The organism is Mycobacterium sp. SM3041, assembly GCF_039668335.1.
In the GTDB taxonomy this organism is placed as follows: domain Bacteria; phylum Actinomycetota; class Actinomycetes; order Mycobacteriales; family Mycobacteriaceae; genus Mycobacterium.
Genome location: NZ_JAYXBQ010000045.1, coordinates 115,344 through 228,574 on the forward strand (window position 1 = coordinate 115,344; position 113,231 = coordinate 228,574).

The 113,231-nt window shown below is 67.8% G+C and carries 111 protein-coding genes and 1 pseudogene (2 of these 112 cut by a window edge); 67 read left to right on the plus strand and 45 right to left on the minus strand.

The genetic code is table 11. The features are described from left to right. Positions 1–263, plus strand: the 3' portion of a protein-coding gene (leuD, locus tag VXD91_RS14480; RefSeq protein WP_064860460.1) for a 3-isopropylmalate dehydratase small subunit. The gene continues 331 nt to the left of window position 1, outside the view; 263 of the gene's 594 nt are visible here — the last part of the coding sequence; the start codon falls outside the window, past its left edge; the stop codon is at positions 261–263. 248 nt (positions 264–511) lie between these two features. Then, positions 512–1,150 (plus strand): HU family DNA-binding protein, encoded by a 639-nt coding sequence (locus tag VXD91_RS14485; protein WP_346415738.1) that lies wholly within the window; start codon positions 512–514, stop codon positions 1,148–1,150. 71 nt (positions 1,151–1,221) lie between these two features. Here VXD91_RS14485 and VXD91_RS14490 read toward each other — a convergent pair whose 3' ends face one another. From VXD91_RS14490 to cofC, 3 genes are all read right to left on the minus strand, one after another. Continuing rightward, positions 1,222–2,151 (minus strand): NUDIX hydrolase, encoded by a 930-nt coding sequence (locus VXD91_RS14490; RefSeq protein WP_346415739.1) that lies wholly within the window; start codon positions 2,149–2,151, stop codon positions 1,222–1,224. 62 nt (positions 2,152–2,213) lie between these two features. Beyond that, positions 2,214–4,391: an RNA degradosome polyphosphate kinase gene (locus VXD91_RS14495; protein ID WP_226521565.1), complete on the minus strand. Its 2,178-nt coding sequence runs from the start codon at positions 4,389–4,391 to the stop codon at positions 2,214–2,216. Positions 4,392–4,437: 46 nt separating this feature from the next. Continuing rightward, positions 4,438–5,103: a 2-phospho-L-lactate guanylyltransferase gene (gene cofC / locus VXD91_RS14500; protein WP_226521566.1), complete on the minus strand. Its 666-nt coding sequence runs from the start codon at positions 5,101–5,103 to the stop codon at positions 4,438–4,440. A gap of 34 nt (positions 5,104–5,137) precedes the next feature. Between cofC and VXD91_RS14505 the strand changes: the two genes are divergently transcribed. From VXD91_RS14505 to VXD91_RS14515, 3 genes are read left to right on the plus strand one after another with little or no spacing between them, the layout of a single operon-like run. Next, the gene (locus VXD91_RS14505) at positions 5,138–6,136 is read left to right on the plus strand and encodes an NAD(P)H-dependent glycerol-3-phosphate dehydrogenase (protein WP_174814031.1); all 999 of its coding nucleotides are present in this window, start codon (positions 5,138–5,140) and stop codon (positions 6,134–6,136) included. A gap of 4 nt (positions 6,137–6,140) precedes the next feature. Beyond that, positions 6,141–7,244: a cystathionine gamma-lyase gene (locus VXD91_RS14510; protein ID WP_060999587.1), complete on the plus strand. Its 1,104-nt coding sequence runs from the start codon at positions 6,141–6,143 to the stop codon at positions 7,242–7,244. 20 nt (positions 7,245–7,264) lie between these two features. Then, positions 7,265–8,374, plus strand: coding sequence for a D-alanine--D-alanine ligase family protein (locus VXD91_RS14515; protein ID WP_138248788.1), 1,110 nt, complete (start codon positions 7,265–7,267; stop codon positions 8,372–8,374). On the opposite strand, the gene VXD91_RS14520 is transcribed toward VXD91_RS14515, so the two are convergent. Continuing rightward, the gene (locus tag VXD91_RS14520) at positions 8,371–8,946 is read right to left on the minus strand and encodes a DUF3515 domain-containing protein (RefSeq protein WP_138248789.1); all 576 of its coding nucleotides are present in this window, start codon (positions 8,944–8,946) and stop codon (positions 8,371–8,373) included. The genes VXD91_RS14515 and VXD91_RS14520 overlap by 4 nt on opposite strands. Before the next feature lie 69 nt (positions 8,947–9,015). Between VXD91_RS14520 and VXD91_RS14525 the strand changes: the two genes are divergently transcribed. Beyond that, positions 9,016–9,978: a thiamine-phosphate kinase gene (locus tag VXD91_RS14525; protein WP_346415741.1), complete on the plus strand. Its 963-nt coding sequence runs from the start codon at positions 9,016–9,018 to the stop codon at positions 9,976–9,978. Positions 9,979–9,987: 9 nt separating this feature from the next. Further along, positions 9,988–10,671, plus strand: a complete 684-nt coding sequence (locus VXD91_RS14530; RefSeq protein WP_346415742.1) for a uracil-DNA glycosylase — start codon at positions 9,988–9,990, stop codon at positions 10,669–10,671. A 185-nt stretch (positions 10,672–10,856) separates the two neighbouring features. Here VXD91_RS14530 and rpmB read toward each other — a convergent pair whose 3' ends face one another. Beyond that, positions 10,857–11,051 (minus strand): 50S ribosomal protein L28, encoded by a 195-nt coding sequence (gene rpmB, locus VXD91_RS14535; protein ID WP_029105766.1) that lies wholly within the window; start codon positions 11,049–11,051, stop codon positions 10,857–10,859. Between the two features lie 218 nt (positions 11,052–11,269). Here rpmB and VXD91_RS14540 point away from each other — a divergent pair, with 218 nt between their 5' ends. Genes VXD91_RS14540 through VXD91_RS14550 form a run of 3 tightly spaced genes read left to right on the plus strand, consistent with a single transcriptional unit; the run spans position 11,270 to position 15,887 of the window. Then, positions 11,270–12,958 (plus strand): DAK2 domain-containing protein, encoded by a 1,689-nt coding sequence (locus VXD91_RS14540; RefSeq protein ID WP_226521572.1) that lies wholly within the window; start codon positions 11,270–11,272, stop codon positions 12,956–12,958. Between the two features lie 2 nt (positions 12,959–12,960). Continuing rightward, positions 12,961–15,183, plus strand: a complete 2,223-nt coding sequence (gene recG, locus VXD91_RS14545) for an ATP-dependent DNA helicase RecG (protein ID WP_226521573.1) — start codon at positions 12,961–12,963, stop codon at positions 15,181–15,183. Then, a complete protein-coding gene (locus tag VXD91_RS14550; RefSeq protein WP_226521574.1) occupies positions 15,180–15,887 on the plus strand; it encodes an HNH endonuclease family protein in 708 nt (235 codons plus the stop codon). Before recG ends, VXD91_RS14550 begins: the two co-directional genes overlap by 4 nt. Before the next feature lie 323 nt (positions 15,888–16,210). Here VXD91_RS14550 and VXD91_RS14555 read toward each other — a convergent pair whose 3' ends face one another. From VXD91_RS14555 to VXD91_RS14565, 3 genes are all read right to left on the minus strand, one after another. Next, a complete protein-coding gene (locus tag VXD91_RS14555) occupies positions 16,211–16,564 on the minus strand; it encodes a hypothetical protein (protein WP_346415743.1) in 354 nt (117 codons plus the stop codon). A 389-nt stretch (positions 16,565–16,953) separates the two neighbouring features. Further along, the gene (locus tag VXD91_RS14560) at positions 16,954–17,790 is read right to left on the minus strand and encodes an aldo/keto reductase (protein WP_061001508.1); all 837 of its coding nucleotides are present in this window, start codon (positions 17,788–17,790) and stop codon (positions 16,954–16,956) included. 5 nt (positions 17,791–17,795) lie between these two features. Next, on the minus strand, positions 17,796–18,644 hold the full coding sequence (locus tag VXD91_RS14565; protein ID WP_226521576.1) for an aldo/keto reductase: 849 nt from the start codon (positions 18,642–18,644) through the stop codon (positions 17,796–17,798). On the opposite strand from VXD91_RS14565, the gene VXD91_RS14570 reads away from it, so the two are divergent. From VXD91_RS14570 to mutM, 10 genes are all read left to right on the plus strand, one after another. Then, positions 18,643–19,794 (plus strand): alpha/beta hydrolase, encoded by a 1,152-nt coding sequence (locus VXD91_RS14570; protein ID WP_346415744.1) that lies wholly within the window; start codon positions 18,643–18,645, stop codon positions 19,792–19,794. The genes VXD91_RS14565 and VXD91_RS14570 overlap by 2 nt on opposite strands. Before the next feature lie 58 nt (positions 19,795–19,852). Continuing rightward, entirely contained in the window at positions 19,853–20,686 is an 834-nt protein-coding gene (locus tag VXD91_RS14575) for a DsbA family protein (protein ID WP_061001509.1), read from the plus strand. Next, positions 20,683–21,291 carry a vitamin K epoxide reductase family protein gene (locus VXD91_RS14580; RefSeq protein ID WP_346415746.1) on the plus strand — a complete coding sequence of 203 codons (609 nt, stop codon included), beginning with the start codon at positions 20,683–20,685 and terminating at the stop codon, positions 21,289–21,291. Before VXD91_RS14575 ends, VXD91_RS14580 begins: the two co-directional genes overlap by 4 nt. 34 nt (positions 21,292–21,325) lie before the next feature. Next, on the plus strand, positions 21,326–24,709 hold the full coding sequence (locus tag VXD91_RS14585) for a pyruvate carboxylase (protein WP_346415747.1): 3,384 nt from the start codon (positions 21,326–21,328) through the stop codon (positions 24,707–24,709). Continuing rightward, positions 24,706–25,275 carry a 16S rRNA (guanine(966)-N(2))-methyltransferase RsmD gene (gene rsmD / locus VXD91_RS14590; protein ID WP_346415780.1) on the plus strand — a complete coding sequence of 190 codons (570 nt, stop codon included), beginning with the start codon at positions 24,706–24,708 and terminating at the stop codon, positions 25,273–25,275. The genes VXD91_RS14585 and rsmD overlap by 4 nt, the downstream gene beginning before the upstream one ends. Positions 25,276–25,318: 43 nt before the next feature. Further along, positions 25,319–25,795 (plus strand): pantetheine-phosphate adenylyltransferase, encoded by a 477-nt coding sequence (coaD, locus tag VXD91_RS14595; protein ID WP_226521581.1) that lies wholly within the window; start codon positions 25,319–25,321, stop codon positions 25,793–25,795. Positions 25,796–25,882: 87 nt separating this feature from the next. Continuing rightward, complete coding sequence (gene sepIVA, locus VXD91_RS14600) at positions 25,883–26,620, plus strand: cell division protein SepIVA (protein WP_020103794.1); 738 nt, start codon at positions 25,883–25,885, stop codon at positions 26,618–26,620. 56 nt (positions 26,621–26,676) lie between these two features. Continuing rightward, on the plus strand, positions 26,677–27,249 hold the full coding sequence (locus tag VXD91_RS14605; RefSeq protein ID WP_179967685.1) for a DUF177 domain-containing protein: 573 nt from the start codon (positions 26,677–26,679) through the stop codon (positions 27,247–27,249). After that, a complete protein-coding gene (rnc, locus tag VXD91_RS14610; protein WP_346415748.1) occupies positions 27,246–27,977 on the plus strand; it encodes a ribonuclease III in 732 nt (243 codons plus the stop codon). The genes VXD91_RS14605 and rnc overlap by 4 nt, the downstream gene beginning before the upstream one ends. Beyond that, positions 27,970–28,830: a bifunctional DNA-formamidopyrimidine glycosylase/DNA-(apurinic or apyrimidinic site) lyase gene (gene mutM / locus VXD91_RS14615; protein ID WP_020103791.1), complete on the plus strand. Its 861-nt coding sequence runs from the start codon at positions 27,970–27,972 to the stop codon at positions 28,828–28,830. Before rnc ends, mutM begins: the two co-directional genes overlap by 8 nt. Positions 28,831–28,839: 9 nt before the next feature. Here mutM and VXD91_RS14620 read toward each other — a convergent pair whose 3' ends face one another. From VXD91_RS14620 to VXD91_RS14635, 4 genes are all read right to left on the minus strand, one after another. Beyond that, positions 28,840–29,595 (minus strand): hypothetical protein, encoded by a 756-nt coding sequence (locus tag VXD91_RS14620; protein ID WP_346415749.1) that lies wholly within the window; start codon positions 29,593–29,595, stop codon positions 28,840–28,842. A 95-nt stretch (positions 29,596–29,690) separates the two neighbouring features. Further along, positions 29,691–30,383 carry a hypothetical protein gene (locus VXD91_RS14625; RefSeq protein WP_346415750.1) on the minus strand — a complete coding sequence of 231 codons (693 nt, stop codon included), beginning with the start codon at positions 30,381–30,383 and terminating at the stop codon, positions 29,691–29,693. Between the two features lie 88 nt (positions 30,384–30,471). After that, entirely contained in the window at positions 30,472–31,161 is a 690-nt protein-coding gene (locus VXD91_RS14630; RefSeq protein WP_346415752.1) for a hypothetical protein, read from the minus strand. 62 nt (positions 31,162–31,223) lie between these two features. Further along, complete coding sequence (locus VXD91_RS14635) at positions 31,224–31,919, minus strand: hypothetical protein (RefSeq protein ID WP_138248803.1); 696 nt, start codon at positions 31,917–31,919, stop codon at positions 31,224–31,226. A gap of 101 nt (positions 31,920–32,020) precedes the next feature. Between VXD91_RS14635 and VXD91_RS14640 the strand changes: the two genes are divergently transcribed. The 7 genes from VXD91_RS14640 (at position 32,021) to VXD91_RS14670 (ending at position 42,510) form a co-directional block, all read left to right on the plus strand. Next, positions 32,021–32,425: an OsmC family protein gene (locus VXD91_RS14640; RefSeq protein ID WP_138248804.1), complete on the plus strand. Its 405-nt coding sequence runs from the start codon at positions 32,021–32,023 to the stop codon at positions 32,423–32,425. Further along, positions 32,422–32,700: an acylphosphatase gene (locus VXD91_RS14645; RefSeq protein WP_346415753.1), complete on the plus strand. Its 279-nt coding sequence runs from the start codon at positions 32,422–32,424 to the stop codon at positions 32,698–32,700. The genes VXD91_RS14640 and VXD91_RS14645 overlap by 4 nt, the downstream gene beginning before the upstream one ends. 51 nt (positions 32,701–32,751) lie before the next feature. Beyond that, positions 32,752–36,336, plus strand: coding sequence for a chromosome segregation protein SMC (smc, locus tag VXD91_RS14650; RefSeq protein ID WP_346415754.1), 3,585 nt, complete (start codon positions 32,752–32,754; stop codon positions 36,334–36,336). Between the two features lie 12 nt (positions 36,337–36,348). Continuing rightward, complete coding sequence (gene ftsY, locus VXD91_RS14655) at positions 36,349–37,701, plus strand: signal recognition particle-docking protein FtsY (protein WP_346415755.1); 1,353 nt, start codon at positions 36,349–36,351, stop codon at positions 37,699–37,701. A 574-nt stretch (positions 37,702–38,275) separates the two neighbouring features. Continuing rightward, entirely contained in the window at positions 38,276–39,595 is a 1,320-nt protein-coding gene (locus tag VXD91_RS14660; RefSeq protein WP_138248808.1) for an ammonium transporter, read from the plus strand. A 60-nt stretch (positions 39,596–39,655) separates the two neighbouring features. After that, positions 39,656–39,994: a P-II family nitrogen regulator gene (locus tag VXD91_RS14665; protein ID WP_020103781.1), complete on the plus strand. Its 339-nt coding sequence runs from the start codon at positions 39,656–39,658 to the stop codon at positions 39,992–39,994. Between the two features lie 23 nt (positions 39,995–40,017). Continuing rightward, positions 40,018–42,510 carry a [protein-PII] uridylyltransferase gene (locus VXD91_RS14670; RefSeq protein WP_293020805.1) on the plus strand — a complete coding sequence of 831 codons (2,493 nt, stop codon included), beginning with the start codon at positions 40,018–40,020 and terminating at the stop codon, positions 42,508–42,510. Here the strand turns inward: VXD91_RS14670 and VXD91_RS14675 are convergent. Continuing rightward, positions 42,491–43,936: an FAD-dependent monooxygenase gene (locus VXD91_RS14675; RefSeq protein WP_346415756.1), complete on the minus strand. Its 1,446-nt coding sequence runs from the start codon at positions 43,934–43,936 to the stop codon at positions 42,491–42,493. The two genes, VXD91_RS14670 and VXD91_RS14675, sit on opposite strands and share 20 nt — an antisense overlap. Before the next feature lie 134 nt (positions 43,937–44,070). Between VXD91_RS14675 and ffh the strand changes: the two genes are divergently transcribed. After that, positions 44,071–45,648, plus strand: a complete 1,578-nt coding sequence (ffh, locus tag VXD91_RS14680) for a signal recognition particle protein (RefSeq protein WP_138248812.1) — start codon at positions 44,071–44,073, stop codon at positions 45,646–45,648. 4 nt (positions 45,649–45,652) lie between these two features. Next, positions 45,653–46,747 carry an amidohydrolase family protein gene (locus VXD91_RS14685; RefSeq protein ID WP_346415757.1) on the plus strand — a complete coding sequence of 365 codons (1,095 nt, stop codon included), beginning with the start codon at positions 45,653–45,655 and terminating at the stop codon, positions 46,745–46,747. Position 46,748: 1 nt separating this feature from the next. Here the strand turns inward: VXD91_RS14685 and VXD91_RS14690 are convergent, their stop codons facing one another. The 3 genes from VXD91_RS14690 to VXD91_RS14700 form a co-directional block, all read right to left on the minus strand. Then, a complete protein-coding gene (locus VXD91_RS14690; RefSeq protein ID WP_226522123.1) occupies positions 46,749–47,573 on the minus strand; it encodes a serine hydrolase in 825 nt (274 codons plus the stop codon). Positions 47,574–47,655: 82 nt separating this feature from the next. Then, the gene (locus VXD91_RS14695) at positions 47,656–48,531 is read right to left on the minus strand and encodes a D-alanyl-D-alanine carboxypeptidase family protein (protein WP_226521592.1); all 876 of its coding nucleotides are present in this window, start codon (positions 48,529–48,531) and stop codon (positions 47,656–47,658) included. Then, complete coding sequence (locus tag VXD91_RS14700) at positions 48,458–49,486, minus strand: DMT family transporter (RefSeq protein WP_346415759.1); 1,029 nt, start codon at positions 49,484–49,486, stop codon at positions 48,458–48,460. The genes VXD91_RS14695 and VXD91_RS14700 overlap by 74 nt, the downstream gene beginning before the upstream one ends. Positions 49,487–49,565: 79 nt before the next feature. Here VXD91_RS14700 and VXD91_RS14705 point away from each other — a divergent pair, with 79 nt between their 5' ends. From VXD91_RS14705 to trmD, 6 genes are all read left to right on the plus strand, one after another. Further along, complete coding sequence (locus VXD91_RS14705) at positions 49,566–50,396, plus strand: LysR family transcriptional regulator (protein WP_346415761.1); 831 nt, start codon at positions 49,566–49,568, stop codon at positions 50,394–50,396. Between the two features lie 67 nt (positions 50,397–50,463). Beyond that, positions 50,464–50,925, plus strand: coding sequence for a nuclear transport factor 2 family protein (locus VXD91_RS14710; protein WP_226522124.1), 462 nt, complete (start codon positions 50,464–50,466; stop codon positions 50,923–50,925). A gap of 199 nt (positions 50,926–51,124) precedes the next feature. Continuing rightward, positions 51,125–51,595: a 30S ribosomal protein S16 gene (rpsP, locus tag VXD91_RS14715; RefSeq protein ID WP_029105754.1), complete on the plus strand. Its 471-nt coding sequence runs from the start codon at positions 51,125–51,127 to the stop codon at positions 51,593–51,595. After that, the gene (locus VXD91_RS14720; RefSeq protein WP_003881089.1) at positions 51,592–51,834 is read left to right on the plus strand and encodes an RNA-binding protein; all 243 of its coding nucleotides are present in this window, start codon (positions 51,592–51,594) and stop codon (positions 51,832–51,834) included. Before rpsP ends, VXD91_RS14720 begins: the two co-directional genes overlap by 4 nt. Positions 51,835–51,836: 2 nt before the next feature. After that, positions 51,837–52,364, plus strand: a complete 528-nt coding sequence (gene rimM / locus VXD91_RS14725; protein ID WP_226521595.1) for a ribosome maturation factor RimM — start codon at positions 51,837–51,839, stop codon at positions 52,362–52,364. Between the two features lie 5 nt (positions 52,365–52,369). Next, complete coding sequence (gene trmD, locus VXD91_RS14730) at positions 52,370–53,059, plus strand: tRNA (guanosine(37)-N1)-methyltransferase TrmD (protein WP_226521596.1); 690 nt, start codon at positions 52,370–52,372, stop codon at positions 53,057–53,059. Here the strand turns inward: trmD and VXD91_RS14735 are convergent. After that, a complete protein-coding gene (locus VXD91_RS14735; protein ID WP_346415763.1) occupies positions 53,056–53,976 on the minus strand; it encodes a serine hydrolase in 921 nt (306 codons plus the stop codon). The genes trmD and VXD91_RS14735 overlap by 4 nt on opposite strands. A 316-nt stretch (positions 53,977–54,292) precedes the next feature. Here VXD91_RS14735 and rplS point away from each other — a divergent pair, with 316 nt between their 5' ends. The 5 genes and pseudogenes from rplS (at position 54,293) to VXD91_RS14760 (ending at position 57,349) form a co-directional block, all read left to right on the plus strand. Continuing rightward, complete coding sequence (gene rplS, locus VXD91_RS14740; protein WP_020103768.1) at positions 54,293–54,634, plus strand: 50S ribosomal protein L19; 342 nt, start codon at positions 54,293–54,295, stop codon at positions 54,632–54,634. A gap of 43 nt (positions 54,635–54,677) precedes the next feature. Continuing rightward, positions 54,678–55,529: a signal peptidase I gene (gene lepB, locus VXD91_RS14745; RefSeq protein WP_064860427.1), complete on the plus strand. Its 852-nt coding sequence runs from the start codon at positions 54,678–54,680 to the stop codon at positions 55,527–55,529. A gap of 15 nt (positions 55,530–55,544) precedes the next feature. Next, a pseudogene (locus VXD91_RS14750) lies at positions 55,545–56,189 on the plus strand (ribonuclease HII); the annotation flags it as partial. A 131-nt stretch (positions 56,190–56,320) separates the two neighbouring features. After that, entirely contained in the window at positions 56,321–56,626 is a 306-nt protein-coding gene (locus VXD91_RS14755; RefSeq protein ID WP_003893809.1) for a DUF2469 domain-containing protein, read from the plus strand. Positions 56,627–56,629: 3 nt separating this feature from the next. Next, positions 56,630–57,349, plus strand: a complete 720-nt coding sequence (locus VXD91_RS14760; RefSeq protein ID WP_244872588.1) for a TRIC cation channel family protein — start codon at positions 56,630–56,632, stop codon at positions 57,347–57,349. On the opposite strand, the gene VXD91_RS14765 is transcribed toward VXD91_RS14760, so the two are convergent. Beyond that, positions 57,340–58,554, minus strand: a complete 1,215-nt coding sequence (locus VXD91_RS14765) for a cytochrome P450 (RefSeq protein ID WP_212811887.1) — start codon at positions 58,552–58,554, stop codon at positions 57,340–57,342. The two genes, VXD91_RS14760 and VXD91_RS14765, sit on opposite strands and share 10 nt — an antisense overlap. A 142-nt stretch (positions 58,555–58,696) precedes the next feature. On the opposite strand from VXD91_RS14765, the gene VXD91_RS14770 reads away from it, so the two are divergent. Further along, positions 58,697–59,230, plus strand: a complete 534-nt coding sequence (locus tag VXD91_RS14770; RefSeq protein WP_212811886.1) for a TetR/AcrR family transcriptional regulator — start codon at positions 58,697–58,699, stop codon at positions 59,228–59,230. 60 nt (positions 59,231–59,290) lie between these two features. Beyond that, positions 59,291–59,959 (plus strand): PadR family transcriptional regulator, encoded by a 669-nt coding sequence (locus VXD91_RS14775; RefSeq protein ID WP_020103763.1) that lies wholly within the window; start codon positions 59,291–59,293, stop codon positions 59,957–59,959. Here the strand turns inward: VXD91_RS14775 and VXD91_RS14780 are convergent. Then, positions 59,956–61,467 (minus strand): PTS transporter subunit EIIC, encoded by a 1,512-nt coding sequence (locus tag VXD91_RS14780; RefSeq protein WP_212811885.1) that lies wholly within the window; start codon positions 61,465–61,467, stop codon positions 59,956–59,958. The two genes, VXD91_RS14775 and VXD91_RS14780, sit on opposite strands and share 4 nt — an antisense overlap. A gap of 137 nt (positions 61,468–61,604) precedes the next feature. On the opposite strand from VXD91_RS14780, the gene VXD91_RS14785 reads away from it, so the two are divergent. Beyond that, on the plus strand, positions 61,605–62,087 hold the full coding sequence (locus tag VXD91_RS14785; protein ID WP_212811884.1) for a glucose PTS transporter subunit IIA: 483 nt from the start codon (positions 61,605–61,607) through the stop codon (positions 62,085–62,087). A gap of 3 nt (positions 62,088–62,090) precedes the next feature. Then, on the plus strand, positions 62,091–62,477 hold the full coding sequence (locus VXD91_RS14790; protein WP_029118411.1) for a DUF2237 domain-containing protein: 387 nt from the start codon (positions 62,091–62,093) through the stop codon (positions 62,475–62,477). 4 nt (positions 62,478–62,481) lie between these two features. Here VXD91_RS14790 and VXD91_RS14795 read toward each other — a convergent pair whose 3' ends face one another. After that, complete coding sequence (locus tag VXD91_RS14795; RefSeq protein WP_346415765.1) at positions 62,482–64,188, minus strand: 3-ketosteroid-delta-1-dehydrogenase; 1,707 nt, start codon at positions 64,186–64,188, stop codon at positions 62,482–62,484. A gap of 143 nt (positions 64,189–64,331) precedes the next feature. Here VXD91_RS14795 and VXD91_RS14800 point away from each other — a divergent pair, with 143 nt between their 5' ends. Genes VXD91_RS14800 through VXD91_RS14810 form a run of 3 tightly spaced genes read left to right on the plus strand, consistent with a single transcriptional unit; the run spans position 64,332 to position 66,548 of the window. Beyond that, positions 64,332–65,465: a Rieske 2Fe-2S domain-containing protein gene (locus VXD91_RS14800; protein WP_212811882.1), complete on the plus strand. Its 1,134-nt coding sequence runs from the start codon at positions 64,332–64,334 to the stop codon at positions 65,463–65,465. Continuing rightward, positions 65,465–65,743, plus strand: a complete 279-nt coding sequence (locus VXD91_RS14805) for a ferredoxin (protein ID WP_212811881.1) — start codon at positions 65,465–65,467, stop codon at positions 65,741–65,743. The genes VXD91_RS14800 and VXD91_RS14805 overlap by 1 nt, the downstream gene beginning before the upstream one ends. Before the next feature lie 4 nt (positions 65,744–65,747). Then, positions 65,748–66,548: an SDR family NAD(P)-dependent oxidoreductase gene (locus VXD91_RS14810; RefSeq protein WP_212811880.1), complete on the plus strand. Its 801-nt coding sequence runs from the start codon at positions 65,748–65,750 to the stop codon at positions 66,546–66,548. Between the two features lie 24 nt (positions 66,549–66,572). On the opposite strand, the gene VXD91_RS14815 is transcribed toward VXD91_RS14810, so the two are convergent. Both VXD91_RS14815 and VXD91_RS14820 read right to left on the minus strand, forming a co-directional pair. Beyond that, on the minus strand, positions 66,573–67,355 hold the full coding sequence (locus tag VXD91_RS14815; protein ID WP_346415767.1) for an SDR family oxidoreductase: 783 nt from the start codon (positions 67,353–67,355) through the stop codon (positions 66,573–66,575). 84 nt (positions 67,356–67,439) lie between these two features. Then, positions 67,440–68,384, minus strand: a complete 945-nt coding sequence (locus tag VXD91_RS14820) for a hypothetical protein (RefSeq protein WP_346415768.1) — start codon at positions 68,382–68,384, stop codon at positions 67,440–67,442. 66 nt (positions 68,385–68,450) lie between these two features. Between VXD91_RS14820 and VXD91_RS14825 the strand changes: the two genes are divergently transcribed. Next, positions 68,451–69,035, plus strand: a complete 585-nt coding sequence (locus VXD91_RS14825; protein WP_346415769.1) for a TetR/AcrR family transcriptional regulator — start codon at positions 68,451–68,453, stop codon at positions 69,033–69,035. A 6-nt stretch (positions 69,036–69,041) separates the two neighbouring features. On the opposite strand, the gene VXD91_RS14830 is transcribed toward VXD91_RS14825, so the two are convergent. After that, positions 69,042–70,478 carry an amino acid permease gene (locus VXD91_RS14830; protein ID WP_346415781.1) on the minus strand — a complete coding sequence of 479 codons (1,437 nt, stop codon included), beginning with the start codon at positions 70,476–70,478 and terminating at the stop codon, positions 69,042–69,044. 69 nt (positions 70,479–70,547) lie between these two features. Continuing rightward, positions 70,548–71,060 carry an anthrone oxygenase family protein gene (locus tag VXD91_RS14835; RefSeq protein WP_212811876.1) on the minus strand — a complete coding sequence of 171 codons (513 nt, stop codon included), beginning with the start codon at positions 71,058–71,060 and terminating at the stop codon, positions 70,548–70,550. Between the two features lie 12 nt (positions 71,061–71,072). Here VXD91_RS14835 and VXD91_RS14840 point away from each other — a divergent pair, with 12 nt between their 5' ends. Further along, complete coding sequence (locus VXD91_RS14840) at positions 71,073–71,936, plus strand: AraC family transcriptional regulator (RefSeq protein WP_244872587.1); 864 nt, start codon at positions 71,073–71,075, stop codon at positions 71,934–71,936. Between the two features lie 12 nt (positions 71,937–71,948). Here VXD91_RS14840 and VXD91_RS14845 read toward each other — a convergent pair whose 3' ends face one another. From VXD91_RS14845 to VXD91_RS14870, 6 genes are all read right to left on the minus strand, one after another. Further along, on the minus strand, positions 71,949–72,803 hold the full coding sequence (locus VXD91_RS14845; protein WP_212814851.1) for an SDR family oxidoreductase: 855 nt from the start codon (positions 72,801–72,803) through the stop codon (positions 71,949–71,951). A gap of 33 nt (positions 72,804–72,836) precedes the next feature. Further along, a complete protein-coding gene (locus VXD91_RS14850; RefSeq protein WP_212811875.1) occupies positions 72,837–73,745 on the minus strand; it encodes an alpha/beta hydrolase in 909 nt (302 codons plus the stop codon). Positions 73,746–73,776: 31 nt separating this feature from the next. Next, positions 73,777–74,577: an IclR family transcriptional regulator gene (locus VXD91_RS14855; protein ID WP_212811874.1), complete on the minus strand. Its 801-nt coding sequence runs from the start codon at positions 74,575–74,577 to the stop codon at positions 73,777–73,779. Positions 74,578–74,827: 250 nt separating this feature from the next. Further along, positions 74,828–76,291, minus strand: a complete 1,464-nt coding sequence (locus VXD91_RS14860; RefSeq protein ID WP_318985995.1) for an FAD-dependent oxidoreductase — start codon at positions 76,289–76,291, stop codon at positions 74,828–74,830. Next, positions 76,288–77,196 (minus strand): biphenyl-2,3-diol 1,2-dioxygenase, encoded by a 909-nt coding sequence (gene bphC, locus VXD91_RS14865; protein WP_318985996.1) that lies wholly within the window; start codon positions 77,194–77,196, stop codon positions 76,288–76,290. The genes VXD91_RS14860 and bphC overlap by 4 nt, the downstream gene beginning before the upstream one ends. Before the next feature lies 1 nt (position 77,197). Beyond that, positions 77,198–78,379 (minus strand): acyl-CoA dehydrogenase family protein, encoded by a 1,182-nt coding sequence (locus tag VXD91_RS14870; protein WP_212811871.1) that lies wholly within the window; start codon positions 78,377–78,379, stop codon positions 77,198–77,200. 221 nt (positions 78,380–78,600) lie between these two features. Here VXD91_RS14870 and VXD91_RS14875 point away from each other — a divergent pair, with 221 nt between their 5' ends. Further along, complete coding sequence (locus VXD91_RS14875; protein ID WP_318985997.1) at positions 78,601–80,208, plus strand: NAD(P)/FAD-dependent oxidoreductase; 1,608 nt, start codon at positions 78,601–78,603, stop codon at positions 80,206–80,208. Beyond that, positions 80,208–81,008 carry a mycofactocin-coupled SDR family oxidoreductase gene (locus VXD91_RS14880; protein WP_318985998.1) on the plus strand — a complete coding sequence of 267 codons (801 nt, stop codon included), beginning with the start codon at positions 80,208–80,210 and terminating at the stop codon, positions 81,006–81,008. Before VXD91_RS14875 ends, VXD91_RS14880 begins: the two co-directional genes overlap by 1 nt. Positions 81,009–81,017: 9 nt before the next feature. On the opposite strand, the gene VXD91_RS14885 is transcribed toward VXD91_RS14880, so the two are convergent. Both VXD91_RS14885 and VXD91_RS14890 read right to left on the minus strand, forming a co-directional pair. After that, on the minus strand, positions 81,018–82,415 hold the full coding sequence (locus VXD91_RS14885; protein WP_318985999.1) for a wax ester/triacylglycerol synthase family O-acyltransferase: 1,398 nt from the start codon (positions 82,413–82,415) through the stop codon (positions 81,018–81,020). Positions 82,416–82,685: 270 nt separating this feature from the next. Further along, positions 82,686–83,525 (minus strand): alpha/beta fold hydrolase, encoded by an 840-nt coding sequence (locus tag VXD91_RS14890; protein ID WP_318986000.1) that lies wholly within the window; start codon positions 83,523–83,525, stop codon positions 82,686–82,688. Between the two features lie 113 nt (positions 83,526–83,638). Between VXD91_RS14890 and VXD91_RS14895 the strand changes: the two genes are divergently transcribed. The 3 genes from VXD91_RS14895 to VXD91_RS14905 are packed head-to-tail and all read left to right on the plus strand — an operon-like array spanning position 83,639 to position 87,246. After that, positions 83,639–84,841, plus strand: a complete 1,203-nt coding sequence (locus tag VXD91_RS14895) for a CoA transferase (RefSeq protein WP_318986001.1) — start codon at positions 83,639–83,641, stop codon at positions 84,839–84,841. Beyond that, positions 84,838–85,638, plus strand: a complete 801-nt coding sequence (locus tag VXD91_RS14900) for an acyl-CoA thioesterase domain-containing protein (protein ID WP_318986002.1) — start codon at positions 84,838–84,840, stop codon at positions 85,636–85,638. Before VXD91_RS14895 ends, VXD91_RS14900 begins: the two co-directional genes overlap by 4 nt. A 45-nt stretch (positions 85,639–85,683) precedes the next feature. Beyond that, complete coding sequence (locus VXD91_RS14905) at positions 85,684–87,246, plus strand: acetolactate synthase large subunit (protein WP_318986003.1); 1,563 nt, start codon at positions 85,684–85,686, stop codon at positions 87,244–87,246. 1 nt (position 87,247) lies between these two features. Here VXD91_RS14905 and VXD91_RS14910 read toward each other — a convergent pair whose 3' ends face one another. Together VXD91_RS14910 and VXD91_RS14915 are read right to left on the minus strand one after the other, a co-directional pair. Beyond that, positions 87,248–88,018: a maleylpyruvate isomerase N-terminal domain-containing protein gene (locus VXD91_RS14910; protein ID WP_318986004.1), complete on the minus strand. Its 771-nt coding sequence runs from the start codon at positions 88,016–88,018 to the stop codon at positions 87,248–87,250. 106 nt (positions 88,019–88,124) lie between these two features. Next, positions 88,125–88,292, minus strand: a complete 168-nt coding sequence (locus tag VXD91_RS14915; protein WP_165605545.1) for a hypothetical protein — start codon at positions 88,290–88,292, stop codon at positions 88,125–88,127. Positions 88,293–88,538: 246 nt separating this feature from the next. Here VXD91_RS14915 and VXD91_RS14920 point away from each other — a divergent pair, with 246 nt between their 5' ends. The 3 genes from VXD91_RS14920 to dprA are packed head-to-tail and all read left to right on the plus strand — an operon-like array spanning position 88,539 to position 91,533. Beyond that, positions 88,539–88,895, plus strand: coding sequence for a YraN family protein (locus VXD91_RS14920; RefSeq protein ID WP_318986028.1), 357 nt, complete (start codon positions 88,539–88,541; stop codon positions 88,893–88,895). Further along, positions 88,895–90,403, plus strand: coding sequence for a YifB family Mg chelatase-like AAA ATPase (locus VXD91_RS14925; RefSeq protein ID WP_212811861.1), 1,509 nt, complete (start codon positions 88,895–88,897; stop codon positions 90,401–90,403). Before VXD91_RS14920 ends, VXD91_RS14925 begins: the two co-directional genes overlap by 1 nt. Further along, positions 90,400–91,533 (plus strand): DNA-processing protein DprA, encoded by a 1,134-nt coding sequence (gene dprA / locus VXD91_RS14930; RefSeq protein ID WP_318986005.1) that lies wholly within the window; start codon positions 90,400–90,402, stop codon positions 91,531–91,533. Before VXD91_RS14925 ends, dprA begins: the two co-directional genes overlap by 4 nt. Positions 91,534–91,549: 16 nt before the next feature. On the opposite strand, the gene VXD91_RS14935 is transcribed toward dprA, so the two are convergent. Then, the gene (locus tag VXD91_RS14935; protein ID WP_318986006.1) at positions 91,550–92,140 is read right to left on the minus strand and encodes a helix-turn-helix domain-containing protein; all 591 of its coding nucleotides are present in this window, start codon (positions 92,138–92,140) and stop codon (positions 91,550–91,552) included. A gap of 73 nt (positions 92,141–92,213) precedes the next feature. On the opposite strand from VXD91_RS14935, the gene VXD91_RS14940 reads away from it, so the two are divergent. The 4 genes from VXD91_RS14940 to VXD91_RS14955 all read left to right on the plus strand — a co-directional run bounded on the left by VXD91_RS14940 (position 92,214) and on the right by VXD91_RS14955 (position 95,874). Further along, on the plus strand, positions 92,214–93,755 hold the full coding sequence (locus VXD91_RS14940) for an NAD(P)/FAD-dependent oxidoreductase (RefSeq protein WP_318986007.1): 1,542 nt from the start codon (positions 92,214–92,216) through the stop codon (positions 93,753–93,755). 49 nt (positions 93,756–93,804) lie between these two features. Next, positions 93,805–94,236, plus strand: coding sequence for a tautomerase family protein (locus tag VXD91_RS14945; protein WP_346415770.1), 432 nt, complete (start codon positions 93,805–93,807; stop codon positions 94,234–94,236). A gap of 88 nt (positions 94,237–94,324) precedes the next feature. Beyond that, positions 94,325–95,344, plus strand: coding sequence for an alcohol dehydrogenase catalytic domain-containing protein (locus tag VXD91_RS14950; RefSeq protein WP_318986009.1), 1,020 nt, complete (start codon positions 94,325–94,327; stop codon positions 95,342–95,344). A gap of 29 nt (positions 95,345–95,373) precedes the next feature. Next, positions 95,374–95,874, plus strand: coding sequence for a DUF4383 domain-containing protein (locus VXD91_RS14955; RefSeq protein WP_318986010.1), 501 nt, complete (start codon positions 95,374–95,376; stop codon positions 95,872–95,874). Positions 95,875–95,895: 21 nt separating this feature from the next. Here the strand turns inward: VXD91_RS14955 and VXD91_RS14960 are convergent, their stop codons facing one another. Beyond that, complete coding sequence (locus VXD91_RS14960) at positions 95,896–96,243, minus strand: hypothetical protein (protein ID WP_318986011.1); 348 nt, start codon at positions 96,241–96,243, stop codon at positions 95,896–95,898. Positions 96,244–96,369: 126 nt separating this feature from the next. Between VXD91_RS14960 and VXD91_RS14965 the strand changes: the two genes are divergently transcribed. Then, complete coding sequence (locus VXD91_RS14965) at positions 96,370–97,218, plus strand: PhzF family phenazine biosynthesis protein (RefSeq protein WP_318986012.1); 849 nt, start codon at positions 96,370–96,372, stop codon at positions 97,216–97,218. Between the two features lie 61 nt (positions 97,219–97,279). Here the strand turns inward: VXD91_RS14965 and VXD91_RS14970 are convergent, their stop codons facing one another. The 9 genes from VXD91_RS14970 to VXD91_RS15010 form a co-directional block, all read right to left on the minus strand. Continuing rightward, complete coding sequence (locus VXD91_RS14970) at positions 97,280–98,470, minus strand: cytochrome P450 (RefSeq protein ID WP_318986013.1); 1,191 nt, start codon at positions 98,468–98,470, stop codon at positions 97,280–97,282. Positions 98,471–98,503: 33 nt separating this feature from the next. Further along, positions 98,504–100,081 (minus strand): bifunctional 3-(3-hydroxy-phenyl)propionate/3-hydroxycinnamic acid hydroxylase, encoded by a 1,578-nt coding sequence (locus VXD91_RS14975; RefSeq protein WP_318986014.1) that lies wholly within the window; start codon positions 100,079–100,081, stop codon positions 98,504–98,506. A gap of 19 nt (positions 100,082–100,100) precedes the next feature. Continuing rightward, the gene (locus VXD91_RS14980; RefSeq protein ID WP_318986015.1) at positions 100,101–100,877 is read right to left on the minus strand and encodes a 1-acyl-sn-glycerol-3-phosphate acyltransferase; all 777 of its coding nucleotides are present in this window, start codon (positions 100,875–100,877) and stop codon (positions 100,101–100,103) included. Positions 100,878–100,881: 4 nt separating this feature from the next. Then, complete coding sequence (locus tag VXD91_RS14985; RefSeq protein ID WP_318986016.1) at positions 100,882–101,691, minus strand: SDR family oxidoreductase; 810 nt, start codon at positions 101,689–101,691, stop codon at positions 100,882–100,884. Continuing rightward, the gene (locus VXD91_RS14990; RefSeq protein ID WP_212811853.1) at positions 101,688–102,362 is read right to left on the minus strand and encodes a hypothetical protein; all 675 of its coding nucleotides are present in this window, start codon (positions 102,360–102,362) and stop codon (positions 101,688–101,690) included. Before VXD91_RS14990 ends, VXD91_RS14985 begins: the two co-directional genes overlap by 4 nt. A gap of 119 nt (positions 102,363–102,481) precedes the next feature. Further along, positions 102,482–104,365: an acyl-CoA synthetase gene (locus VXD91_RS14995; RefSeq protein ID WP_318986017.1), complete on the minus strand. Its 1,884-nt coding sequence runs from the start codon at positions 104,363–104,365 to the stop codon at positions 102,482–102,484. Next, complete coding sequence (locus VXD91_RS15000; RefSeq protein WP_318986018.1) at positions 104,362–105,300, minus strand: fumarylacetoacetate hydrolase family protein; 939 nt, start codon at positions 105,298–105,300, stop codon at positions 104,362–104,364. Before VXD91_RS15000 ends, VXD91_RS14995 begins: the two co-directional genes overlap by 4 nt. Continuing rightward, a complete protein-coding gene (locus tag VXD91_RS15005; protein ID WP_318986019.1) occupies positions 105,297–106,430 on the minus strand; it encodes a VOC family protein in 1,134 nt (377 codons plus the stop codon). The genes VXD91_RS15000 and VXD91_RS15005 overlap by 4 nt, the downstream gene beginning before the upstream one ends. Then, a complete protein-coding gene (locus tag VXD91_RS15010; protein WP_318986020.1) occupies positions 106,427–108,184 on the minus strand; it encodes an FAD-dependent monooxygenase in 1,758 nt (585 codons plus the stop codon). Before VXD91_RS15010 ends, VXD91_RS15005 begins: the two co-directional genes overlap by 4 nt. A gap of 182 nt (positions 108,185–108,366) precedes the next feature. Here VXD91_RS15010 and VXD91_RS15015 point away from each other — a divergent pair, with 182 nt between their 5' ends. The 5 genes from VXD91_RS15015 to VXD91_RS15035 form a co-directional block, all read left to right on the plus strand. Then, on the plus strand, positions 108,367–108,978 hold the full coding sequence (locus VXD91_RS15015) for a TetR/AcrR family transcriptional regulator (RefSeq protein WP_212811849.1): 612 nt from the start codon (positions 108,367–108,369) through the stop codon (positions 108,976–108,978). Positions 108,979–108,990: 12 nt separating this feature from the next. Next, positions 108,991–110,046, plus strand: coding sequence for a hypothetical protein (locus tag VXD91_RS15020; RefSeq protein WP_346415771.1), 1,056 nt, complete (start codon positions 108,991–108,993; stop codon positions 110,044–110,046). A gap of 37 nt (positions 110,047–110,083) precedes the next feature. After that, positions 110,084–110,929, plus strand: coding sequence for a siderophore-interacting protein (locus VXD91_RS15025; RefSeq protein WP_226521638.1), 846 nt, complete (start codon positions 110,084–110,086; stop codon positions 110,927–110,929). Positions 110,930–111,003: 74 nt separating this feature from the next. Further along, positions 111,004–112,167, plus strand: coding sequence for a lactate 2-monooxygenase (locus VXD91_RS15030; RefSeq protein WP_226521639.1), 1,164 nt, complete (start codon positions 111,004–111,006; stop codon positions 112,165–112,167). A 166-nt stretch (positions 112,168–112,333) separates the two neighbouring features. Then, positions 112,334–113,231: the 5' portion of a Fic family protein gene (locus VXD91_RS15035; protein ID WP_346415772.1), read on the plus strand. The gene runs 179 nt beyond the window's last position; only the first 898 of its 1,077 coding nucleotides appear in the window; the start codon lies at positions 112,334–112,336; its stop codon lies beyond the right edge, outside the window.

The following is a 113,231-nucleotide window of genomic DNA, read 5'->3' on the forward strand; positions in this document are numbered from 1 at the left end:
TCGCCGCGGAGGTCGCGCAGGACGATGTCGAGCTCCTCTGGAAGCTCATCGAGCAGAATCCGGGACTGGAAATCACTGTGAATCTTCAAGATCGGAATCTGACCGCGGGAACGGTCGTGCTGCCCTTCAAGATTGACGATTACACCGCGTGGCGGCTGCTCGAAGGTCTTGACGATATAGGCCTTACGCTGCGGAAACGCGACGAGATCGAAGCCTTCGAGCAGCGCCGGCCGAGCTACAAACCGCGCACTCTGCCGGCCTGAGGAAGGTGCTCCACAGGTCCCATCGGAGGGCCTGTGGAGCAATTTCGGCACTCGGGCGCAGCTCGAATCCCTGCCCCCGCAACCACGTTTCGAAACCTCTCAACCACCTCCCAAGTGGGCCAACCGGATTGCCGAATTCCGCGATAGCTATGCCCGAAACCGGGCGTGGCTCTTGGAAATCGGCGGGTACTGGGTTTACCGTGTGCATTAGTCGGTCCACCCAGGGCCACTGAAATCGGAGGTTTTGGATGAACAAAGCAGAACTCATCGATGCCCTGACAGAGAAGTTGGGCACCGATCGTCGTCAGGCCACCGCGGCCGTCGAGCACATCGTGGACACCATCGTCCGCGCCGTGCACAAGGGTGAGAGCGTCACCATCACCGGCTTCGGCGTCTTCGAGCAGCGTCGCCGCGCCGCCCGCGTCGCGCGCAACCCGCGCACCGGCGAGACCGTCAAGGTGAAGCCGACGTCCGTTCCGGCTTTCCGTCCGGGCGCTCAGTTCAAGGCCGTTGTCGCTGGCCAGCAGCGTCTTTCGGCTGACGGCCCCGCTGTGAAGCGCGGTGCCACCGCAGCTCCGGCCAAGCGCGGCGCTGCCAAGAAGGCGGCCCCGGCCAAGAAGGCCGCTCCGGCCAAGAAGGCCGCCGCCACCAAGGCTCCGGCCAAGAAGGCGGCTCCGGCCAAGAAGGCCGCTCCGGCGAAGAAGGCTGCGGCTCCGGCCAAGAAGGCCGCACCGGCCAAGAAGGCCGCTCCGGCGAAGAAGGCTGCGGCTCCGGCCAAGAAGGCCGCACCGGCCAAGAAGGCCGCACCGGCGAAGAAGGCTGCGGCTCCGGCCAAGAAGGCCGCACCGGCCAAGAAGGCCGCTCCCGCCAAGAAGGGCCGCCGCTAAGCCCTATCCGATAGGTCCGACTCGGACACGCCGTGGATCAACCGATCCACGGCGTGTCTGTGTGTGGAGCGTCAGCGCTTCGTCGGCAGTGGGCTGCCGATGTGATCCGCGGCGACGAGCGCGTCGCCGTGCAGTGACATCACCCACATGCTGCCCTTGCGATTACGCGACTTGTCGGGCCGGATGCCGCTGCGCTCGCACCACCACGAAATCAGGTCGGGGATCACCTTGCCCTGCGTGCAGATGACGGGGACCGTTTCGTCGTCGGCTTTTGCGGCGATCTTCAGCACCCGCTTGCGGGCGGCGTCGGCGTTGGCCGCGAAAGCCTCTTCGGTCAGCGTCGGTTCATCCCGTACCCGGACACCGAGCTCTTGGGCCAGCGGTTCCACGGTTTGGTGGCACCGGGTCCGCGACGCCGCATGGACCTCGCCGGCACCGAAAGCGAGCAGTTGGCCGACAAGCGATTCCGCCTGTGCCCGGCCTTTCTTGTCGAGCGGCCGCAGCCGGTCGTCGCCTTTGTACCGGGCCTTGCGGCCTGCGGTCGCGTGCCGGACGATCAGCACGGTGCGGGTATCGGCGGGCCGACGGGTGAAGCGCCGCAGAACTTTTCGGTCATGCGGGTACTGCAGCCGGAGCATGGCCTCGGCCACCGGCAGCCAATCGAGCTTGTCGACCTCGGCATTGGGACTGAACCCGCCGCCGGTGGTGCGGGCCGCCCAGTAGCGGACCTTCTTGGTCCCGTACTCCAGCGGATAGCTGACCGAGGCCAGCCGGCGGCCAAGCACCGACTCGTAACCGGTCTCTTCCAGGATCTCCCGCACGGCGGTAACCGGTTCGGTCTCACCGGGATCCACCTTGCCCTTGGGCAGTGACCAGTCGTCGTAGCGCGGTCGATGGACGACGGCGATCAGTGGCGCTCCGGACTCGCCGGGGCGCCACAGCACCGCCCCGGCTGCCAGCACCGGCGTCGCGCGGGTGTCGTGCGCCGTCTTGTTCGGCACCTGTGCTCCTGGATGTGGTTGTCGGGATCAGGTTTTCGCGGTGCGTTGTGGTCGGGCGAAAACTACGGTGTGCGGTGCCGCTCCATGATCGACACCTGGTGATCCCGGACCTTCTCGCCTTCGCGCGGCAGCGCGGTCCAGTGTCCGTCCGGACCCAGCTCCCAGCAGCGGGTGGCCGGATCCATCGCGGAATCGAACACCCCGCTCAGCTCCTCGGTCAGTCTCGGGTCCTTCACCTGCGCCATCACCTCGACGCGACGGTCGAGATTACGATGCATCATGTCGGCGCTGCCGATCCAGAATTCATTGATGGCGTTGAAGTGAATAACCCGTGAATGTTCAAGGAAGCGGCCGAGAATCGAGCGCACGACGATGTTCTCGGAGAATCCCTCGGCGCCCGGACGCAGCGCGCAGATACCCCGCACCACGACCTCGACCCGCACCCCGGCCTGCGACGCCCGGTACAGCGCATCGATGACCTGTTCGTCGACCAGGGCGTTCATCTTCATCCGGATACGGCCGTCACCACCGGCCCGCTTGGCCTCGATCTCGCGCTCGATGCGCTCGATGATGCCGCGCCGCACGCTGTGCGGAGCGACCAGCAGGTTGCGGTACGACACCTTGCGGGAGTAGCCGGTCAACGAGTTGAACAGGTCGGTGAGGTCGGCGCCGATCTCCGGCGAGGCCGTCAGCAGGCCGACGTCTTCGTACAGGCGCGCGGTTTTCGGGTTGTAGTTGCCCGTGCCCACATGGCAGTACCGGCGGATGGTCGAACCTTCACGACGCACCACCAACGCCGTCTTGCAGTGGGTCTTGAGCCCGATGAGCCCGTACACCACGTGCACGCCCGCCTGCTCCAGCTGTCGTGCCCACTTGATGTTGGCCTGCTCGTCGAACCGGGCCTTGATCTCCACCAGCGCCACCACCTGCTTGCCGGCCTCGGCGGCATCGATCAGCGCGTTGACGATAGGGGAGTCACCCGAGGTGCGGTACAGCGTCTGCTTGATGGCCAACACATTCGGATCGGCGGCGGCCTGCTCGATGAACCGCTGCACCGTGGTGGAGAACGAGTCGTACGGGTGGTGCACCAGGACGTCGCCGTCGCGCAGCGTGGAGAAAATGCTCTTCGGGGTCTCGCGCTCGCCGAACGCCGGCGGAGTGGCCGGCACGAACGGCCGGTCCTTCAGATCGGGGCGGTCGACGCCGTAGATCTGCCACAGTGACGAAAGGTCCAGCAGTCCAGGCACTTCGATCACGTCGCCCGGGTGCACGTCGAGCTCGCGCAGCAGCAGGTCGAGCATGTTCTCGGTCATGTCGGTGGCGACTTCGAGCCGCACCGGCGAGCCGAACCGGCGGCGCGCCAACTCGCGTTCCAGCGCCTGCAGCAGATCCTCGTCGCGGTCCTCTTCGACTTCGAAGTCGGCGTTGCGCGTGATCCGGAATGCGTGATGTTCGACGATGTCCAGCCCGGGGAACAGCACCGGCAGGAATGCGGCGATGAGTTCTTCCATCGGCAGGAACCGCACGCGCGACTTCACGCCGTCGGCCGTCGTCCCCGGTTCGGGCAGTTCCACGAACCGATCGACGTTGTCCGGCACTTTGATTCGGGCGAAGTGCTGCGTGCCGTCCTCGGGATTGCGCACGGTGATGGCGAGGTTGATGCTCAGGCCACTCACGAAGGGAAAGGGGTGTGCGGGGTCGACGGCCAGCGGCGTCAGCACCGGGAACACCTGATCGTGGAAATACGTGGACAGCTTGGACTGCTCGTGCTCGTCCAGCTCGCTCCAGTTGACGATCGTGATGCCCTGCTCGGCGAGTGCCGGACGCACCACCTCGCCGAACACGGTGGCGTGCCGCGTCGAGATCTGCTGGGTGCGTTCACCGATCCGGCGCAGCTGTTCGCGCGGCGACAGCCCGTCTGCCGACCGGACCGACAGGCCGGTCTCGTCGCGGCGCTTCAGTCCCGCGACCCTGACCATGTAGAACTCATCGAGATTCGAGGCGAAGATCGCGAGGAACTTGGCCTGCTCCAACAGCGGCAGCGACCGGTCGGCGGCGAGCGCCAACACCCGGGCATTGAAGTCCAGCCAGCTCAGCTCGCGGTTGAGGTACCGGTCGTCGGGCAGCGCGCCGTCCGTCGGATCCGCGGTGGCAGCGGGCAGTGTCTCCGGGTCCGAGTCGACGGGTGTGCGGTCGGTGTGTGCTGATCGGGTGTCGGCTTCGGTCACCCCGACGATCATTCCCTATCTGCTGAGTCCAAGCCACATGGTTGGTGAACGCCGATGGTCAGCCGACGATCCGTGTCGTGGCCGGGCCGACACCCAGCCGGCGCGCCGTCTCCAGGTCGTCCGGGGTATCGATGTCGCAGCGCAGCCCCGGCCATTCACCCGACAGTTCCACCGCGCCCGAATCGGCATGGCGCCGTGCGGAATCGGCCCCGAACTCGGGAACCAGTGGGGCACCGAAGGCGAACAGCGCCGCGGTGCCCGTGCGGTGCCGGTCGGCGATGAAGCTGCGGGCATGCCGACTGGCGCCGGCGATAGCGTCGGCCAGTTCCGCGGTGCGCAGCGCAGGCAGGTCACCTTGCAACACCGCGATGTTCGTCACCCGGTCCCGCAGGGCGCGCTCGGTGGCGGCGAGTGCGTGATTCAACGGATCGGGGTGGCCGGCCGGCGTGGGGTCCAGCAGCACGCCGGCACCGAGTTCGCGCACCGCGGCGGCGGCGGCCGGGTCGGGGGTGACGACAGTCACCGAGCCGACGGCCGGCACCGCCAGGGCCGCGGTGATGGTGTCGAGCAGCATCGCGAGCACCACCTGCTCACGCAGATCACCGGCGAAAACCGGGGCCAGTCGGGTCTTGGCCGCAGCCAGCCGTTTCACCGCGATGATCAACCCGACACCGGCGCCACCGGCGGCCGTCTGCACCCTCGGGTCGCCACTCATGACCGCCATACTGCCAAAGGGGCGGCGGGGCTACTGTTGACGCGTGGTGGAGGCAGCGGTGATGGGTGCCGGCGCGTGGGGGACGGCACTGGCGAAAGTCCTGGCGGACGCGGGCAACAATGTGACGTTGTGGGCGCGCAGCGCGGAAGTGGCGCGCGAGATCAACGAGACTCACCGAAATTCGAAATACCTGGGTGACCGGACGCTTCCGGCGTCCATCAAGGCGACAGCGGATCCCGCCGAGGCGCTGACGGGCGCCTGCACCGTGCTGCTGGCGGTGCCGTCCCAGACGCTGCGCACCAATCTGACCGCCTGGACCGGATATCTCGGTGACGACACCACGCTGGTCAGCGTGGCCAAGGGCATCGAACTCGACAACCTGTTGCGTATGAGCCAGGTCATCGTCCAGGTCACAGGTGCCGATCCGAGCCGGGTCGCCGTCCTCAGCGGACCCAATCTGGCCAGTGAAGTCGTCGACGAGCAGCCGGCCGCCACGCTCATCGCGTGCACCGATTCGGGACGCGCGGTCGCGTTGCAGCGTGCCTTCGCCACCGGCTACTTCCGGCCGTACACCAGCGCCGACGTGATCGGCGCCGAAGTGGGCGGGGCGTGCAAGAACGTCATCGCGCTGGCCTGCGGGATGGCGGCGGGCGCCGGGTTCGGCGAGAACACGGCCGCCGCGATCATCACCCGCGGGCTGGCCGAGATCATGCGATTGGGAATCGCGCTCGGCGCCAAGGGCGTAACGCTGGCCGGGCTGGCCGGCGTCGGTGATCTGGTCGCCACCTGCACCTCGCCGCAGTCCCGCAACCGCAGCTTCGGTGAGCGCCTGGCGCGCGGCGGCACCATGGAGTCGGCGACGGCCGCGGCCAGCGGCAAGGTCGCCGAGGGCGTCACGTCCTGCCAGTCGGTGCTCGCGCTGGCCGAGAGTTACGACGTCGAGATGCCGCTCACCGACGCGGTGAACCGGGTGTGCCACAAGGGATTGTCGGTGGACCAGGCGTTCGCGTTGTTGCTCGGCCGCAGCACCAAGCCGGAGTAGCGCCGTGGACGGCCAGCTCGGCGACTCGACCCGTAGCGTCAAAGCGACTGCGTCGCAACGCGTTCCAGGGCTGCCGGTGGCGCCGCCCCCGGTTCCGGTGGCGGCGTACCACCTGTCCGACGATGAATCGGACGGTCTGGACTTCTACGGCCGCAACTCCAATCCGGCCTGGCGTCAACTGGAATCGGCACTGGCCGAACTGGAGGGCGCCACCTCGGCGCTGACGTTCTCCTCGGGGATGGCCGCCATCTCGTCCGCGCTGCGGGTGCTGGCAACCCCCGGAACCACCCTGGTGGTCCCCGCTGACGGCTACTACCAGGTGCGCCGATACGCGGCCGAGCATCTCGCGGCCCGCGGCGTCACGGTGATCGAGGCGACCGCCGCGCAGATGTACGACGCCGCCGCGGGCGCCGACGTCGTCCTCGCCGAGTCGCCGGTCAACCCGACGCTGGATGTCGTCGACCTGCACCGGTTGTCCACGATCTGCCGCTCGCGCGGCGCGACCCTCATGGTGGACAACACCGCCGCGACCCCGCTGGGGCAGCGGCCGCTGTCGCTCGGCGCGGATCTGGTGGTGGCCAGCGCGACGAAGGGGCTGTCCGGGCACAGCGACCTGCTGGCCGGCTACGTCGCCGGGTGCCACCGCGAACTCATGGCCGCCATCGAACGGGACCGCCTGTTGGCCGGCGCGATCCTCGGCCACTTCGAGGCCTGGCTGGCGCTGCGCAGCCTCGGCACCGCCGGTCTGCGGTTCGAGCGGCAGTGCGGCAACGCGCTCGCGCTGGCGATGACGCTCGACGCCCACCCCGCCGTGCGGACCGTGCGTTATCCGGGCCTACCGACCGACCCGGCGCACCCCGTCGCCCGCGATCAGATGCGACGTTTCGGCGGCCTGGTCGCGATCGAGCTGGCCGACGCCGCTGCCGTCCGGGAGCTGGTGAACCGCAGTCAGCTGCTGGTCGCCGCGACCAGTTTCGGCGGTATCCACACCTCGGTCGACAGGCGCGCACGCTGGGGCGATGCGGTAGAGCCGGGCTTTGCGCGGATATCGCTCGGGATCGAGGACACCGATGACCTACTGGCCGACATCACGGGTGCGCTGGGGTAGCCAGGTAGCCTCTCCAGATTGTGACTGCCCCTCAATCCTCAGCAGCCGCCGGCCGTACCCGGGTCGCCGTCGTTTACGGCGGACGCAGCTCAGAGCACGCCATCTCCTGTGTTTCGGCCGGGAGCATCCTGCGCAACCTGGACCCGGCCCGCTACGAGGTCGTCGCCGTCGGCATCACCCCGGAGGGTTCCTGGGTGCTGGGCGACGGTCGTCCGGAGACCCTCGCCATCACCGACGGCCAGCTGCCGGGTGTCACCGAGGCGTCCGGAACCGCGCTGACGCTGGCCGCCGACCCGAACCGCCGCGGTGAACTGCTGTCGCTGCAGGACGGCGTCGCACAGGTGCTGACCGCGGTCGACGTCGTCTTCCCGGTGCTGCACGGCCCGTACGGCGAGGACGGCACCATCCAGGGCCTGCTGGAACTGGCCGGTGTGCCGTACGTCGGTGCGGGTGTGCTGGCCAGCGCGGCCGGGATGGACAAGGAATTCACCAAGAAGCTGCTGGCGGCCGACGGTCTGCCGATCGGCGACCAGGTGGTGCTGCGGCCGCGCGACGTGACGCTGAGCCTCGACGACCGGGAACGTCTGGGTCTGCCGGTGTTCGTGAAGCCGGCTCGCGGCGGATCGTCCATCGGCGTCAGTCGTGTCACGTCGTGGGACGAGCTGGATCAGGCCATCGCTTATGCGCGCCAACATGATCCGAAGGTGATCGTCGAAGCCGCGATGCCGGGCCGCGAAGTGGAATGCGGGGTTCTGGAGTACCCGGACGGCCGTGTCGCGGCCAGTGAGCTGGGTGAGATTCGCGTGGGTGGCGGGTTCTACGACTTCGCCACCAAGTACCTCGAGGACGCCGCCGAACTCGACGTGCCCGCCAAGGTCGACGACGAAACCGCCGACGAGATCAGGCAGTTGGCCATCCGGGCGTTCAAAGCGCTGGACTGCCAGGGCCTGGCCCGCGTCGACTTCTTCCTCACCGAGAACGGGCCGGTGATCAACGAGATCAACACCATGCCCGGCTTCACCACCATCTCGATGTACCCGCAGATGTGGGCGGCCAGTGGTGTCGACTACGCCACGCTGCTCAGTGTCATGGTGGACACCGCGGTCGGGCGGGGGACCGGTCTGCGCTAGCGGGCCGGTGCCGGGTCCAGCGGCCGGGGCGGCATCACCTTTTCGATGAGCTCGGAGATGGTCTGGATCGGTGTCGGACCGGAGCCCTGCGGCAGCGTCAGCGCGACGTAGGTGGCCTGCGCCCCGTGGTCGACGGCGTACCAGGTGCTGGCCGAGGGGCCGCTGGCTTCGAACCACGACACCGCATTCACCATCTGCAGCGGTGCGCCGACCACGAAATCGTCGGGCCGCTCGACACCGCAGCGCAGCACCACCGTGTCGATGCCGGTCGGGCCCAGCCACGCGGCGGCGCCGGGCGGGGCGGGGTCCGCGAGCGTCGCCCGCCGGAAATCGCCCATGGCGTCGGGCAGCGCCGCGAGGAGTGCCCGGCACTGGTCGCTGTCGGCCTGCGGTGCCGGCGCGCCGGCGAGCAGGAGCGCAACGGGCTTGTCCGCAGGCGCCTGCCGCAGTGCCGCATAGGCGAGCAGACCGACGATCGCGGCGACCGCCACGACGACGGCCGCGATGATGGCGCCGCGGGGCGGCCCATCCGGATCGCCGGCCAGAGCGCTGTGGTCGCCGGGTTCGGTCATGACGGCAACTCTAGAGCGCCCGTCGCCCCGGGCGGCCGACGGCGGTCGTGCGCCATAGACTCCACCACCATGAGCAGCGCGGAATCCGGGGAGACCCTGGCGGGGCTCGGCGAGTTCGCGGTGATCGGGCGGATTACCGCCCGCCGCACCCAGCCCGCCGAGGTCGTCGTCGGCCCGGGTGACGATGCCGCGCTGCTGACGGCCGCCGACGGCCGGGTCGTGGTGTCCACCGACATGCTGGTCGAGGGCCGACATTTCCGGCTGGACTGGTCCACGCCGCATGACGTGGGCCGCAAGGCAATTGCGCAGAATGCCGCGGATATCGAGGCCATGGGCGGCCGGGCCTACGCGTTCGTCGTCGGCTTCGGCGCGCCGGTCCATACCGAGGCCGCGGACGCGCAGCGGTTGTCCGACGGAATGTGGTCGGAGGCAACGAAATTCGGTGCCGGAATCGTGGGCGGCGATCTGGTGGCCGCGCCGCAGTGGGTCGTCTCGGTGACGGTGCTGGGTGACCTGGGCGGCCGCCCGCCCGTGCTGCTGTCCGGCGCGCAGCCGGGGGACACCGTCGCGGTGGTCGGTGACCTGGGCTGGTCGGGTGCCGGATATGCCTTGTGGCGCAAAGGTATCCACGAGTTCGACGAGTTGCGCCGTCGGCATCTGGTGCCGCACGTGGCGTACGGACAGGGGGCGGCCGCCGCGGCGGCGGGCGCGACCGCGTTGACGGACGTGTCCGACGGACTGGTCGCCGACCTCGGCCACCTCGCGTCGGCCTCCGGCGTCGCCGTCGACCTGTCCATGGCAGCGCTCGCGGCCGACGTGGCGACGCTGGCGCCGGCGGCCGCCATGGTCGGTGGCGACGCCCGTGACTGGGTGCTCGGCGGCGGTGAGGACCACGTGCTGGTCGGCACTTTCGGCGGCGCACTGCCCGCGGGGTGGCGGGCGATCGGAACCGTCGGGTCCGGAGAACCGCGCGTGACGGTCGACGGCGCGTCGTGGCATGGAGCCGGCGGATGGGAATCGTTCGGTCAGTAAGGTACTGGCGTGAGCGCCCGACCCCTGCACGACCTGATCGACCCCGGCTGGGCCGCGGCCCTGGCACCCGTCGCCCCGCAGATCACCGCGATGGGTGAATTCCTGCGCGCCGAGAACGCGGCCGGGCACGGCTATCTGCCGGCGGGGGAGAATGTGTTGCGCGCCTTCACCTTCCCCTTCGACGAGGTGCGGGTGCTGATCGTCGGCCAGGACCCCTATCCGACGCCCGGACATGCCGTCGGGCTGAGTTTCTCGGTGGCGCCCGACGTGCGGCCGCTGCCGCGCAGCCTGTCCAACATCTTCACCGAGTACACCGCGGACCTGGGTTACGAGCCGCCCAGTTGCGGCGACCTGAGCCCGTGGTCGAAGCAGGGCGTCATGATGCTGAACAGGGTGCTGACGGTCCGGCCGGGCAACCCCGCATCGCACCGTGGGAAAGGCTGGGAAGCGGTCACCGAATGCGCGATCAACGCCCTGATCGCGCGGCCGCAGCCGCTGGTGGCGGTGTTGTGGGGCCGCGACGCGCAGACCCTCAAGCCCATGCTCACCGGCGAACGCTGCGCGAGCATCGAATCGGTGCACCCGTCACCGCTGTCGGCGTCGCGCGGGTTCTTCGGGTCCCGGCCCTTCAGCCGGGCCAATGAGCTGCTGACGGGCCTGGGCGCGGAACCCATCGACTGGCGCCTGCCCTAGCCGCCTTCCCGCGAGCGGGCGTGTCTGCACGGCGACACGCCCATTTCGGCGTGCGGTTCGCGGCCGCTCACGCGCCTCGACATCGGGCTGAAGACACACGAAAGCGCTGCACGGGATTCGTGCAGCGCTTAGGTGTGAAGCTTTCAGTTGTCAGGCGGAATCGATCCGCCCGGCGGTAGCCGAAACTAGCCGCGGGTGACCTTGCCGGCCTTGAGGCAGGAGGTGCAGGCGTTGACGCGCTTGCGGTTGCCGCCCGGACGATCCACGGCACGCACGGTCTGGATGTTCGGATCCCAGCGGCGGTTGGTCCGACGGTGGGAGTGCGAGACGGACATACCGAAGCCCGGTCCCTTTCCGCAGATGTCGCACACGGCGGCCATGAAGAACTCCTCGAAAATCAGTACTTGGGGTCTGAGTCCGACGGCCACAGTGTTGTGCGGCGCGAACAGACAACCTGACCAGGATACCGGGCCGCCCGACGATCACCAAAATGGGTCTGATGGGCGGTGTGCCATGGGAGTTGGTCAGGAGATTTGTCGGGGCCTGTGGCTAGGCTGGCGGGGCACTGAGGGTCGAGGGCGGACGCGATGGAGGTCACATGTCAGCTGGCGTGGGTCGCACACCCCGTCCGCTCGATGGGATCGCGCTACGTGACTGGGCTCACACCGCGGTCCTGCACCTGATCGCCCACACTGACGAGATCAATCGGCTGAACGTCTATCCCGTCGCCGACTCCGACACCGGCACCAACATGTTGTTCACCATGCGCGCCGCCGCCGCCCAGGCCGACGAGGCCGTGAAGGCGGCGGGCAACGATGTGGTGGCGGTGTCGGCCGCGTTGTCGGCGGGGGCGCTGCACGGCGCCCGGGGCAACTCGGGCGTCATCCTGTCGCAGATCCTGCGCGGCGTGGCCGACGTGGTTGCCGAGGCCGCATTGCAGCGCGGCGAAGACAGGGAGTGCGGCGAGATCACGGCGCCGGAATTCACCGCCGCCCTGCACCACGCCCAGGTGCTGGCGGTGGCCTCGGTCGGGCAGACCGTGCCCGGGACCATCGTCTCGGTGCTGCAGGCGGCCGCGTTGGAGGCCGAGAAGCATGACGGGGTGACGGACCTCGCGACTGTCGCGGCGACGGTCGCGGACGCCGCGGCAGCCGCGCTCGAGCGCACCACCGACCAGCTCGACGTGCTCGCGGAAGCGGGCGTCGTCGACGCCGGTGGGCGCGGTCTGCTGGTCCTGCTCGACGCGCTGACCGCGACGCTGTCCGGCGGCTCGGCGCCCCGGCCCCAGTACCAGCCGGGGCACCCGCGGACGGAGCACGACCACGGCTCTCGCGATCACCATGACCATCACGAAATCAACGGCACACCACCACAATTCGAGGTGATGTACCTGCTGGGCGACTGCGCCGCCGACGACGTCGAGGTGTTGCGCGGACGCCTGCTGCGGCTCGGTGAATCGGTTGCCATCGCCGCCGCGAGCGCCGGTGCCCACTACAGCGTGCACGTGCACGCCGACGACGCCGGCGCCGTGATCGAGGCCGCCCTCGATCTGGGTACCGTCAGCAGGATTCAGGTCACCGCGCTGATCGGGGCCGCCGGGGCCCGGCCCTCCGGTGGCTGGAGCCGGGACCGCGCCGTGCTGGCGATCGTCGACGGCGACGGGGCGGGGGAGTTGTTCGGCGGCGAGGGTGCGCACGTGCTGCGGCCCGTCGACGGTCAGCCGGTCAGCGCGCAGCAGTTCCTCGCCGGGCTCGTCGGCACCGGCGCCGCCCAGATCATGGTGTTGCCCAACGGTTTTCTGGCCGCCGAGGAATTGGTGGCCGGCTGCGCCACGGCCATCAGCTGGGGCATGGACGTGGTGCCGGTGCCGGCCGGATCCATGGTGCAGGGATTGGCGGCACTGGCGGTGCACGACGCCAACCGGCAGGCCGTCGACGACGGTTACACCATGGCGCGCGCCGCCGCGGGCGCCCGGCACGGATCGGTGCGCATCGCCACCGAGGCGGCGCTGACCTGGGCCGGCCGGTGCCGTCCGGGTGACGGACTGGGCATCGCCGGTGACGAGGTGCTGATCGTCGGGCACGACCTGGTCAGTGCCGCGAGCGGGCTGATCGACCTGCTGCTGTCGTCGGGCGGAGAACTGGTGACGGTGCTGACCGGTGCGGGCGTCGACGCCGAAGTGGGGGCCGCGCTGGCCGAGCACGTGCGCCAGGAGCACCTGGCGGCCGAGTTGGTGACCTACCACACCGGTCACCGCGGCGACGCACTACTGATCGGGGTGGAGTAGCGGTGGTCGCGCTGACCGACTCCCTGGTGCACGTCCTGGGCGCGAAATCGGCTGCGCCGCTGGAAGAATTCTTCGGTATCCGCACCGTCAACGATCTGTTGCGGCACTATCCGCGCAAGTACAGCCAGGGCATGACGGTGCTCGGTGAAGACACCGAGCTACCGGAGGAAGGCGACCACGTCACGTTCGTCGACGTCATCACCAAGGCGGAGACGCGCTGGACCAACCGGGCACCCAAACGTGAATATCTGGTGGTCACCCTCGGCAATCGCAATCCGAAGGTCACCGCGACATTCTTCAACGCCAAGTTCCTCAAGAAATCGCTCGTCGAGGGCACCCGGGTGATGCTGTCGGGTGTCGTCGGATTCTATGGGCGCACAATGCAATTGACGCATCCCGCGCACCTGGTCCTCGGTTCCGCCGGCGGTCGCACGTTCGGGTCGCCGGCGCTGAAGAAGATCGCCGACGCCTCCGAGAAGATGCACGGCGAACTGCAGATGTCGGCGTTCGAGCGGGAGTTCTTCCCGATCTACTCGGCCTGCGCCAAGGTGCAGAGCTGGGACATCTACGCGTGCATCCTGCAGGTGCTCGCTGTGCTGGACCCGATATCCGACCCGCTGCCGGAATCCATCCGTGCGCAGCGGGGCCTGATCTCCGAGGACCAGGCGCTGCGCGACATTCACCTCGGCGAGCGCGAGGCGGACCGCGAACAGGCCAGGGAGCGGCTCACTTTCGACGAGGCCGCCGGGCTGCAATGGGCGCTGGCGGCCCGCCGGCACGGCACCCAATCGCAGTCCGGTCCGCCGGCGCCGCCCATCGACACCGGCCTCGCCGCCGCCCTGCGGGACCGGTTGCCGTTCGAATTGACGGCGGGTCAGCGGGACGTGCTCGAGGTGCTGTCGGCCGAGCTGTCCGAGTCCCGACCGATGAACCGGATGCTGCAGGGCGAGGTCGGCTCGGGCAAGACCATCGTCTCGCTGATCGCCATGCTGCAGATGGTCGACGCCGGATACCAGTGCGCATTGCTCGCTCCGACGGAAGTGCTTGCCGTGCAACATGCGCGGTCGGTTCGCGACGTGCTGGGGCCGCTGGCCATGGCGGGCCAGCTCGGTGCCCCCGACGATGCGACCTCGGTGGCGCTGCTCACCGGATCCATGACCGCACAACAGAAACGGCAGGTGCGCGAGGAGGTCTCGAGCGGGCGGGCCGGCATCGTCATCGGTACCCACGCCCTGCTGCAGGATGCCGTGGAGTTCGACCGGCTCGGCATGGTGGTGGTCGACGAACAGCACCGGTTCGGCGTGGAACAGCGAGATCGGTTGCGCGCCAAGGCTCCCGATGGTCTGACGCCGCACCTGCTGGTGATGACGGCCACCCCGATCCCGCGCACCGTCGCGCTGACCGTGTACGGGGATCTGGAGACCTCGACCATGCGGGAGCTGCCGCGGGGCCGGCAGCCGATCGACACCAAGACCATCTTCGTCACCCAGAAGCCGGCGTGGCTCGACCGGGCGTGGGCGCGCATCCGCGAAGAGGTCGACGCGGGTCGGCAGGCCTATGTGGTGGCCTCCCGGATCGACGAGAACGACAAAGCCGGCGAAGAGAAGAATCAGGCCGGTCCGCCGCCGGTGACGGTCGTCGAGCTCTACGACAAGCTGCGCGCCGGGCCGCTGAACGGCCTCAAGCTGGGCCTCATGCACGGACGGCTGCCGGGTGACGAGAAGGACGCCATCATGTCGGCCTTCCGGGCCGGGCAGATCGACGTCCTGGTGTGTACCACCGTCATCGAGGTCGGCGTCGATGTGCCCAACTCGACGGTCATGGTGGTGATGGACGCCGACCGCTTCGGCATCAGCCAGCTGCACCAGCTGCGGGGCCGCATCGGTCGTGGCTCACACGCCAGCCTGTGCCTGCTCGCGACGAAGCTGCCGGAGGGATCGAAGGCCGGTGCCCGGCTGCAGGCCGTGGCCGGCACCCTCGACGGTTTCGAACTGGCCGATCTCGACCTGCAGGAGCGTCGGGAGGGCGACGTGCTGGGCCTCAACCAGTCCGGGCGGGCCGGGCACCTGCGGTTCTTGTCGCTCGCCGACCACCAGGAAGTCATCGAATCGGCCCGCGCCTTCTGCCAGGCGGCCTACGCGCAGAATCCGGATGATCCGGGCATGTCCGCGCTCGCTGCCCAGTTCGTCGACACCGACCGCGTCGAGTACCTGGACAAGGCGTGAAACGCCTGCTGTGGCTGGTGGCGGCAGTGGTGCTGGCGGTGGTGGTCGCGATCCAGGTCGGCACGGCAGACGAACCGGCAGCGGTCGCCGATGGCATCGACGGTGCCGTCGTGCCGACCGTCGCTCCCGGTACCGACGTCCTGGCGGGCGTGGCCGTCATCCCGCGGCGCGTGCGCGACCCGAACTACCGGCGTGCGGCGTTCGGTGAGGCCTGGACCGACGACAATCCGGCGCCCGAGGGGCACAACGGCTGCGATACGCGCAACGACATCCTGAACCGGGATCTCACCGACAAGACTCTCGTGTCACTCAAACGCTGCCCGCAGGCGGTGAAGACCGGGGTACTGCGCGACCCCTACACCAACGACACCATCGCGTTCACGCGCGGCAACCAGATCGGCGCGGCGGTGCAGATCGACCACATCGTGCCGCTCGCGCTGGCCTGGGACCTCGGGGCCAGAGACTGGAACGACGAGCTTCGGCTCCGATTCGCCAATGACCCGGCGAATCTGCTCGCGGTGTCCGGGAAATCGAATCAGGACAAAGGCGACAAGCAGCCTTCGGATTGGATGCCGCCGAACCATGGCTTCTGGTGCCAGTACGCCGTGCAGTACATCGCGGTGTTGCGCGGCTATGGGCTTCCCGTGGACGCGCCTTCGGTACCCGTCCTGCGCGATGCCGCGGCTTCCTGCCCGACGAGCTAGGAGCCGTCGTCGTCAGTACACAGCGACTCGTCCGCGCATTTGTTGCCAGTCCGAATGATTCCGCACGAAAACAGCGAAGGTTTGTTTGCTGTCGCGCACCGATGTGGTGCAACCGCTAATTCGAGAGAGGTTGGCGCCAGATTGCGCAGATATTGGTTGCCGAGCTACCGCGTCTCGGCAACCAATATCTGCTCATAGGACCACGACGAAATGACCGAGAGCGGGGCGACTGAATTTCGGGTCGGAATGCCGTCAATTCAGCAATCGGTCAATAATTCGCCGCAGTCTGATGCCAAATTCGCTCCTGTCTGTCGCGGTATCCGCTACCGGCGTCCGAAAATGCCGCCGATGGTCTTCAGGGTGCCGTTGAGTGCGCCTGCGACGGTCTTGGTGGTGCCGTCGAGCGCGCCCGCGGCCGTCTTGGTGGTGTTGTGCAGTCCGCCCGCCACGGTCTTGGTGGTGCCGTCGAGATCGGCGGCGACGGTCTTGGTCGTGCCGTTCAGGTCAGCGGCCAGGGTTTTGGTGGTGCCGTGGAGCGCACCGGCCACGGTCTTCACCGTGCCGTCGAGCGCGCCCGCGATGCCGCCCACCGGGCTGCTCGAGGTGGGCGCGTTGGCGTGGCTCGTGAGCCCGGAGGTGTCGGCCTGCGCCGTGCCCGCTCCGAATGTGAAAAGCACTGCGCCCATGCCAATTGTTGCCGCGCCCAATAGCAAGCGCTGGGAGACGCGCGCAATTGTCGGCGTCGTTAATTGCGAAGTGCTCCGGAATGAATGAACCATTTCTCGAACCCCCTGCTCGATGATGTCTGGTTGCGTCGGAATAAAGGACGCAATATCAAATTAACGCACCAGCGGTAATAGTGGGATAGTTAACACGAAGCAATTGCTGCGACTTTTTTGTCAATCGACACACGAGACCCACTGGACACTTCTGTGACAGGGCAGCGCCGACGCCCGTCATGCCGGCGCGGCGCCTACCCAAAATCGTTCGCCCCAAACACAAATGGTCGTCCTCCCGGTGGGAGAACGACCACTCGTGTTTTGGGTCAGTGGAACCGCAGACGGCCTCAGATGCCCGTGTAGGTGGCGGGGTCCGGACGGTAGCGGGTGCCGTCGTCCAACCCGTTCAGGCTGTCCATGTGCTCGGCGGCGAGCTCGAAGCCGAACACGTCGAGGTTCTCGGCGATGCGCTCCGGCGACGACGAGCGGGGGATCACCGAGTTGCCCAGCTGCAGGCTCCACCGGATCAGCACCTGCGCCGGGGTCTTGCCGTACTCGGCGGCGATGGACTGCACGGTCGGGTGCGTCAGCAGATTGCCGACACCCAGCGGGCTGTAGGCCTGCGTGACGATGCCCCGCTCGGCGTGCACCGCGCGCAGCGCGGACTGGTTGAGCAGCGGGTGCAACTCGATCTGGTTCACCACCGGGCTGACGTAGCTCAGGTCGATGATGGTGGACAGGTCCTCGTCTGTGAAGTTGCAGACGCCGATGGACTTCGCGGTGCCGTCGTTGTGCAGCTTGATCAGGGCGCCCCAGCTGTCCACGTACTTGCTGATGTCGCCGGCCGGCCAGTGGATCATGTACAGGTCCACGTACTCCAGGCCGAGCTTGTCCAGGCTGACCTTGAAGGCATCCTGGCCGGCCTGGAAACCCTGGTCGGCGTTGGCCAGCTTGGTCGTCACGAAGATCTCGGCGCGCGGGATGCCCGACGCCGCGATGGCCCGCCCGACGGCCTCCTCGTTGCCGTACACGGCAGCGGTGTCGATCAGGCGGATGCCCATCTCGAGCGCTGCCGAGACCGCACGCTCGGTGTCGGCGTCCGACAGCTCGGCGACACCGAGGCCGAGCGCCGGAATCGTGTTGTCGTCGTGGAGCGCCACATTGGGAATCTCTGCGGAGGCCATGTCACCTACCCTGTGAAGTTGAATGTTCGTGGATCCGGGCCCAGGCGGGTGCCGTTGTCGAGGGTCGCGATGGACGCGATGTCCGCCTCGCTCAGCTCGAAATCAAACACGTTGAAATTGCTCGCAATCCGGTCTGGGTTCACCGATTTCGGGATGACGATATTACCCAGCTGTATATGCCACCTAATCAGCACCTGTGCTGGCGTTTTTCCGTGTCGCTCCGCGATGGTGGTCACGATCGGGTCTTCGAGCAGGGAACCCTGCCCCAGCGGGCTCCAGGCCTCGGTGGCGATGCCGTAGCGGGTGTGCGTTTCGCGCAGCTCTGCCTGCGGCAGCCGCGGATGCAGTTCGATCTGATTCACCGCGGGCACGATCCCGGTGGCATCGATGAGCAGTTTCAAGTGCTCGGGCTCGAAGTTGCTGACGCCGATCGAGCGGATCCGGCCCTGGTCACGCAGGTGGGCGAAGGCCTTGAAGGTGTCGATGAACAGGTTCTGCGCGGGCGTCGGCCAGTGGATCAGGTAGAGATCGAGGTAGTCGAGCCCCAACCGCGCCATGCTGGCGTCGAACGCGGCGAGGGTCTTCTCATAACCCTGCTCGGAGTTCCAGAGCTTGGTGACGACGAAGACGTCTTCACGCGGGATACCGGAGGCGGCGATGGCCCGGCCGACGCCGTCTTCGTTGCCGTAGGCCGCGGCGGTGTCGATATGGCGATATCCGGCGTGCAATGCTGCACTGACGGCGCGTTCGGTGTCCTCGGCCGGTGTCTGCCACACCCCGAGACCCACCACGGGAATGGACGTACCGTCGTTGAGCGTCAGTGTTGGACTCGGAGCACCTGAAGGATCAGCCATGACCATGAGCATGCCAGGCGACGCTGTGCGGGCGGCGGCGACAACCGACGCCGAACTGGTCGTCCGGCCGGAACATCCGACCGCGGGACGACCCAGCCGGCTGCGCCTGGCGACCCTGACCCGGATCGGCGGCACCGCCCTCCGCATCCTGCCCAAGATTCCCGATCGGCTGAAGCGCGTGCTGCTGCGCGGCCGCCGCGTCACCATCGACGGCAACACCCTGGACACCACGCTGCAGCTGATGCTGACGGCGCAGAACGCCAGCGGCGCCGGCGGCCTGGTCGCCAGCAGTGACGTCAACGTCGCGCGGGCCCAGCTGATGACGCTGTCGCAGTACCTCGACCCGGCCATCGCCGTGACGACGACGGACTTCACCATCCCCGGTCCCGTCGAACCGCTGCGCGCCCGGCACTACCGGCCCGACGGCACCGGCCCGGCACCGCTGCTGGTCTTCTTCCACGGCGGCGGATTCGTCGTCGGCGGCATCGAGTCGCACGACGGGCTGTGCCGTCTCATCAGCCGGGACGCCGGAGTGCACGTCGTGTCCGTCGAATACCGGCTGGCCCCCGAGCACCCGGCTCCGGCCGCCTCCGACGACTGCTATGCCACCTATCTCTGGTGTGTGGAGAACGCGGCGCGGCTGGGCGCGGACCCGGCGAAGATCGCGGTCGGCGGCGACAGCGCCGGCGGCAATCTGGCGGCCGTCGTCTCGCAGCTGGCCCGCGACAACCACAAACCGCTGCCGGCGCTGCAGTTGCTGATCTATCCGGTCACCAATTTCGCGGGGGATACCCGGTCGAAGGTGCTGTTCGCCGACGGCTACTTCCTCAGCAAGATCGACATGGACTGGTTCCGGGCGAACTACCTCGCCGAATCGGCGCTCGATCCGTCGGACCCGCGGGTGTCACCGCTGCTGGCCGAGGACCTGTCGGGCTTGCCACCCGCACTCGTGCTCACCGGTGGGTTCGATCCGCTGCGCGACGAAGGCGACGCGTACGCGGCGGCACTGGCCGCTGCCGGCGTGCCGGTGGACCACCGCAAGTACGGGTCCCTGATCCACGCCTTCGCGAATTTCTTCCCGCTCGGCGGCGACAGCGCGGTCGCGACGGCGGACTTCATATCTGCGTTCCGGGCGCACCTCACCCGCTGAGGCACGGGTCCGGCGGGCTTCGGCAGGCTTTCACGACGGCGTCGGTACCCTTGACGCCGTGCCGTCGAAATCGTCGAAGTCATCGAAGAACGCCAGCTACGACCTGAAGGCCGCGGACCGCAAGCGCGACTGGGTGGTCAAGGGCGGGCTGACCGCGCTTGTCATCATCTTCGCGGTGGTGCTGGTGGCGTACATCGTCATGAACGGCAAGCCCAAGGCCGACCCGCACAAGGTGCAGGCGGTCCAGATCGCGGCGAGCAACGTGGTCACCAACCCCGGCACCAAGGATCCGAAGGTCACCCTGACGATCTACGAGGACTTCCTCTGCCCGGTCTGCGGCGTCTTCGAGAAGACGTACGGCCCGACCATCGCCAAGCTGATCGACAACGGTGACATCGCCGTCGACTACAACATCGTCTCGATCATCGGCCGTGGTGACCCGAAGTCGTACTCGACGCGCGCCGGCGCCATGGCGTACTGCGTCGCCGACGAGGACAAGGCCGCGTTCCGGCGCTTCCACGAAGCGCTGTACAAGAACCAGCCCGAGGAGACCGCGGCGTCGTTCCCTGACAACGCCAAGCTGCTGGAGTACGCGCGCCAGTCCGGTGTCGCCGTCGGCCCGAACGACCCGCTCAGCAAGTGCGTCGAGAACGGCGTCTACACCGAGATGGTCAACAACATGGCCCGCAACGCCGAGATTCAGGGCACCCCGACCATCAAGATCAACGGCACCGAGACCAGCCTGGTCCCGAACGGTGATCCGAACAGCCTGATCGAGAAGATCAAGGCCATCGCGCCGGATCTGCCGAACCTGCCCGCGGCCCCGGCGGCCCCGGCCGCTCCGGCACCGGGTGCCCCGGCGCCGCAGCCTGCTCCGGCACCGCACCAGTGACCGACGTCGACACATCGCAGCGGCAGGCGGGGGTGGCGGTCAGCCGCCCCGCCGCCGTCTGGGTTCTCCTCGCCGGCATCATCGGCGAGGTCGCCGCGTTCGTGCTGACCGTCGAGAAGGTTCGCCAGCTGCAGAACCCGTCGTACGTCCCCTCATGCAGCATCAATCCGGTGCTGTCCTGCGGGTCGGTGATGCTCACCAAGCAGGCGTCGCTGTTCGGTTTCCCCAACCCGCTGCTGGGCATCGCCGCTTTCAGCGTGGTGATCGTGACGGGTGTGCTCGCCGTGGCGGGCGTCCGGTTGCCACGGTGGTACTGGGCGGGCCTGGCCGGTGGCACGCTGCTGGGCGCGGTGTTCGTGCACTGGCTGATCTACCAGAGCCTGTACGAGATCGGCGCCCTGTGCCCGTACTGCATGGTGGTCTGGGTCGTAACCCTGGCGCTGCTGGTCGTGGTCACGCCAATTGCGTTGCGGCCCTTGGCCGGCAGCAACAAAGTGGTGGACGCCCTGTACCAGTGGCGGTGGCCGTTGTACGCCGTGTGGATCACCGCGATCGCGCTGCTGATCCTTGATCGATTCTGGAGTTATTGGTCCACCCTCATCTAGTGCTTCAGCTGGCCGTAACCGCTAGGGTCACTGGGTGATTTCCAAACTCCTGGTGGCCAACCGCGGCGAGATCGCGATCCGGGCCTTTCGCGCAGCCAACGAACTGGGTATCGCCACTGTCGCGGTGTACCCGTTCGAGGATCGCAACTCGCTGCATCGGCTCAAGGCTGACGAGTCGTACCAGATCGGCGAGAAGGGCCATCCGGTACGCGCGTACCTGAACGTCGAGGACATCGTCGCCACCGCGCTGGCGTGCGGCGCCGACGCGATCTACCCGGGCTACGGCTTCCTTTCGGAGAACCCCGAACTGGCGGCCGCCTGCGCCGCCGCCGGCATCACCTTCGTCGGACCGAGCTCCGACATCCTCGAACTGACGGGCAACAAGGCCCGGGCCATCGAATCGGCGCGGGCCGCGGGGCTGCCCGTGCTGGCGTCGTCGGAGCCGTCGTCGTCGGTCGACGACCTCCTCGCGGCCTCCGAACAGATGCAGTTCCCGCTGTTCGTCAAGGCCGTCGCCGGTGGTGGCGGCCGCGGCATGCGCCGCGTGGCCGACCCGGCCGACCTGCGGGAGGCCATCGAAGCCGCGTCGCGCGAAGCCGATTCGGCCTTCGGTGACCCGACGGTGTTCCTGGAGCAGGCCGTCGTGAACCCGCGGCACATCGAGGTGCAGATCCTCGCCGACACCCACGGCAACGTCATGCACCTGTTCGAGCGCGACTGCAGCGTCCAGCGCCGGCACCAGAAGGTCATCGAACTGGCGCCCGCGCCGAACCTGGACCCCGAACTGCGCACGCGCATGTGTGCCGACGCCGTGGCCTTCGCCCGGCAGATCGGCTACACGTGCGCGGGCACCGTCGAATTCCTCGTCGACGAGCGCGGCCAGCACGTGTTCATCGAGATGAACCCGCGCATCCAGGTCGAGCACACCGTCACCGAGGAGATCACCGCTGTCGACCTCGTCGCGTCGCAGTTGTGTATCGCCTCCGGCTCGTCGCTCGAGGATCTGGGGCTGAGCCAGGAGACCATGCAGGCCCGCGGCGCCGCGCTGCAGTGCCGCATCACCACCGAGGATCCGGCCAACGGCTTCCGCCCCGACACCGGCCGCATCACCGCCTACCGCACCCCGGGCGGCGCCGGCATCCGCCTCGACGGCGGCACCAACCTGGGCGCCGAGGTATCGGCCCACTTCGACTCCATGCTGGTCAAATTGACTTGTCGCGGAAGGGATTTGACGACCGCGGTGGCTCGTGCCAAGCGGGCGCTGGCCGAATTCCGCATCCGCGGCGTATCGACCAACATCCCGTTCCTGCAGGCAGTGCTCGACGATCCCGACTTCGTCGCCGGCAAGGTGACGACGTCGTTCATCGACGAACGTCCGCAGCTGCTGACCGCACGCAGCAGCGCCGACCGTGGCACCAAAATCCTCAACTACCTGGCCGATGTCACGGTCAACCAGCCGCACGGGCCGCGCCCGTCGGCGGTGTACCCGCGCGACAAGCTGCCCGCCGTCGACCTGAAGGCGGCACCGCCCGCGGGGTCGAAGCAGCGCCTGGACGACCTGGGACCGGAGGGGTTCGCGCGCTGGCTGCGTGACACCCCGGCCGTCGGCGTCACCGACACCACGTTCCGCGACGCCCACCAGTCCCTGCTGGCCACCCGCGTGCGGTCCACCGGTCTGCTGGAGATCGCCCCGTACATCGCCCGGTCGACGCCGCAGCTGCTGTCGGTCGAGTGCTGGGGTGGCGCTACTTACGATGTGGGCCTTCGCTTCTTGAAGGAAGATCCGTGGGAGCGCCTGGCCGCACTGCGTGAGGCGCTGCCCAACATCTGTCTGCAGATGCTGCTGCGCGGCCGCAACACCGTCGGCTACACGCCGTACCCGGAACTCGTGACGTCGGCGTTCGTCGAAGAGGCCACGGCGACCGGTATCGACATCTTCCGGATCTTCGACGCGCTCAACAACGTGTCGTCCATGCGCCCCGCCATCGAGGCGGTGCGCGAAACCGGTTCCGCGGTGGCCGAAGTCGCGATGTCCTACACCGGCGACCTGATGAATCCCGGCGAGAAGATCTACACGCTGGACTACTGGCTCAAGCTGGCCGACGAGATCGTCGAGGCCGGTGCGCACGTGCTGGCCATCAAGGACATGGCCGGCCTGCTGCGGCCACCGGCCGCGGCAAAACTGGTGTCGGCGTTGAAGTCTCGCTTCGACCTGCCCGTGCACGTGCACACCCACGACACCCCGGGTGGTCAGCTGGCGACCTACATGGCGGCCTGGCAGGCCGGCGCCGACGCGGTCGACGGTGCCTCGGCGCCGCTGGCCGGCACCACCAGCCAGCCCGCGCTGTCGTCCATCGTCGCGGCGGCCGCGCACACGCAGTACGACACCGGGCTGTCGCTGGAGGCGGTCTGCGATCTGGAGCCGTACTGGGAGGCACTGCGCCGGGTGTACGCGCCGTTCGAGTCCGGTCTGCCGGCGCCGACCGGCCGCGTCTACACGCACGAAATCCCCGGTGGCCAGCTGAGCAACCTGCGCCAGCAGGCGATCGCGCTGGGCCTGGGGGACCGGTTCGAGGAGATCGAGAACGCGTACGCCGGCGCCGACCGCGTCCTGGGCCGGCTGGTGAAGGTGACGCCGTCGAGCAAGGTGGTCGGTGACCTGGCCCTGTCGCTGGTCGGTGCCCACGTCACCGCCGACGATTTCGCGGCCGAGCCATCGCGCTACGACATCCCCGACAGCGTCATCGGATTCCTGCGCGGCGAACTGGGCGACCCGCCCGGCGGCTGGCCGGAGCCGTTGCGCAGCAAGGCATTGGAGGGCCGCGGCCCGGCCCGTCCGGAGCAGCAGCTGACCGCGGACGACGAGGCCCAGCTGGCCACCCCGGGCCCCGTGCGCCAGGGTGCCCTGAACCGGCTGCTGTTCCCCGGTCCGACGAAGGAGTTCCTGGCGCACCGCGAGGAGTACGGCGACACCTCGCGGCTCAGTGCCAACCAGTTCTTCTACGGCCTGCGCCGTGGCGAAGAGCACCGCGTGCAGCTGGAGAAGGGCGTCGAGCTGCTCATCGGCCTGGAAGCGGTGTCCGAGCCCGACGAGCGCGGCATGCGGACCGTGCTGTGCCTGATCAACGGTCAGCTCCGGCCCGTGCTGGTGCGCGACCGCGCCATCGCCGCGGACGTGCCGGCCGCCGAGAAGGCCGATCGCACCAACCCGGACCATGTCGCCGCGCCGTTCGCGGGCGTGGTCACGGTGGGCGTCGCGGTCGGTGACAAGGTCGACGCGGGCCAGACCATCGCCACCATCGAGGCAATGAAGATGGAGGCGGCCATCACCGCACCCAAGGCCGGCACCGTCGCGCGGATCGCCGTCACCCCCACCGCGGGCGTGGAAGGTGGCGATCTGCTCGTGGTGATCAGCTGACCCGGATCATCGGCGGCCGCCACGGCGGTCGCCGGATCTCGGTGCCCGCCAAAGGGACTCGGCCGACGACGGATCGGGTCCGCGAGTCGCTGTTCAACGTGCTGGCGGCCCGGGTGGACTTCGAGGGGGCCCGGGTCCTCGACCTGTACGCCGGGTCGGGTGCGCTCGGGCTGGAGGCGCTGTCGCGCGGAGCCGCGTCGGCCCTGTTCGTGGAGGCCGACCGACGCGCCGCGGCGGTGATCTCGCGGAACATCGCCGAGCTCGGGGTGGACGGCGCCGTCGTGCGATGCGGGACGGCGTCCAGTGTCGCGGCGACGACGGCGCCGCGGCCGGTGGATCTGGTGTTCGCGGATCCGCCCTACGACGTACCGGCTGCTGACGTGGAAGCCGTTGTCGGGCAGCTGGTTTCGGGTGGCTGGCTGGCCGAGGGGGCCGTCGCGGCGATCGAGCGCCCGGCGTCCGGCCCCGCGCTCGTCTGGCCGGACGGCTGGACCGTGCTGCGCGAGCGGCGGTACGGCGACACCCGGCTGGAAATGGCGGAGTGGACGGCCGGTCGGTCGAGCTGACCAGTCGGACTCGATGCGCTGCGGCCTTGTACCGTCATTGGCTATGAGTGGTGCGGTCTGCCCGGGATCCTTCGATCCGATAACCCTTGGTCACCTCGATGTCTTCGAGCGGGCAGCGGCCCAGTTCGACGAGGTGGTGGTGGCGGTGCTGGTGAACCCCAACAAGAAGGGCATGTTCACCGCGGAGGAACGCATCGCGATGATCAGCGAGGCGACGTCGCATCTGCCGAATCTGCGGGCCGAGGCCGGCTCCGGGCTCGTCGTCGACTTCGCCCGGGCGCGCGGGCTGACGGCCATCGTCAAGGGCCTGCGCACCGGCACGGACTTCGAATACGAGCTGCAGATGGCGCAGATGAACCGGCACGTCGCCGGCGTCGACACCTTCTTCGTCGCGACCAAGCCGCAGTTCTCGTTCGTGTCGTCGTCGTTGGCCAAGGAGGTCGCGGCCCTCGGCGGTGACGTCACCGACCTGCTGCCGGCGGTGGTGAACAAGCGGCTCCAGGCCAAGCTGGCCGGATAGGTCGCGACACACCGGCCCGCAAAGCCGAGTCACACGAGTAACAGCAGGCACACTGGTAACAACCAACTACGCCTGGAGGATGTTGCCGTGTACCGAGTATTTGAGGCGCTGGACGAGCTCGGCGCGATCGTGGAAGAGGCACGTGGCGTGCCCATGACCGCGGGCTGCATGGTGCCGCGGGGCGATGTCCTGGAACTTCTCGACGACATCAAGGATGCGATCCCCGGCGAGCTGGACGACGCCCAGGACGTCCTGGACGCCCGCGACGGGATGCTGCGTGAGGCCAAGCAGCACGCCGACTCGATGGTGTCGTCGGCCACGGCCGAGGCGGATTCGCTGGTCAACCACGCCCGTGCCGAGGCGGACCGGCTGCTCGCCGACGCGAAGGCGCAGGCCGACCGGATGGTCTCCGAGGCGCGTGCACACAGCGAGCGCATGGTCGTCGAGGCCCGCGAAGAGGCCAATCGGATCGCCAGTACCGCCAAGCGGGAGTACGAGGCCAGCACCAACCGGGCCAAGGCCGAGGTCGACCGGTTGCTGGAGAGCGGCAACCTGTCCTACGAGAAGGCCGTGCAGGAAGGCATCAAGGAGCAGCAGCGCCTGGTGTCTGAGACCGAGGTGGTTCAGACCGCCCACGCCGAGGCCACCCGCATGATCGATTCGGCGCACGCCGAGGCCGACCGCCTGCGCGGCGAATGCGACATCTACGTGGACACCAAGCTCGCCGAGTTCGAGGAGCACCTGCAGGGCACGCTGCGCTCGGTGAGCCGGGGCCGGCACCAGCTGCGTACCGCCGCCGGCACGCACGACTACGCCCAGCGCTGAACCGCTTCGCGGGAATGGCGTCCGGTCGGTGATCGGCGCCGACGTAGGATTGAGCAATGCCTGGCCCGAGTCCGCTGACCATTGACATCGCGCGATTGGGCCGTCGGCCCGGGTCGATGATCACGCACGTCGAAACCGTGCCCAGTCCCGAGCGGATCGGCCTGGATCTGATGGCGATCGCCGCCGGGGCGCCGATCGACCTCGACCTGCAACTGCAGTCGGTGTCCGAGGGCGTGCTGGTGACGGGGTCGGTGTCCGCACCGACCACCGGTGAGTGCTCGCGGTGCCTCAACCCGCTGTCGGGGCACGTCACCGTCGACCTCACCGAGCTGTTCGCGTATCCCGACAGCACGACCGAAGCCACCACCGAGGAGGACGAGGTCGGCCACGTCGTCGACGACGCCGTCGACCTCGAGCAGTCGATCATCGATGAGGTCGGGCTGACGCTGCCGTTCTCGCCGTTGTGCACCCCGGACTGCCCGGGACTGTGCCCGGATTGCGGGGTACGCCTCCTCGACGCCGAACCGGACCACCACCACGACAAGATCGACCCGCGGTGGGCGAAGTTGTCGGCGCTACTGCCCGAGACCCCCGACACCGACGGGGCTTCGTCGGAGGGCGGTTCGTGACGGTAGATCGTGCGCCGCTGCTGGCAGCGCTGGGCGTGCAGTTGACCGACGATCTGCTGACCGTGGCACTGACCCACCGCAGCTACGCGTACGAGAACGGCGGTCTGCCGACCAACGAGCGGCTGGAGTTCCTGGGCGACGCCGTGCTCGGATTGGTGATCACCGCCGAGATTTTCCGCCGCTACCCGGACCGCAGCGAAGGCGAGCTGGCCAAGCTCAAATCCGCGGTCGTGAACACCCAGGCGCTGGCCGAGATCGCGCGCACCCTCACCCCAGACGGACTCGGCAGCTACCTGCTGCTGGGCCGCGGCGAGATGGCCAGCGGCGGCGCCCAGAAGGCCAACCTGCTGGCCGACGGACTCGAATCACTGCTCGGTGCAACGTATGTCGAGCACGGCCACGAGGTGGCCCAAACCGTGGTGATGGGGCTGTTCAGCGCCGCGCTCGACACCGCGGCGAGTCTCGGGGCGGGCCTGGACTGGAAAACCAGCCTGCAGGAACTGTCCGCCGCCCGCCGGATCGGCGTCCCGTCCTATGTCGTGACGTCCACCGGACCGGAGCACGACAAGGAGTTCACCGCGCGCGCAGTGCTCAACGGCATCGACTACGGCGAAGGCGTCGGGCGCACCAAGAAGGAAGCCGAACAGCACGCCGCCGCGGCGGCCTACCAGGCGCTGGAGGCCAGTCCCGAAGTCGACCCTGACGCCGACGCCGTCAGCAATGCCTGAACTTCCCGAAGTCGAGGTCGTCCGCCGGGGCCTCGAATCTCACGTCGTGGCAAAGGGTTTCACCACGGTACGGGTGCTGCACCCGCGTGCGGTACGACGGCACGACAACGGTCCCGCGGATCTGGCCGGCCGGCTGGCCGGACGCCGGATCACCGGGACGGGCCGCCGCGGCAAGTACCTGTGGCTGACCCTCGACGGTGACGAGGCGCTGGTGGTGCACCTGGGCATGAGCGGCCAGATGCTGATCGGGCCACCGGCCCGGCCGTCACACCTGCGCATCGCGGCCGTGCTCGACGACGGCACCGAGCTGAGTTTCGTCGACCAACGTACGTTCGGCGGTTGGCAGGTCTGCGACCTCGTCGAGGTCGACGGCAGCGTCGTGCCCGTGCCGGTGGCGCACATCGCCCGCGACCCGCTGGACCCCGCATTCGATCCGGACGCCGTGGTGAATGTCTTGCGGCGCAAGGACTCCGAGATCAAACGTCAGCTGCTGGACCAAACCGTGGTGTCCGGTGTGGGCAACATCTACGCCGACGAATCGCTGTGGCGGGCGCAGGTCAACGGGTTCCGCCCGGCGTCGGCGCTGGCTCGGCGCCGACTCGGGGAACTCCTCGTCCACGCGGCAGACGTGATGAATTCGGCTCTGGCACAAGGCGGCACGTCATTCGACTCGCTGTATGTCAACGTCAACGGCGAATCCGGGTACTTCGACCGGTCACTGGACGCCTATGGCCAGGAAGGGGAGCCGTGCCGCCGCTGTGGCACGGCGATCCGGCGGGAGAAGTTCATGAACCGCTCGTCGTACTACTGCCCGAAATGCCAACCGCGGCCACGCATCCCGCGTCCGATCTGACGGCCCGGGCTACTTCAGCCCGGGGATGCCCTTGAACTTCGGCGAATCGGTCATGCAGAACTTCCACTCGCCGCCTTCCTTGCGCAGCGGAACGTTCGTGACCCCGGTGGACGAGCTGACGTTCACCGTCGCCCGATCTCCGTTGACGTCGATGTCGGTGATCTCGGCGCGTTTGGTCGAACCGGGGCCGGCGTCGCCGGCGCTGCCGCCCTTGCCGAACTTGCCCGCGATCGACGGCACCTTGTCGTACAGCTTCACGTCGTTCGCGCAGGAGTGCGCCTTGAAATCGTCGAAGGTGTCGATCTGCGACGTCATCAGGTCGCGGATCTTCTCCTGGTCCGAGGACGACGCACCGTTCGTCACCTCGCCACCGCTGGACGCCGTATCCGAGCCGGAGCCGGAGTCTGAGCGCGACATCACCAGGGCGAACACGACTCCGATCACGAGCACGACGGCGAATATCCCCGAACCGATGAGCGCCCACTTGCGGGTGTTGTTGGGCGGAGGCGGCGGCGGGAATCCGGGCTGCCCCGGAAAACCCGGCCCCATCGGGTAGCCGGGCGGCGGTCCGTAGCCCGGGTATCCGTATCCGGGTTGGCCGTAGGTCGGCTGCCCATAGGCGGGCTGTCCGTAGATCGGTTGCCCATAGGCGGGTTGCCCATAGGCGGGTTGGCCGTACGCAGGCTGGCCGTATCCCTCGGGCGGCGGCTGTGGCGGCTGCCAGGGCTGGGCGCCCGGATCAGAGCCGGACGGGGGATAGGTCATGTCTGCGCGCTCCCTGTGAACTGTGCTTGGTATCCAACGTAACACCAGCGCCACTACCCGAAATGCCAACCGCGGCCGGGTAAGTCACAGGTCGATCACTTCATGCCGGGCAGATTCTGCAGCTGCTTCAGCTGCGGTGAATCGGTGAAGCAGATCTTCCACTCGCCGCTCTCTTTGCGGAAGTAGAGCGTGCCGGACCGCTCCAGCCCGGTGCTCGACGTCGCGGTGACTTCGGCGGTGGCGGTATCCCCGGTCACGTTGACGCTGTCGACGGTCGCTTTGCCCTTGGCGCCGGTCGGATTGGTGCCGGTGCTGTCGGCGATGCCGGGGAACTTGCTGAAGAACTTCTGGTCGTTCTCACACGCACGTTCTTTGATCGACGACGGCCCCGAGCTCATCAGGCTCCGAATCTGATCCTCGTCGGAGTTGCCGCCCAGTGCGCTGAGCCCACCGCCGGAATTCGAGACCAGGACCACGGCGAGCACGATGCCCACGACGATGATGGCCGCCAGCCCACCGATCAGCGCCCACTTCGGGCCGTTCGATTTGGGTTGCGGCGCACCGGGGAAACCCGGGCCCATCGGATAACCCGGCGGCTGTCCGTATCCGGGCTGGCCGTAGGTCGGCTGACCGTACGAGGGCTGACCGTACGAGGGTTGCCCATAGGCGGGCTGGGGCTGGCCGTATCCCGGCTGGCCGTAGCCGGCCGGCGGGTACCCGGGTGCCGGCTGCTGCGGCTGCTGCCACGGCTGGCCGCCTGGCTGCGGCCCGAGCGGGGGATAGGTCATGTCTGGTCGCTCCCTGTGAACTGTGCTTGCCGTCCAAGTTAACACCGCTGGGCCGTCTACCTCCGGAAACGCCGGTCAGCCTCGGTCGTTACTTCATCCCCGGCAGCTGCTGCAGTTGCTTCATCTCAGGGGAGTCGGTCAGGCAGTACTTCCACTCGCCACCTTCCTTCCGGAAATAGACGGTGGCGGAGGCCTCACGTCCACTTTCGGCACGCGTGGTGACGTTCACGGTGGCACGCTCGCCCGTCACGTCGACACTGTTGACGGTGACCTTCACTTTGGGCCCGACCGGCGCCTTCTTCCCGTCGGCGAGGCCAGGGAACTTACTGAAGAACTTGGCGTCGGCCTCGCACCGGTGGTCCTTCAACGCCGTCGGGTCGCTCATCAGGCTGCGAATCTGGTCCTCGTCCGAGTTACCGCCCAGTGCGCTGAGCCCACCGCCGGAGCCCGAGGTCCACACCACCACGCCGATCACGATGCCGATGACCGCGAGCAGGGCCAGCCCGCCGATCAGGAACTTCTTGTTGTTGTTCGGGGTTGGCGCGCCGGGATAGCCGGGTCCCGGGGGAAACCCGGGTGCCTGGCCGTATCCGGGCCCCATTGGGTAGCCGGGTGCCTGCCCGTAGCCGGGTGTCTGTCCGTACCCGGGCGGTTGTCCGTACCCGGCCGGTTGCCCGTACCCGGGCGCCTGCCCGTAGCCGGCCGGCGGGTACCCGGGTGCCGGCTGCTGCGGCTGCCACGGCTGAGGACCCGGCGACCCGGGCGGGGGATAGGTCATTGTCTGGTCGCTCCTCGCGAAGTGGTGCGTGATGGCGAAATCGGCGCCGGCGAGCCGTGATCTCAGCGGGTTCCGGGCAGGTTCTTGAATACGGGATTGTCGGTGGAGCAGAACTTCCACTCGCCGCCTTCTTTACGCAGCCAGAACGCAACCTGCGACGACCCCGGGGGTTTGACCGTGGCGCGGTCGCCCGTGACGGTGATGTCGAGGACCTGCATGCTGTCCGCGTCACCTGCGACCTTCGGTATCGGCATACTGCCGAATGCGCCGCCGCCCGCCTGGCCGAAGAACTTGCGGTCGTTGGCACAGGAGATCGACGCCATGTCGCCCCCGCCGAAGTTGGCCAGAAACTGGCGAATCTCGTCCTCATCGGAACTGCCGCTGCCCGACGACCCTGGCTCAGTGGCGTCGTTTGTCGGACCCGTGCTGCCGGCTGCACTCTTGCGCGCACCGGACTGGCGGCTCGCGGATGTCGACTGGTCGTCGTCGGAGGAACCGGTCAGCGCGTAGATTCCGACGCCACCGAGGACCAGCACCAGCACCACGGCGCCGGCGATCAGAATCCACTTGCCCGGACCGCCCGAGTTCGGCGGCGGAGTGGCACCGGCATAGCCGTACGGCATCGGCTGACCGGGCATCGGACCGTATCCGGGCGGGCCATATGCGGGGTAGCCGGGAGCAACCGGCTGGCCGCCGTACGGTCCCTGCTGTGGGTACCCGGATGGCCCTGGATTCGGACCCGGGTATGGGTACGTCATGTGAACTCTCCCCCCGAGAGTGTTGCGCGAATCCCTGACTTTACCTGGGGCCCAGCAGGGTTCCCGCCGGACATTGAGCGGCGGCGCGGTACAAATGTGCCATGACGGAACTGTGGGTCGAACGGACCGGGGTGCGCCGCTACACCGGGCACAGCTCGCGAGGGGCCGAGGTCCTCGTCGGGTCCGAGGACGTCGAGGGCGTCTTCACCCCGGGGGAATTGCTCAAGATCGCGTTGGCGGCCTGCAGCGGCATGAGCAGCGATGCGCCGCTGCGTAGCCGACTCGGCGACGATTACCAGACCACCATCCGGGTGTCGGGGCCGCCGGACCGTGAGAACGAGGTCTACCCGCTGCTGCAGGAGTCGATGGAGCTGGACCTCTCGAGTCTGTCCGAGGACGAGATCAAGCGACTCAAGATCGTCGTCGAGCGAGCCATCGACAAGGTCTGCACGGTGGGCCGCACGCTGAAGGCGGGCACCGAGGTCACCTTCGGGTTCGCTGAATGACGGAGGCGGTCCGGCTGTCGGCCTGGGTACACGGCCGGGTGCAGGGTGTCGGGTTCCGGTGGTGGACCCGGGCCAGGGCACTGGAGCTGGGCCTCACCGGTTACGCCAGCAACAAGCCGGACGGCCGGGTGCACGTCGTGGCGCAGGGCCCGCGCGCCGACTGCGAGCAGCTGCTGGCACTCCTGCGCAGCGGCACCACCCCGGGCACGGTGGCGACCGTCGTCGACGACTGGGCCGTCGCGGGTGACCCGATCGACGGTTTTTCTGAGCGTTAGAAGCCCAGGGGTCCCCGGCATTTAACCGGCGCGACGGTAGGGTTTCACCCCATGCATCTGAAGAGTCTGACGCTGAAGGGCTTCAAGTCCTTCGCGTCGCCGACGACTCTTCGCTTCGAACCCGGTATCACGTGCGTGGTGGGGCCGAACGGTTCGGGCAAATCGAACGTCGTCGACGCCCTGACCTGGGTGATGGGCGAGCAGGGCGCCAAGACCCTGCGCGGCGGCAAGATGGAAGACGTCATCTTCGCCGGCACCTCGTCACGGGCCCCGCTGGGCCGGGCCGAGGTGACGCTGACCATCGACAACTCTGACAACGCCCTGCCGATCGAGTACTCCGAGGTGTCGATCACCCGCCGCGTGTTCCGGGACGGCGCCAGCGAGTACGAGATCAACGGCAGCAGCTGCCGGTTGATGGATGTGCAGGAACTGCTGTCCGACTCCGGCATCGGCCGCGAGATGCACGTCATCGTCGGCCAGGGCAAGCTGTCGGAAATCCTGGAATCGCGACCCGAGGACCGTCGCGCCTTCATCGAGGAGGCCGCCGGGGTGCTCAAGCACCGCCGGCGCAAGGAGAAGGCGGTCCGCAAGCTCGACGCCATGCAGGCCAACCTGGCCCGCCTGACCGACCTGACCACCGAACTGCGCCGTCAGCTCAAGCCACTGGGCCGGCAGGCCGAGATGGCGCGCCGCGCGCAGACCATCCAGGCCGATCTGCGGGACGCCCGGCTGCGTCTGGCCGCCGATGACCTGGTGACTCGGCAGGCCGAATTCGACGACACCAATCAAACCGAGACCGCACTGCGGCGTGAGCACGGAGAGGTGGCCGAGCGCCTCGAAGCCGCATCGGCCGAACTTGCCGGCCACGAAGCGGCGGTATCGGGCCTGTCCGGCCGCGCCGAGGCAGCGCAACAGACCTGGTTCCGGTTGTCCGCGCTCGCCGAGCGAGTCAGCGCCACCGTGCGGATCGCCACCGAACGCACGAACCTGCTGGACTCCGACCCTGAAGTGTCGACCGGGCCGGACCCGGACGCGCTGGACGCCGAGGCCGACGCCGTCGCCGAGCACGAGGAACAACTGCTCGCCGAACTCGCCGAATCGCGGACCCGGCTCGAGGCCGCCCGCGGCGCGCTTGCCGAATGCGAACGTGCGGCGGCCGACGCCGAACGCGCGCAGATGGCCGCGGCCCGTGCCGAAGCGGACCGGCGCGAAGGACTCGCGCGGTTGTCCGGACAGGTCGACACCATGCGGACCCGCATCGAATCGATCGACGAGGGCGCGGTCCGGCTGACCGGCAGCATCGAGGAGGCAGCAGCTCGGGTCGAGCAGGCGAAAGCCGAGTTCGAACTCGTGCAGAGCAAGGTCGGTGAGTTGGATGCCGGCGAGTACGGGCTCGACGAGCATCACGATCGGACCATCGCGGCGATGCGTCAGGCCGACGAGCGCGTCGACGAGCTGCAGGCGGCCGAGCGTGCCGTCGAGAAGCAGGTCGCATCCCTTCGAGCCCGCATCGACGCCCTTTCGGTGACCCTCGACCTCAAAGACGGGTCGGCGTGGCTGCAGAAAAACCACGATGGCTCAGGGCTTTTCGGCTCGGTGGCCGAACTGGTGCGGGTGCAGCCCGGCCATGAAGCGGCGATCGCGGCGGTGCTGGGCGCCGCCGCCGATGCACTGGCGGCCGAGAGTTTCGATGCCGCACGCGCCGCGGTGGACGCGCTCAAAAAGGGCGACGGTGGCCGGGCGGCCATTGTGCTGGGCGACTGGCCGGTTGAATCCTCTTCGCCGCGTGGGGATTTGCCATCCGCTGCGCAGTGGGCGCTGGACCTGGTCGACGTGCCGGACCGGCTCTCGGGCGCGATGCACGCCATGCTGGCGCGGGTCGCAGTGGTCGCTGATCTGCCCGCGGCGCTGGAGCTGGTGGCCGCACGTCCGGAGCTGCGTGCGGTGACGGCGGACGGCGATCTGGTCGGCGCCGGCTGGGTGAGCGGCGGGTCTGATCGCAAGCCGAGTGCTCTGGAGATCACCTCGGAGATCGAGAAGGCCCGCACCGCGCTGATCGACGCCGAACGCCAGACCAGTGAATTCGGTGCCGCGTTGGCGGGTGCGCTGGCCGAACAGTCGGCGCGTCGCGACGCCGTCGAACACGCGCTGGCCGCGCTGCACGAATCCGATGCCACCATCTCGTCCGTCTACGAGCAGTTGGCGCGGTTGGGTCAGGAGGCCCGGACCGCCGATGCCGAATGGCAGCAGCTGATGGCCCAGCGCGACGAGCTCGAAGCCGGCCGCAGCCGGACCTTGGCCGAGCTGGCCGAGCTCGAAGACCGGTTCCACAACGCGCAACAGGAGCCGATGTTCGACGTCGAATTCGTCGACCGCTCCGAGACGACGGCAGCCGCCGAAGAGGCGCGCGCCGTCGAGGTCGAGGCCCGGCTCGCATTACGTACCGCTGAGGAACGCGCGAATGCCGTTCGCGGACGGGCAGATTCACTGCGCCGGGCCGCGGCCGCCGAGCGTGAGGCCCGGGTACGGGCGGCACGCGCCCGCGAGGCCCGGGAGAACGCGGCGAAGGTCGCGGCCGCCGTCGCCGACTCCGGTCGGCTGGTGGCCGAAAAGCTGGCTGCCACAGTGGCTCTCGCGGCACGCAAGCGCGACACGCTGGCCACCGAGCGCGCTCAGCGCTCCGAGGGGTTGACGCGGGTAAGGGCGGAAGTATCCGAACTCAGTGCCCGCGCCGCGGCGTTGACCGAGGCGTTGCACCGCGACGAGGTCGCGAAAGCCCAAGCGGCCCTTCGTATCGAGCAACTCGAGCAGCAGGCGCTGGAGCAGTTCGGTATGGCGGTCGCGGACCTGGTAGCCGAATACGGACCGGACGTGCCGCTGCCACCGACCGAACTCGAGATGGCCGAGTACGAGCAGGCCAAGGAACGCGGCGAACAGGTCAGCGCGCCCACGCCGATGGCATTCGACCGGCCCACGCAGGAGCGCCGCGCGAAGAAGGCCGAGAAGGAACTGGCCGAGCTCGGCCGGGTGAATCCCTTGGCGCTGGAGGAGTTCGCCGCGCTCGAGGAGCGCTACAACTTCCTGTCGACGCAGCTGGAGGATGTCAAGGGTGCCCGCAAGGACCTGATGGACGTCATCGCCGACGTCGATGAGCGCATCCTGCGCGTGTTCACAGAGGCCTATGCCGACGTGGAGCAGGAGTTCACCCAGGTGTTCTCGACGCTGTTCCCCGGTGGCGAGGGCCGGCTGCTGCTGACCAACCCCGGCGACATGCTCACCACCGGCATCGAGGTCGAGGCCCGGCCACCGGGCAAGAAGGTCAAGCGGTTGTCGCTGCTGTCGGGCGGTGAGAAGTCGCTGACCGCGGTGGCCATGCTGGTGGCGATCTTCCGGGCCCGGCCGTCACCCTTCTATGTCATGGACGAGGTCGAGGCCGCGCTGGACGACGTGAACCTGCGCCGCCTGATCAGTCTGTTCGAGCAGCTGCGGGAAAAGTCGCAGCTGATCGTCATCACGCACCAGAAGCCGACCATGGAGGTCGCCGACGCGCTGTACGGCGTCACCATGCAGGGCGACGGCATCACGCAGGTCATCTCGCAGCGCATGCGCGGCCAGGAGTTGGTCTCCAGCACCTGACACAATGTTCGCGTGTCGGAAGGTCTCTGGATCGCGATAGCGATCGTCGCTGTTCTCGTTGTCACCGCTCTGGTGGTCGGATTCGTCCGCTACCGGCGCAGCAGGATTTCGCTGTCCGCGCCGGAGGAGACTCCGAAGCTGGACCGTTCCGGCGGCTACACGGCGTCCTCAGGCATCACGTTCAGTAGTTCGGACACCGCAGAGAAACTGCCGACCGTCGGGGACGACGCCGAGATTCCGCGTGACTCGCGCAAGCGCACCATCGCCGATGTTCAGCTGCCCGAGCCGGAGCTGGCAGAGCCTGAGGTCGTCGCAGAGCCGGAAGTGGTCGCCGAGCAGCCGGAAGTGGTTGCCGAGCCGGAGCCGACCGCTGCGCCCGAACCAGAGGCCGAGCCCGAGCCCGAACCGGAGCCTGAGCCCGAGGCCGCCCCGCGCGACGAGATCGCGCCGACCGCGGGCCGCCTGGAGCGCCTGCGCGGCCGCCTGGCCAAGTCGCAGACCACGCTGGGCCGCAGCATGCTGGGCCTACTGGGTGGTGGCGACCTCGACGAGGACTCGTGGGAGTCCATCGAGGACACCCTGCTGATCGCCGACCTGGGGCCGGTCGCCACCGAATCGATCGTCACCGCGCTGCGCAGCCGGATGGCCGAGGCCAATGTGCGCACCGAGGCCGATGTCCGCGCCGTGGTGCGTGAGGTGCTGATCAAGGAATTGCGGACCGACCTGGACCGGTCCATCAAGGCGCTGCCGCACGCCGACAAGCCGTCGGTGCTGCTGGTCGTCGGCGTCAACGGAGCCGGCAAGACGACCACTGTCGGCAAGCTGGCCCGCGTGCTGGTTGCCGATGGCCGTCGCGTCGTGCTCGGCGCGGCAGACACCTTCCGTGCCGCCGCGGCCGACCAGCTGCAGAGTTGGGGCGCCCGTGTGGGCGCTGACATCGTGCGCGGCCCCGAGGGTGCGGACCCGGCCTCCGTGGCGTTCGACGCCGTCGACAAGGGCATCGCAGCGGGCGCTGACGTCGTCGTGGTGGACACGGCGGGCCGGCTGCACACCAAGACCGGTCTGATGGACGAGCTCGGCAAGGTCAAGCGCGTCGTCGAGAAGCGCGCCAAGGTCGACGAGGTGCTGCTGGTGCTCGACGCCACCATCGGCCAGAACAGCCTGCCGCAGGCCCGGGTCTTCGCCGAGGTCGTGGACATCACCGGCGTGGTGCTGACCAAGCTCGACGGCACTGCGAAGGGCGGCATCGTGTTCCGGGTGCAGCAGGAGCTCGGCGTGCCGGTCAAGCTCGTCGGCCTCGGCGAGGGGCCGGACGATCTGGCGCCGTTCGAGCCCGCCGCCTTCGTCGACGCCCTCCTGGGGTGAATCGCAGCATTTGACCGTGCGTCTACGCTGCTCGCTACTCGATGTTTTCCTGCCGCGGCGCACGGTCAACACACGGTGGTCATTGACTGTGCGCTGCGGTTGCGTTTGTGCGAGCACCGAACGGCCAGGAAGCACAATCAAATTCGGCCGTCGTTGAGCCTGCACTCACGGTCAGCGTTATCCGGTTATCTCGCCCTCGCCACTGAACCAATCGATGCGGCGACCACGCGGGGAATCTGTCCGTCACCTCGGCCCGGCTGCTACACCGAGTGTGGGGCTCGGTGACGTGACACGCCGCGGATCGTCGCGATAACCGCCACACTCGGCGTAGGACCCCGCACCGTGCAGCAGCAGGGACCGCCTCACTCAGACGCCCGTGTTTTCGCACAGAAGCGACTGCTCACGGAGCAGATGACCAGGCCGAACAAACTCTTTAACCGCGCCGAAACGTAACTGGTCGATCCGTTCACATACGCGAAACGCCCGCGCGCCGTCGGCGAAACAACCGATGCGCAAAGTTCTGGCCTAGGTCATCGGCATCTGCCTGTGACATGGGTTAAGGAGGAAGCGGCCAGTGGATGGATTCCCTATCTTGGGCACGCCGGACACCGGTGATACCGCATGGATGCTGGTGAGTTCAGCGCTCGTGCTGTTGATGACACCGGGTCTGGCGTTCTTCTACGGCGGCATGGTGCGCCGTAAGGGCGTGCTCAACATGATCATGATGAGCATCAGCGCCATGGGTGTCGTCACGGTGTTGTGGGTGCTGTACGGCTACTCGATGGCGTTCGGCAACGACAAGTGGAGCTTCGTCGGGGATCCCACGCAGTACTGGGGACTGAAGGGCCTGATCGGCGGCAACTCGCTCGTTGCGCACCTGCCCGCGGGAACCACTGCGGCGGTACAGATTCCGCTCGCCGGGACCATTCCGCAGCTGGTGTTCGTGGCGTTCCAGTTGATGTTCGCCATCATCACCGTCGCCCTGATCTCGGGTGCGGTCGCCGACCGCCTCAAGTTCGGCGGCTGGCTGCTGTTCGCCGGCCTGTGGGCCACTTTCGTCTACTTCCCGGTCGCGCACTGGGTGTTCGCCTTCGACGGCATCACGGCCACGCACGGTGGCTGGATCGCCAACCAGCTCAAGGCAATCGACTTCGCCGGTGGTACCGCGGTGCACATCAACTCCGGTACCGCGGGCCTGGTGCTGGCCATCATCCTGGGCAAGCGCTCGGGCTGGCCCACCACTCCGATGCGGCCGCACAACCTGCCGTTCGTCATGCTGGGCGCCGGTCTGCTGTGGTTCGGTTGGTACGGCTTCAACGCCGGCTCGGCACTGACCTCTGACGGCGTCGCCGCGTCGACGTTCATCACCACCACCGTGGCTACCGCCGCAGCGATGCTGTTCTGGCTGCTGACGGAAAAGATTCGTGACGGTCACGCCACCTCCCTCGGCGCGGCGTCGGGCATCGTGGCCGGCCTGGTGGCCATCACTCCGTCCTGCTCGTCGGTCAATGTCATCGGTGCGCTGGCGATCGGCGCGGGCGCCGGCGTGGTCTGTGCGCTTGCGGTCGGCCTGAAGTTCAAGCTGGGCTTCGACGACGCGCTCGACGTGGTGGGCGTGCACCTGGTCGGTGGTCTGTTCGGCACCCTGATGGTCGGCCTGGTGGCCACCAAGGAGGCGCCGGCTGCTGTCGCGGGTCTGTTCTACGGCGGTGGGTTCGACCAGCTGTGGCGTCAGGCCGTCGGCGCGTTCGCGGTGCTTGGCTACTCGGCGATCGTTACCGCTATCTTGGCCTTGATCGTCAAGTACACCATCGGCCTGCGCCTCGACCGCGAGGACGAGGCCAACGGTATCGACGAGGCCGAACACGCGGAAACCGCTTATGAATTCGCGTGATCGGGAAGGATTTACGGTGACATCCACGAGTACCGCGGTTATTTGGAAGGAATTGATCAAATGAAGTTGATCACGGCGATCGTCAAGCCGTTCACGCTCGAAGACGTCAAAACCGGTCTGGAGCAGATGGGCATCCTCGGGATGACCGTCAGCGAGGTGCAGGGCTACGGGCGCCAGAAGGGCCACACCGAGGTTTACCGCGGTGCCGAGTACTCGGTGGACTTCGTGCCTAAGGTCCGGGTCGAGGTCATCGTCGACGACGCGTCGGTCGACAAGGTCGTGGATGTCATCGTGCAGGCCGCGCGGACCGGCAAGATCGGTGACGGCAAGGTGTGGGTCACCTCTGTCGAGACCGTGGTCCGCGTCCGTACGGGTGAGCGGGGCAGCGACGCCATCTGACGTCGGCTGACCACCAGATGACAATGCAGACACCAGATTCCGCTGCCGGAGCCGACGATACTTCGGTTTCGCCTGCTTCGGCAGCGGGATCAACCCGTCCGGCGAGCGACCTGAGCGCTGCTGTCGAGCAGTTGCTCACCGGCGGCGCGCGCCGCCTCGATTCGGTGGCGTTGCGCGAGGCGCTGGTCGATCTGTACGAATTCTGGCTTGCCGCAAAGGCAACCGAGATCGGCATCACCGAGACCAGTGGGTTCTCCATCGTGGCCACCGGCGGTCTCGGACGGCGAGAGATGCTGCCGTACTCGGACCTGGATTTGATGCTGTTGCACGACGACCTGCCGCAGGCCGAGGTCACCGAGGTCGCCGAGGCGCTGTGGTACCCGTTGTGGGACGCCAACATTCACCTCGACCACAGTGTCCGGACGGTGCCGCAGGCGCTCAAGACAGCAGCCGGCGACGTCTCTGCCGGGCTGGCCATGCTCGACGCCCGGCACATCGCGGGCGATTCTGATCTGTCGTCGCTCTTGGTCGGCGGCGCCAGGCGGCAATGGCGGACCGGGATCACGTCCCGTTTCACGGAATTGATCGAACACGCCGCGGCGCGGTGGGAACGTTCCGGTCAGATCGCGCACCGCGCGGAGCCGGATCTCAAGAACGGTCGCGGCGGCCTGCGGGATGTGCAGCTGCTCAACGCACTGGCCATGGCGCAGTTGGCCGACGTCTACCCGAGTCGTTCCGTGGCTTCACCCATCGGCACCCTGGGCGACGCCCACCTGGCACTGCTCAACGTTCGCACCGAGCTCCATCGTGTCTCGCACAAGGGCCGCGAGATGGTACTGGCCCAGTACGCCGACGAGGTCGGCTCCGCACTGGGTATCGGGGACCGCTTCGATCTGGCGCGCATGATCAGCGATGCCGCCCGCACCATCAGCTTCTACGTGGACGCCGGCGTGCGTACCGCGGGGAATGCCCTGCCGCGCAGAGGCTTTGCGGCGCTCAAACGACCCGTCCGGCGACCACTGGACGAGGGCGTACTCGAGTTCGGTGGCGAGGTCATCCTGGCCCGCGACGCCAAGCCGCAGCGCGACCCCGGCCTGATCCTGCGAGTGGCCGCCGCAGCGGCCACCAACGGCCTGCCCATCGCGGCCTCGACATTGGCGCGGCTTGCCGAGTCGGCGCCCGAACTGCGGGCACCGTGGCCGAAGGAAGCGCTCAACGACCTGTTGGTGATGCTGGCGGCGGGGCCGGGCGCGGTGTCCACCGTGGAGGCCCTCGACCGGACCGGGCTGTGGGGCCGGCTGTTCCCGGAGTGGGGCGCGATCCGTGACCTGCCGCCGCGCGACGTCGTGCACATCTGGACCGTCGACCGGCATCTGATCGAAACCGTCTCCCGGGCAAGCGCTTTCACCACCCGCGTGGACCGGCCCGACCTGCTGGTGCTGGGTGCGCTGCTGCATGACATCGGCAAGGGCAGGGGCGGCGACCACAGTGTGATCGGCGCCGAACTGGCCAATCAGATCGGCATCCGGCTGGGCCTGTGGCCGGCCGATATCGAAGTGCTGGTCAAGATGGTGCGCTACCACCTGTTGCTGCCGGAGACGGCGACCCGTCGAGACCTGCAGGACCCCAACACCATCGCCGCGGTGGTCGACGCACTGGGCGGCGACGGGCAGCTGCTGGAGCTGCTGCACGCGCTGGCCGAGGCGGATTCGCTCGCCACCGGTCCCGGTGTGTGGGGTGACTGGAAGGCCTCGCTGATCGGCGATCTGGTCCGGCGCTGCCGGATGATGATGGCGGGGGAGGACCTGCCGCATCCCGATCCCATTGATCCGCAACTGCTTTCGCGTGCCGACCAGAGCGGTGTCCATGTGGAGCTCACGGCGGCGGACAGTGCGCACCTGTTCAACGTCACGATGCTCGCCCCGGACCGCCGCGGCCTGCTGTCGAAGGCCGCCGGGGTGCTGGCCCTGCACTCGCTGCGCGTGCATTCGGCGTCGGTCAACAGCCACGAAGGGCTGGCGATCAACACGTTCGTGGTGTCGCCGCACTTCGGCTCGCCGCCGGCCGCCGAACTGCTGCGCCAGCAGTTCATCCTGGCGCTCGACGGCGATCTCGACGTGATCGCCGCGCTCGAGCAGCGGGACGAGGAAACTCCGGCCCCGACCCGGCGGGCCGGCGAGATTCCCGCAGCGGTGCCCGGCTATCACGCGATCGCGCCACCCCGGGTCCGGTGGTTCGACGGCTCTTCGGACGATGAGTTGGTCGTCCAGATCCGCAGCGCCGACCGGCCTGGCCTGCTCGCCCGCCTGGCCGCTGTGGTCGAGCGCAAGGGCGTCGACGTCGCCTGGGCGAAGGTGACGACGTTGGGCGCCACCGTCGTCGACGCATTCGGACTGGTGGTTCCGGAGGCCTTCACCGCCGCCGAGGCCCGAGCCGCGTTCGAGCAGGATCTGTACGCGGTGCTGCCTGCGCCCGTGCCGGCCAAGCCCGCCGTGATTACTGCTGAGGTGAGTTAGCGAGTTCGGCGCTGCCGCACCAATTCCGGACGGCGGCACCGACCTCGGCCGCCTCGCCGGCCCACGCGACATAGCCGTCGGGCCGGACCAGCACGGCGGGCGGCAATTGGTCGTCGTCCGTGACTGCGCAGTTGATGTCCGTGCGGCCGAGTGCCGGGTCGCTCTTGGTCAGCAGTAGGAAGCGGCCGTCACGCAACAGTTCGTAGACCCGGGTGCCCGCGCACGCCACGTCGGGCATTCGCTGCCCGACCAATCGGTGGTCGGCGCGCTTGCGTGGATAACTGATGGCGATTCCGCTGAGGCGGCCACCCATGGCGCGCCGGGTCGGCCCGGTGCTCAACAGCGCGGTGATCGCGATGCGCCGCAGCACTCGCCGCGGCAGGCTGCGGCCCAGCACCAGCTGATTGAACGCGTCGGTGAGTTTGAGCACCTTCGCGCCGACGGCATGGCGTTCGCGCTGATAACTGTCCAAGAGCCAGCCCGGCGCGGTGCCCTTGACGGCCGACGCCAGCTTCCAGCCCAAGTTCATCGCATCCTGGATTCCGGTGTTCATGCCTTGCGCGCCGAGGGGCGAGTGCACGTGGGCCGCGTCGCCGGCGATGAAGCAGCGCCCGACGCGATAGCGGTCGGCCTGTCGCCGCTCGGACAGGAACCGGGTGCTCCAGCGCATCTCGCCGACGCCGAAGTCGGTCTTCGCGATCCGGAGCAGGGACTGCCTGATCTCTGAAAGTGGCACCGGCTCGCTGAGTGGTACGTCCTCCCGGGTCCGGTCCCACGCGATGGCGCGGAACCAGCCGTCGCCGAACGGGACCAGCAGCACGACGCCTTCGGGACTGGTCGCGGCGGCGAGCCCGTCAGCCGGTGGGTTCGCCAGCTGCACATCGGCCAGCAGGATGTGGGTCTGGTACTGCTTGCCGGCGAACCCGATGCCCAGCATCGTGCGTACCGCGCTGTGCGCACCGTCGCAGCCGACGAGGTAACCGGTGCGCACCGTGCTCTGGTCCGCGAGCCGCACGGTGACGCCGTCGCGGTCCTGCGTCAGGCCGACGATCTCTGCGCCGTAGCGGATTTCGACACCGAGCTCGATGGCGCGTGCGGTCAGCACCCGTTCGGTCAGGCTTTGCGGTGCCATCAGCACCATGGGGTAGCGGGTGGGCAGTTCCTGCAGGTTGATCGTCGCCCCCGGGACGGGGCTCACGGTCTGGACCGGGAGCCCGCGCTGTACGAGTTCGTCGGCCAGACCGCGGGCGTCCAGCAGTTCCAGCGTCCGCGCGTGCACGCCGAAAGCCCGGGTGATGTTCGGGATGTCGCGGCGTCGTTCGAGCAACTGGACCGCGACGCCGCGCATGGCCAGTTCGCACGCCAGCGTCAGGCCCGTCGGACCGGCGCCGACCACGACGACGTCCGTGCTGTTCAAGGTGGTCATCTCAGGCTCCTCAATTAATTCATCAGGCAATGAATTCATCGCATGATGAAATACTGCGCGCCCGGGTGTCGCCGTGTCAAGGGGACGGTGGTGCCGAAGTACCGGCGGCAGGCGCTGCGGTTAGGCTTAACCCCGTGTTTGAATCCCTGTCCGACCGGTTGACCGGTGCGCTGTCGGGTCTGCGCGGCAAGGGCCGGCTGACCGACGCCGATATCGACGCCACCGCCCGCGAAATCCGCCTGGCCCTGCTCGAGGCCGACGTGTCGCTGCCGGTCACGCGCGAGTTCATCGGCCGGATCAAGGACCGTGCCAAGGGCGCCGAGGTCTCCGGTGCGCTCAACCCGGCGCAGCAGGTCGTCAAGATCGTCAATGAGGAGCTCATCGGCATCCTCGGTGGTGAGACGCGCCAGCTGGCGTTCGCCAAGACGCCGCCGACGGTCATCATGCTGGCGGGTCTGCAGGGTTCGGGTAAGACCACCCTCGCCGGCAAGCTGTCGAAATGGCTCAAGGAGCAAGGACATACGCCGCTGCTGGTGGCCTGTGACCTGCAGCGCCCGGGCGCGGTCAACCAGCTGCAGATCGTCGGTGAGCGGGCGGGCGTCAACGTCTTCGCGCCGCATCCGGGAGTCTCGCCCGACGGCGTGACCATCGACCAGATGACCACCGGTGACCCGGTGTCGGTCGCCGCCGCGGGTCTGGCCGAGGCCAAGGCCAAACACTTCGACGTCGTGATCGTCGACACCGCCGGCCGCCTCGGTATCGACGAAGAACTGATGGCCCAGGCCGCCGCGATCCGCGACGCCGTCAAGCCCGACGAGACGCTGTTCGTCCTCGATGCGATGATCGGTCAGGACGCCGTGACCACCGCCAACGCCTTCCGCGAGGGCGTCGGCTTCACCGGTGTCGTGCTGACCAAGCTGGACGGCGACGCCCGCGGTGGTGCGGCGCTGTCCGTCCGCGAGGTCACCGGCGCGCCGATCCTGTTCGCTTCCGCCGGTGAGAAGCTCGAGGACTTCGACGTCTTCCATCCGGACCGTATGGCGTCGCGAATCCTGGGCATGGGCGACGTCCTCACCCTGATCGAGCAGGCCGAGCAGGTCTTCGACCAGAAGAAGGCCGAAGAGGCCGCCGCCAAGATCGGCTCCGGCGAACTGACGCTCGAGGACTTCCTCGAGCAGATGCTGATGATCCGCAAGATGGGTCCCATCGGGAACCTCCTGGGCATGCTGCCCGGTGCCGGTCAGATGAAGGATGCCCTGGCCGCCGTCGACGACAGCCACCTGGACCGCATCCAGGCCATCATCCGCGGCATGACCCCCGCCGAGCGGTCCGATCCGAAGATCATCAACGCCTCGCGGCGGCTGCGCATCGCGAACGGCTCCGGCGTCACCGTGGCCGAGGTCAACCAGCTGGTCGACCGCTTCTTCGAGGCCCGCAAGATGATGTCGCAGATGGCCGGCCAGATGGGAATGCCGTTCGGCCGCAAGAACTCTCGTAAGGCAGCCAAGGGTAAGAACAAGCAGGCGGGCAAGGGCCGCAAGGGCGGACGGGGCCCGACGGCGCCGAAGGCGGCCGCCAACCCGTTCGGTCTCGACCCGAGCGCGCTGCCGGGCGGTTTCCCGGACCTGTCGAACATGCCGCAGGGGCTCAACGAGTTGCCGCCGGGCCTTGCCGACTTCGATCTGTCACAGCTGAAGTTCCCGAAGAAGTAAGCCGATGGCTACGGCCTCTCCCGTCGCTTCGCTCGCCTCGATGCACATCCGCGGTCGGGGCTTGCCCGACGGCGACGAGGTGCAGTGGTGGATACACGACGGAGTGCTGTCGGCCGAGCCGATCGCGAACGCCGACACCATCTTCGACGGTGGCTGGATCATCCCCGGCCTGGTCGACGCGCACTGTCACGTGGGCATCGGGCCGGGTGGCGCCGTCGAACCCGACGAGGCCGAGCGGCAGGCCGAAACCGAGCGGCAGGCCGGTGCGCTGCTCCTGCGCGACGCCGGATCGCCGGTCGACACCCGCAGCTTCGACGACCGTGACGACCTGCCGCGGATCATCCGGGCGGGTCGGCACCTGGCGCGGCCCAAGCGCTACCTGCCCGGGCTGCCCATCGACGTCGAGGACGAGTCGCAGCTGCCGCAGTACGTCGCCGAACAAGCCCGTCGCGGTGACGGCTGGGTCAAGCTGGTCGGCGACTGGATCGACCGGGGCGTTGGTGACCTGACGCCACTGTGGTCCGACGAAGTTCTGAAGCAGGCCATCGGCGCCGCACATGCAAACGGTGCCCGGGTCACGGCGCACGTGTTCGGCGAGGACGCGCTGCCGGGGCTGATCAACGCCGGCATCGACTGCATCGAGCACGGCACCGGGATCACCGACGACATCATCGAGCTGATGCTGGCCCACGGCACGGCGCTGGTGCCGACGCTGATCAACATCGAGAATTTCCCGGGGATCGCGGAGAAGGCGGCCAAGTTCCCGGCCTACGCCAAGCACATGCGCGACCTCTATGCGACGTGCCCGCAGCGGGTCGGTGCCGCCCACGAGGCCGGGGTTCCCATCTACGCGGGCACCGACGCCGGCGGCATGATCGCCCACGGCCGCATCGCCGACGAGGTCGCCGCCCTCGGCCGGGTGGGGCTGAGCCCGACGGACGCGCTGGGGGCGGCCAGCTGGGACGCACGAAAGTGGTTGGGGCGTCCGGCGCTTGAGCACGGCGCGTCGGCCGACCTGGTCTGCTACGCCGACGACCCACGGCTACCGGGTGTGCTCGACCACCCTGCGCTGGTGATCCTGCGCGGCAGGGTCTACTGACTCAGGCGTACTGGCTGAAACCCCAGTCCAGCAGCTGCCGGGCCTGCGGATAGAGATCGCCGGTGCCGTACATCTGCACCACGACCAGCCGGTGGTTGCCGCGTTGCGCCGCACCCACATAGGTCTTGCGGGCCCGGTCCGTATAGCCGGTCTTGCCGGCGAAATCGCCCGGGTAACCGGTCAGCAACTCGTTCTGACTGGTGAGGGTCTTGCCGGGAAACTGCGCGGACGTCTGCCGGAAGATCTCGGCGATCACCGGGTAGGTCAGCGCCGTCCGGTAGATCACCCCGAGATCGCGCGGGGTGGTGATCGATTCCCAGCCGGGGCCGTCGAGCCCGGACGGTGAGCCGGCGCGGGTGCTGCGGGCGCCGAGCGCGGCGGCCTTGCGGTTCATGGCGGCCACCGTGACGCGCTGGCCGCCGAGCATGTCTGCCAGCATGTTCGCGGCGTCGTTACCCGACACCATGAGCAGCCCGTCGAGGAGCTGGCGCACGGAATAGACCTGGCCGGGTTTGAGCCCGACACACGAGCACTCGACCTTGGTGTGCGACTCGTTGGCCCGGCCCAGGGCATCCGGCCGGAGGTTGTCCAGTACGACCATGGCCAGCAACGGCTTGATGGTGCTGGCCGGCGCGTACGAGCCGCCCGGGTCCTGCGACGCCAGTACCTGGCCCGTATCGAGGTCGGCGACGAGCCAGGCTTTGGCGGGGCCGTTCGCCAGCGCTTGTGCCCCCGTCGGTTGCCCGGTCGGTTCGGCCGTCGCGAGGGGTGTTGCGATCGGCGTCACCAGTAGTGCGCCGAGGGTCAGCGCGGTGGCCGTGAACAGTTTGCGCACGAGCGCCGACGCTACGGATTCCAGGCTGCGATCAGCTCGCGCCGAGATTCCGGTCGGGTATCGGTTGCTTCGTTTAGAGCGAGCCGACGCTGACCGAGCGGTCCTGCGCGAAGCCCCAATCCAGCAACTGGGAGGCCTGGTCCCAGTAGGTCGGTCCGCCCTCGTGCACCATGCCGTACATCATCGCGATGACCAGGCGGCGTCCGCCGCGGTCGGCTGCGGCGACGTACGTCTTCTTGGCGGCGTTGGTGAACCCGGTCTTGCCGCCGATGGCGCCGGGGTACCGCTGCAGCAGCTGGTTCTCGTTGACGATCTGCTCGTTGCCGTTCTTGCCGGGGAACGTCGCCGCGGGCTGCGCGGTGATCTGGGCGAAGTACGGGTTGGCCATCGCGGCGCGGAAGATGATGGCCAGGTCGCGCGGCGTGGTCCAGCCCGAGCCGCCCGCGCCGTCGAGGCCCGACGGGGTGGCGGCGTGGGTGTCGACGGCGCCGATCGCGGCGGCCTTGGCGTTCATCTTGGCGACGGCGACGTCGTAGCCGCCGATCATGTCGGCCAGGGCATTGGCCGCGTCATTGCCCGAGGCGAGCAGCACCGCGTCCAGCAGCTGGCGCGCGGTGTAGACGTGGCCGGGGACGATGCCGGCGCAGTTGCACTCCACCTGGGTGTCGGCGACGGTGCCGGCCACGGTCGCATCGAGGCTCGGCAGTTCACCGAGCGCGGTCAGCGCCAGCAGCGTCTTGATGGTGCTGGCGGGCGGATGCCGCACGTCGATGTCCTGTCCGGCGAGAATCTGGCCCGAGTCCATGTCGGCGACGATCCAGGCCGGGGCCGGCCCCGCCGGGATCTGTACGGTGCCGACCGGCTGGATGTCGGGGTCAGCGGCTGCCAGCGGCGTGACCGGGAACATGAGCGTCAGGGCCGCCGTGACGGCGGTTGCGAACCTTCTCATGGAGCGAGGAGCCTACTGGCTCAACCTGTGGGGCGCTGACTCGCCGCGGCTCCTTGGACGCCCGCCCGGTGCCGGGCGGGCGTGGCGCTTGCGGCGCGGTACGCGCCTGGAGGATGCACGCGGCGGCGCCGAGAACCAGGCCACATATCGCCAACACCGGCAATCGATCACCCAGCGTGAGCCATGCCATGACGCTGGCGGCGGCGGGAATGACGGCGAACAAGATGGATGCGGCGCGCGCCCCGGCCTGTTTGATGCAGATGGAATACAGCGTTGCTGCCCCGACCGACGAGAACACCACCATGATTGCCAGCAGCGTGATCGCGCGCGGCCAGTCCGAGCACGTCATCGGCGCGGTCGCCGCGGCGATGCCGGCCAGCGGGGTGGAGGCAGTCAGCCCTATCGCTGTGACGGCCATCGGATCCGCACCGGCGCAATGTCTGCCCTGGTACACGCCGCCGGCGGAGAGGCCCACCATCGCGACGACCACGGCGATGATCGGGAATCCTGCGTTGTGGTCGTGCACGATCCGCGGTGCGCAGGCCAGCCCGACAGCGGCGGTCGCCAGGACGAGCGCCACCATGCCTCGCCGCGACTCTCGATGACCCAGCAGCGCAGCCATCAATGCGGCGGTCAAAACCGGGTTCAGCGCGATTATCAATGACGCAAGGCCTGATGACACGCCGTGAGCCAAACCCCAGTACAAGCTCAGGAATTGGACCCCTTGGGTGAGCAGTCCCGCGATGACGGCATGGCCGATCTGAGCTCGGGTCGGCAGCGGTCGGCGCCAGATGGCCAGGATTGACCACAGGACGACCGCCGACGCGGCAAACCTCAACAAGATCACCAGGAACGGCGACATCACCGACACCGTCGCGGCCCCGATGGGGTAGCCCGCGGCGTACAACAGCACGGTAGGTGCAGCGAGCTTCGTCGAAAGACGCTTGTGGTCCATGAGTTTGAGCTTGGCGACGTCCGGTGGTCACCTCCAGTCTGTTCACGTTTTGTGAACAATGACGTGGCAGACTGCAGACATGACGACGCTCGATATCGCGGCACTGCGGTCTTTTGTCGCCGTGGTCGCGTTCTCTGGGGTACGTCGGGCCGCTGAGGCGTTGTACTTGTCGCCCGCGGCGGTCAGCGGGCACCTGCGCCGGCTCGAACGGGAACTGGGCTGCCGACTCGTCGAGGGCCAAGGTCGCGGTATCGGGCTGACCAGCGACGGCGAGGAGCTGGCACTTCGTGCGCGGCTGATTCTCCAGGAACACGACGAAGCGGTTCAGACGTTGCGAGGTCCGCAACCGGACGAATTGCTCGTCGCCGCAACCGAGCACGCCGCCGAATATCTCGTCCCCACCGTCACGAATGCGCTGTCAAAAGTGTTTCCCGACAAGCACATCCGGTTGCGCCTCACGCGCAGCGCCCAAGTTCGTCGACTTGCCGATGACTCGCGCGCAGATGTTGCCTTGATGCTCAATCAGGCCAGCCGGGCAAGTAAATCGGTGGCGTCGCTGCCGCTGCAGTGGGTCGGTCTGGACGATGCGCCTCGGGATCAGGTCGTGTTGTTCGAAAGGCCCTGCGCAGTGCGCGATCTGGCGATCGCAGCCCTCGGGAAGCGTCGGCACCGGGTGGTGAAGGAGTGTTCGAATCTGGCGTCGGTGCTGACCACCGTCCGAAACGGTGCCGGTGTCACGGCGCTCCCGCGCACCGGGCCGATCCCGCACGGACTGCACCGTATCGAGGACCTTCCCACCATTCCCAACGTCCAGCTGTATCTCGCGCTGAGTCGTCGAGTCAACGAGCGCGCTCGGGCGACTCTGGTCGGATCGCTCCGCACCGCGCTCGCCGATCCCGCAGCGCCATAGCGGTCTGGCCGACGGCACGTCCGGGGATCGCGACGAGGTCTGGCGTGCCGTGGTGTTCAATCGGACCATGCTGAGCCTCGAAGAGATCTCGGACCGTCTGGAAATTCAACAGCTGCTGGTCGCGTACTCGACGGCCATCGATACCCGGCAATTCGAGGATCTGGCGCAGGTCTTCACGCCCGACGCCTACATCGACTACCGCGCGATGGGCGGCATCGACGGACATTTCCCCGAGGTCAAGGAATGGCTGGCGCAGGTGCTGCCGAATTTCCCGGCCTACGCCCACATGCTCGGCAACTTCGACGTCACCATCACCGGGGACACCGCGAAATCGCGCACCATCTGCTTCAACCCCATGGTGTTGCCCACCGGGGCTAGCGAAGCGACGGGGCAAGGCTCGGCGGTGGCCGACGCGCAGCCCCAGGTGCTGTTCTGCGGTCTCTGGTACGAGGACGAGTTCGTCCGTACCGCCGAGGGCTGGCGCATGACCCGACGCGTCGAGACCAAGTGCTTCGACCGGGTGGTCTGAGTCGCCTCCAGCGATGTGTGGTTCAGCGCCTCCTCGGGATTTGGGCCGGTCGCGGCTGCTCTGGCAGAATGGTCGGCTGTCTGTCCGCGACTCGTTCAATGCGCCGCGCGGCGGTCACACACGTGAGGCAAGACCGGACCGGGCAATCCGCCTGAGTCGCTGAATTGCAGCGTGGCAATCATCAGGAGAAGTGCAGAACATGGCTGTCAAGATCAAGCTCACCCGGCTTGGCAAGATCCGCAACCCCCAGTACCGCATCATCGTCGCCGACGCGCGCACCCGCCGCGACGGCCGCGCCATCGAGGTCATCGGCCGGTACCACCCGAAGGAAGAGCCGAGCCTGATCGAGATCGATTCGGAGCGCGCGCAGTACTGGCTGGGCGTCGGCGCACAGCCGACCGAGCCGGTCGCCGCCCTGCTGAAGATCACCGGTGACTGGCAGAAGTTCAAGGGCCTGCCGGGCGCCGAGGGCACCCTGAAGGTCAAGGAGCCCAAGCCGTCCAAGCTGGATCTGTTCAACGCCGCGCTGGCCAACGCCGACGCCGCCCCCGGTGGCGAGGCCGTCACGCTGAAGAAGCGCAAGGACAAGAAGGAAGAGGCGGCTGAGGCGGCCGCCGAGACCGAGGCTGCCGAGGCCACTGAGGCCGAGGCCGAAGCGCCCGCCGAATGAGCAGCGTCGTCGTCGACGCCGTAGAGCATCTGGTCCGCGGGATCGTCGACAACCCGGATGATGTCCGGGTCGACATGGTGACCAGCCGCCGCGGTCGTACCGTCGAGGTGCACGTGCACCCCGATGACCTGGGCAAGGTCATCGGACGCGGCGGCCGCACGGCCACCGCGCTGCGGACACTGGTCGCCGGTATCGGCGGCCGGGGCATCCGCGTCGACGTGGTGGACACCGACCAGTAGATATGGACCTCGTGGTCGGCCGCGTCGTCAAGGCGCACGGCATCAGCGGCGAGGTTGTCGTCGAAGTACGTACCGATGATCCCGGCGAGCGTTTCTCGCCGGGATCATCGCTGCGTGGTAAGCCGGGAGCCCGAAATCCCGGTCCCGAACGCACCTTCGTCGTCGAATCGATGCGCGAGCACGGCGGCCGGTTGTTGGTCCGCCTCGACGGCGTGACCGATCGCAATGCGGCAGATGCGTTGCGCGGCACGCTGTTTCTGGTGGACTCCGCCAGTCTGCCGCCCATCGACGAGCCCGACGAGTTCTACGATCACCAACTCGAGGGCCTCAAGGTCCGCACGGTCGACGGCGTCGACGTGGGTGTGGTGACCGAGGTGTTGCACACCCCGGGCGGTGAATTGCTGTCCATCCGAACGGAATCCGGTGCCGAGGTGCTGGTGCCGTTCGTCACCCAGATGGTGCCGACGGTGTCGCTGGCCGATGGTCTGGTGGAGATCGATCCACCCGACGGCCTGCTCGAGATGGACTGACGGCCATGCGGATTGACGTCGTCACCATCTTCCCGGCGTATCTCGACGCCCTACAGCAGTCGCTGCCGGGCAAGGCCATCGCCAACGGCACCGTCCAACTCGGTGTGCACGATCTGCGGAACTGGACGCATGACGTCCACAAGTCGGTCGACGATTCGCCGTACGGCGGCGGCCCCGGCATGGTGATGAAAGCGCCGATCTGGGGCGCAGCCCTCGACGAAATCTGCACTCCGGAAACGGTTTTGGTGGTTCCGACGCCGGCCGGCCGGTTGTTCACGCAGGAACACGCGCACCGGTGGACCGAAGAGCGGCACCTGGTGTTTGCCTGCGGCCGCTACGAGGGCATCGACCAGCGGGTCGCCGACGATGCCGCCCGGCGGATGCGGGTCGAAGAGGTGTCGATCGGTGACTATGTGCTGCCCGGTGGCGAGTCGGCGGCACTCGTGATGATCGAGGCCGTGGTGCGGCTGCTGCCCGACGTCCTGGGCAATCCGGTTTCCCACCAAGATGATTCGCATTCGGCGCACGTCGGGGGAGTGCTGGAGGGGCCGAGCTACACCCGGCCGCCGGTGTGGCGCGACCTCGAGGTGCCCCCGGTGCTGCTGTCGGGCGACCACGCCAAGGTGGCCGCCTGGCGTCGCGAACAGGGTCTGGAGCGGACCCGCGAGCGCCGGCCGGACCTGTTGCAGGACTAGCTGATTCGCCCACCCGGGAACATGGTCTTCACCGCGTTGGTAATCGTGGCCCGGGCGGTGGCGTCATCGGTGGGCTGCAGCGAGCCGATCGCCATCACATAGCGCCGGTCGGCGCCGATCACGCCGGTGGACATGTGCATCCAGTTGTTGCCGCCCCACTCGGGCATCCAGCCCTGCTTCACCGCAACCGGTTCGCCGTAGAGGCCGTCCGGGATGCCGAAGCGCTGCGGGTAGCCGTCGGCGCCGGTGGGGGTCGACGCGGCCAGGTCGGCCAGGATGATGCTGGCCCGCTCCGGCGGCAGCCCGCCGGAGCCGTTCAACAGCTGGTCGTAGTAGCGCACCAGGTCGGTCGTGGTGCTCATGGTGTTCCACCATTTGCCGTCGTACGGCACCGACGTCGAGGTCAGCCCGTAGCGTGCCGCGACACGGGTGACGACGCTGTTGCCGCCACTGCGATTCCAGAAGATCTCGGCGGCGGAGTCGTCCGACGAGCGCAGCATGGTGTCCAGCGACTGCCGGTCGGCCGCGGTGAGCTCGATCTGGCCCTTCGCCTCCTGCAGCAGCAGGTCGTCGGCGATGAACAACTTGGCTACCGATGCGATGGGCAGGGTGGACGTGTTGCCGGTGGAGATCAGCCGGCCGGTGTTGCGGTCGAGAACCGCGGTGCTGATCGACGCGCCGGCTGCCGCGGCATCACTGGTGGCGGTCCGTTCGCGGGCATCGAGGCCCGTCAGGGCCGCGGCGGGCTCGGCGGCCGGAGCCTCCGGCATCTCCAGGGCAGTGACGACCGGTACGACGGTCAGCGCGATCTTGTTCGGCGGCGGCGCCCCGTAGACCTTGGCCTCGCAACCAGCCGTGAGCATCACCGTTGCCGCAGCGGCGGTGATGGTCAGCAGCTTCAATTGCTGCGGGCGCATGGGTCTCCTCGGATCACGATGGATGAAAATCTGATTGATCAGCGTAACGGGTAAATGTGTGTTGGGTGTGACGTCTGTGACGGCGCCGCCTGTGATGTCGGCTGCACCGGGCCCGGTGGGGTCACGATTTCGTCACCCGGCGGCCGTCTGGCACAATTGAGCAGTTGTCTGCGCTGGGCGCGGGGTCGGCGTCTGCTTTGGATGTGTCCCCGCCCGCTACGGCATCCGACCAACGTCCGTAAAGAGAATGGCTTTTCCGTCGCGCCGCATGGCGTCCGGCGGCTGCAGCCCGCGAGTTAGCAAGGAAGTGTCACCGATGAAAACGCTGGACTTCGTCGACCAGGCGTCGCTGCGCGACGACATCCCGGCCTTCAACCCCGGCGACACCCTCAATGTGCACGTCAAGGTCATCGAGGGCAACAAGCACCGCATCCAGGTGTTCAAGGGCGTCGTGATCCGTCGTCAGGGTGGCGGTATCGGTGAGACCTTCACCGTCCGCAAGGAGAGCTACGGCGTCGGCGTCGAGCGGACCTTCCCGGTGCACTCGCCGAACATCGACCACATCGACGTCGTCACCCGCGGTGACGTCCGTCGCGCCAAGCTGTACTACCTGCGCGAGCTCCGTGGCAAGAAGGCCAAGATCAAGGAAAAGCGCTGAGCTTGTTCGGCGACTTTTCCGCCGAACTGATTAGCCTGGTGCCGTGACCGGCCCAAGCGAAGACAGCACAACTCCGGACAGTCCGACGACGGACGACGCCGACCCGACAGCGACCGCCGACTCGGCCGCCAAGGCCGAAGAGGCCGACGAGAAGCCGAAGTCGAAGCTGGCCGCGCTGCGCGAAGGCGTCGTCCTCGTCGTCACCGCTGTGTTGCTGTACTACCTCGTGCTGACATTCGTCGCGCGGCCGTACCTGATTCCGTCGGAGTCCATGGAGCCCACGCTGCACGGCTGCAGCGGCTGCGTCGGCGACCGGATCATGGTCGACAAGCTGACCTACCGGTTCAGCTCGCCGGAGCCGGGCGACGTGGTGGTCTTCAAGGGCCCGCCGAACTGGAACATCAGCTACAAGTCGATCCGGTCGGACAACCCGACCATGCGCTGGATTCAGAACGCGCTCTCGGTCGTCGGCTTCGTGCCGCCCGATGAGAACGATCTGGTGAAGCGCGTCATCGCGGTGGGTGGCCAGACGGTGCAGTGCCGCAACTCGACGGGGCTGACGGTCGACGGCAAGAAGCTCAAGGAGCCGTACCTGGACCCGGCGACGATGATGGTCGACCCGGCGACGGACCCGTGCCTGGGCAACGAGTTCGGTCCCGTGAAGGTGCCGGACGGTCGGCTCTGGGTGATGGGGGACAACCGCACCCACTCGGCCGACTCGCGCGCGCACTGCACGAACACGCCGACGGACGCCATCAACGCGCTGATGTGTACCGGTGATCCGACCGCGGGCACGGTGCCCGTTGCCAATGTGATCGGAAAAGCCCGCTTCATCGCCTGGCCGCCGTCGCGCTGGGGCGGTGTGGTCACGGTCAATCCGCAGACCGGACAATAGGTTTTAGGATTTCCGTTGCCGGTTTGGCCGCCCCGCACAGTGATCCGCAAGTCCGCGGGCCTGCGCACCCTGGAGTCCGCGCTGTACCGCGGCGGCCTCGGGCCGGTGGCCGGGGTTGACGAGGTCGGCCGTGGGGCCTGTGCCGGCCCGCTCGTCGTGGCGGCCTGTGTGCTGGGCCCCAATCGGCTGGAAAGCCTGGCGGCGCTCGATGATTCGAAGAAGTTGAACGAAGCCGAACGGGAACGGCTGTTCCCGTTGATCCGGCGTTACGCGCTGGCGTACCACGTGGTGTTCATCCCGTCGGTCGAGGTGGACCGGCGCGGGGTGCACATCGCGAACATCGAAGGCATGCGGCGCGCGGTCGCGGGCCTGTCGCTGCGGCCGGGTTATGTGCTCTCCGACGGGTTCCGGGTGCCGGGTCTGCCGGTGCCGTCGCTGCCGGTGGTCAGCGGGGACGCCGCGGCCGCCTGCATCGCCGCGGCGAGCGTGCTGGCCAAGGTCAGCCGTGACCGACTGATGGTCGAGATGGATGGCGTCCATCCGGGCTACGGGTTCGCGATCCACAAGGGGTACAGCACCGCTGCCCACACCGCGGCGCTGGCCGAACTGGGACCCTGCCCCGAACACAGATTCTCGTTCGCCAATGTGCGCAAGCTCGCTGCCAACCCGGCGATAGGGCAGCGCTGCCGATCCGGGTAGGGGAAAATGGGAACCGGCCGCCGATCCGAACAAGACATGGCCCTGCAACACCGAGTAAACCGAAGGACCGCTGAACTGATGAGTCTGTGCCGATGAGTGCCGAGGATCTCGAGAAGTATGAAACCGAGATGGAGCTCTCGCTGTACCGCGAGTACAAGGACATCGTCGGGCAGTTCAGTTACGTCGTCGAGACGGAGCGGCGGTTCTATCTGGCCAACAGCGTCGAGCTGATCCCGCGCAACGCCGACGGAGAGGTCTACTTCGAGCTGCGTCTGGCCGACGCCTGGGTCTGGGACATGTACCGGCCGGCGCGGTTCGTCAAGCAGGTCCGGGTCATCACCTTCAAAGATGTCAACATCGAAGAGGTCGAGAAGCCCGAGCTGCGCCTGCCCGAATAGCCCGTGCCGACCCTCGGCGAGCTGTTCGCCGTCATCGACCTGGCCGGTGTCCTGACCAACGCGATCCTGGGCGGCATCGTCGCCCGCGACGAGCGCATGGATCCGATCGGTTTCCTGACGCTGGCACTGCTGTCCGGGCTGGGCGGCGGCATCATCCGCGACACTCTGCTGCAGCACGGACCGCCGGTGGCGCTCACGGACTTTCGCTACGCGCTGTGCGCGGTGATCGGCGCGGCGATCGCGTTCCTGATGCCGATCGGCGGTCGCGGCTGGCAGGCGGTGTTTCCCTACGTGGACGCGCTGGCCCTCGGTTGTTGGGCGACCGCCGGTGCGCAGAAGACGTTGGCGCTGGGGCTCGGCTGGGTGCCGGCCCTGCTGCTGGGCACCATCACGGCGGTCGGCGGCGGCGCATTGCGGGATCTCACGACGCACCGGGTACCGCAGATTTTCGGTGGCAACACGCTGTACGCGACGAGCGCGCTCGCGGCCAGCGCGGTGGTGGCCGCGTTCTGGAACCTCGGGCTGGCGCAGACCGGCGTCCTGGTGGGCACCGCGGTCGGGGCCGGACTGTGCCTGATCTCGCGTCGCCGTGGCTGGCAGCTGTGGGGTGGACTGTCGTGGGAGTACAGCTTCAGCCGCAAGCCGGGGCAGCGGCTGCCGCATGTGTCGGTGCGGATGGTGCGGGACGACGCCGGCGGCGCCACCGGCGACGGTCAGCGGTAGCGCAGCTCCAGTCGTAGGTGCCGGCGGACCATGAGGCTCGGCACCCATTCGGCGCCGGCGAGTTCGAACCAGTTGGTGGCCTCGAGCAGCGTGGTGATCCCGATGCGCGCCTCGGTGCGGGCCAGCGCCGCGCCGACGCAGAAATGCAGGCCCTTCCCGAACGCCAGGTGATTGCGCAGGTTCGGCCGGCCCAGTTGCAGCCGGTCGGGGTCGTCGAAGGCCGCCGGGTCGCGGTTTGCCGACCCCCAGAGCAGGAGCAGGTGACCGTCTTTGGGCAGCGGAACACCCGCCAGCGTGGTGTCCCGCCGGATGTGCCGGTGATGGTTGCGAAACGGCGACTCCAGTCGCAGCGTCTCCTCCAGGAGCGCGGGGACCAGTTGCGGGTCACGGCGCACCTGTTCCTGGACGTCGGGGTGGGTGGCGAGGAGCCGCGCGGCGTTGCCCATCAGCCCGGCGGTGGACTCGCCGCCGGCGCCGACCAATTGCAGCAGCATCAGCACCGCCACCTCGGCCGTGACGGTGTTCTGGGCCACCGCACGGGTGAGGTCACCCAGCAGGTTGTCGCCCGGATTCTCCTGTGCTTCAGCGAATTTGGCGTACAGGTAGCCGGCGAGTTGTGCCGATGTCTCGACCGCGGTGCCGATGTGCTCGAGGTCGAAGACGCCGCTGAGCAGTTCGGTGCTGCCGTAGCCCCACTGCACCAGCTGCGGCACATCGCCGTCGGGCAGGCCGATGAGCCTGGCGACCAACGTCATCGGCAGGCGGTCGCCGATGGCGGACATCCACTCGATGCGGCCGTCCGCCGCCGCGTCGTGCCACAGCTGCCGGGCGATGTCGGCGATCGCCGGCTCGAGGGCCCGAATCCTCTTGGCCACCAACGCCGGTAGCACCAGTTTGCGTTCGTGCGCATGACGCGGGTCGTCACCGGTGGCGAGGACATGTCCGGCGGTGTCGACGGCTCCCATGTCGAAGGTTCCGGGCCGAACCGTCCCGGTCTGCGCTCCGGCATTCACCAGGGTGGCGGTCAGGTTGGAGGAGAAGTCCTCCGGGCGGCCGACGGCTTCCTGTACGGCATCCCAGTTGGTGGCCAGATAGAAGTCGGTGCCGGGCACGCGGTGTACCGGACCGGCCAGGCGGAGCTGCGCATAACAGTCATACGGATCGTCCAGCGTGGACGGGCTGAGCAGATCTGAAACTAGTTGCACGCCTTGAGTTTTGGGCTCGCGTAACGGCATGTCAAGGCCGGAATTCGGCTGTCTCACGCACGGTCTGCGAGCTGCGGTGATGCAGACGGATTGAGAAATTTCGTCTCGCTATGAGACAAATCAATAGATTAGTATCAGGCGGATGGATTGGCTGATCGGCGCCGACCGCCGCGACGCGGGCATCGAACGCATCTATGCCGCCGCGGCCGCGAGCGCCGCGGCCCGAGGCCTGGACCGGTTGAACATCGACGAGGTCGCCGCCAGCGTGGGCTGTTCGCGCGCCACGGTGTACCGGCACGTCGGCGGCAAACAGGCGCTGCGCGACGGGGTGCTGGCGCGTGCGGTCATGCGGGTCGGGCAGGAGATCGCACAGGCGGTGGCCGGGCAGACCGGGCCCGAGCGGATCGCGGCGGCCGTGCTGACGTCCCTGCGGGTGGTCCGGGCGGACCCGCTGGCCTCGGGTGTGGTGCGTGCCGGAGCCCTCGTCGACTTCGACTCGCCCCGGCTCTCACAGGCGGCGGCCGAGCTGACGGGCATCACGGATCCGCTGCTCGCGGACTGGATCGTGCGGGTCGTGCTGTCGTTGCTGTGCTGGCCATTGGCCGACGAAAAGGCCGAAGAGCTGGTGGTACGCCGGTATGTGGCCGCCGTAGCCCCGCCGGCGGGTGGTAAATGACTGTCCCGACAGGCGGTCATGACTGGGGCCTTTGCGGCAATAGATTGTTAGGCTAAACAGATGGCAAGCAAGCCGCAGAGCAAACCGTCGCTGGCGGCGACGAGTTGGACGCTGCTGGGCATGTTGTCGTACGAAGAGGAACTCAGCGGCTACGACATCAAGAAGTGGATCGACTGGAGCGTCGGTTTCTACTACTGGAGCCCGTCGTACAGCCAGATCTACACCGAGCTGAAAAAGCTTGAGGGACTTGGCTATCTCGAGTCCCGCGTCGAGCAGGACGAAGGCCTGCGCACGCGCCGTCTGTACAAGATCACCGAGTCCGGCATGGCTGCCGTGACCGACTGGACCAACAACGCTCCCGTCGACCCGCCGGTGCTCAAACACAGTGTGCTGCTGCGGGTTACGTTCGGCCACCTGAGCAACCCGACCCGGCTGCGGGAGCTGCTCGAGCAGCACGTCGCCTACTGCGAGGCCATGGAGCGGCAGGCCGCCGAGGACTCCGACGGCGCCAAGGCCCAGCCGGTGTGGGCGTATTCGGTGATCGCGCTGCGCTGGGCGGCCAAGTACTACGCCGCCGAGCGGGAACTGGCGCTCGAACTGATGAAGGACATCGACGACGCCGACGCGGTGCTACAGACCGCGGCGAAAGGCGTTGCGGGCATGCCGCGTTCGATGCCGGGCCTGTGGCGTGAGGTCGAGCGCGAGGTTCAGGGCCGCCACGACGTCTAGAGGATCGCGGCGATGTCGTTCTTGAGGGCTTCGGAGTCGGTGCCGAAAACCGCTTGGACACTGTTGCCGACCTCGATGACGCCCGCGGCGCCGAGACTCTTCAGCCGGTCCTGATCGACCTTGCTCGTGTCGGCGACCTCGATGCGCAGCCGCGTGATGCACGCGTCGACGGCGACGAGGTTGCCCCGCCCACCGAAGGCCGCGATCACCTGCTCCGGCCTCGAGTCCGCGCCTTCGCCGAGATTCGCCTGCTCCTCGGCTTCGAATTCGGTATCCGGCTCCCGGCCCGGGGTCCGCAGATTCCACTTCGTGATGGCGAACCGGAACAGCACGTAGTAGACGACGAAGAAGACGACACCCATGCCGATGAGCAGCGGGATGTTCTTCGCGGCCGGGGCGGTGCCGTAGAGGAGGAGGTCGGCCAGTCCCGCGGAGAAGGAGAAGCCGAGGTGGATGTCGAGTAGGTACGCGATCGCCAACGACAGCCCGGTCAGCACGGCGTGGATGACGTACAGCGGGAACGCCACGAACATGAACGAGAATTCGAGCGGCTCGGTGACCCCGGTCAGCAGCGCCGTCAGCGCCGCGGCCGACAGGATGCCGACGGCGACCTTCCGCTGTTTCTTGTCGGCAACGTGGATCATCGCCAGGGCGGCGGCCGGCAATCCGAACATGAGCACCGGGTAGAACCCCGATGTGAGGATGCCCGCGGTCGGGTCGCCCGAGGCGAAGCGTGTGAGTTCACCCGTGACGACGTGGCCGTCGGGAGTCTGGTAGTCACCGTAGAGGAACCACACGTAGGAATTCGGGATGTGGTGCAGGCCCAGGGGGATCAGCATGCGGTTGGCGAATCCGTAGACGAAGGCGCCGAAGGCCCCAGAACCGCCGATGAACCTGCCCAGGCCGGTCAGGCCCGCGTCGAACAGCGGATAGCAGTAGCTCATCGCGAACGCGAGGAACAGGCAGGCGATCGACACCACGATGGGGACGAACCGCCTGCCCCCGAAAAACCCGAGGTACGCGGGTAATTGGATGGTGTGGTAGCGGTCGAAGAGCCACGCGGTGAGCAGGCCGACCACGATTCCCGCGAACACGCTGTAGTTGATCTGGGCCTGGGCGCCTGCCTTGTCGACCTCGCCGGCCAGCACGACGGGCGACATGGTCTTGAACACCGACTGCACCACGAGGTAGCCGACGACGGCGGCCAGCGCTGTCGAGCCGTCGGCCTTCCTGGCGAACCCGATGGCCACGCCGACGGCGAACAGCAGTGGGAGGTTGGTGAACAGTGCGTCGCCGGCAGCGCTCATCGCGTGGACGAACGGCCCGATGACGGGGGCCTTGATCTTGCCCAGCAGGTCGTCCTGGCCCAGCCGGAGCAGGATTCCCGCCGCGGGCAGCACGGCGATCGGCAGCATGAGACTCTTGCCGAGCCGTTGCAGTTGAGCGAAGCCGGGGATGCGCAGGTCCGACTTTTCCTGTGCACCTGAGATTTTCGCTGTGCCGTTCATGTGCGAGACCCTTCTCTGCCGCAGAAACGCCACTCGGCGCGAGAGCTTTGCGGCAGCTTAGACGAGAACATGCGTCCGTGAGAGCTCGTTCGGCGGCGCTCGTATTGTGGGAGCGCACGAACAGAGGAGATGCGCCAGTGAGTCAGACGTCAGTTCTCGCCCCGGTCGCCGGGCGCGCGGTTCGGCTCGAGGACGTCCCGGACCCCGTGTTCTCGGCGGGCATGGTCGGCTACGGCGCCGCGATCGACCCGCCGCGCGGCGTGATCGAGGCCGTCGCCCCCGTCACCGGCAGACTCCTGAAACTCATGCCGCACGCCTACGTCGTCCTGACCGCGGACAACGTGGGCGTTCTCGTGCACCTCGGCCTGGACACCGTCAGGCTCAACGGTGACGGTTTCACGGCTCATGTCAGTCAGGGTGACGACGTCACCGCGGGGCAGGTCGTCATCGGCTACGACGTGCCCGCGGTCGAGGCCAGGGGGCTCAATCCCATTGTCGCCGTGGTGGTGATGGACGAACGTGTGCCGGAGAACGTTACCTTGTCGGCCGCGGTCACTTCCGGTGCGGACATCGAGTGCGGGGCAAGCCTTTTCACCGCGAGCAAGGTAAGGAAGGATTGACCGGTGGCAGATCGCAATGTGCTCGGTGCTCCGCTGGAACCGTGTGGCACCGAACCGCTGACGGGCTTCTACCGTGACGGCTGCTGCTCGACCGGGCCCGAGGACGCCGGCCGGCACACCATCTGCGCCGTCGTGACCGGCGAGTTCCTGGCGCACCAGCGTTCGATAGGCAACGACCTGTCCACGCCGATGCCGGAGTACCGCTTCCCGGGCCTGTCGCCCGGCGACCGCTGGTGCGTGACCGCGGTGAACTGGCTGCGCGCGCACAACGACGGCTACGCGGCACCGGTGGTGCTCGCCTCCACACACGAGCGGACGCTCGAGGTCGTGCCGCTCGAGGTGCTCCAGGCGTACGCCGTCGACGTGCCCGACGACCTCGGCGGGCTCTGAGCTCTCACAACTTCCCGGCGGCATCCCGTCCGGCGATGTAGCCGTACACCAGGCCCTGCGCGATGGTCGCGCCCGCGCCCGGGTAGACGGCGCCGAAGGCGTTGGCCGCGGTGTTCCCCAGTGCGTACAGGCCTTCGACGACGCCGCCGTCCTCCCTGCGCACCCGGCCGCGCTCGTCGGCCACCACGCCACCGCAGGTGCCGAGGTCGCTCAGCGTCATCTTCACCGCGTAGAACGGGCCCTTGACCAGCGGGCGCAGGTTCGGGTTGGGCGTCACCGTCGGATCACCGTAGTAGCGGTCGTAGGCGCTCAGACCACGGTCGAAATCGGGATCGATGCCGGCGGCCGCGCTCTCGTTGAATCGCGTCATGGTCCGCTCGAAATCGGCGGCCGGGACTCCCATCTGGGCCGCCAGATCGGCGAAGTTGGTGGCCTTGGCGGCGATACCGGCCCGGTACCAGGACTTGGGCAGCGGCATCCGCGGGAACGAGCCGGCGGCGAAGACGTAGCTGTTGCGGTACTTCTGGTCGAACACGATCCACATCGACTCGACGGGCGTGCCGGCCCGCTCGAGTTCGAGCACGCGCTGGCCGAACGACATGTAGTCGGTCGACTCGTTGGCGAAGCGCTTGCCGTCCTGATCGACGATGAGTGAGCCGGGCAGCGAGCGCTCGGCCAGCAGCACGGCGGGCGGGCGACCGTTCGCGGACGCGACGGCCGGGAACCACCAGGCCTGGTCCATCAACGCCGTGGCGGCACCGAGGTCGGTGGCCGCGCGGATGGCCTCACCGGTGTTGGAATCGGCGCCGAGGCTCTCGTGGTCGCCGAGCGAATCGGACTGGTACTTGTGGCGCATCGCCATGTCGTGATCGAAGCCACCGGCCGCCAGCACCACGCCGCGTGTGGCGGTGACGGTGACCTCACCGCCGCCGTGCGACAGCACCGCGCCGGTGACGCGCTGACCGTCGCCGGTCAGCCGGACCAGCGATGTCTCGGTCCAGATGGGGATGCCGGCCCGCAGCACACCGGCGAACAGCCCGGCCGCCAGCGCCTGGCCACCGGCGATGTACTCGCGTCCCAGCAGCTTGCCGCCGACGCCCTGCGCGAGCCGTTTGGCGATGAGCGGCAAGCCTTTTCGCGGCACCCGCGCCATCAGGTTCATCCATTTGTAGTCCGCGCCGGTCGTCGGCATCGGGACCTTGACCTCCATGACACCGCCGCGCAGCCGGTCCCGGTAGGCGCCCAGCACGCCGGCGTCGAGCGGGCGGCATTCGCAGGTGCGCCCGGTGGCGCGGCCGCCCGGTCGCTCGGGGTGGTAGTCGGAGTACTCGCGGGCCCAGAACAGCCGCATCGGGGTGGTGCGGCCCAGCATGTCGACGGTCGCGTTGACGTGCTGCAGGAAGCCCGCCGAGCGGGCCGCCGGTGCGGTGCCGTCGACGACGGCGTCGAGGTACGTCGCGGCGCGGTCGGCGGTGTCGGCGGTGCCCTTGTCGGTCAGCAGGGGAGTCGTCGGCAGCCACAGGGCGCCACCCGAGCGGGCGGTGGACCCGCCGATGTCGGAGGCCTTCTCGACAACCAGGACGTTCAGCCCCGATTCATGACCGCTCAGCGCGGCGGCCAGGCCGGTACCGGAACCGATCACCAGCAGATCGACGGTGGTGTCGGTGATGTCGAGGCCGGCCGGAATCGTGGCCGCGGCAGATGTCGTCACGGCCGCCAAGCGTATTGCGACAGACCGATTTCCGGCCTCGCGCGTCCCTGCCAGCGGGAGAACACGTGCATTGCGCACCCCGTTGCTGTTAGACCTGAAACATCAAACTGCAGCCCAGTTTTCAATGTGAGGATGGTCATCAGATGTCGGTGGAGGATGTCGATGTTCGCCAGATCGAAGCCGGTGAAGCGCCGACCCGGTTCGCCCGTGGCTGGCACTGCCTTGGCCTGACCAAGGACCTCGGTGACGGCAAACCGCACTCGATCAAGGCCTTCGGGCAGAAACTCGTCGTGTTCCGTGGCGCGGACGGCCGGCTCAACGTGCTGGACAGCTACTGCCGCCACATGGGTGGTGACCTGAGCCAGGGCACCGTCAAGGGCAATGAGATCGCCTGCCCGTTCCACGACTGGCGCTGGGGTGGCGACGGCAAATGCAAGTTGGTGCCGTACGCCAAGCGCACCCCGCGGCTGGCACGTACCGCGAAGTGGGAGACCCTCGAGCAGGACGGGATGCTGTTCATCTGGAACGACCCCGAGGGCAGCGCGCCGCCGGCGGAGAACTACATCCCGCGCATCGAGCAGGCGGGCAGCGATGAGTGGACCGATTGGCATTGGTACACAACGGTTGTCAACGTCAACTGCCGCGAGATCATCGACAACGTCGTCGACATGGCGCACTTCTTCTACATCCACGGCGCGGTGCCGTCGCACTTCAAGAACATCTTCGAGGGCCAGGTCGCGACGCAGTACATGAACGGCGGCGGTCGCGAGGACATGCAGGGCACCGAAGGTGCGAAGATGCTCGGCTCGACGTCGGTGGCGTCGTACTACGGACCGTCCTTCATGATCGATGACCTGACGTACCACTACCCGGACGCCGACCACAAGACCATCCTGATCAACTGCCATTACCCGATCGACTCGAATTCCTTTGTGCTGCAGTACGGAATCATCGTGAAGAAGATGGCGGGCCTGCCCGAGGAGGCGGCCGTCGCGACGGCGCACGCGCTCGGTGACTGGGTGAAGCAGGGCTTCGAGCAGGACGTGCAGATCTGGAAGAACAAGGCGCGCATCGACAATCCGCTCCTGGTCGAGGAGGACGGCCCGGTCTACCAGCTGCGCCGGTGGTACGAGCAGTTCTACGTCGACGTCGCGGATGTGGTGCCGGAGATGACCGACCGTTTCGAATACGAATTGGACACCACCGTCCCGCGTGAGGCGTGGACCAAGGAGATGGAAGCCAACATCGCAGCAGCACGGGCCGCGGAGTCGGTCTGATGACCGCGCGGCCCGACATCCGGCTGGCCGACATGCCGATGGTGCCGGTGGCCTGCCGCGCCTGTGGTGCAGAGGTGTTGGCGCGCAAGGGCAGCTGGCAGCAGACCAGCGTGCAGTGGACGCGCGAGTCGGCTGCGCGGTGCGAGGAGCGCCGGCGGGCCGAGTGTCTGCCGGGCCGGATCTTCCTGGCGTGCGGCCAGCTGAAGGAGTCGATCGCGGATGCGGTGGCGGCCGGTGTCGTGCACGTCGTTGAGGACGAACTGGGCGTGGCACCATAGCCGCATGAGCTCAGACAAGCGGGTCGCGGTCGTCACCGGTGCCAGCCGGGGCGCCGGCAAGGGTATTGCCGCGGCGTTGGTGGCCGACGGGTGGACGGTGTACCTGACGGGCCGTACCGTCACCGATCCCGGCGACGGCGGTATCGCCGTGCCGGTGGATCACCGCGACGACGACGCCGTGGCCGCGTTGTTCGCGCGGGTGGCCGACGAGGCCGGACAGCTCGATCTGCTGGTCAACAACGCCGCCGTGGTGCACGACAACCTCGTCGACCCGAAGCCGTTCTGGGAGAAGCCGATCGGCCTCGGTGACGTGCTCGACGTCGGCCTGCGGTCGGCGTATGTGGCGTCGTGGCACGCCGCACCGCTACTGGTGGCACAGGGCCGTGGCCTGATCGCGTTCACGTCGTCGCCGGGCGGGGTGTGTTACATGCACGGCCCGGCCTACGGCGCGCAGAAGGCCGGCGTGGACAAGATGGCCGCCGACATGGCCGTCGACTTCCACGGCACGGGGGTGTCGACATTGTCGATCTGGATGGGCATCCTGCTCACCGACAAGTTCAAGCAAGCGTTCGACGCCGAGACGCTGGCCAAGGCCGCCGGTAATTTCGAGACCCCGGAGTTCATCGGGCATGTGATCAACGCGCTGTACCAGGACCCGGACCTCGACGGCATCAGCGGGCAGACCGTGATCGCCGCGGAAGAAGCCCAGCGCTACGGCATCACCGATGTCGACGGGCGCACGCCGCCGTCGCACCGGGCGATGCTTGGTGATCCGCGGGTGCCCAGCGACGTGGTCGTCCGCTGAGCACCCGCGGAAGTTCGTGGCGCGTCAGCAGTGCGCGCCGCCGTCGATCCGGATCTCGGTGCCGGTGAGGAACGCGCCGTCATCGGAAGCCGCCATGGCGACCACCGCGGCGACCGCGCTGGGATCACCCAGGTTCGCGTCGTTGCCGGTGTTGAGCATCGGGACCTGCTTGGTCCACAGCCCGTAGTCGGTGCCTTCCGGCATCTTGGCGAACGTGCCGTTCGCCAGCGGGGTGGAGACACCGCCGGGCTGGATGTTCACCGCGCGCAGTCCCTGCTTGGCGTATTCGAGCGCCAGCGAGTGGGTGAAGCTCAGGATGCCGCCCTTGCTGGCGGAGTAGGCCGCCATATAGGGGTGGGCATAGCTCGCCGAGGTCGAGGTGAAGTTGATGACCACCCCGCGCCCCGATGCCAGCAGCGCGGGCAGCGCCTGGCGGGTCATGAGGAAGGTGCCGGTGAGGTTGACCGCGATGATGCGGTTCCAGTCGGCCAGCGTGATCTCGTGGGTGTGTGAGCACGTCTCGATCGCGGCGACGTTGACCAGCACGTCCAGGCCGCCCATGTCGGCGATGGCGGCGTCGACGCCCTTGATGACGTCCGCTTCGGACGAGATGTCGAGCACCGCGGTGGTGAGACGCGCTGCGGTGCCGGCCTTTTCGGCGGCTTCCTTGGTACGGGCCAGGCCTTCGGCGGAGATGTCGCACGCGACGATGGTGCCGCCCTCATCGAGCAGACGGGCCACGGTGGCCTGTCCGATGCCCGACCCGGCGCCGGTCACGATGACCCGGCGGTCGCTGAATCTATCCATGCTGCAAGTCCTTTCGTTGCCGAAGGATTCTTGCGGCACCGGTGTCCGGCTGGACGGCTGTGGTCCGGTCACCGGGATGTCTTCTCAGCCTGCGGTCGGCGTCAGCTTGCGGACGGTGCCGAAGAGGTCGGTGCTGTACAGCGCCTGCGGGTCCCAGCCCGGGCCCGCGCCGAAGCGCACCGAGGTACTGCCGAACATGCCAGAGGCCAGGATGCACGCGGCGTGGCGTTCGGGATCGATGCGGACGATGTCGCCGCCGTCCATCGCCAGGTAGATGAGGCCGTCCGGACCGACCGTGAGGTCATCAGGGAATCCGAAGAGCCCAAACAGGCCCAGGTTGACGGTGCGGATGTGGCTGGGGTCGGTGACGTCCACGATGGCCAGGGTGCTGACGGGCTGCAGGTCCATCGAGGCGATGACGGTGTGGTGCGCGGTGTCGTATGTCAGGCCATTGGCCATGGTCACCGAGGGTGCGAGGCGGCTCTCGCGGGTGCCGTCGGCGCTGATCCTGGTCAGCCCGGTGGTCCAGCCGATGTTGCGGGAGACGACGAACGAGCCGTCGGGCAACCGGACCATGCCGTTGGGCATGGTGAGCTTGGTCGCGACCGTCGTCAGCACGCCGCTGCCGAGATCCACGCGGGCGATGCCGCCGTCCTTCGCGCCGAAGACTCCGGAGAGAAAGCTGTTGCCGGTGGTGAAGTATGCCGCCCCGTCGGCGACGGTGATGCTCCCCGGCGCAGCAACATTCGGTACGAAGGTGCTGCCCTTGCCGTCGGGGGTGAGGCGGTACAGCTGCCCGGAACTGCCGACGGTGCGTGAGACGAGCATGGTGCCCGCACCGTCGAACGCGAGGTTTTCCAGGGAGCCCAACCCACTTGCGACGGTGGTGGCGCGCCACGGGCACCGGGTGATCGCCACGGCGGACGCCGGTGCCGGCGGTGCGCCGACGACGGCCAGCAGCGCCAGCGCCGCGGCCGATGCCAACCGGGCAGCGGTGCCGCGTCTGCGGCTTCGGATCGCACGGATCATGGTTTCCCCATCTGTGAGTACGAGGTCGTACTCGCACGTCAGGGCACAGTACGATAACGTACTGGGATGCGCAACACCGAGGACGACGACGCCCGTCAGCGATTTGTCGACGCGCTCGCGGCATTGATCGGCGAACGCGGCTACGCCGCGACGTCCGTCGTCGACATCGTGCGCAAGGCGCAGGCCTCCAAGACCACCTTCTACCTGCACTTCGCGAACAAGCAGGAGTGCTACCTGGCCCTGCTTGCCTCGGTGACCGACGATCTGGTCGCCGACATCCGGGCGGCCGTCGATTCAGATGCGCACTGGCACAATCAGATTCGGCAGATGTTCACGGCCTACATCGCACATCTCACGGCGCGCCCGGCGATTTCGCTGAGCTGGATCCGCGACCTGCCCGCGTTGGGCGCGGCCGCCCGTCCGATTCAGCGGCGAAATTTCGCCGAACTCGCCGCGCTGCTCGGCGAACTCGCCGCCAACCCGGGATTTCAGCGGGCCGGGCTGCCGCCCATCACCAGGCCCAAGGCCGTGATGCTGCTGGCCGGCGTGCGCGAGCTCGCCGCGCAGACCGCCGAAGACGACCTGGACATCGAGACCGTCATCGGCCCGGCCACCGACATCGCGATCAGCATCCTGTCGGCAGGGCAGTGATCCGGTTCAGTTCTCGATCGCGTCGGCGGGAACACGACTGTCGACGCTCGTCGGCGCCGCGGTCGCGGGTTCGGCGTCAGGGGTGTTGCGCCGTCGGACCACCTCGAACGAAACGAGGATGACGGCCAGGGTGACACCGCTCATCAGGAACTGCGAGCGGGTGTCGGGGAGGAACGCCATCGCCAGGATGACGGTCGCCATGAGCGCGATGGTGGCGTAGCTCAGCCACGGGAACAGCCACATCGTCAGCTTCAACGTGCCGGGCCGCGTCCGCTCGATGCGGCGGCGCAGGACGACCTGCGATATCGCGATGATCAGGTAGACGAACAGGGCGACGGCGCCGTAGGAGTTGATCAGGAAGTTGAACACCACGTCGCCCCACACGTAGGTCGCGGCGACCGATGCGTAGCCGACGGCGGTGCCCAGCAGGATTGCACGGCGCGGGACGCCGCTCGGGGACAGCTTGGTGAAGAACCGGGGCGCGTCACCAGAGGTGGTGAGCGCGAACAGCATTCGCGACGTCGTGTACAGCGCGGAGTTGAGGCAGGACAGTACCGCAGTGAGCACGATGAAGTTCATGATCGTCGCGACGCCCGGGATGCCCAGAACGGTGAGCACCGAGGCGTAGGGACTGATGCTGACGCTCTTGGTGTTCCAGGGCTGGATGGCCACCACCACGAGGATCGAGCCGACGTAGAACCCGATGATGCGGAAGACGATCGACTTCATCGCCCGCGTCACCGCCCGCTCGGGTTCGTCGGATTCGGCGGCGGCGATGGTGACGATCTCGGCGCCCGTGTAGAACGCGACGCACGGTACGACGGCTGCCAGGACCGCGCCCCAGCCCAGCGGCGCGAAGCCGCCGTGGTCGATCAGGTTGGCCAGGCCGGGTGTGGAGTGCGGCCACAGTCCGGTGATCCACAGCGCGCCCATGCCCAGGAACACCACGATGGCAATGACTTTCACCGACGAGAACCAGTATTCGAACTCGCCGAACGAGCGCGCCGAGACCAGGTTGCTTGCGGTGAGGGCCAGCATCAGGCCGAGGCTGAGCACCCACAACGGCACCGCGGGCAGCCAGAGATGCAGGATGCGGCCGCCCGCAACGGCTTCGACCGCGACCACGATGACGAAGAAGTACCAGTACATCCAGCCGGTGACGAAACCGCCACGGCGCCCGAGCGCCTGCCGGGCGTAGACGTAGAACGAGCCGACCACCGGTTGCGCCACCGCCATCTCGGCGAGCATCCGCATGATCAGCAGGGTGATGATGCCGGCGATCAGGAACGACACGATGGCGGCGGGTCCGGCGCTGCCGATCACGACGCCGCTGCCGACGAAGAGCCCCGCGCCGATCACTCCGCCGAGGGCGATCAGGTTCAAATGCCTGCGCCGCAGGCCTTTCGCCAGCTGCGCATCACTGGCCTTGATCTCTGAACTCACCACTGACGCGACGATGCCGCAGTTCGGCGCGCCGGCCCATGGTTGTGGTCACCGTGCGTTAATCCCGCGTCAACCGCGGACCGGCACGGCGAGCGCCCAACCCAGGACGGCGGTGGCCGCGGTGTTGGCCACTGCGCGGATAATGTTCCAGCGCACCCACGACGACTCGAACTGCTGGCGCAGTGACGCGAGATCGGCGGCACTGGTCGAGCCGGCCGCGGTGGTGAGCTTGTCGTTGAGCGGCACGTTGACCACCGATGTGACGGCGAGACTGGCGAGGTTGAGGGCCAGGCCGATACCGATCCAGATCAGCACCGGACGGGCGCCGGGCTTGACGTAGAACGCCCCGGCCAGCGCGGTGAAGCCGACCGACCCGAGGAAGGTCAGCAGGAACGGCGGATTGACGATGACGACGTTGATCTTGTTCATGACGTCGATGAAGGTCCGGTCGTCGAACGCGCCGAGTGCGGGCAGCACCGACACCGCGTATGCGTAGTAGAGGCCCGCGAGCAGCCCGGAGGACAACAGCGCGACGATGAGCGCCGTCGTGCCGAGCGGCTGGGGGAGCTTGGTGAATGTCATGAGCTGACGGTATTGCTCGACCCGCCGTGGTCGCTGCGCGTGCAGGACCGCGCGCCGCTCACCATCGTGGTGGTCGCCCGCGGGTCGGCGACCGTCATCCCGGATGGTGCCGTCGGCCGGCGACTCGAAGCGGGCGACATCGCGATCTGCCGCGGGCCCGACTGCTACACCGTCGCCGATGACGCGGCGACCGCGCCCGAAGTCGTCGTGCACCCGGGGCAGGTCACCACGACCATCGATGGTGAACCACTGTGTGAGGCACTGAGTCTGGGGATCCGGAGCTGGGGCACCCGACCTGACGCGCAGACCCTGTTGATCACCGGCGCCTACGAAGAAGTGGGTGCGGTCTGCCGCAGGCTGCTGACCGCGCTGCCACCGCTGGTGGTGATCCGGCGGGGCGAGGTCAACACCATGCTGGTCGATCTGCTGCTCGACGAGATGGCGCGCGATGAGCCGGCCCAGGGCGCGGTGCTCGACCGGATGCTCGATCTGCTCACGATCGCCGCTCTGCGCAGCTGGTTCTCCCGTGCCGAGGCACCGGCCTGGTATCGCGCGTATCGAGATCCTCAGGTGGGCACGGCACTTCGGCTCATCGAGAACAATCCGGCACATCCCTGGACCGTGGGGTCGCTGGCCGCCGAGGTCGGGCTGTCCCGGGCGGCCCTGGCGCGGCGGTTCACCCAACTCGTCGGCGAGCCGCCGATGGCGCTCCTCACCGAGATTCGCCTGGCGCTGGCCGTCGACCTGCTGCGCGGTTCCGATGCCACCATCGAAGCCGTCGCCGGCCGCGTGGGCTACGGCACCGCCTTCGCGCTGAGCACCGCGATCAAGCGCCGTTACGGCATGAGCCCCAAGGCAATCCGCGCCCAGGGGTAGGCCGGTGGGCGGTCAGCGGGTCTTGGCGAAGCGGCGATGCCGCCACACATACCGCGGAATGCCGCGCAGCGGCACACCTTTGGGCCAGCCGTCGGGCCGGAAGTAGGCATCGGTGCCGCCGTCGACGAAAATGACACTGCCGCAGAGGAAGTCGGCGGAGTCCGACAGCATGAAGACGATCCAGTTGGCGAGGTGCACGGGATCGCCGAAGTTGCCGGTCGGGATCGGGAAGGCGCGGACGGCCTTGCCCTCGCGCGGCGAATCGAGCTGCGCCTGCAGCAGCGGCGTCATGATGGCCCCGGGCGCCAGTACATTCAGCCGGATGCCGCGGCCGGCCCAGTCGGCCGTCACCGCGGTCTGCCGGACCCAGCGGGCCACGGCGATCTTGGACGCGGCGTACATGAGCGCGGAGGCGCCGCCGCCGAAGAACCGCACGGCGCGGGCTGCCCGCTCGGCGTCGCCGGCCACCAGTGCGCGGATGGCGCGGCGGGGTACCGCGGGCACCGTCGTGCTGGAGTTGCTGCCCAGTGCAACGACTTTCGCGTTACCGGCGGCCGCCAGTGCGGGCCGCCAGGCCGTCAGCAGGTCGACGGTGCCGAGGTAGTTGATCTGGGCGATCAGGCGTGCGCGGTCGGCGCCGGCACCGGGCCCGATCCCGGCGGCCAGTACGGCACCGTCGAGCGTGCCTTCGGACAGTTCGAGCACCCGCGTGGCGGCGGTACGCCGGCCGTCGGCGGTCGACAGGTCCGCGATGACATCGGCGTCCTTGAGGTCGACGCCGATCACCGTATGGCCCTGATCGCGCAACTGCTTCGCCGCCTGGTATCCCATGCCCGATGCCGAACCGGTCACAGCGTAGGTGCCGATGATGATCTCCTCGATTGGTTGGGGAAGCGCCGACTAGTCGGCGAGCAACTTGGTCAGTGCGTCGGCCACGTCACGACGGGCCCGGTGCGCGATGTCGAGCACCGGCATGGTCAGGAAACCGTGGATGGCCCCGTAGTACAGCTCGGTCACCGGTACCTCGGCCTCGCGCAGCGCTTCGGCGTAGGCGAGGGCCTCATCCCGCATCGGGTCGTAGCCCGTGACGACGAGCACGGCCGGGGCTACGTCCTCGACGGATGCGGACAACGGTGCCGCATAAGGGTTTTCGCGGTCGGTGGTGTTGGGCACGTACTGGTCCCAGTACCACTGCATGGCGGCCGTGGTGTTGTAGTAGCCGGTGCGGAACTCGTGGTAGGAGCCGTAGGTGAAATCGGCGGTCAGCACCGGGTACAGCAGTACCTGCGCGGCCAGCGGCGCACCGCCGCGGTCGCGGGTCATGAGCGCGGTGACGGCGGCGAGGTTGCCGCCGGCGCTGTCGCCGCCGACGACGAGCTTCGCCGGGTCGCCGCCGAGTTCGTGGGCATGGGCGGCGGCCCACTGGGTGACGGCGTAGACGTCTTCGGCGGCGGCCGGCCACCGATGTTCGGGTGCCAGCCGGTAGTCGACCGAAACGACCACGGCGGGAATCGAATTCGCGAAGCTGCGGCAGAGGCCGTCGTGCGAATCCAGATCGCAGAAGACGAAGCCGCCGCCGTGTGCGAAGACGAAGATCGGAAGCGGGCCGTCGGCCGCGGGGCGGTAGACCCGGACCCCGATGCCGTCGACCTCCGTGTTGGTGACGGAGGCGACCGCTTCGGGTTCGGCAGGTGCGACGAATCGCGCACGAATGGCGGCGCGCGCCTGCGCCCCGGTCATGTTCGGCAGGTCGGGGAAGCCGCTGTTGAGTGCCTCGAGGAGGCCGGCGATCTGGGGGTCCAGGCTCATGCGTGATCCGCTAGCGCTACTCGCTGGCGGCTCATGCGTACTGCAACGCCGGGCCCATGCGCAGCGGCCGCATCGGCTGCAGCGTCGGCGCGACCCGGGAATCCTCGGCGTTGCGCCAGATGCCCATGGCGGTCATGCGCACCGGCGCGGTCAGCTGTTCGAAGGCCATGCGGTTCATTGGACCACACACCGAGACGGCGGCGACGGCCTCACCCTGGCGGCCGATCGGCGCTGCGACACAACCGAATCCGGGCACCGACTCCTCGCGCTCGAAGGCGACGCCGTGGGCGCGGACCTTGGCCAGTTCGGTGGCGAGCTGGGCACGGTTGGCGATCGAGTACTTGGTCTTGCGGCTCATGAGGTCGACCTCGGCGTCCTGGTTGTAGGCCAGGATCGCCTTGCCGACGGCGGTACAGTGCGCCGGCTGGCGGCCGCCCACCCGCGACGGCAGCACCGTCATCATGCCGTTGCCGACCTTCTCCAGGTAGACGACGTCACCGCCGTCGAGCACGGCGAGGTGCACGACGAGGCCGGTGGCGCGGTGCAGCTCGTGCAACAGCGGGCCGGCGGCGCGGTGCATGCGGTCCTGATGCACGGCCAGCGAGCCGAGCTCGACCAGACGCATCCCGAGTTCGTAGTCCCGGCCGTTGCGGCGCAGCCAGCGCAGCTGCACCAGACGCTCCAGCATCCGGTGCGCGGAGGAACGGGGCAGGCCCGTGCGGCGCACGATCTGCGCCAGGGTCAGGCGGCCGGGGCCGTCGAACGCGTCGAGGACCAGCGATACCCGGTCGATGACCGCGCTGGGGGTGGTGGATTCGACTGTTGCTGTCATGTCGGCCTCCAAGCTCCGTTGCTCCGTGTCGATATTCCTATTAGGAATATGCCTGTTTGTATCACACGGCGGTGGGGCTTGTCACACATTTCGTCGGAGCGCGGCAGAATATATGCACGACGAGGCGCCCCGAGCCGGGTTGGCAAGGGGCGCCTCGTGTATCAATTTTGCAGCTCATGGCCCACATTTGGGACACGAGCTCACAGTCGTTCCAGCGGCGACACGCGGGGTGGCGACACGCCGGGCGGGCTCAGTTTTGCGCCGCGGACCTCCCGGCGCGGCGCCCGTAGAAGCTGCCGTCGCCCAGCGACACCCCGCTGGCATAACCCCAGGCAGACAGGCCCGCTGAGCACCGGCCGGCCGCGAACAGCCCCGGAATCGGTTCGCCGCTGACGTGCAATACGCGGCCGTCCAACGTGGTCAGCAGGCCGCCGAGGGTGAACCCGCCGGTGCTGTTACGCAGGTCGATCGCACCGACCGGGGACCCGATCGGGCGCAGCCACTGCGGCTTCTTGTGCAGCAGCGGGTCCGCGCCGTTCGCGGCGTGCTCGTTGTAATAGGCCACGGTGTGCTGCAGGACGCCGGCGGGCAGGCCGATCTCGGCTTCGAGCTCGGCGACCGTCTCGCACACCCACGTTGCTGGGCGGCGCAGGAACGGTGTCGCCGAGGTGGCGGCCATGGCCTCTTCCATGGCGTCACCGTCGATGATCAGGTAGGCCGTGTTGTCCTGGTAGTACAGCGTCTGCTGGCCGATGCGTCCCGCGTAGGTGTCCTCGGCGATGTAGCGCTGGCCCAGGCCGTTGACCAGGATGCCGCGGACCAACTGCTGCGGGTCGCAGAAGAACGCCACCTCGGTGGCATCCATGTGCGCGAGGTCGGCGCCGAGCGCCTGTGCCATCCGGATCGCCCGGCCGTCGTGCTGCTCGATGCTCGCCGCCGGACGGCCCGCGATGCGGGGTGCGTACTGGGCGACCATCGCGTCGCTGTAGGCGAAGCTGCCCGAGGCCAGCACCACGCCGCGGCGCGCCTTGATCGCCACGGTGTCGCTGTACCGGCGCGCGACGATGCCGACCACCCGGCCGTCGGCCTCGGTGATCAATGACTGCACCTCGGTGTCGTACACCGACCGGACGCCCTGCGCGGTGGCCGTTTCCACGAGCGGCTTCATCAACATGTAGCCGCCACTGCGCTCACCGGCGACCTTGTCGGTCATCTGCGGCACGTGACCGCGCGGCGCCGGGGAGGCAATGGTGTTGTACGGGAAGGCGTTTTCGCCGCCCGTGAACATCAGGCCCTCGTCGCTCGGTGGCTCCCAGCCCGGTTCACCCCAGAACACCGGCTTGAACGGCACGCCGCAGCTCACGAGCCAGTCGTAGTGGGCGACACTGCCCGCGCAGTAGTCGTCGATCCGTTCGGTGTCCGCGCCGGGACCCATGGCCACCTTCAGGAAGGCGGCCATGTTCTCCGCGGAATCGTCGAAACCGCAGGCCTTTTGGAGAGCGGTGCCACCGCCGAGGTAGACGAATCCACCGGCCATGGCGGCGGCGCCGCCCCAGCCGCCGGTGCGTTCGACGACCAGGACGTCGGCGCCCGCCGCCGAGGCCGCCACGGCCGCGGCCGCGCCGGCGATGCCGTAGCCGACGACCACGACGTCGGCCTCGTCATCCCACGCGGTGATGGACGATGCCGGGACCGGTTTGAGATCGGCGCTCATGGCAGCATCGCCCGAGGCGGCACGCCCATCCACTCATGGCCCCAGTAGCTGTCGGCGGTGATTTCCTCTGCGGTGTAATACCGTTCGTCGACCTTCATGCCCTCGGTGCCGAATTCGATGTCCCAGTCGCCGGGTGAACGCACGTAGAACGACACCATCTTGTCGTTGGTGTGCCGGCCCAGCGTGGAGGACAGCTGGAAGCCGTCGCGGTTCACGCGGTCGAGCGCCTGCCCGACGGCGTCGAGCGTGTCGACCTCGACCATGAGGTGGATCAGCTTCGGGTCACGCAGCGTCGCGGCCGGGCAGATCGCGAGGCTGTGGTGCCGCTCGTTGATGCCCAGGAACTGCACGCGCAGGGGGCCGAACTCCGGGGGAGCAGGCACCCGGAAGGCGCCGCGGGGCAGGAAGCCCAGCACCTCGGTGTAGAACGTGAACAGGCCCTTGGCGTCCTGCGCCGGCAGCACCACGTGGCCGAGGCCCAGACCCTCGGTGACGAAGCGGGCGCCGAACGGCGTGACGACGGGGCTGTGGTCCAGCACCGCGCCGTGGAATACCTCGACATCGTTGCCGGCCGGGTCGACGAAGGCGATGACCTCGTCGACGCGACGGGCGTCGGCCTCGTCCAGCGACAGCTGCTTCCACGGCACACCGGCGCCGTCGAGGGTGGCCTGCACCCGGCGCAGAGCGGCGCCGTCGCGAACCTCCCAGCCCACGGTGACGATGCGGTCGGCATCGCCCGGCACCACGATGATGCGCGCGGTGCGCTCGTCCATCCGCAGGTAAAGCGCGTCGGGATCAGGGCCGCTGCCCTTCGCGAAACCCAGTACGTCGAAGGCGAATTGGCGCCAGCGCTCGATGTCGGCGGTCTGGACCTTCACATAGCCCAGGCTCTTCAGGTCACTCACGTCAGATCATGCCTCGCAGCGGGCCCTGCGGATCCACGCCCAGGCTGCTGAGTGCCGACGCGTGGTAGGTGGTGCCGGGGACGTGGATGGCGTGGGCCTGGCCGACGTGTGCGTCACGCCAGTAGCGCTGCAGCGGCTTGTCCATGCGGGTCGCGTTGCCGCCGCAGCGGGCGAAGATCTCGTCGACCGCGGACACCGCGCGCCACACCGACCGGATCTGGGTGCGCCGGCCGGCGGCGCGGTCCTCGAAGGACACCTCCTTGCCGGCGGCGACCATGTCGTAGATCCGGTCGACGTTGGCCAGCAGCTCCTGGCGGGCGGCGTTGATGTCGGCGGCGGCCTCACCGATGGCGTACATGACGTACGGGTCGTCCTTGATGGCCACGCCACTGGAGTTCACGCGCTCGCGCTGGTAGTCGAGCGCGGCGGCCAGGGCGCCTTCGGCGATGCCGATGACGGCCGACGAGATGCCCAGCGGGAACATGGTCGACCACGGCATCAGGTACAGCGGCGAGGTCATGCCGGCCTCGATCTGCGCCCGGCCGTCCATCACCTTGGTGGCGTCCATGGTGCGGTAGGTGGGTACGAAGGCGTCCTTGACGATGACGTCCTTGGAGCCGGTGCCGCGTAGGCCCACCACGTTCCAGGAGTCCTGGACGATCTCGTAGTCGCTGCGGGGCAGGATCATGTGCAGCATCTGCGGCGGCATGACGGGCTTGCCCTCGGCGTCACCCAGCATGGCGCCCAGGAAGATCCACTCACAGTGGTCGGTGCCCGAGCTGAACTGCCAGCGGCCGTTGAAGATGTAGCCACCATCGACGGGCCGGGCCACGCCCTGCGGCGCGTACGGCGAGGCGACCCAGGTGTCGGTGTCCGATCCCCAGATCTCGGCGGCGACCTTCGGGTCGGCATAAGCGAGTTGGTACGGGTGCACACCGACGACACCGTTGATCCAGCCGGCGGCCGGGTCCAGCGCGGCCGTCGCCATCACGGTCTCGGCGAACTCGCGCGGGTGCACCTCCAGGCCGTCATATTCCTTGGGCTGCAGCAGCTTGATGTTGCCGGCCGCCTTCATCAGCTTCACGGTCTCGTCGGGCAGCTGGCCCAACTTCTCTGCCTCCCAGGCTTGTTCGCGAAGCTGGTCGGCGATGTCACCGAGTCTGTCGATAACCCGCTGGGTCATGGTCGTTTTCCTAACTCCTGTGATGGGCTAATCAATGGTTTACCGCACCCGCAGCGCACCGGGAGGCGCTTCCCGGTCAGCGGGCGAAATCCTTCACCCGAAGTCGATTCGGGCGCTTCCTGGTCGCCGCGGACCCCGCTGGCCGGGACGCGCTCCGCCGGGTCGTCCGTTCACCGGGACGCCTCGTACTGGGTTGTGTGGCGGACGGCTAACTTCGCACTATGAGCAGCGCAGAACAGGTTGACGTCGTAGTAGTCGGTGCCGGGTTCGCCGGTCTTTACGCACTGCACAAGCTGCGGTCGGAAGGCCATTCGGTCGTGGTGTTCGAGGCGGCCTCGGACGTGGGCGGCACGTGGTTCTACAACCGGTACCCCGGTGCCCGGTGCGACGTGGAGAGCATCGACTACTGCTACTCGTTCGACAAGGATCTGCAGCAGGAGTGGACCTGGACCGAGAAGTACGCCACCCAGGCCGAAATCCTCACGTACATCAACCATGTCGCCGACCGGTTCGATCTGCGCCGCGACATCCGGCTGAACACCCGCGTGGTGTCGGCGACCTTGAACGAAGAGACGCTGCGCTGGACCGTCACCACCGACACCGGTGAGACGGTGGACGCGCAGTTCTGCGTCATGGCCACCGGCGCGCTGTCCGATCCGCTGCTGCCGGACATCCCGGGCGTCGAGACCTTCGCCGGCGAGACCTACCACACCGCGAACTGGCCGCACGAGGGCGTCGACTTCACCGGCAAGCGCGTCGGCCTCATCGGCACCGGTTCGTCGGGCATCCAGACCACGCCGATCGTGGCCGCTCAAGCTGCCGAACTCGTTGTCTTCCAACGCACTCCGAACTTCTCCGTGCCGGCCGGTAACGAGCCGCTGACGCCCGAACGCGAAGCCGAGGTCAAGGCCAACTACGACGAGCGCCGCGCGCTGTCGTGGCGCAGCGGCGGCGGTTCGCCGCACATGGCGCACCCCAAGCGCACCATGGAGCTGTCGGCGGAGGAGCGCCGCGCCGAGTTCGAAAAGCGTTGGCAGCTGGGCGGTGTGCTGTTCAGCAAGACCTTCCTGGACCAGATGGTCGACCCGGTGGCCAACGCCGAGGCCAAGAAGTTCTACGACGAGAAGGTCCGCGCGGTGATCGACGACCCCGAGGTCGCCGACATGCTGATCCCGAACGACCACCCGATCGGCGCCAAGCGAATCTGCACCGATACCAACTATTTCCAGACGTTCAACCAGCCGCACGTGAAGCTGGTCAGCGTGAAGAAGACGCCGATCGAGCAGATCGACGCCACCGGCATCACGACCACCGAGGCCCGGTTCGACCTGGACGCCATCATCTTCGCCACCGGGTTCGACGCGCTCACCGGCGCGCTGGGGCGCATCGACATCACCGGCCGCGGTGGTGAGAAGCTCAAGCAGAACTGGGTCGACGGGCCGCGCACCTACCTGGGCCTGGGCGTCGACGGCTTCCCGAACATGTTCCTGGTGAACGGCCCCGGCGCGCCGGCCGTGCTGGCCAACATGGTGCTGCACGCCGAAGCGCACGTGAACTGGATCGCCGACGCGATCGAGTACGTCGGCAAGAACGGCTACGCGGCCATCGAGGCCACCACAGACGCGGTCGACGAATGGGGCGCCGAACTGGTGCGCCGCGCCGACCAGACGTTGTTCCCGAAGGCGAACTCCTGGTACATGGGCGCGAATGTGCCCGGTAAGCCACGGGTTTTCATGTTGTTCATCGGTGGCTTCGCCGCCTACAACGACATCTGCGCCGAGGTTGCGGCCGCGGGGTACAAGGGATTCGAACTGACCAAGGCCGGCTGATGTCGGGGCTGCTGAACAAGGTCGCCCTCGTCACCGGTGCCGCCCGCGGCACCGGCCGGACCCACTGCGAGCGGTTCGCCGACGAGGGCGCCGACATCATCGCTCTCGACGTCGCCGGTGCCGCAGCCGATCTGGCCGATCTCGCCGACGCCGTCAAGCAGCGCGGTCAGCGCTGTTTCACCGCTGTGGCAGACGTGTCGTCGTTCGACGAGGTGCAGGCCGCGGTCGACGAAGGGGCCTGGGAGTTCGGCCGGCTGGATGTCGTGGTCGCCAACGCCGGCATCCATTCGGCGTCGGCGCCGGCGTGGGAGGTGACCGCCGAGGACTGGCAGCGCGTCATCGGAGTCAACCTGACCGGGGTGTGGCACACCGTCAAGGCCGCGATCCCGCATTTCGGCCCCGCCGGCGGATCCGTGGTGATCATCAGTTCCACCAACGGACTTCGGGGCACCGCGAACACCGCGGCGTACACGTCCACCAAGCATGCGGTGGTGGGTCTGGCTCGGACCCTGGCGAACGAGCTGGGGCCCAAGCGGATTCGGGTCAACACCGTGCACCCCGGCGCGGTCGGGACCCCGATGGTGCTGAACCCGGAGACCTTCAAGCGCATCCGACCCGATCTGGAGAACCCGACCGCAGAAGATGTCGCCGAAGTCCTTGCCGCGCGCAACCTCTTGCCGGTGCCGTGGGTGGAGCCCGAGGACATCAGCAACGCGGTGGTGTTCCTGGCGTCCGACGAGGCCCGCTACATCACCGGCACGCAACTGGTCGTCGACGCCGGGCTGACGCAGAAGGCCTGACCCGTCGGGCTAGCTGCGCTCGACGAGCCCGGCCGCGATCTCGAGTTCCACGAGCGCCGGCTCGATGGCGTCGGCCATGGCATCGATGTCGTTCGCCATCTCGGGAGTGGTGACGAAGCCGAAATCGATGCGGTCGCGATAGCTGAAGCAGGTGACGTTGAGCCCGACGTCCATCACCAGGGGACCCATCGGCATCATCTGTTCGAGGACCGCGCCGGCCATGTACAGCGGCACGGGCGGCCCGGGCACGTTGGACACGACGAGGTTCATCGGCTTGAGGGTGCCGCCGAGCTTGCTCGCCGTGTACGCCCGGGCGGCCAGGGCCACCAGGCCGGGTGGGGTGGTGTCGGTCAAGCCCATGATCTGGTGCGCGGTAAGCGCTTTCGCCATCTCCTTGGCGCTCTGGGAGCTCGCGTAGATGGCCTTGATGCGTTCGGCGGGGTCGACGATGTCGGAGGCCAGCGACACCGACATCGCGCTCACCTGATTGCCGACCTGGTCGCTGGAGCTCTCGGTCCGGGTGGACACCGGGACCTGCGCGATGAGCGACTTGTCGGGCAGCTCGCCGCGGTCCTCCAGATACGTACGCATGGCACTCGAGACGAGCGCCAGCACGACGTCGTTCACCTTCACGCCGAACGCTTCCTTGACCGCCTTCACGCGCTCCAGCGACACACCGGAATTGCTGACCCGCCGGTGCGGTGAGATCGGGCCGTTGAACCGCGTGTGCGGTGCGTCGAAGTAGCCGGGCGGCTTGTTGGCGACGCCGAGCGCCGCAATCTGCTGGCGCACCGTCTGCTCCAGGAAACGCACGACGCGATAGGGCGTCTTGATGCCGATGTTGATGAGGCCGCCCAGGGCCTGCAATTCGATCCCGGGTGCCTTGACGCCGACCAGTGACCTGCTCGGCTCGGCCGCCGGTGGCCGCGGGGTGGGCGTGATATCGAGCAGAATCTCACCGAGCCCGGCTCCCGAGACGCCGTCGATGATGGCGTGGTGCATCTTCATCAGCACGGCGACCCGGCCGCCCTCGACGCCCTCGATGAACCAGAGCTCCCACAGCGGCCGGGACCGGTCCAGCTTGTAGGACATCAGCCGCCCCACCAACTGGTCGAGTTCGCGGCGGCCGCCGGGGGCGGGGACCGCGATGTGGCGGACGTGGAAGTCGAGGTCGAGTTCCTCGTCTTCGACGAACCACGGCCGGTCGAGGCCGAGCGGTGCGCCGGTCACCCGCCACCGCAGTTGCGGCATCTCCGGCAAACGCGTCGCGATGAGCGCCTTCACCGACTCGAAGCTGAAATCCGGTGCGTCGGTGGGGTCGTAGATCGACGAGGCGGCGACATGCATATGCCAGCTGTTGGTCTCCGCGAACCAGAAGGTCGCGTCGGCACCGGACAAGCGATTCATGGGCCTGATCCTAGGGCGCGTGCTGCGTGCGGCGCGTGAAATCGGCGGATTGGTACGAATTTCGGCGTGTGACGGTTGTCTCCGCGCGTCGTGGGTCGGCAATCGTCTTGGGACGCAACGAGACCCGCTGGTCCGGCAGTAGCCGGCGATGTTGCAGCCCGGTCAATTGGTAAGCCGGGCAATATATTCCGGTGGCCTCGATGCAGACGAGCGGCCGCGTACCGCACACCATCGAACCGGTGTGCGGTACGCGGCCGCCCGTGAAGACGATCAGCGCTGCAGGAAGCCCAGCACCGTGCTCTCGAACGCCTCCTTGGCCTCGATCATCGCCCAGTGCCCGCAGTTCGGGAACACGTGCAGCTCGGCGTTGGAGATGGTGCGCATCGGGATGAGCGCCATGTCCAGCGGGCTGACGCGGTCGTCGCGGCCCCACGTCAACAGCGTCGGCGCCTTCACCTTGTGCATCTGGGCCCAGGGCTGCGGCGGTGCGTCGGCCGACCGCATGAACTTCATCATCATCTTGAAGGCGGCCTTGCCGTACATCCGGCGCGCCGACTCGAGCGTCTCGGGATCGGAGGCCAGCTTCAAGCGCTCTTCGATGAGCTCCTCGGTGACGATCTTCTCGTCGTAGACCATCGAGTGCAGCCAGTCGATCAGCCGCTGCCGGGTCGGGTCCTCGGTGAACTCCTGCAGGAGCCGGATGCCCTCGCTCGGACCGGGGCTGAAGATGTTGGTGCCGATACCGCCGATGGTGACGAGCTTGCCGATGCGGTCGGGGTTGTTGATGGCGAAGTTGATGCCGACGCCGCCGCCCATCGAGTTGCCGACGATGTCCGCCTTCTCGATTCCGAGTGCGTCGAGGAAGGGCACCACCGCGGACTGCGCGTCGATCATCGGATGGCCACCGAAGTCGTCGCTGACGCCGAAGCCGGGGAACTCGAGGATCAGGCAGCGGAAGTGCGCCGCGAACGTCGGCAGGATGCCGCGGAAGTTCCGCCAGCCCGTCACGCCCGGGCCGGAGCCGTGCAGAAACAGCACTACAGGCCCACTGCCCTCGTCGTAATAACGCAGCGTTCCGCGCTCGGTCTGGACTTCCTTCAGCTCAGTCATGCGTTCCAAATTACGGTGCGGATGTCACGCGGTCGCCACCACCTCCCGTCCGGCGGGACGCGCCGCGGCCGGGGGCGCCCGGTTGTGCTGCGGGTGGCCTTTATGGTGTCCAGATGACCGTGCCAGAGTCCGCGCGTCCACTGGCGGGCGTGCGCATCGTCGAAATCTCCAGTTTCGTCGCGGTGCCCCTGGCGGGGATGACGCTGACGCAACTGGGTGCCGAGGTCATCCGGATCGATCCCATCGGCGGCGCCGCCGACTACCACCGCTGGCCGGTGACCGATGGCGGCGAGAGCATCTACTGGGCGGGCCTCAACAAGGGCAAGCGATCCGTCGCGGTGGACATGCGCTCACCGGAAGGCCAGGACCTGGTCACCCGGCTGATCGTCGACGCCGGTGTCTTCATCACCAATGTGGCGGGCCGGCAATGGCATTCGTACGAGACCCTCTCCGCGCTGCGGCCCGACCTGATCCACGCCGAGGTGTCCGGCCGGGCCGACGGCGGCACGGCCGTGGACTACACCGTCAACGCCGGGCTGGGCTTTCCGCTCGTCACCGGTCCGCCCGAGCTGCAGACCCCGGTGAACCACGTGCTGGCAGCCTGGGACGTGTCGTGCGGCCTCTATCTGGCGCTGGCGGTGACGGCGGCGCTGCGCCACCGCGACGGCAGCGGCCAGGGCCAGCAGGTCAGCATCCCGCTGGAGAACGTCGCCCTGGCGACGGCCGGGAATCTCAGCTTCCTGACCGAGGTGATGGTCAACGGCGTGAGCCGCGAACGCATCGGCAACTCGATCTTCGGGCAGTACGGGCAGCAGTTCGTCAGTGCCGACGGGGCCGCGTTCATGATCGTCGCGCTGACCGGACGCCATTTCCGGGACCTGGTCGAGGTCACCGGTACGACGAAAGCTGTTGCGGCGCTGTCTGAATCGCTCGGCGCCGACTTCGCCGACGAGGGTCAGCGATACCTGCACCGCGACGCGCTCACCGGCCTGTTCACCGGTTGGTTCTGCGGGCACACCGCCGAGCAGATCACCGCGGCACTGAGTGCGACGTCGATCCTGTGGGAGCGCTACCGCGATTTCGGTGAGGTCGCCGCGAGCCCCAAGGTGACCGACAACGCGCTGTTCACCGAACTCGACCAGCCTCGTATCGGGCGCCACCTGGCGCCGGGCCTGCCCTTGCGGATCGATGGTGCGTATCCGCCCGCGCGGCCGGCGCCGGCGCTCGGCGACGACACCGCAGCCGTGCTGACCGAACGGCTCGGGCTCACCGCCGACGACGTCGCCGGGCTCGAAGCGGCGGGGACCGTGGCATGACGGTGCTGCCTGGTCTGTTGTGGGTTTCGCCCGGAGATGGGGACGACGCCTGGGTGGGCAAGGCCGGCGGACCGGACGGCAAGCGGGCCTTCGGCGGCCTGCTGATGGCGCAGAGTCTGTCCGCCGCGTGTCGGACGGTGAATCCGGAGATGCGCCCGACGGCCATGCACCTGCAGTATCTGCGTGGGGGCGAGGCCGGCGCGACCACGGACTACACGGTGGTCCGGGTGTACGACGGACGAACGGCGGCGGCACGGCGGGTCGAGGCCTGTCAGGCCGGACGGCTGCTGACCGTCGCGACGGTGTCCTTCTCGGTGGACCTGGCCGGCCCCGAGCACGATGAATCATGGTCGCTGCCAGAGGATCCCGAGCTGCTGCCGTTGACCGGGCCGCCGGGGCCGGCGCCCGCGGTGCCGCTGGACGAGATCGACATCCGGATCGTCGACGACCGGTCGTCGGGCGAGTTCGTCCGGCGTATGTGGTGGCGGGCCACGGTGCCCATGCCGGCAGAACAGTTGCCGCACATGATGATCGCCTGCTACATCACCGACCTCTACGGGATCGACCCGGCGCTGCAGGTCCACGGGCATTCCATGCAGGCCCGCACCCACCGCAGCGGCACCACCGATTTCTCGATCTGGTTCCACCACCCGATCCGGGCCGACCGCTGGAATCTGCTGGAATCGCGATCGCCCGCCGCGGGTCGAGGCCGCGGTGTGATCACCGGGAGTCTGGTCGGCGCGGACGGCACCCGGGTCGCGACATTGGTGCAGGAAGGTCTGATCGCGGACCGGTAGTACCGTCGTCGGCAGGCTGTCGACGGAACCCGGCGAAGGAGAACGATGAACGGCGCACAGGCACTGATCCGCACGCTGGTCGACGCCGGCGTCGACGTCTGCTTCGGTAACCCCGGAACCAGCGAGATGCACTTCGTCGCGGCATTGGATTCCGTCCCCGAGATGCGTGGTGTGCTCTGCCTTTTCGAGGGTGTGGTCACCGGAGCCGCCGACGGGTATGCCCGCATGGCCGAGAAGCCGGCGGCCACCCTCCTGCATCTGGGCCCGGGATTGGGCAACGGCATCGCGAACCTGCACAACGCACGGCGGGCCTATTCGCCGGTGGTCAATGTCGTCGGCGACCACGCGCTCGGCCACAAGAAGTACGACGCACCACTGGAATCCGACATCGACGCGATGGCCGGCACGGTATCGGGGTGGGTGCGCCGGTGCGAGAAATTGGCCGACGTCGCCACCGACGCGGTGGCCGCGATCGAGGCCGCGCAGCAGGGACAGGTGGCCACGCTGATCCTGCCGGCCGATGTGTCGTGGACCGAGGGCGCCGAGCCCGCGGTGGGGGAGCCGGCTGTGGGTCCGGCCCCGTTCGACTACCAGGCGGGCGTCGACCCCGACGAGCACCAGTTGCTCGACGCCGGTGCCGAGGTCTTCGGCCCCGGCACCGTCATGTTGCTGGGTAGCGCCGCGTGCCGGGAGCGCGGCCTTCGCGCCGCGAGCCGGATCGCCGCGGCCACCGGGACCAAGGTGTTGATCGAGACCTTCCCGGCCCGGCTCGAACGGGGTGCCAGCCGGCCCAACTTCGAACGCCTGGCGTATCTCGCCGAAGCTGCCCAGTTCCAGCTGACCGGTACCGAGCACCTCGTGCTGGCCGGCGCCCGCTCCCCGGTGTCGTTCTTCGCCTACCCCGGCAAGGCGAGTGATCTCGTGCCCAGCGGCTGCCAGATCCACACCGTGGGCGGTGACGCCGTCGCGCGTCTGGAAGAACTGGCCGATGCGGTGGCGCCGCGTACGGAGCCGGTGCTGACCGAGCTGAAAGTGCCGGAGCTGCCGTCGGACTCGGCGCTGACGACGCAGAACTGGGTCGAGGTGGTGGCCGCGACGCTGCCCGACGACGCGATCGTCGTGGACGAGTCCAACACCAGTGGGTTCCTCCTGCCGCAGGCGACGATGAGCGCGCCGCGGCACGACCTGCTGACCCTGACCGGCGGCGCCATCGGCTTCGGCCTGCCGAGTGCGGTCGGCGCCGCCGTGGCGTGTCCGGACCGTCCGGTGCTGTGTCTGCAGGCCGATGGCAGTGCGATGTACACGATTTCGGCGTTGTGGACCATGGCGCACGAGCAGCTCGATGTGGTGACGGTGCTCCTCAACAACGCCGCCTACGCGATCCTGCGCATGGAGCTGCAGCGCGTCGGGGCCGAGGCCAGCGGGCCGAAAGCCGCGGCGATGCTTGATCTCTCGGGCCCGACGACGGATTTCGCGGCGCTGGCCGCGGCCATGGGCGTGCCGTCCGCCAAGGCGACGACCACGGCGGAGTTGGCCGACCTGCTCCGCGTGGGCTACGCCACACCGGGGCCGTACCTGATCGACGCGGCGGTGCCGGCGCTGCTGTAGCTCAGTAGCCGCTGAGCAGCGTGCGCAACCGGCCCAGTTCGAGTGGGCCTGCCGCGCTGCGGATTCGGCCGGGATCGGCCGGGCGGCGTCCCCACAGGAGCAGCACGCGGGTTGCCGCGTCGGTCTCGATGGTCGCCGCTCCGTCGGGCGGGGCCAGGGTGATGGTGGCCGTGTTCTCGGCGTCGGCGGTGACCACGACATCGTCCTCTTCGGCCACGCGGATTCGTGCTTCCACCCGCTCATTGCCGTGCAGCGCCAGGATGTCTCGGCCACGCCGCAGCAACGGCACGCCTACCGCGTGGACGCTGTGGCCGGTCATCCACGGTTGCGCCAGCCGGTCGCGAGCGGGCGCGTCGTCTCCGGTGATGTCCCAGCTGTGCAGGGCCAGTTCCTCGCGCATGTGCTCGGCGAACCAGGGCACCTTCATCGTGCGGCCGGTCCATGCGACGTCGGTGTCCTCGGGTAGTTCTTCCGCGGCGGCCGCGACCCGCCCGAGGTGCGTCATGCGGTCGTTGAACGCCGTCCACAGATCGGCATCGTTGAGCGCCCGGTACGGCCGTTCGCGCTCCCCGAAACCGCGGGTCGCGACGGGGTCGCCGGCCAGGTGTCCCTCCAGTACCCGGGCGAGCTCTTCGGCGTTGCCGGTCTGGTGGATGACGATGTCGCGCACGGTCCAGGCCTCACACCAGGTGCCTGTTCCGGGGTTGCGCCGCTGTACGGCTGCGGCGAATTGCGCGAACTCGGGAAAGCGGTCGATGTCGACGGTGTCCATGTGTCCATCGGTACCCCGCAAGTGTTTCGGTGCCCGCCGAACTGACGGTCGGCGGGCAAAAAAAATTCGGGGCCCCTCGGTGAGGGGCCCCGAATCCTGCTGACGCTCAGCGGCTCTGGTGCACGCTGTTGTCTACCTGCGGCGCCTCTGCGCGCGGGTGGATGTCGTTGACCCAGTCGTGGTGGGAGTAGTCCGCCGATGCCGGCGCGGCCAAACCCAGGACGGCTGCTGCCAGTCCGTTCGCCACCAGTGCGGCGATTCCGAGCTTCTTCATTTTCCCCAACTCCTTGTAGCCGAAGCTTTGATGCTCAGTTCAACGGCATGGGGGCCGGCAGTATTTCTGCAGGTGGGCGTTGGCAGCAATTGATCGTTCTTCGGCAGTAATCAGTCTTTCGGGCCTGCCCTGTGGATGAATCGCGCACTGTGCATAACTGTCTTCCGGGCGCCGGATCCGGGGGTCTTCGTCCCGTGATCTGTCGGTGGCTCCAGCCACCGTGACGGCATGAACACACCACCACGCATGACCCGCGCCGAGATCGGAGCGCTCGGTGAACAACTCGCGGTCGACCACCTGATCTCGCTCGGAATGACGGTCCTGGCCCGGAACTGGCGCTGCCGGTGGGGTGAGCTCGACGTCATCGCCACCGAAAGGGACCACAGTGCGGTGGTTTTCGTCGAGGTGAAGACCCGCACCACGACGGAGTTCGGCGGTATCGAGGAAGCGGTGACGCCCGAGAAGGCCCGTCGCCTGCGTCGGCTGGCCAGTGTCTGGCTGGCCGAGCAGAATGCCCACTGGCCCGATGTGCGGATCGACGTGGTCGGTGTACGTCTCGGCGGGCGGGTGCCGGAGCTGGTGCATCTGAAAGGTATCGGCTGATGGCGCTGGGACGGGCCTACTCGGTGGCGATCCGCGGCCTCGACGGCGTCATGGTGGAGATCGAAGCGGACATCACCTCGGGCCTGCCGGGGGTGCATCTGGTCGGCTTACCCGACGCGGCGCTGCAGGAGTCGCGGGACCGGGTCCGGGCGGCGATCACCAACTGCGGCAACAGCTGGCCGATGTCGCGGCTCACCCTCGGGCTGTCACCGGCCACGCTGCCGAAAGGCGGGTCGATGTACGACCTGGCGATCGCCGCATCGGTGCTGTCGGCACATCTGAAGACACACTGGGAGCGACTGGAGAAGACCGTCCTGCTGGGCGAACTGGCGCTCGACGGGCGGGTGCGCCCGGTCAAGGGCGTGCTGCCCGCCGTCATGGCCGCCAAGCGTGAGGGTTGGCCGTCGGTGGTGGTGCCCGCCGAGAACCTGGCCGAGGCCAGCCTGGTCGACGGCATCGAGGTGTCGGGCGTTCGCACGCTCGGACAGATGCAGGCGTGGCTCAACGGGAAGGCGGCGCTGGACGGCCGGGTCGACACGACGGCGCCGGCCGCTGACGACGGCGTCGACCTTGCCGATGTGGTGGGGCAGACGCAAGCGCGGTGGGCAGTGGAGATCGCCGCCGCTGGAGCGCACCACCTGATGCTCACAGGGCCGCCAGGGATCGGCAAGACGATGCTGGCGCAACGGCTGCCGGGGCTGCTGCCGGACCTGACCGAGGAGGAGGCCCTGGAGGTCACCGCCATCCATTCGGTGGTGGGGCTGCTCACCGGTGATACGCCGCTGATCACCCGCCCGCCGTTCGTCGCGCCGCATCACACGTCCAGTGTCTCGGCGTTGGTCGGCGGCGGCTCCGGGATGGCGCGCCCCGGCGCGATCAGCCGGTCGCATCGTGGCGTCTTGTTCCTCGATGAGTGCGCCGAGATCGGGACCAGCGTGCTCGAAGCCCTGCGAACCCCGTTGGAGGAAGGCAAGATTCGGCTGGCACGTCGTGACGGCGTGGCGTGCTATCCGGCGCGGTTTCAGTTGGTGCTCGCGGCCAATCCATGCCCGTGCGCACCGCCGAATCCGCGGGATTGTGTATGCCCGTCGGCCGACCGGCGCCGATATCTGGGCAAGCTGTCCGGGCCGTTGATGGATCGAGTCGATCTGCGCGTCGACATGCATCCGGTACTCGCCGGGGCGTTCGGTGACCATGCCGCCGAATCCACCGGTGCTGTCCGTGCCCGGGTCGCCGCCGCCCGCGCGGCCGCCGCCGAGCGATGGCAGGAAGTCGGTGTCCGCACCAACGCCGAGGTGCCTGGGCCCGTGCTGCGCCGCAGATTCCGGCTGAGCCGGGACGCGATGAAACCGCTACGAGAATCGTTGGACTCCGGACGGTTGAGTATCCGGGGCGTTGACCGCACCTTGCGTGTCGCGTGGTCTCTGGCTGATCTGGCCGGCCGCGATTCACCCAACCTCGAGGACGTCAGCACGGCTTTGGGTTTCCGAGAGGGAGAGCTCCGATGAGTGACGACGATCTGGAACGACGAGCGTGGGCGTATCTGTCGCGCGTGGTGGAACCGCCGTGCCCGCGGCTGACGGCATTGGTGGCCGATCGCGGCCCGGTCTCGGCGGCGGACATGATTCGCCGTGGTCAGGAGGACAAGGAACTCACCGGGAGCGTTGCCGCCCGCCGTGAGGTCGATTGTGCGGCCCGGGATTTGGAGATTCTCGATCGCCGGGGTGGGCGGCTGATCACTCCCGACGATGACGAGTGGCCATACCTGTCGTTCGTCGCGTTCGGGAACAAGGAGGTGCGGGCGCGGCCATCGGGTTATCCGCCCATGGTGTTGTGGGCGCTCGGCCCGGCCCGCCTCGATGACATCGCCGAACGCGCCGCCGCGATCGTCGGCACCAGGGCGTGCACGTCGTACGGCGAACATGTCGCTGCCGAGATCGCGGCGGGCCTCGTCGAACGTGACGCCGCGGTCGTCTCTGGTGGCGCCTACGGCATCGACGGAGCGGCGCACCGCGCGGTGTTGGCGTCGGACGGCGTCACGATGGCAGTGCTTGCCGGGGGTATCGACGTGCCGTACCCGTCCGGGCATTCGGCGCTGCTGCACCGGGTGGCTACGTCGGGGCTGCTGCTCAGCGAGTATCCGCCGGGGGAGCGGCCGACCAGATACCGGTTCCTGACCCGAAACCGATTGGCGGCGGCGCTATCCGGTGCCACCGTGGTGGTGGAAGCGGGGTTGCGCAGCGGGGCCGCCAACACGGCGGCGTGGGCGACCGCGATGGGCCGCAAGGTGTGTGCGGTACCGGGACCGGTGACGTCGGCCGCGTCGGCGGGGTGTCACGTCCTGCTCCGCAACGGCGCGGCCCTGGTCGACCGGGCCGAGCAGGTCGTCGAATTGATCGGGCGGATAGGCGAACTGGCCGATGAACCCGAGCATCCGGAAACACCGCTCGACGACCTGACACCGGACCAGCTTCAGGTGTACGAGGCGCTGCCGGCGCGGGGCTTCCGCAGCCTCGAGCAGATCTCGGTCGGTGCGGCCCTGCCGCCCGAGCGCGTCCTCGGGCCGCTGGCGCTGCTCGAGATCAGCGGGCTGGTGGAGAAGCAGGACGGGCAGTGGCGGATCAGGAGAGCTGGGTGAGAGGCCCGCCTGGTGATCAAGACTGTGAGGAGGGCAACGATGTCCGAATGACCTGAACCAACTGCGCTGCAACCTGATCCAGGGGCACGATGCTGCGTTGGGCGCGACAGATTGCAACTGTGCCTTCGACGGACGAGACGATCAGGGTCGCGATCTGTTCGGCTGCGGTCGAATCGGCGCCGGCGCCGCGCAAGGAGTCGGCCAAAAGGGATGTCCACCGCGCGAAAGCCGCTGCAGCGGCGTCGCGAGGCGCGGCATGACCCTCGTCGGCCACGTCTTCGATCGATACTGCGAGTACGGGACAACCAGCGTGAAAGTTGCTGTCGAGGACCACTTTTCGCCACATGGACAAGAACGCTTGTAGACCCGCTTCCGGGCCTGCGGCCAATTCTTTGGTGAGTACCTTCACGGTGAGGTCGTCGGCCCATTGGACGGCTGCAGTCGCCAAGTCGTACTTCCCGCCGGGGAAGTAGTGATAGGTGGACCCGAGTGGGGCGTCGGTGTGCTTGGCGAGTTCCCGCACACTCGTCGCATTGAGCCCGCGACGGCTGATCATGTCCGCGGCGCCCGCGACCATGCGTTGTCTCCCACGACTGTCCTCCGCCATGACAACCCTCCTTGCTATGACGATCGCTATAGTTTAGCGTGGCGGCAGTTATAACGATCGTTATAGAGGAGGTTTGACGGTGCGAGCCGCAAGTGACGCCTTGCCTGATCACATCGGTGTCGTCGTCGTCGGGGCTGGGCTTTCCGGTATCGGCGCCGGCTACCGGCTGCAGACGGAGTGCCCTGATCGCGACTACCTGATCCTGGAATCACGCGACAGCATCGGCGGCACATGGGACCTCTTCCGGTACCCCGGAATTCGTTCGGACTCCGACATGTTCACCCTCGGCTACGCCTTCAAGCCGTGGAAGGACGCCAAGGCGATTGCCGACGGGCCGTCGATTCTGCGCTACATCCGTGAGACCGCTGCCGAGTTCGGCATTGATCAGCGCATCCGCTACAACACGCGGGTTGTGGGCGCCGATTGGTCCAGTGCCGACCAAGTCTGGACGCTGACCGTCGACCAGGCAGGGGATCAGCGCACGCTGACGTGCGACTTCCTATACGTGTGCGCCGGCTATTACGACTATGCCGCCGCATACGCCCCATCGTTTCCCGGACAGGACAAGTTCGCGGGCCGCATCGTGCACCCGCAGTTCTGGCCGACCGACCTGGATTACACCGGCAAGCGGATCGTCATCATCGGCAGCGGCGCCACCGCAGTGACCCTCGTACCGTCCATGGCCTCGGCGACCACGCACGTCACGATGCTGCAGCGCAGCCCCAGCTGGATCAGCGCGGTTCCCAGCCGCGACGCGAAGGCCGACTGGCTGCGCGCTCGTCTGCCGGAACACTTCGCGCACCGCCTGATTCGTGCGAAGAACGTCGCATTCAACATCGGCTTCTATCTGTTCTGCCAGCGCCTGCCCGAGCGGGCATGCCGCCTGCTCACGAGCCAGACCACGCGAATCTTGGGCGACGAGCGTGTGGTCGCCGAACATTTCACCCCGACATACAAACCGTGGGACCAGCGGCTGTGCGCCGCGCCCGGTGCCGACTTCTTCAAGTCGCTCAAGGCCGGTCATGCCGAGGTCGTCACCGACACCATCGATGCGTTCGTCGCCGAAGGAGTCCGGCTGACTTCGGGGCGGGTCCTGCCGGCCGACCTCATCGTCACCGCCACCGGCCTGCAGATGCAGACCTTCGGCGGAATCGCGCCGACCATCGACGGCGACGGCCTCGACGTCGCCGACGAATTCGTGTGGAACGGCACCATGGTCTCGGGCATCCCGAACTTCGCTTTCTGCATCGGATACACCAATGCTTCGTGGACGCTGCGGGCAGACCTGTCGACCCGGACGGTGTGCCGTGTTCTGAATTGGATGCGGCGCCGCGGCGCCCACGCTGTCGTGCCTCGTCCCCGAGGGCGGATGGCACAACGCGACCTCTTCGGTCTTACCTCGGGCTACGTTCAACGCTCGGTTGCGGCCTTTCCCAAGCAGGGGACCACGTCGCCGTGGCGGATACGCCAGAACTACCTACTGGACTGGTGGTCGCTTCGCCGCAGTGACTTCGGCGCCAGTCTGGAGCCGCTTCCCAGGCTGAACGGCCATGAGCTCAGCGCTGAGACTGCGCTACACCAGCGCGCAGCGGCGCGGCAATCACCGGGCTTGTAACGGGTGACCCGTCTTGGCCCGAACCCTTCACATCCCAAGGAGATATAGCATGCCCATGATCGAATTAACCCTTCCTGCAGGTGTTTTCGCTGACAGCGCCCGTCGCGAACTGCAGAAGGCACTGGCTGCCACCCTGCTCAAGTGGGAGGGCGCACCCGACACCGCGTTCTTCCGTGCGCAAGCCTGGTGCCGCATCGACGAGGTGCCCGGTGACCGTTTCGTCGCGCTCGAGGACGATCTGCCGCGCTTTCGCGTCGACATCACGGTCCCTGAAGGAGCGGTCTCCCAGCGTCGCAAGGAAGGCCTCATCCGGGAAGTCACCGAACAGATCCTGTCGGCAGCCGGCCTGACGGCAGCCGACACACTGCGAGTCTGGGTACTGATTCACGAGCAGCCTGAGGGCACGTGGGGCGCCGGGGGTGCCGTCGTTCGGTTCCAGGACCTCAAAGCCAAGGCTCGGTCGAGCGCCGCCCAGGTGTGACGGCGCACGTGCCGAAAGCGCAGCACAGCAACGCAATACAAGTGCTCGGCGCTCGAGTAGCTCACTACCAACGACCCTAGGAGACCTCATGAGAAGCCTGATGTTCGTCGAACCCGGACGACTGCGATTCGACGACGTCGACGCCCCCACACTCGTAGAACCCACCGACGCGTTGGTGCGACCCTTGGCCGCAACCACGTGCGACCTCGACCACCATGTCATCGCCGATAAGACGCCGTTCTCGGGGCTTGGACCCTTTCCTCTCGGGCACGAATGCGTCGGCACCGTGGTCGAAGTCGGGCCGGAATGCACCTGGGTGTCCGTTGGCGACGTGGTCGGGGTGGCCTGGCATATTGCCTGCGGCGCTTGCGCCCAGTGCTTGCTCGGTCATCCCGCCCGCTGTCTCGCGCACGGCGAGGCGCAGTACGGCTTGCCCACCAACGGTAGGTGGGGCGGAACGTTCTCCGAACTGATCCGGGTGCCCTTCGCCGACTACAACCTCGCCCCGCTGCCGGCTGGTGTCGACCCCGTTCATCTCGCCTCGATCGGCGACAACCTTGCGCTGGGTTGGGAGACGATCATGCCGACCATCTCCGGTATCGCCGACCCGCAGATTGCGGTCTTCGGCGGGACCGGATCGATCGGGCTGTACTCCGTCGATGTCGCGGTGCACTGTGCCGGGGCGCGAACCGTGTATTACGACGACGATCCCACCCGCATGGCGGTCGCGGAGAAGCTCGGCGCCGAGGTGGCCGATATCAACGGCAAGCGCGAGAAGAACTTTCACCTCGCGGTTGATGCTTCCTGCGACCCCGGCCGACTGCGCAAAGCGCTGGTATCGGTCATGCCGGAGGGGTATGTCAACAGCGTCGGCATCTACTTCGCCGACGTCACGCTGCCTCTGTTGCAGCTCTATCTTCGCGGCGTGCACTTCCACAACGGCAAGGGCCACGCCCGGCCCAACATGACGCCGACCCTCGAAGCCGTCGCCGCCGGCGTACTGCATCCAGAACTCGTCACCAGCGGTGTCTACCAATGGGACGAAATTCCAGAGGTCCTCACCTCATCCGATGCCGGACACAAGCCCATTTTCGTACTCGACCGCTGACTCGATACGGAACGTCAAGGAAGGCAACCATGCTTCTGGACATTCGCGCTCGGATGCTGGCCTACACCATCGCACTGACCGCGTCGCCGGTTCAGTTCGGTGTGTGGGTCATGGCTTTCTGGTTCACCAGCAACGGACCGGCGGCTTACCTGACGTGCACGTCGATGTTATCGGAACCGATGAATTCCTGTACCACAACGGTATTCGGCTTCGTTCCGGTGACCGTGAACCTGTGTCACGCGTTGTGTCACTTCAGTACCGGAATCATTGGCCTGGCTGCGGTTCTTCGACGCTCGTGGGCGATCGTCTACGCGACTGGGGGCTTCGTCTACTACGTTGTCTGGGGGCTGTGGGGTCTCGTCGGCGGCGATGCGGTTCGCCACCACTTGGGTGTTGACATCTTCGGGAGCTGGGTCCATGTGGTTGAAGGGCTGATCCTGATCGTTGTCTGGTCTTACGACCGCCTTTCTGGGTCGTCGGCCAAATACTCGAACGCCGCCACATTCACTGCGAGCGCGGGGACCCGGTAGGTGGCACACCAGCGTGCCGACTCACGGCTCACCCATCTGCTCGATGCCGATCTTCGCAATCTGCACAGTTCTGGGTGGTGTCCGGTGCCACAACAGCTCACCGGCGTCGCCGAAGGGCTGGTATTGACCCAGGCTGCCTCGCGGGCTCGGATATGGCGTGGCAAGGTCTTCGACCGCGGACCTGGAAACACAGTTATTGGCCTGAACCGAATCGGCCTGGGAAGCCTCGAGTCCTGGCGCTACCGATTCACCGCACGAATAGGCCGGTCCTTGTTCGCCGACCGCGACGTGCTGCTCCTCGACCACTACAATCAGGACAATCCGTTCTATGTCAGGCGCTTTCATGACGAACTTGTCCAGATCGACCAACAGCGATTCCTGGCGACCTCGCACTACAGGTGGCGCGGCCAGTGGCGGTTCTTGTGTTACTTCGCGCTCCTCGTACCCGAGGACCGAAGTAGCCGTCCGGGCGCGATAGAGGCAGAGTTCTGATCTATGGCTATCGATCGTGCGTTCGCCCAAGTCGACGTCTTCTCATACCATCCGCTGAAGGGAAACCCCGTCGCCGTCGTCTTGGACGGCGACGGGCTCAGCGACGAGCAGATGCAACAACTGGCTCGCTGGACGAATCTCTCTGAGACAACATTCGTGCTGCCCGCAATGGAACCGGAAGCGGACTACCGGCTCCGAATCTTCACTCCGGGCGGTGAACTGCCATTCGCCGGCCATCCGACGCTTGGTTCTGCCCATGCCTGGCTCGAAAACGGCGGCACACCTCGCCGTGAGGATCGCGTTGTGCAGGAATGCCAGGCAGGGCTTGTCGCAGTGCTGCGCGGCGAAGGGACGCTGTCATTCGCCGCTCCGCCAACGTTGCGCACCGGTCCCATCGACGACTCCGAAGTCGATCTGATCGCCGCGGCGTTCAAGATCGACCGCGAGCGCATCATCGACCATCAGTGGGTCGACAACGGCCCGGGCTGGGCGGTGGTGCGCCTGTCGACGGCCCGAGAAGTGCTTGATCTCAAACCGGATCTGAGTGTGATTCCGCAGGCCATGGTGGGAGCGATCGGTGCCTATCCGGAGGGGTTTGAGCATCAGTTCGAGATGCGCACTTTCGCGCCCAAAGTTGGCGTCGCCGAAGACCCTGTCTGCGGCAGCATGAACGCCAGCGTGGGGCAGTGGTTGACGGCAAGTGGTTCCGCTCCCGCGAGCTATCGGGTCTCGCAGGGCGCAATCCTAGGGCGCGAGGGCACTATCGAGATCACTGCCGACGCCGACGGGACGGTGTGGGTTGGCGGTGCCACCTCAACTATCATCCGTGGTGTCGTCACGCTGGACCAATAGCTGTGCGACTGTCGCGCGGTGATGGCGGCCCAGTGTCGAGGTAGTCCTCTGTCTCGCGCGGTTATGCGGGAATCAGCTTGAGCGGCAATCGTTCATGGCGGCGGATGATGTTGTTGATCGCCCACTTGGGTGTGCCGGTCAGCTCTATCCGGTCCACACGCTCGAGCAGCGCCCGCAACATCGCCGTTGTTTCCAAGCGGGCCAGGGCCTGTCCGGCGCACGCGTGCGCACCCTGCCCGAAACCGACGTGGCGGCCGGCGTCACGTCGGATGTCGAAGACCGTCGGGTTTTCCCATTCGCGTTCGTCGCGGTTGGCGGAGGCATAGATCACCAGGACTCGTGCACCCGAAGGGATTGACACTCCGGCGATTTCGGTCTGCTGCGCCGTGCACCGCGCGAAGGCGCGCAGCGGTGGCTCGTAGCGGACGATCTCGTTGACGGCGTTGGCCATGAGGCCGGGCTCGTCCTTGAGCAGTTGCCACTGGTCGGGGTGGCTGGCGAAGAGATACAACGCGTTGGAGATCGCGCTCATGGTGGTATCGATCGACGGGGCGATGTAGTCGACGAGCAACGGCGGGCATTCGTCGTGCGTCAGTTGGCCTTCATCTGCGGCGGTGAGCAGCTCGTCGGCCATGCTGCCCTCGATGACGTTGCGCTCGCGAACCACACGCCGAGCGAAGCGCAGCATGAGCAGGGTGTTGGGCACCGCTTTGATCGCCTGCCAGTTGAGTGGGCCGAGTACGTCGAATGTTGCTCCGGCCCAGGCAATCAGGTGATCGCGTTGATCGCGCGGCCAACCGATGAGGTCGGGTACGACCGCCAGCGGTAGCGCGGCCGCGAGGTCGTTGACACCGTCGATATCGCCCCTGCCGAGCGCTGTTTCGACGACGCTGCGGGCCGTGTCGTCGACGGTGTCACTGATGGCGCGCAGAGCCCGTGGCAGCATGCGGTGCGCGACGCGCTTGCGGCGTTGTTCGTGCTCGACACCGTCGCTGTTGAGCGTGGTGCCGCGCGACATGCGGTTGGTGATCGGGTTGAGCGCCACACCGTGGCCCGACAGAAAGGTCTTGTCGTCGCGCAGTACCGATTTGCACTCGGTGTAGCGCGGCAACGCATATGCCCGCTGCTTCGCCAGCCATATCACCGAACCGAGGTCACGCATCCTCTGGTAGTGGGGGTAGGGGTTGGTGATGGCGTCGACCGCGTAGATGTCGGGTTCATAGATGGGCAGGCCGGCGGGTGGGCGTGGCATTGACGTTCCTCTCATGACCGTGGCTGCGGACGATTAGGCGCGGTCCCGTAGGGCGGCGGAGGGCAGCTGCGCGCTGTGTGTCCGAGTGGACGCCGTGAACCCCGGTATGGCCGCACACAGTTTCCACACGTCGCGGCCCGCGCACATGACGGTGCGATCAGGCCGGATGACAGCGGCGGTGGCGTGGCCGCGGCGCAACCACCGTTCCAACTCACCGCCGGGCTCGGCGACATGAACGACGATGCCGTGCTCATCGAGCGCGGCGAGCTGGAACGCCAGCGGGCGCATCGTGGTGATGAGTGCAAAGCCATTGCCCAACAACGTGTCCAGGCGCTGGCCATCGGCCAGTACCGGGTTGGGGCACAGGGTTCCGGCGAGGTGCCATGGCGCACGGCTCGTGATCACCAGAGCCGACGCGCGTAACGCCGGGGTGGTGCCGTCTGTGAGCTTGTCGCGGAGGCCGGGTATCAACCGTAGCCGGGGTGCGACGGTGCGTCGCACGAGGTTTCCGATATGTCCACCGGCTGTCATCGCCCACCCCACGCCCAGCGCCAGGCCGATCATGCTGCGCGCGTGGGGTTTCCGTTCCTGCTCGTATGTTGCCAGCAGAGCCTCGGGTAGCTCTCCGTTGATCACTCCGGCGAGTTTCCACGCGAGGTTCATCGCATCGCGCAGGCCCGCGCCCATGCCCTGCCCGATGAAGGGCGGCGTGAGGTGGGCCGCATCGCCGAGGACGAACACATTGCGGTCCCGCCAGCTGTCGGCAATCTGTGCGCGGAAGGTGTATTCGGTGACCCGCACCAGGTCGAGGTCGTCGTCGGCGACATCGCCGATCCACGGTGCGATCAAGGGCCGAAGGGTCTCGATCGTGCTGAAGTCGGCGGCTGTTTCCGGCGGCAGTAGTCGAAACTCCCACCGGTAGCGGTTGGGGCCGATCCGCATGTACGTCGCAGCCCGAACGGGATCGCAGACCTGGTGCACGCCATCCCACTGCTCGAGTTCGGCTTCGGTGACGACGTCGGCCACCAGCCAGCGCTGCTCGAACCGCAGGTCGTCCATGGCCGCACCGATGGAGGCTCGCACGATGCTGTTGGCTCCGTCGCAGCCCAGCACGTAGCTGGTTTCGACGACGTGCTCCGTCCCGGTGGCGCGGTCGGAGTAGGTCACCCGGACGCGGCCCGGTTCGTGTTGGGTGATGCCGGTGACCTCGGAGTTGCCGCGTAGCTGCACATTTGGTCGCGTGGCCAGGTTGGCGCGCAGCAGCTGTTCCAGTTCGGGTTGGTCGAACATGTTGGCTTGCGGGAAGCCGTGCCGGCTGCGGGCGGGGTCGCGGTCGAACTGTGCCAGCGTGTGGTGGTTCTGGTCGAGCAACCGTAAGCCGAGCGCCGGGCGGGAAATCGTGGCGAACTCTTCGGCCACGCCGAGGCGGGCAAGGATGCGATGAATCTCGTCATCGAGGTGCACCGCGCGGGGCTGGGGATAGACCGATTCCCAGCGGTCCAGAACCAGCGTCGGCACGCCGTGGTCGGCGAGCAACGTCGCGGCAGTGACACCGGTCGGTCCCGCTCCGACGACGACAACGGGCACGGATTGCGTTACAGGGTCAGGCATTTCGGTCCTCGACTCGGAATCAGCCGATGATCGGCATGCGGTTGGCGACGAGAGCGTCGAGGCGCGTCTGCATGGCGGCCTCGATTCGGGACGCGAAGTCCTCGGCGGTTTCCCCGGGATTCGCGGTCATCGGGGGCAGGACCGCGGTCACCAACTTGGTCGGCAATGCGACGTAGGGGAGCATGCCGGCGACGCCGATATTGAGTCCCCACGGAATGGTGACGCTGATGGGCAATGTCTTCATGCGCAGACGCCGGTGCAGGCCCAATCGTCGGGCGAGGCCTCTGCCGTCGGACACGACGAACAACGAGTCACCGGCGCCGGCCGTCACGACCGGGACCACCGGGACGTCATGAGTCATGGCCAGGCGGGCGAACCCGCAGCGCTCATCGAAATGCACCAGATTGCGGTCCCGCCAGGACTTCCCGGCATCGACGTCGCCGCCGGGGAACACCAGCACGTTGTGCCCGGCGGCGAAGGCGGCGTCTGCCGATTCCTGGCTTGCGGGCCGGCCGTCGAGAAACTCGGCGATGCGGCCGGCGCCGACCGTCCACGCCACCTGGTGAACGAGCGCGGTGGTCGGCCGTTTGAGTGCCGCTTTCTCGCGGACGGCGATCATCGCCAGCACGTTGAGGTCCACCAGGCCGCCGAAGCCGTGATTGGCGACAAGCAATGCAGGCTCGGGAATCTCGGCGTCGATGTGGATTTCGTGACGGTGGTACCACCGCAGATAGTTCGGTACAGCCACCCGCATTGCGGATTTGAGTGCGGATGCCGTCGAGGAGGGGTCGGTCATGGGATCAACTGCTCGTCAGCAGCGAGCGCCTGCCCGAGGCAAGAACACGCACGAGGAGGCGGTTGGGAACAAGGCGCGCGATACGGGTGACAACCCGGGTTGGCCACCCCGGGATCACCGTCCCGCAGTCGCGATCGATGGCCTCGATGCCGGCTCGTGCAACGTCGCGGGAGGACATGTACATCATTTTGGGCAACCGGAATACATCGTCGTCAGCGCCTGCGGCAGAGAGGAATTCGGTCGCCACAGGCCCTGGGCACAACGTGGCGACAGTGACGCCGGTGCCCGCGAGCTCTCCGCGCAGTCCTTCGCCGTACACATGGGTAAATGCCTTGGTGGCGGCGTAGCCGGCCTGTGTGGGTGTCGGCATGAACCCGGCGCTTGACCCGACGTTGAGGATGGCGCCGCGGCGGCGGGGAACCATCTGCTGTACGGCGCGGGTCGTCAGGTCGATGACAGCCTCGACATTGACGCGGACCTGGTTGATTTCCGCATCCACGGACGAGTCGACAACTGCGCCAATGGTTCCGATGCCCGCATTGTTGACCAGGATGTCGACCTGCAGACCGCGCGTTGCGATGGTGCTGAACAGTGCGGCCCGCTGCGTCGGATCGGTGACATCGCACCCGATCACTTCGACATTGACTTCTGAGGAGAGCTCCGCAGCAAGTGCATGCAGCCGGTCTTCGCGGCGGGCCACCAAGGTGACGTTGTGGCCGCGGGCGGCGAGTTCGCGTGCGATGTCGGCGCCGATGCCGGATGACGCGCCGGTGACGACGGCAGTCGACGACGGGTTCGGGGTGGGCAAGCTCATGGGGTCGTCCCTTCGATGAGGTTGAAAGATGTGGTTCGAGAACGGCCGATCACCGGGACGGTGCGCTCCACCGCATAGCCGTGCACTGCGGTCAGCACGGTGTGCTGCGTGTCGAGCACCTCGGCCAAATTGTCGTGTGTGAGAAGCTCGTCGAGCGCGGCGCGATCGTCCACGCCGAAAAACACCGCTGCGTGGTACCGGTGTTGGGGCGGGTTGTCGTGGGCGACGCCGGGCGATCCGCCGAGAAGCGGGGTATACGGCAGGAAGGCGTAGGACCGTAGATCCCTTGCGCCTGCTGCCATCAGCGCCGGGCTCAGCTGCTGATGCACAAAGGAACGAAACATCCTGGCGGCGACACCCATTCGGCGGCGCAACAACAGTGCGACGTGCTGCTGGGCGGAGTTGTCGTACCCGTCGGTGAACCAGCGTCCGCCGCGCGGCCCTGTGTGGTGGGCCAACACCCGGGTGAAGACGTTCTGCTCATCGAGGAACACCTCGCGCGAGTGCAGGCCGGTGCGCAGCATGGCCGCGGCGCTGGTGAATCGGATCTCGGCGCAGCCGTCGAGGTGCCATGTGCGCGGTATCGAGGTACCTATGCCGGCGGTGGCCGGCCAGAACCCGTGGTCGGTGGACGAGAACAGCCGTTGGTTGTATTCGAGGAGATGTGGCAAACGTATGACCTTGTCGGCGTGCGTCTTTGCCCAGTATGTGGTGGCTGCGTCACGCGAGAGATCGCTACGCAACATGAGTGGAGCAAGCAGCGACGTGGTGCGGGTTGGCGTCACGGTGCTCACTCCGCATCCACCAGCCGCCACGTGAGGGCGTAACGGCCCAGGATTGCCTCGACCGGGGCACGGTCCGTGCCGGGGGCCACGCGCACCGTGACAACCGTTGCTGCGTCTTCGGTATCCGCGGTCACGCCGCGCACGCCGTCGACATCTGCGACGGCGTCACGGACCGCGCTTCGGGCGGCGTCGGCCCGCAGCGGCAGCTTGTACGGCTTACCGACGGCGGTGACGGGGATGGCGTCGATCGCGATTACCGATTTCGGAGCGGCCGCGCTCTCGGCGACGTGCTCAACGGCCCACTGCCGCAACAAATCCGGAGTTGTGGCAGCGTCGGGCCGCAATGTGACATACGCGACCGGTACCTCACCGGCGTGCACGTCGGGCCGGCCGACCGCGGCCGCGCCGGTGACGTCGGGATGCGCCAGCAGTGCGTCTTCGATCATTGCCGGGTCGATGTTGTGCCCGCCGCGGATGATCAGGTCCTTCGCGCGCCCGCAGAGATGGACGAAGCCGTCGTCGTCGACCCATGCGAGGTCGCCGGTGTCGAGCCAACCGTCGACGAGCTTGCCGTTGCCGTCGAGGACGAAACCGTCAGAGCTGCGGTCGGTGACGTAGCCCGGGAACACGGTGGGGCCACCGACCACGAGGGTGCCGATCTGGCCGGCCGACAGTTCGTGCCAGTCGCCGTTGTCGTCGATGTCGACGGTCTTGAGTTGTTGGTAGGGGAGCCGCTGACCGGCCGAGCCGGGCCGGGGATGGTCGGGGAAGCTGCGCGCGCTGGCGCAGGTGGCCTCGGTCAGGCCGTAACCTTCCAGCAGGGGGACACCGGTGTGCGACTCGAAATCGCTGCGCACCGCAGGCGGCAGCGCGGAGGCACCGACAATCGCCATCCGCAGACTGGAGATGTTGGCATCGACGGGGAGCAGGCTGAGCACGGCGTACACCGTCGGTACCGCGCTCATGGTGGAGATCCCGTAGCGCTCAATGATTTTCCAGAAGTTGCCGTAGAGCGACATATCCCGGTAGCCGAGCGGGCCGGCCCACAGCACCTGCTGTCCGCGCAGCAGCGGCGCCAGTAGCGTCACCACGAGGGCGTTGACGTGGAACAGTGGCAGCGCGGCGAACAACACCGAGGTTTCATCGAGCACCGTGTTGGCGGCGATCATCCATGCATCGGCCACCTCGTTGGCGTGCGTGTGGGCGGCCAGTTTCGGCGCGCCGGTGGTTCCGCCGGTGTGGAACAACGCGGCCAGATCGGTGGATTCCGGTGCGGCGCCGTGGAATCGGGTGCCGTCGTGTGCCGTGGACAGTCGCGCCAGGTAGTCGACCTTGGCTCCCGCCACCGTGGGGACGTCGATCGCCGTCGCGCCGGTCGGCCCGATCAGCAGGATGGTGTCGATCAAGCCGGCACTGACGAGACGCTCTGCCACCGCCCATGCCGAGGCGTCGAGCTCAGCGTCCGCCGTGATGAGGACTCGGGCGCCGGATCGCCGCACCAGTTCACTGACGTGCTCCGGGGAGAGCCCGCCGTTGATGGGCGCCGCGATGCCGGCGAGCTGAGCCGCCAGCGTCGCGGTGATCAGGTCATCGCAGTTCGGTGCGATGAGCGCGACGGCATCATGGCGCTGAACACCCAAGTCGCGCAGTAGGTTTGCGCTCTGGTGCACGTCGTGCAGCAGTTGGCTGAAGGTGCGCTCAACGGGCTTCTCCCAACGTTCGCCGTCGGGCACGACGCTGACGGCGATCCGGTCCGGCCACATCTGTGCCGCGCGCGCCAGCAGCGCGTAGGTGGAGGCCGGCAAGCCCCGCTCGGAAAGTGGGACGGCTTCGATGTCGGCCAGGTCGCTCGGGCTGGAGTACCTGGGCCACAACAGGTTCGCGCTCATGCGTACTTCACGATGTTGCGCTGGGCACCGAGGTCGATGGCGCCGTCATCGGTGGCGATGGTCGTCTCGACGACGTCACCGTCGTGCAGGTATTTCGGGTTGCGCGCCTGGCTCTTGAAGAAGGCCTTCCATTTCACGGCGGGCGGCAGCAGCGACCCGATGAACGCGACAGCCTTGTGCGGCGCACTCAGCGCGGTGCCCACGGGTGTGCCGGTCAGAATCAGGTCGCCGGCACTGAGGTCTTGAAAGCGGGTCAGCGATTGCAGGGCCTGCAGCGGCGGGTAGATCATGTCGCCGGCAACGCGCATGTCTTGCCGCAGTTGGCCGTTCACGCGCAGCTGTAGTCGCAGCTCGCCGAAGCGCTTGAGCTCGGCGGCGGTCAACAGCACCAGGGCCGGGCCGACGGGCGTAAAGGTGGGGTAGGACTTGGCCTCGTAGAACTGTGTCTGGGGCAGCTGGATGTCGCGCGCGGAGACGTCATTGGTGACCACCAGTCCGGCTACGTAGTCGGCGAGGTTGGCCTCGGTGATGGTGCTGCCCACCGGGATGTCGGTGCCGATGACCAGACCGATCTCCACTTCGTAGTCCAGGAACTGCACGTGGCTGGGTTTGACGATCGCGTCCGATGGGCCCGTGATCGACGCCGACGATTTACGGAAGAAGGTCAACGGGATCGAGGCCGGTTCCATCCCGGCGTCTTTGACGTGCGAGGCGAAGTTCGTCATCTGGGCGACCACCCGGCAGGGTGCGGTCACGGGAGACACGAGTTCGAGGCTGTCGACCGGCACCGTGGCGGTGTCGGCGGCAGCGGCTTCGATGGCGGCGCGGTCGGCGAGCAGGGCGCCCGTGGTGGTCGCATCGGTGGCGATCTTGGCGGCACCGGTGGCGGTGTGCACCCACCAGGCGTCGGCGGTGCGCAGAACGGAGATGGTCATGACTTGGCTGCTTTCAGTAGGCCGATGAGGCGGTTGACGTCGAATTCGTTGTTGCTGCGCAGGGCGGTGAGCAGTTCTCGTACCTCGCCGCGCGCGTGCCGCGGACTGGTGCCGAGGAAGTCGGCGGTGGCCGGCGGTCCCCATTGCGCCAGGCCGGAGGCGGTGAACTCGGCCCATCCGGGTTCGAGCGTGCTGTCGAACATGTCGCCGTCGGTGAAGTGCTCGACCATGAACCCGTCCGGGTCACGCCAGTAGTCGAAGATCTGGCTGCCCTGGATGTGCCGGCCGATGCCCCAGGAGCGTTGGTAGCCATGGTCTTTGAGGTATTCACCACCGGCGGCGAGGGCGTCGAGGTCACTGACCTGATAGGCCGAGTGGACGTAGCGGTTCGCGGGCCCCAGCGCCAAGGCGAGGGTGTGGTGGTCGGTCGGGATCGAGCCGCGGTCACACCGGATGAAGCTCATGGTGGGGCCGCGTTCGCGCTGGCCCGGGAAGTACAGGAAGTCGCTGACGATCAAGCCGAGCGTATCGAGGTACCAGTCCAGCGCGGCACGGTATTTGGTGGACTGGACGACGACGTGGCCGAGGCGTTGCACCGTCGTCGGCACCCGCGGCGGCCGTTGAGTGGCGTTGATCCGGACGACATCGTGGCCGAGGTTGAAGGTGTGCGGTGCCTGGGCCGGCAGCGGGCTCAGCGGATGCGTACCGGACACCACGTGCACCGGAATACCGCTGGGGTCGGTCAAGTGCACACCCAGCCCGCCGATCGCCTCCGGTAGCGCGGTCACCCGGGCGCCGGTCTTGTCGGCCAGTCGGACCAGGTCTGTGTCGTCGCCGGCGGCGAACGCCATGCCGCGGAAACGCGTCTGCGCGCCACGCCGGATGAGGACACACGGGGCGTCGGGATCGCTGCCGCGCAAATGCAATTCGGTATCGGTGCGCAGCGCGGTGCCGAAGCCGAACGCATGGGCAAAGGCCTCGGCGCGCGCCAGGTCGGGTTTGTCGAATTCCAGCCAGGCGACGTCCGTCACCTTGATCAGTGGGTTGCGGGAGCGCCCCGGGTGCTCGCCGGCCAGTGCCCCCTGCGCGCTGTGCAGGCCGTTGTGGGCGCCAATGGTGTTGCTGCTCATCGTGCGTACTCCTTTCGTGACGCTGTGACCGCGGCGCCGACCGCACCCCGGACCTTGTCGATCACGGCCAGCGCGTCGGCGGGGCCGTGGTCTCCGCGCCATGCGACGTGCTGATCGGGACGGATGAGCACCAGGTCGCGCTCGTAGAGCTTGCGGGTGTGTGCGTCGCGGACGTCGACGACGGTCAGTGGGACACCGCGGTCGTCGGCCGCCGCCATCAAGTCGGTGATATCGATATCGGTGAAACGCAGCAGGGTGAATCCGGGGCCGAACAGATCGAACAACGCTGTGCCATCGGGCAGGAAGACACTCGGCGGGCGGGCACCCGGCACGGTGCTCGGGATGTACCGATGCGAGGGGCCGGCCGGCGGGCAGCTCGGTTCCGTACAGACGACCGGTGAGGTGTCATAGCGGTATCCGTACTCGATTCCGTCGGCCTCGTTTTCGAGGTTGCCGAGATCCAGAATCTCGCGTCCCAGGCGTGCGCGGTCGCGTTCACCTGACCAGTTCTGCCCGGAAAGCGATGCGCGGTTTGCCATTTGGATGGCCAGGCGCACCATGGTGTGGCGTGCTGAGGCATCCCGATTGGCGATCCCGACGCCGCGGCGTTCGGCCGCGTACGCACTGAGCAGGCGCGGACCGCCCCAGCCGTTGACAACGGCGGCCAGCGCCCAGCCCAGCCCGACCCCGTCGCCGACACCGGTGTTCATGCCGTAGCCACCGTTGGGCACCACCTGGTGGGCGGAGTCGCCGGCCAGCCAGACTCGGCCGTGCCCGTACGAGTCGGCCAGCGACAGCCGGGGCCGCCACTCGTTGGCAACGATGATGTCGCAGTCGAATTCGACTCCCAGGCGGGCGAACAGGAACTGCTTCGGATCGATCGCCTCGGTCTTCACTCCCACGCCGATCAGCGTGTGCAACGTCCAGGTGTCACGGTCGTTCTGCGAGATCAGGGTCCAGCCTTCGGGGGACTGGGTGTGCCAGGTGGTGCCGAACCGCTCCAAGATCTCGCGGGCCGGGGAAGTGAAATGCACCATGTACACGCGGCCGTCCATCGGGGTCTGTCGCTGGTCCATGAATGCCCGCACCGTGCCCGCGACCATTTTGCGCAGCCCGATTTCGCGGGCGGCCATACGGCGGATATCGATGTCGTGCAACGCGATTCCCAGTTCGCGTCGCACGATGCTGCCGGCGCCGTCGCAACCGGCCAGATAGTCCGCGCGTACGGTCCGGGTCTCGCCGGTGGCGCTGCAGTTGATGACGGCGTCGACGCCGCCGGCGTCCTGGCGGAACGACTGCAATGCCCACCCATACCGGACGTCGACGCCGGTGCGCGTCTCCAGGATCTCCTTCAGCGCCGGTTCGAGAATCGCCTGGGAGACCCGCATCGGGGGCTCCAATGCCATGGTCCCGTCGGTGCAGGCCCGGATGGCGTCGCGGCGCGCGGCCACCCCGGGGTAGCGGAATCGCGCCAACTCCCACCCACTGAGCTTGGTGACCCACGCGACGTCGAACGGATTGTCCTCGGGGACAGCCACTTTGCGTAGTTCGTCGGCGATGCCGAGTTGCCGGTACAGCTCCATGCTGCGGCCATTGGTGATGTCCATCTTGGGGTGCGTCGTCGTCGACGGATTGCGTTCGACGAGTAGTGCCGGCACGCCCTGACGGGCCAAGGTCAGCGCCAAGGTGAGGCCGACCGGCCCGCCGCCGGCGATCAGTACCGGGACCCGGTCAGTCGGGGAGGGTTCGATCATCGTTGATCCCTTCGAGTGGCAACAACTATGTATCGAATTGAACAGAAGTGTTCAACACAAGTCAAGGGTGTATTTTGAACAAAGTTGTTCAGAAGATCGATGATGTGTGCAATCGCTGTTGCTATCGTTATGGATTGGACAGGTGATGCAGACGGTGCAGGAGAACTTGAAGGAGCCGCGCCATGACCACAACTGACGACCGGATCGTGACGGCGGCAGTGCGGCTCTTCGTCGAGAAGGGCACCACGCAGGTCACCATCAGTGAGCTGGCGCAAGAGGCGAACGTGGCCCGCGGCACCCTGTACCGGAACGTCGGCTCGATGGACGATCTGTTCGATCGCGTCGTCAGTGAGGTCACCGCGGACCTGCATCGGCGCGTTTCGGCTTCGTTCCTGGCGGCGGCGACCGATGATGCCGCGACGAGGCTGGCCACGGGCATTCGGATGTGGGTGCGCTATGGGCACGAGAACCCCATGCTGGGACGGTTCGCCGTCAAGTTCGGCCTCAGCGAAGAGACGCTGCGCACCTGGATGGCCGGCCCGCCGAGCAGTGACGTCGACGCCGGCGTGGCGGCCGGCCGCTACCAGCTGGGTGAGATCGGAGTCGACAGCGTGGCCTCGATGGTCATGGGCGCCACGGTCAGCGCCATGTGGATGGTTCTGGAAGGTCATCAGACCTGGCGTGAGGCAGGCTCGGCCACTGCGGAACTTGTGTTGCGCGCCTTGGGGATCGACACCCAAGAGGCGCACCGCATCGCGACCGAGCCGCTGCCCGCACTGCAGCCGTCCGCCTGAATGCCCGCTGGCATGGTTCGCGCTCGCCGCTGTTTTCGGTGGCTCGCTGCCGTCATCGGATTGGTCGTCGCACTCGTGGCGGGCGAATGCGTGTGGGTGCGTCCCTCGCCCGTCGCGATGCCCGCGGTGCCCGACGCCGGTTACGGATTCAGCGTCGGCGCGCCCCAGTCCTGGATGAGCGACGCCGACGCCGACCGCGAACTCGATGCCGTCGCCCGAACCCGGGCGCAGTGGATGCGGGTGCTCATCGACTGGCACATCGTGGAACCCGTTAAGGGTCAATACAATTGGCACTACGTCGACCACTGGGTGAACGGCTCCAAGAAGCGTGGCCTGAAGGTGCTCGGCCTGATCGCGTACAGCCCCGCGTGGGCTCGGGCGCCGGGCTCGTATTTCAGTGCGCCACCGGTGAATCCGGCGGACTACGCCGCCTTCGTCACCGCCGTCGTGCAGCGCTACGGCGACCGCGTCGCCGATTGGGAGATCTGGAACGAGCCGAATCTGCCGCTGTTCTTCGGATTCACCGACAACCGCGCCGCCGTCTACACCGAGCTGCTCAAGGCGGCCTATCCGGCGATCAAGGCCATTCAGCCCGGCGCCACGGTCATCGCCGCCGGGCTCAGCCGCGCCACCGGCCCAGACGCACCGACCAAATTCCTCGCCGACATGTACGCCAATGGCGCGCGGAAGTTCTTCGACGCCACCGCGATGCACCCGTATGTGTTCCCGGGCGGCATCGCCGAAGACGGCGACAACGGGTGGTCGGACCTGGTGCGCGTGCACGACCTGATGACCGTCAACGGCGACGGCGACAAGAAGGTCTGGATGACAGAACTGGGCGCCTCGACGTGCGCGCCGCAGGCCCGGGGCGTCAGCCAGGACGAGCAGGCGCGCCAGATTCTGCAAGTGCTGTCGGGCGTGGCGGGGACGGGTTGGAGCGGCCCGGCCTTCATCTTCGCGGTGCGTGACACCGACACTGCCAAGCGTGACGACCTCGAATCCAACTTCGGTGCGTTGCTGACGTCGGACTGGAAGCCCAAGTACACGGCGGCGGTGCTGGCTCGGTAGCCCACCACGGCGGCCGCGCCGCTCGTATAGTCGAGGCGTGGCAGGCCGTCCGATTCATACGTTCGAAGTACTCCGCACCCAGCGCCTGACCCCGCACATGATTCGTGTTGTGTTCGGCGGCAACGGGTTCGACACCTTCACTCCCAAGGAATTCACAGATTCCTACGTCAAGTTCGTCATCGTGCCCACGGGCGTCCAGGTCGCCGGTCTCGCGCAGCCGCTGACGCTGGACAGCTTCGAGGAGCTGCCGGCCGACCAGCGCCCGACGGTGCGGACCTACACCGTGCGCAGCGTCGACGTCGAGCAGCGCGAACTCACCGTCGACTTCGTCGTACACGGCGACACCGGCGTGGCCGGGCCGTGGGCGGCGTCGTTGGCGCCCGGCGATCCGGCGTATCTCATGGGACCCAACGGGGCATACGCGCCCAACCCGGCCGCCGACTGGCACCTGCTGGCCGGCGACGAAGCCGGGCTGCCGGCGCTGAGCACCGCACTGGAAGCGTTGCCGCCCAACGCGATCGGCCACGCCTTCATCGAAGTCGACGGACCGGACGACGAACTCGAGTTGACCGCGCCGGCCGGCGTGAAGATCCAGTGGATCCACCGCGGCGGCCGCGCCGACCTCGTGCCCGATGACCAGGCCGGCGACAACGCACCGCTCATCGCGGCGGTCCGGGCGGCCGACTGGCTGCCCGGCCAGGTCCAGGTGTTCGTGCACGGCGAGGCGCAGACCGTCATGCACAACCTGCGGCCCTACCTGCGCAAGGAGCGCGGCGTCGGCGCCGAATGGGCGTCCATCTCCGGCTACTGGCGCCGCGGCCGTACCGAAGAGACCTTCCGGCAGTGGAAGGCGGAGCTGGCGAAGGCGGAAGCCGAGGCATAGGCCGGAAAGCCGACGCGCAGGCCGACGCTAATGTGCGATCCTCAGCCGAAGTTTGCGACGGAAGGGCGGGCCTGATGGCGTTCGGTGACTACCAACTCGAGATTTACCTGCAGGGGCTCGGCGGTGTCGTCCCGACGCTGCCGATCTCGTTCGCGGAACTCGAGGAGCGCGCCCAGGCCGCGATGCCGCCGTCGATCTGGTCGTACGTCGCCGGCGGCGCCGGTGACGAGCGGACGCAACGCGTCAACGTCAGCGCCTTCGAGCGTTGGGGCCTCATGCCGCGGATGCTGGTCGGGGCCACCGAGCGGGACCTGACGATCGACCTGTTCGGGCTGAAGCTGCCATCGCCGTTGTTCCTCGCGCCCATCGGCGTCATGGGCATCTGTGCCCGCGACGGCCACGGCGACCTGCATGCCGCGCGGGCCGCGGCCCAGACCGGGGTGCCGATGATGGTCTCGACGCTCACCAGCGATCCGCTGGAGGACGTCGCCGCCGAATTCGGTGATACCCCAGGCTTTTTCCAGCTGTACACCCCGAAAGACCGCGACCTGGCGGCGAGCCTCGTCAGCCGTGCCGAAGCGGCGGGGTACCAGGGCATCGTCGTCACCCTCGACACCTGGGTACCCGGCTGGCGCCCCCGCGACCTGTCGACCGCCAACTTCCCGCAGCTGCGCGGCCACTGCCTGTCCAACTACACCAGCGACCCGGTCTTCCGTGCCAAGTTGCCCGCGCCGCCCGAGCAGAACCCACAGGGCGTGGTGATGCAGTGGGTGCAGGACTTCGGCAACCCGCTGACCTGGGACGATCTGCCCTGGCTGCGGTCGCTGACGAAGTTGCCGCTGCTGGTCAAGGGCATCTGTCACCCTGACGACGCGCGGCGCGTCCGCGACGCCGGCCTCGACGGCATCTACTGCTCCAACCACGGCGGCCGGCAGGCCAACGGCGGAATTCCGGCCATCGACTGCCTGCCCGGCGTCGTCGCGGCGGCCGACGGCCTGCCAGTCCTGTTCGACTCCGGCGTCCGGACCGGTGCCGACGTCGTCAAGGCGCTGGCGCTGGGGGCGACGGCGGTCGGCATCGGCCGGCCGTACGCGTACGGCATGGCACTGGCCGGCACCGCCGGCGTCGTTCACGTGGTGCGGTCCCTGCTGGCCGAGACCGACCTGACCATGGCCATCGACGGCTACCGCTCACTGGCCGAACTGACGCCGGATGCCTTGCGGCGCGTCGACGTCTGAGCGAACAAGTGGATGCAACACCCGATCTTACATCCACTTAACTGATAAATGGATGTAAGATCGCAGGGTGCATCCACTTAGCGCTGTTACTTATGAGGATGTGCGCTGGGAGCCGCAGGTTCATTACGCAGGTATGCCAACCAAGTACGGCACCTACCATCCAGCAGTGCCGGCAAGCATCGCCGAGCTGGACCTGGTGTTGCCCGACGCGGTCTTGGCCGAGGCTGAAGCAGCGAGCCGCGAGATCGCCCGGTTCGACGCCGAACTAGCCGGCGAGATCGCACCGTTCGCTGCGGTCCTGCTGCGGTCGGAATCTGCTGCCAGCTCCCAGATCGAGAATCTCTGGGCGTCGGCAAGTGCTATCGCCGAGGAAGAGCTCGTCGGTGGCACTGGCAAGCGCAACGCCGCCGACATCGTCGCCAACACCGCCGCGATGCGGGCTGCGTTGGATCTCTCGGGGACCATCGACGCCGCAGCCATCCTCGCGATGCACGCCGCGCTCATGGTCAATCAGCCACGGCACACCCCGGGGCAATGGCGTACCGAGCCGGTGTGGATCGGTCGTGGATCGACACCTATCGGTGCGACATTCGTAGGCCCACGTCACGAACTCATTCCCGCTGCGATCGACGACCTCATCGCGTTCACGAAGCGCACCGACACCGCAGTACTGCCGCTGATCGCGGTAGCCCACGCTCAATTCGAGACGCTGCACCCGTTTACCGACGGCAACGGTCGCACCGGGCGTGCGCTGGTCCAGGCAATGCTGCGCAATAAGGCACTGACTCGTCAGATCACTGTGCCGGTGTCGGCGGGGTTGCTGGCCGATACGGACGGATACATCGGGGCACTTACGGCGTACCGGGAGGGTGACGCCGCGCCCATCGTGGAGCGATTCGCCGAGGCAAGCCTGCGTGCGACGGTCAACGGTCGGCAGCTGGTCACAGACCTGCGCACCATCCGCGCCAGCTGGAACGACAGGATCACCGCGCGTGCGGATTCAGGAGCGTGGAAGGTGGCCGACCTACTGACCAGCCGCCCCGTGATCAATGCCGCACTGCTCG

Excerpts from the sequence above, each read along its gene's own strand:
- VXD91_RS14485 (WP_346415738.1), top strand. The coding sequence starts at position 512 with ATGAACAAAGCAGAACTCATCGATGCCCTGACAGAGAAGTTGGGCACC.
- VXD91_RS14495 (WP_226521565.1), bottom strand. The coding sequence starts at position 4,391 with ATGATCGTCGGGGTGACCGAAGCCGACACCCGATCAGCACACACCGAC.
- cofC (WP_226521566.1), bottom strand. The coding sequence starts at position 5,103 with ATGGCGGTCATGAGTGGCGACCCGAGGGTGCAGACGGCCGCCGGTGGC.
- VXD91_RS14520 (WP_138248789.1), bottom strand. The coding sequence starts at position 8,946 with ATGACCGAACCCGGCGACCACAGCGCTCTGGCCGGCGATCCGGATGGG.
- VXD91_RS14525 (WP_346415741.1), top strand. The coding sequence starts at position 9,016 with ATGAGCAGCGCGGAATCCGGGGAGACCCTGGCGGGGCTCGGCGAGTTC.
- rpmB (WP_029105766.1), bottom strand. The coding sequence starts at position 11,051 with ATGGCCGCCGTGTGCGACATCTGCGGAAAGGGACCGGGCTTCGGTATG.
- VXD91_RS14540 (WP_226521572.1), top strand. The coding sequence starts at position 11,270 with ATGTCAGCTGGCGTGGGTCGCACACCCCGTCCGCTCGATGGGATCGCG.
- VXD91_RS14560 (WP_061001508.1), bottom strand. The coding sequence starts at position 17,790 with ATGGCCTCCGCAGAGATTCCCAATGTGGCGCTCCACGACGACAACACG.
- VXD91_RS14570 (WP_346415744.1), top strand. The coding sequence starts at position 18,643 with ATGACCATGAGCATGCCAGGCGACGCTGTGCGGGCGGCGGCGACAACC.
- VXD91_RS14565 (WP_226521576.1), bottom strand. The coding sequence starts at position 18,644 with ATGGCTGATCCTTCAGGTGCTCCGAGTCCAACACTGACGCTCAACGAC.
- coaD (WP_226521581.1), top strand. The coding sequence starts at position 25,319 with ATGAGTGGTGCGGTCTGCCCGGGATCCTTCGATCCGATAACCCTTGGT.
- VXD91_RS14605 (WP_179967685.1), top strand. The coding sequence starts at position 26,677 with ATGCCTGGCCCGAGTCCGCTGACCATTGACATCGCGCGATTGGGCCGT.
- mutM (WP_020103791.1), top strand. The coding sequence starts at position 27,970 with ATGCCTGAACTTCCCGAAGTCGAGGTCGTCCGCCGGGGCCTCGAATCT.
- VXD91_RS14620 (WP_346415749.1), bottom strand. The coding sequence starts at position 29,595 with ATGACCTATCCCCCGTCCGGCTCTGATCCGGGCGCCCAGCCCTGGCAG.
- VXD91_RS14625 (WP_346415750.1), bottom strand. The coding sequence starts at position 30,383 with ATGACCTATCCCCCGCTCGGGCCGCAGCCAGGCGGCCAGCCGTGGCAG.
- VXD91_RS14630 (WP_346415752.1), bottom strand. The coding sequence starts at position 31,161 with ATGACCTATCCCCCGCCCGGGTCGCCGGGTCCTCAGCCGTGGCAGCCG.
- VXD91_RS14635 (WP_138248803.1), bottom strand. The coding sequence starts at position 31,919 with ATGACGTACCCATACCCGGGTCCGAATCCAGGGCCATCCGGGTACCCA.
- VXD91_RS14640 (WP_138248804.1), top strand. The coding sequence starts at position 32,021 with ATGACGGAACTGTGGGTCGAACGGACCGGGGTGCGCCGCTACACCGGG.
- VXD91_RS14645 (WP_346415753.1), top strand. The coding sequence starts at position 32,422 with ATGACGGAGGCGGTCCGGCTGTCGGCCTGGGTACACGGCCGGGTGCAG.
- smc (WP_346415754.1), top strand. The coding sequence starts at position 32,752 with ATGCATCTGAAGAGTCTGACGCTGAAGGGCTTCAAGTCCTTCGCGTCG.
- VXD91_RS14665 (WP_020103781.1), top strand. The coding sequence starts at position 39,656 with ATGAAGTTGATCACGGCGATCGTCAAGCCGTTCACGCTCGAAGACGTC.
- VXD91_RS14670 (WP_293020805.1), top strand. The coding sequence starts at position 40,018 with ATGCAGACACCAGATTCCGCTGCCGGAGCCGACGATACTTCGGTTTCG.
- VXD91_RS14675 (WP_346415756.1), bottom strand. The coding sequence starts at position 43,936 with ATGACCACCTTGAACAGCACGGACGTCGTCGTGGTCGGCGCCGGTCCG.
- VXD91_RS14685 (WP_346415757.1), top strand. The coding sequence starts at position 45,653 with ATGGCTACGGCCTCTCCCGTCGCTTCGCTCGCCTCGATGCACATCCGC.
- VXD91_RS14695 (WP_226521592.1), bottom strand. The coding sequence starts at position 48,531 with ATGAGAAGGTTCGCAACCGCCGTCACGGCGGCCCTGACGCTCATGTTC.
- VXD91_RS14700 (WP_346415759.1), bottom strand. The coding sequence starts at position 49,486 with ATGGACCACAAGCGTCTTTCGACGAAGCTCGCTGCACCTACCGTGCTG.
- VXD91_RS14705 (WP_346415761.1), top strand. The coding sequence starts at position 49,566 with ATGACGACGCTCGATATCGCGGCACTGCGGTCTTTTGTCGCCGTGGTC.
- VXD91_RS14710 (WP_226522124.1), top strand. The coding sequence starts at position 50,464 with ATGCTGAGCCTCGAAGAGATCTCGGACCGTCTGGAAATTCAACAGCTG.
- rpsP (WP_029105754.1), top strand. The coding sequence starts at position 51,125 with ATGGCTGTCAAGATCAAGCTCACCCGGCTTGGCAAGATCCGCAACCCC.
- VXD91_RS14720 (WP_003881089.1), top strand. The coding sequence starts at position 51,592 with ATGAGCAGCGTCGTCGTCGACGCCGTAGAGCATCTGGTCCGCGGGATC.
- rimM (WP_226521595.1), top strand. The coding sequence starts at position 51,837 with ATGGACCTCGTGGTCGGCCGCGTCGTCAAGGCGCACGGCATCAGCGGC.
- trmD (WP_226521596.1), top strand. The coding sequence starts at position 52,370 with ATGCGGATTGACGTCGTCACCATCTTCCCGGCGTATCTCGACGCCCTA.
- VXD91_RS14735 (WP_346415763.1), bottom strand. The coding sequence starts at position 53,976 with ATGCGCCCGCAGCAATTGAAGCTGCTGACCATCACCGCCGCTGCGGCA.
- rplS (WP_020103768.1), top strand. The coding sequence starts at position 54,293 with ATGAAAACGCTGGACTTCGTCGACCAGGCGTCGCTGCGCGACGACATC.
- VXD91_RS14755 (WP_003893809.1), top strand. The coding sequence starts at position 56,321 with ATGAGTGCCGAGGATCTCGAGAAGTATGAAACCGAGATGGAGCTCTCG.
- VXD91_RS14770 (WP_212811886.1), top strand. The coding sequence starts at position 58,697 with ATGGATTGGCTGATCGGCGCCGACCGCCGCGACGCGGGCATCGAACGC.
- VXD91_RS14775 (WP_020103763.1), top strand. The coding sequence starts at position 59,291 with ATGGCAAGCAAGCCGCAGAGCAAACCGTCGCTGGCGGCGACGAGTTGG.
- VXD91_RS14780 (WP_212811885.1), bottom strand. The coding sequence starts at position 61,467 with ATGAACGGCACAGCGAAAATCTCAGGTGCACAGGAAAAGTCGGACCTG.
- VXD91_RS14800 (WP_212811882.1), top strand. The coding sequence starts at position 64,332 with ATGTCGGTGGAGGATGTCGATGTTCGCCAGATCGAAGCCGGTGAAGCG.
- VXD91_RS14805 (WP_212811881.1), top strand. The coding sequence starts at position 65,465 with ATGACCGCGCGGCCCGACATCCGGCTGGCCGACATGCCGATGGTGCCG.
- VXD91_RS14810 (WP_212811880.1), top strand. The coding sequence starts at position 65,748 with ATGAGCTCAGACAAGCGGGTCGCGGTCGTCACCGGTGCCAGCCGGGGC.
- VXD91_RS14815 (WP_346415767.1), bottom strand. The coding sequence starts at position 67,355 with ATGGATAGATTCAGCGACCGCCGGGTCATCGTGACCGGCGCCGGGTCG.
- VXD91_RS14820 (WP_346415768.1), bottom strand. The coding sequence starts at position 68,384 with ATGATCCGTGCGATCCGAAGCCGCAGACGCGGCACCGCTGCCCGGTTG.
- VXD91_RS14825 (WP_346415769.1), top strand. The coding sequence starts at position 68,451 with ATGCGCAACACCGAGGACGACGACGCCCGTCAGCGATTTGTCGACGCG.
- VXD91_RS14835 (WP_212811876.1), bottom strand. The coding sequence starts at position 71,060 with ATGACATTCACCAAGCTCCCCCAGCCGCTCGGCACGACGGCGCTCATC.
- VXD91_RS14850 (WP_212811875.1), bottom strand. The coding sequence starts at position 73,745 with ATGAGCCTGGACCCCCAGATCGCCGGCCTCCTCGAGGCACTCAACAGC.
- VXD91_RS14855 (WP_212811874.1), bottom strand. The coding sequence starts at position 74,577 with ATGACAGCAACAGTCGAATCCACCACCCCCAGCGCGGTCATCGACCGG.
- VXD91_RS14860 (WP_318985995.1), bottom strand. The coding sequence starts at position 76,291 with ATGAGCGCCGATCTCAAACCGGTCCCGGCATCGTCCATCACCGCGTGG.
- VXD91_RS14870 (WP_212811871.1), bottom strand. The coding sequence starts at position 78,379 with ATGACCCAGCGGGTTATCGACAGACTCGGTGACATCGCCGACCAGCTT.
- VXD91_RS14875 (WP_318985997.1), top strand. The coding sequence starts at position 78,601 with ATGAGCAGCGCAGAACAGGTTGACGTCGTAGTAGTCGGTGCCGGGTTC.
- VXD91_RS14880 (WP_318985998.1), top strand. The coding sequence starts at position 80,208 with ATGTCGGGGCTGCTGAACAAGGTCGCCCTCGTCACCGGTGCCGCCCGC.
- VXD91_RS14885 (WP_318985999.1), bottom strand. The coding sequence starts at position 82,415 with ATGAATCGCTTGTCCGGTGCCGACGCGACCTTCTGGTTCGCGGAGACC.
- VXD91_RS14890 (WP_318986000.1), bottom strand. The coding sequence starts at position 83,525 with ATGACTGAGCTGAAGGAAGTCCAGACCGAGCGCGGAACGCTGCGTTAT.
- VXD91_RS14895 (WP_318986001.1), top strand. The coding sequence starts at position 83,639 with ATGACCGTGCCAGAGTCCGCGCGTCCACTGGCGGGCGTGCGCATCGTC.
- VXD91_RS14900 (WP_318986002.1), top strand. The coding sequence starts at position 84,838 with ATGACGGTGCTGCCTGGTCTGTTGTGGGTTTCGCCCGGAGATGGGGAC.
- VXD91_RS14905 (WP_318986003.1), top strand. The coding sequence starts at position 85,684 with ATGAACGGCGCACAGGCACTGATCCGCACGCTGGTCGACGCCGGCGTC.
- VXD91_RS14910 (WP_318986004.1), bottom strand. The coding sequence starts at position 88,018 with ATGGACACCGTCGACATCGACCGCTTTCCCGAGTTCGCGCAATTCGCC.
- VXD91_RS14915 (WP_165605545.1), bottom strand. The coding sequence starts at position 88,292 with ATGAAGAAGCTCGGAATCGCCGCACTGGTGGCGAACGGACTGGCAGCA.
- VXD91_RS14920 (WP_318986028.1), top strand. The coding sequence starts at position 88,539 with ATGACCCGCGCCGAGATCGGAGCGCTCGGTGAACAACTCGCGGTCGAC.
- VXD91_RS14925 (WP_212811861.1), top strand. The coding sequence starts at position 88,895 with ATGGCGCTGGGACGGGCCTACTCGGTGGCGATCCGCGGCCTCGACGGC.
- dprA (WP_318986005.1), top strand. The coding sequence starts at position 90,400 with ATGAGTGACGACGATCTGGAACGACGAGCGTGGGCGTATCTGTCGCGC.
- VXD91_RS14935 (WP_318986006.1), bottom strand. The coding sequence starts at position 92,140 with ATGGCGGAGGACAGTCGTGGGAGACAACGCATGGTCGCGGGCGCCGCG.
- VXD91_RS14945 (WP_346415770.1), top strand. The coding sequence starts at position 93,805 with ATGCCCATGATCGAATTAACCCTTCCTGCAGGTGTTTTCGCTGACAGC.
- VXD91_RS14950 (WP_318986009.1), top strand. The coding sequence starts at position 94,325 with ATGAGAAGCCTGATGTTCGTCGAACCCGGACGACTGCGATTCGACGAC.
- VXD91_RS14955 (WP_318986010.1), top strand. The coding sequence starts at position 95,374 with ATGCTTCTGGACATTCGCGCTCGGATGCTGGCCTACACCATCGCACTG.
- VXD91_RS14965 (WP_318986012.1), top strand. The coding sequence starts at position 96,370 with ATGGCTATCGATCGTGCGTTCGCCCAAGTCGACGTCTTCTCATACCAT.
- VXD91_RS14970 (WP_318986013.1), bottom strand. The coding sequence starts at position 98,470 with ATGCCACGCCCACCCGCCGGCCTGCCCATCTATGAACCCGACATCTAC.
- VXD91_RS14975 (WP_318986014.1), bottom strand. The coding sequence starts at position 100,081 with ATGCCTGACCCTGTAACGCAATCCGTGCCCGTTGTCGTCGTCGGAGCG.
- VXD91_RS14980 (WP_318986015.1), bottom strand. The coding sequence starts at position 100,877 with ATGACCGACCCCTCCTCGACGGCATCCGCACTCAAATCCGCAATGCGG.
- VXD91_RS14985 (WP_318986016.1), bottom strand. The coding sequence starts at position 101,691 with ATGAGCTTGCCCACCCCGAACCCGTCGTCGACTGCCGTCGTCACCGGC.
- VXD91_RS14995 (WP_318986017.1), bottom strand. The coding sequence starts at position 104,365 with ATGAGCGCGAACCTGTTGTGGCCCAGGTACTCCAGCCCGAGCGACCTG.
- VXD91_RS15000 (WP_318986018.1), bottom strand. The coding sequence starts at position 105,300 with ATGACCATCTCCGTTCTGCGCACCGCCGACGCCTGGTGGGTGCACACC.
- VXD91_RS15005 (WP_318986019.1), bottom strand. The coding sequence starts at position 106,430 with ATGAGCAGCAACACCATTGGCGCCCACAACGGCCTGCACAGCGCGCAG.
- VXD91_RS15010 (WP_318986020.1), bottom strand. The coding sequence starts at position 108,184 with ATGATCGAACCCTCCCCGACTGACCGGGTCCCGGTACTGATCGCCGGC.
- VXD91_RS15015 (WP_212811849.1), top strand. The coding sequence starts at position 108,367 with ATGACCACAACTGACGACCGGATCGTGACGGCGGCAGTGCGGCTCTTC.
- VXD91_RS15020 (WP_346415771.1), top strand. The coding sequence starts at position 108,991 with ATGGTTCGCGCTCGCCGCTGTTTTCGGTGGCTCGCTGCCGTCATCGGA.
- VXD91_RS15030 (WP_226521639.1), top strand. The coding sequence starts at position 111,004 with ATGGCGTTCGGTGACTACCAACTCGAGATTTACCTGCAGGGGCTCGGC.